Source organism: Levilactobacillus cerevisiae, assembly GCF_003946245.1.
Lineage (GTDB): Bacteria > Bacillota > Bacilli > Lactobacillales > Lactobacillaceae > Levilactobacillus > Levilactobacillus cerevisiae.
This window is the reverse complement of sequence record NZ_RHNN01000009.1, coordinates 1-115,343: the sequence shown is the minus strand read 5'-3', so window position 1 is coordinate 115,343 and position 115,343 is coordinate 1. Positions and strand designations below refer to the sequence as shown.

General features: G+C 49.2%; 94 protein-coding genes, 13 tRNA genes, 1 rRNA gene, 1 pseudogene and 1 riboswitch (1 of these 110 running past the window's edge). Of the genes and pseudogenes, 23 read left to right on the top strand and 86 right to left on the bottom strand.

The genetic code is table 11. From position 1 onward, the window contains the following. Positions 1 to 950: the 5' portion of a DNA translocase FtsK gene (locus EKM99_RS05960; RefSeq protein ID WP_125581847.1), read on the bottom strand. It extends 1,387 nt beyond the left edge of the window; the window shows 950 of its 2,337 coding nt (coding positions 1-950); the start codon lies at positions 948 to 950; the stop codon falls past the left edge of the window. 18 nt (positions 951 to 968) lie between these two features. Further along, positions 969 to 1,481 carry a tRNA (cytidine(34)-2'-O)-methyltransferase gene (locus EKM99_RS05955; protein WP_125581845.1) on the bottom strand — a complete coding sequence of 171 codons (513 nt, stop codon included), beginning with the start codon at positions 1,479 to 1,481 and terminating at the stop codon, positions 969 to 971. 384 nt (positions 1,482 to 1,865) lie between these two features. Between EKM99_RS05955 and EKM99_RS05950 the strand changes: the two genes are divergently transcribed. After that, a complete protein-coding gene (locus EKM99_RS05950; RefSeq protein ID WP_125581843.1) occupies positions 1,866 to 3,206 on the top strand; it encodes an LPXTG cell wall anchor domain-containing protein in 1,341 nt (446 codons plus the stop codon). 167 nt (positions 3,207 to 3,373) lie between these two features. Here EKM99_RS05950 and EKM99_RS05945 read toward each other — a convergent pair whose 3' ends face one another. The 4 genes from EKM99_RS05945 to EKM99_RS05930 all read right to left on the bottom strand — a co-directional run bounded on the left by EKM99_RS05945 (position 3,374) and on the right by EKM99_RS05930 (position 7,467). Then, positions 3,374 to 3,988 (bottom strand): DUF5776 domain-containing protein, encoded by a 615-nt coding sequence (locus EKM99_RS05945; RefSeq protein WP_125581841.1) that lies wholly within the window; start codon positions 3,986 to 3,988, stop codon positions 3,374 to 3,376. 66 nt (positions 3,989 to 4,054) lie between these two features. Continuing rightward, positions 4,055 to 5,014, bottom strand: a complete 960-nt coding sequence (locus EKM99_RS05940; RefSeq protein WP_125581839.1) for a hypothetical protein — start codon at positions 5,012 to 5,014, stop codon at positions 4,055 to 4,057. Between the two features lie 427 nt (positions 5,015 to 5,441). Then, positions 5,442 to 6,296, bottom strand: coding sequence for a methyltransferase domain-containing protein (locus tag EKM99_RS05935; protein ID WP_125581837.1), 855 nt, complete (start codon positions 6,294 to 6,296; stop codon positions 5,442 to 5,444). Beyond that, positions 6,283 to 7,467, bottom strand: coding sequence for an AI-2E family transporter (locus EKM99_RS05930; protein WP_125581835.1), 1,185 nt, complete (start codon positions 7,465 to 7,467; stop codon positions 6,283 to 6,285). Before EKM99_RS05930 ends, EKM99_RS05935 begins: the two co-directional genes overlap by 14 nt. A 481-nt stretch (positions 7,468 to 7,948) precedes the next feature. Between EKM99_RS05930 and EKM99_RS05925 the strand changes: the two genes are divergently transcribed. Then, the gene (locus EKM99_RS05925; protein WP_225419798.1) at positions 7,949 to 8,584 is read left to right on the top strand and encodes a copper homeostasis protein CutC; all 636 of its coding nucleotides are present in this window, start codon (positions 7,949 to 7,951) and stop codon (positions 8,582 to 8,584) included. A gap of 77 nt (positions 8,585 to 8,661) precedes the next feature. Here EKM99_RS05925 and EKM99_RS05920 read toward each other — a convergent pair whose 3' ends face one another. From EKM99_RS05920 to EKM99_RS05850, 16 genes and pseudogenes are all read right to left on the bottom strand, one after another. Beyond that, complete coding sequence (locus EKM99_RS05920; RefSeq protein ID WP_125581831.1) at positions 8,662 to 9,942, bottom strand: hypothetical protein; 1,281 nt, start codon at positions 9,940 to 9,942, stop codon at positions 8,662 to 8,664. A 389-nt stretch (positions 9,943 to 10,331) separates the two neighbouring features. Further along, positions 10,332 to 11,210, bottom strand: a complete 879-nt coding sequence (locus EKM99_RS05915; protein WP_125581829.1) for a hypothetical protein — start codon at positions 11,208 to 11,210, stop codon at positions 10,332 to 10,334. 53 nt (positions 11,211 to 11,263) lie between these two features. After that, positions 11,264 to 12,502, bottom strand: a complete 1,239-nt coding sequence (locus tag EKM99_RS05910; protein WP_125581827.1) for a hypothetical protein — start codon at positions 12,500 to 12,502, stop codon at positions 11,264 to 11,266. Positions 12,503 to 12,586: 84 nt separating this feature from the next. After that, positions 12,587 to 14,440 (bottom strand): hypothetical protein, encoded by a 1,854-nt coding sequence (locus EKM99_RS05905; protein WP_125581825.1) that lies wholly within the window; start codon positions 14,438 to 14,440, stop codon positions 12,587 to 12,589. Between the two features lie 86 nt (positions 14,441 to 14,526). Next, positions 14,527 to 15,240 (bottom strand): glycosyltransferase family 2 protein, encoded by a 714-nt coding sequence (locus EKM99_RS05900; RefSeq protein ID WP_225419799.1) that lies wholly within the window; start codon positions 15,238 to 15,240, stop codon positions 14,527 to 14,529. Positions 15,241 to 15,251: 11 nt separating this feature from the next. Beyond that, positions 15,252 to 16,898: a glycosyltransferase family protein gene (locus EKM99_RS05895; RefSeq protein ID WP_125581821.1), complete on the bottom strand. Its 1,647-nt coding sequence runs from the start codon at positions 16,896 to 16,898 to the stop codon at positions 15,252 to 15,254. Beyond that, positions 16,895 to 17,290: an HAD family hydrolase gene (locus EKM99_RS05890; RefSeq protein ID WP_125581819.1), complete on the bottom strand. Its 396-nt coding sequence runs from the start codon at positions 17,288 to 17,290 to the stop codon at positions 16,895 to 16,897. Before EKM99_RS05890 ends, EKM99_RS05895 begins: the two co-directional genes overlap by 4 nt. Before the next feature lie 19 nt (positions 17,291 to 17,309). Beyond that, the gene (locus tag EKM99_RS05885) at positions 17,310 to 18,842 is read right to left on the bottom strand and encodes a glycosyltransferase family 4 protein (RefSeq protein WP_125581817.1); all 1,533 of its coding nucleotides are present in this window, start codon (positions 18,840 to 18,842) and stop codon (positions 17,310 to 17,312) included. 12 nt (positions 18,843 to 18,854) lie between these two features. After that, a complete protein-coding gene (asp1, locus tag EKM99_RS05880; RefSeq protein WP_125581815.1) occupies positions 18,855 to 20,372 on the bottom strand; it encodes an accessory Sec system glycosyltransferase Asp1 in 1,518 nt (505 codons plus the stop codon). Between the two features lie 22 nt (positions 20,373 to 20,394). Continuing rightward, the gene (locus tag EKM99_RS05875; RefSeq protein WP_125581813.1) at positions 20,395 to 20,598 is read right to left on the bottom strand and encodes a hypothetical protein; all 204 of its coding nucleotides are present in this window, start codon (positions 20,596 to 20,598) and stop codon (positions 20,395 to 20,397) included. Between the two features lie 14 nt (positions 20,599 to 20,612). Continuing rightward, positions 20,613 to 22,253, bottom strand: a complete 1,641-nt coding sequence (locus tag EKM99_RS05870; RefSeq protein WP_125581811.1) for a glycosyl transferase family 1 — start codon at positions 22,251 to 22,253, stop codon at positions 20,613 to 20,615. Positions 22,254 to 22,866: 613 nt separating this feature from the next. Continuing rightward, entirely contained in the window at positions 22,867 to 28,179 is a 5,313-nt protein-coding gene (locus tag EKM99_RS05865; RefSeq protein WP_225419801.1) for a beta strand repeat-containing protein, read from the bottom strand. A 459-nt stretch (positions 28,180 to 28,638) separates the two neighbouring features. Next, positions 28,639 to 28,683, bottom strand: a pseudogene (locus EKM99_RS16145) (KxYKxGKxW signal peptide domain-containing protein); the annotation flags it as partial. A gap of 901 nt (positions 28,684 to 29,584) precedes the next feature. Beyond that, entirely contained in the window at positions 29,585 to 30,484 is a 900-nt protein-coding gene (locus EKM99_RS05860) for an RluA family pseudouridine synthase (protein ID WP_125581807.1), read from the bottom strand. After that, entirely contained in the window at positions 30,481 to 31,284 is an 804-nt protein-coding gene (locus tag EKM99_RS05855) for an NAD kinase (RefSeq protein WP_125581805.1), read from the bottom strand. The genes EKM99_RS05860 and EKM99_RS05855 overlap by 4 nt, the downstream gene beginning before the upstream one ends. Position 31,285: 1 nt before the next feature. Then, a complete protein-coding gene (locus tag EKM99_RS05850; RefSeq protein ID WP_125581803.1) occupies positions 31,286 to 31,942 on the bottom strand; it encodes a GTP pyrophosphokinase in 657 nt (218 codons plus the stop codon). A gap of 357 nt (positions 31,943 to 32,299) precedes the next feature. Here EKM99_RS05850 and EKM99_RS05845 point away from each other — a divergent pair, with 357 nt between their 5' ends. Together EKM99_RS05845 and EKM99_RS05840 are read left to right on the top strand one after the other, a co-directional pair. Beyond that, positions 32,300 to 32,950: a DsbA family protein gene (locus EKM99_RS05845; RefSeq protein WP_125581801.1), complete on the top strand. Its 651-nt coding sequence runs from the start codon at positions 32,300 to 32,302 to the stop codon at positions 32,948 to 32,950. A gap of 362 nt (positions 32,951 to 33,312) precedes the next feature. Then, positions 33,313 to 34,173, top strand: coding sequence for a DegV family protein (locus tag EKM99_RS05840; protein ID WP_125581799.1), 861 nt, complete (start codon positions 33,313 to 33,315; stop codon positions 34,171 to 34,173). Positions 34,174 to 34,546: 373 nt separating this feature from the next. Here EKM99_RS05840 and pepF read toward each other — a convergent pair whose 3' ends face one another. From pepF to EKM99_RS05810, 6 genes are all read right to left on the bottom strand, one after another. Continuing rightward, a complete protein-coding gene (gene pepF, locus EKM99_RS05835) occupies positions 34,547 to 36,364 on the bottom strand; it encodes an oligoendopeptidase F (RefSeq protein WP_164511534.1) in 1,818 nt (605 codons plus the stop codon). Positions 36,365 to 36,420: 56 nt separating this feature from the next. Beyond that, a complete protein-coding gene (locus tag EKM99_RS05830; RefSeq protein ID WP_125581795.1) occupies positions 36,421 to 37,515 on the bottom strand; it encodes a competence protein CoiA in 1,095 nt (364 codons plus the stop codon). Positions 37,516 to 37,661: 146 nt separating this feature from the next. Next, positions 37,662 to 38,309, bottom strand: a complete 648-nt coding sequence (gene trmB / locus EKM99_RS05825; RefSeq protein ID WP_125581793.1) for a tRNA (guanosine(46)-N7)-methyltransferase TrmB — start codon at positions 38,307 to 38,309, stop codon at positions 37,662 to 37,664. Positions 38,310 to 38,374: 65 nt separating this feature from the next. Next, positions 38,375 to 39,166, bottom strand: a complete 792-nt coding sequence (locus tag EKM99_RS05820; RefSeq protein ID WP_125581791.1) for a phosphotransferase family protein — start codon at positions 39,164 to 39,166, stop codon at positions 38,375 to 38,377. Positions 39,167 to 39,227: 61 nt separating this feature from the next. Continuing rightward, entirely contained in the window at positions 39,228 to 40,454 is a 1,227-nt protein-coding gene (locus EKM99_RS05815) for an ABC transporter permease (protein WP_125581789.1), read from the bottom strand. Next, positions 40,451 to 41,185 (bottom strand): ABC transporter ATP-binding protein, encoded by a 735-nt coding sequence (locus EKM99_RS05810; RefSeq protein WP_125581787.1) that lies wholly within the window; start codon positions 41,183 to 41,185, stop codon positions 40,451 to 40,453. Before EKM99_RS05810 ends, EKM99_RS05815 begins: the two co-directional genes overlap by 4 nt. Before the next feature lie 1,144 nt (positions 41,186 to 42,329). On the opposite strand from EKM99_RS05810, the gene EKM99_RS05805 reads away from it, so the two are divergent. From EKM99_RS05805 to EKM99_RS05795, 3 genes are all read left to right on the top strand, one after another. Then, a complete protein-coding gene (locus EKM99_RS05805) occupies positions 42,330 to 42,788 on the top strand; it encodes an HIT family protein (protein ID WP_191983301.1) in 459 nt (152 codons plus the stop codon). A 2-nt stretch (positions 42,789 to 42,790) separates the two neighbouring features. Beyond that, positions 42,791 to 43,111: a hypothetical protein gene (locus EKM99_RS05800; RefSeq protein ID WP_125581785.1), complete on the top strand. Its 321-nt coding sequence runs from the start codon at positions 42,791 to 42,793 to the stop codon at positions 43,109 to 43,111. Positions 43,112 to 43,223: 112 nt separating this feature from the next. Continuing rightward, positions 43,224 to 44,150: a peptidylprolyl isomerase PrsA gene (locus EKM99_RS05795; protein WP_125581783.1), complete on the top strand. Its 927-nt coding sequence runs from the start codon at positions 43,224 to 43,226 to the stop codon at positions 44,148 to 44,150. Positions 44,151 to 44,289: 139 nt separating this feature from the next. Here EKM99_RS05795 and EKM99_RS05790 read toward each other — a convergent pair whose 3' ends face one another. The 19 genes from EKM99_RS05790 to EKM99_RS05700 form a co-directional block, all read right to left on the bottom strand. Next, positions 44,290 to 45,267 (bottom strand): 3'-5' exoribonuclease YhaM family protein, encoded by a 978-nt coding sequence (locus EKM99_RS05790; protein WP_125581781.1) that lies wholly within the window; start codon positions 45,265 to 45,267, stop codon positions 44,290 to 44,292. An 11-nt stretch (positions 45,268 to 45,278) separates the two neighbouring features. Continuing rightward, positions 45,279 to 47,906 (bottom strand): ATP-binding protein, encoded by a 2,628-nt coding sequence (locus EKM99_RS05785; RefSeq protein ID WP_125581779.1) that lies wholly within the window; start codon positions 47,904 to 47,906, stop codon positions 45,279 to 45,281. Then, the gene (locus EKM99_RS05780; protein WP_125581777.1) at positions 47,896 to 49,110 is read right to left on the bottom strand and encodes a metallophosphoesterase family protein; all 1,215 of its coding nucleotides are present in this window, start codon (positions 49,108 to 49,110) and stop codon (positions 47,896 to 47,898) included. Before EKM99_RS05780 ends, EKM99_RS05785 begins: the two co-directional genes overlap by 11 nt. Before the next feature lie 112 nt (positions 49,111 to 49,222). Next, on the bottom strand, positions 49,223 to 49,567 hold the full coding sequence (locus EKM99_RS05775) for a YlbF family regulator (protein ID WP_125581775.1): 345 nt from the start codon (positions 49,565 to 49,567) through the stop codon (positions 49,223 to 49,225). A gap of 246 nt (positions 49,568 to 49,813) precedes the next feature. Next, positions 49,814 to 51,907: a PBP1A family penicillin-binding protein gene (locus EKM99_RS05770; RefSeq protein WP_125581773.1), complete on the bottom strand. Its 2,094-nt coding sequence runs from the start codon at positions 51,905 to 51,907 to the stop codon at positions 49,814 to 49,816. A 169-nt stretch (positions 51,908 to 52,076) separates the two neighbouring features. Further along, positions 52,077 to 52,544, bottom strand: coding sequence for an arginine repressor (locus EKM99_RS05765; protein ID WP_125581771.1), 468 nt, complete (start codon positions 52,542 to 52,544; stop codon positions 52,077 to 52,079). 248 nt (positions 52,545 to 52,792) lie between these two features. Next, positions 52,793 to 54,034 (bottom strand): phosphoribosylamine--glycine ligase, encoded by a 1,242-nt coding sequence (gene purD / locus EKM99_RS05760; protein ID WP_125581769.1) that lies wholly within the window; start codon positions 54,032 to 54,034, stop codon positions 52,793 to 52,795. A gap of 36 nt (positions 54,035 to 54,070) precedes the next feature. Then, positions 54,071 to 54,649: a phosphoribosylglycinamide formyltransferase gene (gene purN, locus EKM99_RS05755; protein WP_125581767.1), complete on the bottom strand. Its 579-nt coding sequence runs from the start codon at positions 54,647 to 54,649 to the stop codon at positions 54,071 to 54,073. Next, positions 54,642 to 55,667, bottom strand: coding sequence for a phosphoribosylformylglycinamidine cyclo-ligase (gene purM / locus EKM99_RS05750; protein WP_125581765.1), 1,026 nt, complete (start codon positions 55,665 to 55,667; stop codon positions 54,642 to 54,644). The genes purN and purM overlap by 8 nt, the downstream gene beginning before the upstream one ends. 12 nt (positions 55,668 to 55,679) lie before the next feature. After that, positions 55,680 to 57,116: an amidophosphoribosyltransferase gene (purF, locus tag EKM99_RS05745; RefSeq protein WP_125581763.1), complete on the bottom strand. Its 1,437-nt coding sequence runs from the start codon at positions 57,114 to 57,116 to the stop codon at positions 55,680 to 55,682. Beyond that, complete coding sequence (gene purL / locus EKM99_RS05740; protein ID WP_125581761.1) at positions 57,092 to 59,320, bottom strand: phosphoribosylformylglycinamidine synthase subunit PurL; 2,229 nt, start codon at positions 59,318 to 59,320, stop codon at positions 57,092 to 57,094. Before purL ends, purF begins: the two co-directional genes overlap by 25 nt. After that, positions 59,313 to 59,993, bottom strand: coding sequence for a phosphoribosylformylglycinamidine synthase subunit PurQ (purQ, locus tag EKM99_RS05735; RefSeq protein ID WP_125581759.1), 681 nt, complete (start codon positions 59,991 to 59,993; stop codon positions 59,313 to 59,315). Before purQ ends, purL begins: the two co-directional genes overlap by 8 nt. 3 nt (positions 59,994 to 59,996) lie before the next feature. Beyond that, positions 59,997 to 60,248, bottom strand: coding sequence for a phosphoribosylformylglycinamidine synthase subunit PurS (gene purS / locus EKM99_RS05730; protein WP_125581757.1), 252 nt, complete (start codon positions 60,246 to 60,248; stop codon positions 59,997 to 59,999). A gap of 1 nt (position 60,249) precedes the next feature. Then, positions 60,250 to 60,981, bottom strand: a complete 732-nt coding sequence (purC, locus tag EKM99_RS05725; RefSeq protein WP_125581755.1) for a phosphoribosylaminoimidazolesuccinocarboxamide synthase — start codon at positions 60,979 to 60,981, stop codon at positions 60,250 to 60,252. Between the two features lie 2 nt (positions 60,982 to 60,983). After that, positions 60,984 to 62,117, bottom strand: a complete 1,134-nt coding sequence (gene purK, locus EKM99_RS05720) for a 5-(carboxyamino)imidazole ribonucleotide synthase (RefSeq protein ID WP_125581753.1) — start codon at positions 62,115 to 62,117, stop codon at positions 60,984 to 60,986. Beyond that, positions 62,101 to 62,583: a 5-(carboxyamino)imidazole ribonucleotide mutase gene (gene purE, locus EKM99_RS05715; RefSeq protein WP_125581751.1), complete on the bottom strand. Its 483-nt coding sequence runs from the start codon at positions 62,581 to 62,583 to the stop codon at positions 62,101 to 62,103. The genes purK and purE overlap by 17 nt, the downstream gene beginning before the upstream one ends. A gap of 258 nt (positions 62,584 to 62,841) precedes the next feature. Continuing rightward, entirely contained in the window at positions 62,842 to 64,533 is a 1,692-nt protein-coding gene (gene argS / locus EKM99_RS05710; protein WP_125581749.1) for an arginine--tRNA ligase, read from the bottom strand. A 308-nt stretch (positions 64,534 to 64,841) separates the two neighbouring features. Next, positions 64,842 to 64,912 (bottom strand) — tRNA-Gly (locus EKM99_RS05705). A gap of 79 nt (positions 64,913 to 64,991) precedes the next feature. Then, positions 64,992 to 65,222, bottom strand: coding sequence for a DUF2187 domain-containing protein (locus tag EKM99_RS05700; protein WP_125581747.1), 231 nt, complete (start codon positions 65,220 to 65,222; stop codon positions 64,992 to 64,994). A gap of 361 nt (positions 65,223 to 65,583) precedes the next feature. On the opposite strand from EKM99_RS05700, the gene EKM99_RS05695 reads away from it, so the two are divergent. The 3 genes from EKM99_RS05695 to EKM99_RS05685 all read left to right on the top strand — a co-directional run bounded on the left by EKM99_RS05695 (position 65,584) and on the right by EKM99_RS05685 (position 67,993). Then, the gene (locus EKM99_RS05695) at positions 65,584 to 66,849 is read left to right on the top strand and encodes a peptidoglycan recognition protein family protein (protein ID WP_125581745.1); all 1,266 of its coding nucleotides are present in this window, start codon (positions 65,584 to 65,586) and stop codon (positions 66,847 to 66,849) included. A gap of 208 nt (positions 66,850 to 67,057) precedes the next feature. Beyond that, complete coding sequence (locus EKM99_RS05690) at positions 67,058 to 67,588, top strand: dihydrofolate reductase family protein (protein ID WP_125581743.1); 531 nt, start codon at positions 67,058 to 67,060, stop codon at positions 67,586 to 67,588. A gap of 63 nt (positions 67,589 to 67,651) precedes the next feature. Further along, positions 67,652 to 67,993, top strand: a complete 342-nt coding sequence (locus EKM99_RS05685; protein WP_125581741.1) for a YisL family protein — start codon at positions 67,652 to 67,654, stop codon at positions 67,991 to 67,993. Between the two features lie 80 nt (positions 67,994 to 68,073). Here EKM99_RS05685 and EKM99_RS05680 read toward each other — a convergent pair whose 3' ends face one another. From EKM99_RS05680 to EKM99_RS05665, 4 genes are all read right to left on the bottom strand, one after another. Beyond that, on the bottom strand, positions 68,074 to 68,784 hold the full coding sequence (locus EKM99_RS05680; protein ID WP_125581739.1) for an aspartate/glutamate racemase family protein: 711 nt from the start codon (positions 68,782 to 68,784) through the stop codon (positions 68,074 to 68,076). 5 nt (positions 68,785 to 68,789) lie between these two features. Then, positions 68,790 to 70,046 (bottom strand): carboxylate--amine ligase, encoded by a 1,257-nt coding sequence (locus EKM99_RS05675; protein WP_125581737.1) that lies wholly within the window; start codon positions 70,044 to 70,046, stop codon positions 68,790 to 68,792. 143 nt (positions 70,047 to 70,189) lie between these two features. Continuing rightward, positions 70,190 to 72,073 (bottom strand): asparagine synthase (glutamine-hydrolyzing), encoded by a 1,884-nt coding sequence (gene asnB / locus EKM99_RS05670; RefSeq protein WP_125581735.1) that lies wholly within the window; start codon positions 72,071 to 72,073, stop codon positions 70,190 to 70,192. Positions 72,074 to 72,208: 135 nt separating this feature from the next. Next, positions 72,209 to 72,907 (bottom strand): Crp/Fnr family transcriptional regulator, encoded by a 699-nt coding sequence (locus EKM99_RS05665; RefSeq protein WP_125581733.1) that lies wholly within the window; start codon positions 72,905 to 72,907, stop codon positions 72,209 to 72,211. A 633-nt stretch (positions 72,908 to 73,540) separates the two neighbouring features. Here EKM99_RS05665 and EKM99_RS05660 point away from each other — a divergent pair. After that, positions 73,541 to 74,950, top strand: coding sequence for a C69 family dipeptidase (locus tag EKM99_RS05660; RefSeq protein WP_125581731.1), 1,410 nt, complete (start codon positions 73,541 to 73,543; stop codon positions 74,948 to 74,950). Between the two features lie 68 nt (positions 74,951 to 75,018). Then, positions 75,019 to 75,255, top strand: coding sequence for a hypothetical protein (locus EKM99_RS05655; protein WP_125581729.1), 237 nt, complete (start codon positions 75,019 to 75,021; stop codon positions 75,253 to 75,255). 64 nt (positions 75,256 to 75,319) lie between these two features. On the opposite strand, the gene EKM99_RS05650 is transcribed toward EKM99_RS05655, so the two are convergent. Further along, positions 75,320 to 77,824, bottom strand: a complete 2,505-nt coding sequence (locus EKM99_RS05650; RefSeq protein WP_125581727.1) for an excinuclease ABC subunit UvrA — start codon at positions 77,822 to 77,824, stop codon at positions 75,320 to 75,322. A 152-nt stretch (positions 77,825 to 77,976) separates the two neighbouring features. Then, the gene (locus EKM99_RS05645; RefSeq protein ID WP_125581725.1) at positions 77,977 to 78,450 is read right to left on the bottom strand and encodes an arginine repressor; all 474 of its coding nucleotides are present in this window, start codon (positions 78,448 to 78,450) and stop codon (positions 77,977 to 77,979) included. A 277-nt stretch (positions 78,451 to 78,727) separates the two neighbouring features. Here EKM99_RS05645 and EKM99_RS05640 point away from each other — a divergent pair, with 277 nt between their 5' ends. After that, positions 78,728 to 79,444: a B3/B4 domain-containing protein gene (locus EKM99_RS05640; protein WP_225419797.1), complete on the top strand. Its 717-nt coding sequence runs from the start codon at positions 78,728 to 78,730 to the stop codon at positions 79,442 to 79,444. A gap of 129 nt (positions 79,445 to 79,573) precedes the next feature. Further along, complete coding sequence (arcD, locus tag EKM99_RS05635) at positions 79,574 to 81,034, top strand: arginine-ornithine antiporter (RefSeq protein ID WP_125581879.1); 1,461 nt, start codon at positions 79,574 to 79,576, stop codon at positions 81,032 to 81,034. A gap of 618 nt (positions 81,035 to 81,652) precedes the next feature. On the opposite strand, the gene EKM99_RS05630 is transcribed toward arcD (EKM99_RS05635), so the two are convergent. From EKM99_RS05630 to EKM99_RS05580, 11 genes are all read right to left on the bottom strand, one after another. Next, complete coding sequence (locus tag EKM99_RS05630) at positions 81,653 to 82,342, bottom strand: Crp/Fnr family transcriptional regulator (RefSeq protein ID WP_225419796.1); 690 nt, start codon at positions 82,340 to 82,342, stop codon at positions 81,653 to 81,655. A gap of 109 nt (positions 82,343 to 82,451) precedes the next feature. Further along, the gene (arcC, locus tag EKM99_RS05625; RefSeq protein WP_125581723.1) at positions 82,452 to 83,396 is read right to left on the bottom strand and encodes a carbamate kinase; all 945 of its coding nucleotides are present in this window, start codon (positions 83,394 to 83,396) and stop codon (positions 82,452 to 82,454) included. 24 nt (positions 83,397 to 83,420) lie between these two features. Next, positions 83,421 to 84,527, bottom strand: coding sequence for an aminotransferase (locus EKM99_RS05620; RefSeq protein WP_125581721.1), 1,107 nt, complete (start codon positions 84,525 to 84,527; stop codon positions 83,421 to 83,423). A gap of 12 nt (positions 84,528 to 84,539) precedes the next feature. Next, on the bottom strand, positions 84,540 to 85,952 hold the full coding sequence (arcD, locus tag EKM99_RS05615; protein WP_125581719.1) for an arginine-ornithine antiporter: 1,413 nt from the start codon (positions 85,950 to 85,952) through the stop codon (positions 84,540 to 84,542). A 74-nt stretch (positions 85,953 to 86,026) separates the two neighbouring features. Beyond that, a complete protein-coding gene (argF, locus tag EKM99_RS05610) occupies positions 86,027 to 87,058 on the bottom strand; it encodes an ornithine carbamoyltransferase (RefSeq protein ID WP_125581717.1) in 1,032 nt (343 codons plus the stop codon). Positions 87,059 to 87,097: 39 nt separating this feature from the next. After that, positions 87,098 to 88,333, bottom strand: a complete 1,236-nt coding sequence (arcA, locus tag EKM99_RS05605) for an arginine deiminase (protein ID WP_125581715.1) — start codon at positions 88,331 to 88,333, stop codon at positions 87,098 to 87,100. A 669-nt stretch (positions 88,334 to 89,002) separates the two neighbouring features. Next, positions 89,003 to 90,694 carry an arginine--tRNA ligase gene (gene argS / locus EKM99_RS05600; RefSeq protein ID WP_125581713.1) on the bottom strand — a complete coding sequence of 564 codons (1,692 nt, stop codon included), beginning with the start codon at positions 90,692 to 90,694 and terminating at the stop codon, positions 89,003 to 89,005. A 553-nt stretch (positions 90,695 to 91,247) separates the two neighbouring features. Continuing rightward, positions 91,248 to 91,331 (bottom strand) — tRNA-Leu (locus EKM99_RS05595). A 51-nt stretch (positions 91,332 to 91,382) separates the two neighbouring features. Beyond that, complete coding sequence (locus tag EKM99_RS05590) at positions 91,383 to 91,670, bottom strand: heavy metal-binding domain-containing protein (RefSeq protein WP_404819776.1); 288 nt, start codon at positions 91,668 to 91,670, stop codon at positions 91,383 to 91,385. A 19-nt stretch (positions 91,671 to 91,689) separates the two neighbouring features. Further along, the gene (locus tag EKM99_RS05585; RefSeq protein WP_225419795.1) at positions 91,690 to 92,193 is read right to left on the bottom strand and encodes a VanZ family protein; all 504 of its coding nucleotides are present in this window, start codon (positions 92,191 to 92,193) and stop codon (positions 91,690 to 91,692) included. A 280-nt stretch (positions 92,194 to 92,473) separates the two neighbouring features. Next, positions 92,474 to 94,843 (bottom strand): MucBP domain-containing protein, encoded by a 2,370-nt coding sequence (locus tag EKM99_RS05580; RefSeq protein ID WP_164511533.1) that lies wholly within the window; start codon positions 94,841 to 94,843, stop codon positions 92,474 to 92,476. A gap of 821 nt (positions 94,844 to 95,664) precedes the next feature. Between EKM99_RS05580 and EKM99_RS05575 the strand changes: the two genes are divergently transcribed. Then, entirely contained in the window at positions 95,665 to 96,144 is a 480-nt protein-coding gene (locus EKM99_RS05575) for a MarR family winged helix-turn-helix transcriptional regulator (protein ID WP_125581705.1), read from the top strand. A gap of 206 nt (positions 96,145 to 96,350) precedes the next feature. Here EKM99_RS05575 and EKM99_RS05570 read toward each other — a convergent pair whose 3' ends face one another. Together EKM99_RS05570 and EKM99_RS05565 are read right to left on the bottom strand one after the other, a co-directional pair. Beyond that, positions 96,351 to 97,031, bottom strand: coding sequence for a type II CAAX endopeptidase family protein (locus EKM99_RS05570; RefSeq protein ID WP_125581703.1), 681 nt, complete (start codon positions 97,029 to 97,031; stop codon positions 96,351 to 96,353). A gap of 427 nt (positions 97,032 to 97,458) precedes the next feature. Continuing rightward, a complete protein-coding gene (locus EKM99_RS05565; protein ID WP_125581701.1) occupies positions 97,459 to 97,665 on the bottom strand; it encodes a hypothetical protein in 207 nt (68 codons plus the stop codon). Positions 97,666 to 97,817: 152 nt separating this feature from the next. On the opposite strand from EKM99_RS05565, the gene EKM99_RS05560 reads away from it, so the two are divergent. From EKM99_RS05560 to pgmB, 3 genes are all read left to right on the top strand, one after another. Then, positions 97,818 to 98,777 (top strand): 2-hydroxyacid dehydrogenase family protein, encoded by a 960-nt coding sequence (locus EKM99_RS05560; RefSeq protein ID WP_125581699.1) that lies wholly within the window; start codon positions 97,818 to 97,820, stop codon positions 98,775 to 98,777. Between the two features lie 260 nt (positions 98,778 to 99,037). Beyond that, the gene (locus tag EKM99_RS05555) at positions 99,038 to 101,752 is read left to right on the top strand and encodes a glycoside hydrolase family 65 protein (RefSeq protein WP_125581697.1); all 2,715 of its coding nucleotides are present in this window, start codon (positions 99,038 to 99,040) and stop codon (positions 101,750 to 101,752) included. Positions 101,753 to 101,764: 12 nt separating this feature from the next. Further along, a complete protein-coding gene (pgmB, locus tag EKM99_RS05550; RefSeq protein WP_125581695.1) occupies positions 101,765 to 102,436 on the top strand; it encodes a beta-phosphoglucomutase in 672 nt (223 codons plus the stop codon). 407 nt (positions 102,437 to 102,843) lie between these two features. On the opposite strand, the gene EKM99_RS05545 is transcribed toward pgmB, so the two are convergent. Continuing rightward, positions 102,844 to 103,491 carry a deoxynucleoside kinase gene (locus tag EKM99_RS05545; protein WP_125581693.1) on the bottom strand — a complete coding sequence of 216 codons (648 nt, stop codon included), beginning with the start codon at positions 103,489 to 103,491 and terminating at the stop codon, positions 102,844 to 102,846. Between the two features lie 153 nt (positions 103,492 to 103,644). Here EKM99_RS05545 and EKM99_RS05540 point away from each other — a divergent pair, with 153 nt between their 5' ends. Beyond that, positions 103,645 to 104,415: a Cof-type HAD-IIB family hydrolase gene (locus tag EKM99_RS05540; RefSeq protein ID WP_125581691.1), complete on the top strand. Its 771-nt coding sequence runs from the start codon at positions 103,645 to 103,647 to the stop codon at positions 104,413 to 104,415. A 156-nt stretch (positions 104,416 to 104,571) separates the two neighbouring features. On the opposite strand, the gene EKM99_RS05535 is transcribed toward EKM99_RS05540, so the two are convergent. The 5 genes from EKM99_RS05535 to metK form a co-directional block, all read right to left on the bottom strand. Then, entirely contained in the window at positions 104,572 to 104,895 is a 324-nt protein-coding gene (locus EKM99_RS05535) for a DUF960 domain-containing protein (protein WP_125581689.1), read from the bottom strand. Between the two features lie 65 nt (positions 104,896 to 104,960). Further along, positions 104,961 to 106,442: an MDR family MFS transporter gene (locus tag EKM99_RS05530; RefSeq protein ID WP_125581687.1), complete on the bottom strand. Its 1,482-nt coding sequence runs from the start codon at positions 106,440 to 106,442 to the stop codon at positions 104,961 to 104,963. Positions 106,443 to 106,867: 425 nt separating this feature from the next. Next, entirely contained in the window at positions 106,868 to 107,167 is a 300-nt protein-coding gene (locus EKM99_RS05525) for a DUF2316 family protein (protein WP_125581685.1), read from the bottom strand. Beyond that, complete coding sequence (locus EKM99_RS05520) at positions 107,168 to 107,602, bottom strand: MarR family winged helix-turn-helix transcriptional regulator (RefSeq protein ID WP_125581683.1); 435 nt, start codon at positions 107,600 to 107,602, stop codon at positions 107,168 to 107,170. Between the two features lie 115 nt (positions 107,603 to 107,717). Further along, positions 107,718 to 108,905 (bottom strand): methionine adenosyltransferase, encoded by a 1,188-nt coding sequence (metK, locus tag EKM99_RS05515; RefSeq protein ID WP_125581681.1) that lies wholly within the window; start codon positions 108,903 to 108,905, stop codon positions 107,718 to 107,720. After that, positions 108,903 to 109,022: riboswitch (SMK box riboswitch) on the bottom strand. (Overlaps the previous gene by 3 nt.) A 142-nt stretch (positions 109,023 to 109,164) precedes the next feature. Between metK and EKM99_RS05510 the strand changes: the two genes are divergently transcribed. After that, the gene (locus tag EKM99_RS05510; RefSeq protein WP_225419794.1) at positions 109,165 to 109,860 is read left to right on the top strand and encodes a hypothetical protein; all 696 of its coding nucleotides are present in this window, start codon (positions 109,165 to 109,167) and stop codon (positions 109,858 to 109,860) included. 125 nt (positions 109,861 to 109,985) lie between these two features. Beyond that, positions 109,986 to 110,330 carry a hypothetical protein gene (locus EKM99_RS05505; RefSeq protein ID WP_125581677.1) on the top strand — a complete coding sequence of 115 codons (345 nt, stop codon included), beginning with the start codon at positions 109,986 to 109,988 and terminating at the stop codon, positions 110,328 to 110,330. A 125-nt stretch (positions 110,331 to 110,455) separates the two neighbouring features. Here the strand turns inward: EKM99_RS05505 and EKM99_RS05500 are convergent, their stop codons facing one another. Beyond that, a complete protein-coding gene (locus tag EKM99_RS05500; protein WP_225419793.1) occupies positions 110,456 to 111,055 on the bottom strand; it encodes a hypothetical protein in 600 nt (199 codons plus the stop codon). Positions 111,056 to 111,383: 328 nt separating this feature from the next. Between EKM99_RS05500 and EKM99_RS05495 the strand changes: the two genes are divergently transcribed. Next, positions 111,384 to 111,704: a heavy metal-binding domain-containing protein gene (locus tag EKM99_RS05495; RefSeq protein ID WP_125581675.1), complete on the top strand. Its 321-nt coding sequence runs from the start codon at positions 111,384 to 111,386 to the stop codon at positions 111,702 to 111,704. 390 nt (positions 111,705 to 112,094) lie between these two features. Next, entirely contained in the window at positions 112,095 to 112,667 is a 573-nt protein-coding gene (locus EKM99_RS05490; RefSeq protein WP_125581674.1) for a matrixin family metalloprotease, read from the top strand. A gap of 312 nt (positions 112,668 to 112,979) precedes the next feature. Here EKM99_RS05490 and EKM99_RS05485 read toward each other — a convergent pair whose 3' ends face one another. The 13 genes from EKM99_RS05485 to rrf all read right to left on the bottom strand — a co-directional run bounded on the left by EKM99_RS05485 (position 112,980) and on the right by rrf (position 115,247). Next, complete coding sequence (locus EKM99_RS05485; protein WP_164511532.1) at positions 112,980 to 113,912, bottom strand: C40 family peptidase; 933 nt, start codon at positions 113,910 to 113,912, stop codon at positions 112,980 to 112,982. 154 nt (positions 113,913 to 114,066) lie between these two features. Continuing rightward, positions 114,067 to 114,151 (bottom strand) — tRNA-Leu (locus tag EKM99_RS05480). A gap of 31 nt (positions 114,152 to 114,182) precedes the next feature. Continuing rightward, positions 114,183 to 114,253, bottom strand: a tRNA-Cys gene (locus EKM99_RS05475). Positions 114,254 to 114,313: 60 nt separating this feature from the next. After that, a tRNA-His gene (locus EKM99_RS05470) sits at positions 114,314 to 114,386 on the bottom strand. A gap of 14 nt (positions 114,387 to 114,400) precedes the next feature. Further along, positions 114,401 to 114,471 (bottom strand) — tRNA-Trp (locus EKM99_RS05465). Between the two features lie 7 nt (positions 114,472 to 114,478). After that, positions 114,479 to 114,561: transfer RNA gene (locus tag EKM99_RS05460), tRNA-Tyr, on the bottom strand. A 5-nt stretch (positions 114,562 to 114,566) separates the two neighbouring features. Next, positions 114,567 to 114,639: transfer RNA gene (locus tag EKM99_RS05455), tRNA-Phe, on the bottom strand. Positions 114,640 to 114,691: 52 nt separating this feature from the next. After that, a tRNA-Asp gene (locus EKM99_RS05450) sits at positions 114,692 to 114,765 on the bottom strand. A gap of 24 nt (positions 114,766 to 114,789) precedes the next feature. Beyond that, positions 114,790 to 114,862, bottom strand: a tRNA-Val gene (locus EKM99_RS05445). Between the two features lie 4 nt (positions 114,863 to 114,866). Next, positions 114,867 to 114,939 (bottom strand) — tRNA-Glu (locus EKM99_RS05440). Between the two features lie 12 nt (positions 114,940 to 114,951). After that, positions 114,952 to 115,042: transfer RNA gene (locus tag EKM99_RS05435), tRNA-Ser, on the bottom strand. Positions 115,043 to 115,051: 9 nt separating this feature from the next. Then, positions 115,052 to 115,124 (bottom strand) — tRNA-Asn (locus tag EKM99_RS05430). Positions 115,125 to 115,130: 6 nt separating this feature from the next. Then, positions 115,131 to 115,247: ribosomal RNA gene (gene rrf, locus EKM99_RS05425) — 5S ribosomal RNA — on the bottom strand. Between the last annotated feature and the right edge of the window lie 96 nt (positions 115,248 to 115,343).

The following is a 115,343-nucleotide window of genomic DNA, read 5'->3' as shown; positions in this document are numbered from 1 at the left end:
GGTGGCACCTGTTTCAGCAGATCTGCCGTGGGTAACTGGTAATTGGGATCGACCGGCGTACTGCTGGCCAAAGCGGCGGCTGTTGCGTCGGCCTCCTCATCACTCCCCGCGTCACTCTTGGGCGCTGCCTTGGAAGTTGCGTCAGCCGCCACAGTGATGTGGTAACTGGGTTCTTCTGGCGCAACGGGCACGGTCGGTTGTGGCTTAGGTTCTGGCAAGTCTTTCTTGTCCGGATCCCTGGGTGTCGTCACGGTCGGCTTCTTCTCAGCCCGCTTGGCCTGACGCTCCTTGGCCAATTCGCCCCCCTTTTTCAGGGCGGTGCCACTGGCTTGGAGGCCGGAATGTAAGGCCTCCCAGATGGTCTGGAACCAGTGCTCGATACTTGCCAGCGGAATCTGGAAGAAGACAATGACTCCCCCCAGCATAATTAGCCAGGCCGCTATCTGCGAGCCGACCAGGGCAATCAGCCAAGCAATCACACTCAACAACAGTGTACCCACCAGGCCACCACCCAGTTGCGACGTCAAGCCACCGCTGAAGAGATCTGCCAGCCCTGCATTCCAAATGACGGGGAGAAATTGACTGTGGATGTCGACCGCAATAAAGTGATTGGCGCTCATCCAGAGGAGCCAACCGCCATAAATCAGGCCACTACCGAGCCAGTAGTGCCGGGCAATGCTCGGCAGTCGGCCGGTGATGGTCAAGGTCACCCCCACCGCAGCGATGAGAATCAGCCCAAATTCATAGGTATCCCCCACAACTAGCCGAACAAGATCGGCCGTCAGGGTTCCCAATAGTCCCAGATTGAACAAGCCCAAGCCCGCTAAGGCAATCAGGACTAAACCAATCACGTTGGCCGTATAAGGAAATGGTTGTTTTTTTGTGGTCTTACGACGAGCCGGCTTACGCTTAGTGGTGCGGCGCCGGGTCGTTTTTCGTTTGGTAGCCAACCGACTGCCTCCTTTCGCTTACTTTAATTTATCGTGTGGGTAGGTGTGCACCCGTTCAAGGTTGGGAAATGCCTGTTGCCGCAGGACTTCGTAAATCACGATGGCCGCACTATTAGACAGGTTAAGGGCCCGAATGTGGGTGTCGTCTTGTGGAATCCGAATACATTTCTCAGCGTGCTTGCGCATGAAGGGTTCAGGCAGCCCCGTCGTTTCTTTCCCAAAGAGGAAATAGTGATCGTTCTCATTGACGCTGTAATCCGGTTCGGTATAGTCCTGATCAGCAAATTTGGATACCAAATACAGTTGGGTCGGATCTGGAATCGACGCCAGAAAGGCTGGTAGGTTCTCGTGGTACCGTACATCCACCTTGTCCCAGTAATCCAGGCCAGCCCGTTTTAAGTGGGCATCATCCACGGAAAATCCGAGGGGCTTGATCAGGTCTAAGACGGTGTCGGTCCCGGCACAGGTCCGGGCGATATTCCCCGTGTTGGCGGGAAAAAGGGGCTCAAATAACGCAATGTGATTGCTCATAAATTCTCTTCTCCGTTCTGTTATCAAACATTCGTTCTGTTCCATTATTATAGCCATTCCGGGGGGCCTTTGACAAGGGCTGGCGCGGCAAAATAATTGGGCCATCATCACGAACGCACCATGGTCGTTCCCCAATATTTTCGACTAATAATCAGTTTGCAGCAAACTCGTTTAGCAATATTTTCACCCTCAAAATGACTTATCCCAAAAGCAAGCCAGCTACCTCATTGATTCAGTCTGCACAAGAGTGAACATGGTAAACCGCGACAATACAAGGATTAGCCAATCGCTAGTCACTGAACAAACCAACTTGATAACTGGGAGCCCCCGCCTGAACGTGGTAGGTTGTGGGTGTAGTTAAGCTTTGCTAAGGAGGAATTATTTATGCGCAAAGAATCAAAAGTCGTGTTACTCGTTACCTCCAGCCTAGCAGCCATCTTCTTGTTTGAGTCCCCAATCAAGGCTCAGGCGAAAGTCGTTACCGCAACTGGAGTCGATGCACGTGACGCTAAAATTGTCTCGGACCCGGGTGGCAAGGTCATGAGTCACACCGTGGTACTGCCAAAGACTGGCGTTTACGATGTGAAATACAGTTGGGCCATCCCCAAAACTGAAAAGATGGTCTCCGGCGACACCATGGAATTCTACATTCCTAGTAACGTCAACGTCACCCGCACACGGTCGTTTAAGCTGATTGGAAATGACAACGTTGTCTTGGCGGGGATGACCACCGTGACCAAGGATAGTCACGTCGGCTACAGTACCTTCAACAGTTACTTTTCAAATCCGAAATACAGTCGGAAAGGCTTTATTACTTTTGAGGTCAACGGAGCCGGCAAAGAAGAAGTTACTACACCACCAGTTGTGGATCCCGGGCCTGGCAATGAAGGTCCAGGAATTGAAGGCCCAGGGACAGAGACACCAGGGATTGAAAATCCAGGGACTGAGAATCCTGGAACCGAAAACCCTGGGACTGAAAACCCTGGGACCGAAAACCCTGGGACCGAGAATCCTGGAACCGAAAACCCTGGGACCGAGAACCCTGGGACCGAGAATCCTGGGACTGAGAATCCTGGGACTGAGAATCCTGGGACTGAGAATCCCGGAACTGAGAATCCTGGGACCGAAACACCTGGGACTGAAAACCCCGGGACTGAGAAGCCCGGAACTGAAAATCCTGGAACAGAGAAGCCCGGAACAGAGAACCCTGGGACCGAAACACCAAGTACTGAGAAACCTGGTATTGAAAAACCAGGTACCCAACAACCTGGCATCGACTTCCCTGGCGATGGCTCTGGGACGACTGAAAAGCCAGGGACTGAATCCCCAGCTGTAACACCTCAAGAACCTGAACACCCTGGGACTTCCGTTTCCGGTGAAGACGTTTACAACCAATCATCTGAAAACAAGCCAAGTGTTGACCATCCTGCAACCACTACCAGCAATAATGGCGGCCAATCCGCTACCATTGCCCCAACTGGTGGTAGTCAATCTGGAACAAGCGGCACCAACGGGTCAACCGCTGGAACGCAAGCTGCTGGAACAACCTCAGCAAGTCAATCAGCGACGGCTAATCCAGTAGCCACCGGCTCAGCAGCAAACAAGCCGGGCACGCTGCCACAGACTAATGACCACCAGTCTAACGGTGTAGTTCTCGCTGGCACAGTCTTACTCCTGACCAGTTTACTTGGTGGATTTCTGGGTCTTCGCGACCGGAAACAGTAACCCCAATCACCCCTTTCACCAGTGACCGTTGCCGACGTTCCAACGTTCCTAACGATCACTAGCCTGTTCAAACAACTCTACGTGACAACAAACGACCTTGAGACTACTGTCCCAAGGTCGTTTTGTTTGGTACGTTATGGTTTAAGAACTGAAAATCACACATCGTATTACTGCTTAATACTCAATGTCTTATTCGCTGAAACGTATTCCCCGTTGCGCAATAGCAGGCGAGTCGTCAAATGGTACCGTACCAGCTTCTTTACTTTCAAGACCTGACCTTGCCGGTAACGGTGTCCGACCGTCTTCAAAGAAACTTGACGGTAACTCTTCACCCCATCGCGCAGAACCTTCACCCGTTTGGGATTGCTTTGGTAATAGGTTGCGGTGGTGAAAGCATCATTTGCCGTGATGTACCCGACTTTGCCAGCTGTCCGCCTATCGTGATTCACATCCACAACCTTGTACCGCAAGCGGCCCTGCTTGGAACGGGCATACCCCGTCACTACGAATTGGGGCCGGTTAGTCCGGGTGCGTTTAGCGTAATACAATTCTCGCGTTTGCTTGGAAAAATTGGGCGTACGGTACAATCCCAATTTCTTAATCGCGTAAATAGTTTCTTTCTGAACTGGCGCTTTCTCATCAGCCTTGTTTGCTGTTACATCAGGTGTCGAACTGGTACTAGACGAATCGGTCGTCGCCGCAGAGTTACCCGTGGATCCGGAGGCCGCCTTCGTATAGGTCACCGTTATGTCGGCAGTCTTCCCTGCGTAGTCAAAGTTCACGGGAACGGACGCCTGCGAAGCCGTGAAACCGGTGATAGTTGGCGAAGTTACCGTTGAACTGGGTTCCTAACCCGTTGCATTCTTGTACCCATATTTCACAGCGTCCGGTGCTGCGGTCGTGCCATCGGCGTACTGGTAATGGATTGTCGTGGTCTTAAGGTCGGCGTCCGTGATGTAGACCACCGTTTCGGTTTGGCTGTCGTCTGCGTTGAACGTTACGGACGACTTATCTGCTGTGTAACCGGTAAACGTTGGAATAAAGGCTTCATCGTTGACCACTTCACCTGGGTATCCAGTGATATCTTTCTTAGGTTCCGGAACCTGCGCACCATCCGCTCCCTCTAACTTATTTGGTAAGGTGCTACCATCCGAGGTCTTAAATAAGACCGTCATGTTGGCAGTCGACTTCTTCCACGGAACATTCACAGTACCCGTTTGTAGATCAAATTGCTCATCTAACAGCGACTCAAATTTTGGCTGATCTAAAGTATACGGCGACCGGTTCAAATCGAAATTACCCGTATCGGAAGCCTCCAGCAGATCTTTCCAATAGCCGTTAAAATTGTCTAATGCATTCAAATTTGCCGCACTTTGAGTATCCGTTAGTTCATGTTGCTTATAGATATAAGCTAAATCAGCTCTCGTCCAAATCCCATTATCTGTATCAGAAATCGTCCTGTAGTATGCAGGAATATCGTTTCCTAGACTCGTAGTATCGCTACTATTAGCCGTATAACTGGCTAGCACCTTTCGATTAGTCAAACTGTCTGAACTAACCTCAACCAAGGTAGTAATTGATGGTCCTGAAGTTGGTACTCTTAACGCACTCGTAGTCATCCCCTGAGCTGATATACCATAAGGCGGTAAGCCATTTGGATTATCCTCATCAAATGGGGTCACCTGAAAGCTAATCTCTTGGGTATCCGCCTGTGCCTGAACATAGTGAGGTGTTTGTTGCCCACTCACGCCAATTAGCCCTACCAATAAACCAACGCACCCCGCTATCAAATATCGCCGCCATTTCATTTTTTCACTCCCTCTAATTATCATAGTTTAAGAAACCGTTTTCATAATTAATTATAACCTATGTTTACACTTATTGCCCCACATTACCCTTAAAAATATTTGTTAGCACCACTTTTCAAAGATTTTTTGTGAGCATTCATACGCCCAATCACTACAGATATTCTGCAACACTCATCCTCTTACAATTAACATCTATGTACAAGATTAGTGTATACCATAATTCGGTGCCTTATACAGTGTAAACTTCCAAAGAGCACGAAAAAAAGCAGCTCCTCGGTGTGGGCACGGCGAGGGACTGCTTTAGTGAAGTGCTACTTGCCAGCCATCAACAGCAAAACTGATGGTGACTGCCAAACGATTTCTCATCGATTAATATAACACTGTCTTGTCAGGTTCACAAGCATTTTTAACTTTTTCTTTAAACGTTTTACTTCACGCCCTCAGCGGTTAACAGGGTCACGTCAACCGTGATTGCTGGGAACGGATTTGCCTTGACCTCTGCCAAGCGTGCTTCGTCTGCGCCCCAGTGCATCGGCGTCATTAACATCAGGTCGGCAAACAAGTCAGTCGGCACCGGTACCTGGTAGTGAATCCGCTCTGCGGTGGCGTTGGGATAGTGCTTTTGGAACAGTTCAAGCACGTTACTATTGTCGTAACTGGCGTGCGCACTCCCCGCGGGGAAAATGGCCTGGCGCAGTTCAATCAGGTAGTCCGGATTGGGAATCACCTTTAACAACTGACCACCGGGGGCCAAGACACGGTTGAACTCATTGTAAGCTGACGGTGAAAACAGGTCGAGAATCGCCGTGAATTGGTGATCAGCGAACGGCATTTGGGCCAGGTCAGCCACACAGAAGAAGGCATCGTTGTCGAGTTGCGTGGCTAAATTAATCCCGGGCTTCGATAAATCAAAGCCAACCGCCGCATCCTGGCCACGCCGGCCCTTCAGCACATCATCCAGCGGCGTTCCTTCCCCACAACCAACGTCCAAAATCGTTTGTGGTGTCGCCGGCAGTTTAGCGGCAAAGGCATCGGTAATCCCGGCAAATAAGCCGGCCTGCAACATCCGCCGCCGGGCCGCTAACATGGCGTTATCATACTCGCTAGCCACGGCGCGCTGCATAAAGTACAGCGTCCCCTTCTTGGACAAATCAACGTTATGACCGTTGGGACAAATCAGACTGTGACCTGCCACAGTGGCGTAGGGTTCGAGACACACCGGGCAACGGAATAGCTGGGTGTGCGCGGCCAAGAACGTTGCCGCTTGATCAATCTTCTTCATGAGCTTTCTCTCCTGTTTCTGCAATGATGGGCTGTGGGTCTTCATAGCCGCCAACAAAGTTCTGGTACCAACGGAAAATCTCGGTGGCAACGACCCGGATGACGGCGTACCCCGGAATCCCGAGGACCACGCCCAACACGCCAAAGGCCTTGCCGGCAATCAATAAAATAAAAATAATCGTTAACGGGTGAATTTTGAGTGAACTTCCCAACACGAGCGGTGAAATGATTCGTCCTTCTAACGTCTGTTCAATGACGAAGACGATCAACACCTTGACCAGCATCCACGGGGACACGAATGCGGCGACCACTACGGCGGGTATCATGGCTAAAAAGGAACCGAGGTACGGAACCAGATTGAGAACACCAGCCACGATGCCCAGCAGTAGCGCAAATTTCAACCCCACAATCAAGAAACCAACGTAGAACAACACGGCCACGATAAACGCGACGACCAGTTGGCCCCGAACGTAGTTACTGACTTGACGGTTCATTTCACGTAAGAGTTTCACGACGGATTCTCGCCGGCTAACCGGTAACAACCGGGATAAATAAGTGGGCAATTGATGGCCGTCCCGTAAGAGATAAAACAGAATGAACGGCGCGGTCACAATGGCCACCACGATGGACACGACCCGGCTGACGATGCCGCCAACGGAACTGACCGTATTCTTGGCCAGACTGGAGATGGCGGAGGATGAACTGGCCGACAGATGCTGGTTAAACTGGTCTAGCTGCTTGCGGATACCATCGAGTCGGTCGTCCTGGAGCCACTGCAGGCTGGTCTGCGTAATTTGGTGCCAGTAGTCCGGCCACTCGGTAATCAGGGCGGTCGTCTGCCGTTGAACCATGGGAATCAGGCTGATGACACCCCACGCCAACAGAAGGGCCACGACGATAAACAGGCCAACGATTGACCAACTACGCCGAACGCCCCGCTTCTCCAGCAGATCAACTACTGGATTCATCAGGTAATAGCCGACTCCGGCCAGGATAATGGGCAGTCCCAAGATCTGCCCCACCAAAATAAAGGGCGTTGCGAGCCATGGGACTTTACTTAAGACCAGTAAAATGAGTAAAATAAGGAGCGTGATTGTTAGAATGGAAACCAGCCGATTGTTAACGACCCAGTTCCAAAACCACGACCGGTGCTGTTTGAGTTCCGATTTCAAATGGGTCACTCCTTGAATTGATTTATGTAAGTGGATTTTGAGCTCTTGCTGATGGCCGTTACATTGCTGTGGTATCATTTGCAAGAATACTGTACTTCTTACCCGGCAAGTGATTCATCGCCATATCTAATGGCTGATCATCAGAACTCTAACATCATTGTGGCCACGCCGCGCTGGCCACCACAACGATAACCTCACCATTCGGGATACCACGTCAGCCGTTAGGGCGGCGAAAATAAGTTCAGCCGTGGGAATTCCCTTAGCGGCGACTTTGGCCGGTTAGGGAATTGGTGCTTTTGAGACACGACTTATGTGGCTCAAAACAAGCCCGAAGACCGCCTTTTGGCTTCGGGTGTCCGCCCACCGCGTTCCGACTTATTTTCGCCGCCCGGTAAGGCGCTGTCAACGACAATGTAACCCGGATGAGTGGATATATTGTACCATACTGTTAGCCGCTTTGCGTCAAGCAAGCGAAGAAAGGATGACGATTTTGCTCTTAGTTGAACCGTTACTAGAAAATTATACAGACCTCCCCGCCGCCATTCGTGCCGGGGCCAAGCACGTCGCTCTGGCCGATAACCTGGCCGTTGGCGGAACAACCGTCAGTAAAGGGGTCATGGCCGAGGCCGTGCGGTACGCCCATGAACACCAGGTGTCCTTGGACTTGATCATCGCCCCCCGCGGTGGCAACGCCCCCTACAACGGCGTGGAAATTAAAATGATGGAAGCCGACCTGTTGGAGGCCCAACAGCTGGGCGTTGACGGTGCCATTTTCGGCGCTCTCACCGACCAAAACCAGTTAGACGTCGAAGTTCTGAGCACGCTGATTGCGGCGGCTGGTGGGATGACGCTGACATTTGGCCAAGCCTTCGATCAAATCCGGCCCCAGGACCGCGGGACTGCGTTAGATTGGATAGCCAGTCAGGGCGTCGACCGCGTGTTAAGCGCTGGAACCGCTGCCAACGACCAGCTCGCAGACTGGACTGCCAGCAAGCGCTTGGCGGATGCGGATGGTGTCACACTAGTTCCCGCAACCGTTACGGCAGCAACGGCCCAACAAGTGGCAGACGACTTACACGTGAATTTGGTGTATGGGCAACACGTTTTAGACTTTTAAGAGTTGCACCTAAAAAGGACGGCACCGGTGGATTGGCCTTCACCGATACCGTCCTTTTACGCATCATCGTACAACGTTTAACCCTTCACCTTAAAATTTCCATGCTTATCAATACCATTTACTGCCATGGCCCGAACCAGCCTTGACTTAATAGTCTTATCCGCAGACTTATCTGCATAAGTGGCCAAGTACTGATAAAACTCTTTGAAAGTCGTTGCCCGGCTATTGACCATTACACCGTACATCAGCCCCTCGTTGATAAGTTCCTTATTGGCCAAACTATCATTTCCATGTACAAATAGCTGATAAACGTCGAATGGATCGTCCTCCAACGCGGCATATTTTCCATAATTAATGTCAAACAAGTCATTCAAGGCTCCCCAAACTGTATTATTTGTTGATTTTCCGTAAAGTGAAGCGTTTTTCTGAACCAACGTATCATAGGCAAAAGCTTTGGTCAGACCATACATATACCGGTATCGTTGAAAAATTGCCCAGCCCTCCTTATAGCTAACACCTGGATCAACGTTATAAGCCGAATGACTCCTGTAACTTCCCGCCGCTAGCTTATCGTTGACTCGCCACATGTTCCAATGAGCCCACTCATGACTGACCGCGGAATTCATGGTCATCTGAGTCTGATTGCTGGTATTGATACAAATGACTGGCCGGCGAATCACGCCTCCATCGTTATCACTCTTTCCACGACTGTGAAAAGAACTTTGACTATCAGTTAACGTGGGGTCATAAATCAGGTCAATCGGTTTTAACGTGGCCCTGCTCATATCAATGTATGACGATGCAGCTTTTATAGCAGCCGATTGATTCCGAAAAACATCCGCATAAGTTCTGTTCAACCTTGCAAGCTGATAATACATTTGAGAAGAAACCGCAGGCGTCTCGTAAACCGAGATCCGCTTGGAACTTAATATCCGATTCTTGGGAACTGTAAGTGTGTGGCTAACTTGATAACGAGCATCCTTTAAGGTAATTGCATAGCCACGTGCCTTTTCACCAAAAAAATAGGTTAGTTTAATCCGATCAAATTTTCTGGTTGCCTTTAACTTCAAATGCCTAATAACACCCGCTGCATTTGTCGTTGTTGAAGCAAGCGAAATCTGCTTGCCAGTCTTACTGTTAATGCCGTAAATTTTGACACTAGCATCTGCCAATGGAATCGCCGTGTCAAAAGCAGTCCCACTCTCCTTAAGTGAGAAGCTGTACGCCTTGATCGTCATCTCATTACTCGGTGTGACCTGTTTTGATGTTGAACGACTTAATGTTGCTTGAACGATGAAAAGTAAAAGAATTCCTAAAAAAATGCCGATGCCAATATAGATCTTCTTCGATCTCTTCATACTCACATCCTCCTAATGATTGTTTTCACGCCATCTGTTTCATGTACATTGAATCTTGAAGTTTCCGTGATATGACTTACGGTCATCCAAAATTCATTGTTTGTTCATTATAACCATCTACAAATATTATGCCTTGTCTTAGTTTGGGACTGACACTATCTGCTCCCAGAGTCAAGTTCACCTTCCAAACTAATCACACTTTTAAGAGCTAAAGCTAAAAGGACGGTACCAGTGGATTGGAGTTCACCGATACCGTCCTTCTTGTTTCACGAACGCCCTTCAATCACGAGTTGCCGCATGAATTGGCTCAACCAGGGAACCGCATTTCCTTGGGAGCTTATTCTTCGTGGTTGGTGCTCGACCCGATTCGTTCGCATTCCCAAATGACTCTACTTAAACGTTGAGGTGACCTTACCATCGTGATAGAGCACGTACGGCGTCTGATCCGTGTATACCCACTTTGCTAAGCGCTGAGGTTGTTTCCAGCTTAATCCAGCCAGTGCCAGGGCCGCACCATCCATGACGGTACTCTTGACGCCCAGTTTGTTCACGGCAGGTGCCGCATTACCAACGGACCAGTAGCCCATGACTTCTGAGCCGATCTTTCCCTCAGCAAAGGCGTTCGTGCCCAACGTCCCACCGGCTAAACTTGGAATACCCAAAGCATGACCAATTTCACGAATCAAAACAGCTTCTACCCAATCTTGCTTCTCCGCTGAGCTGAGTCCCTTAGATTTCCAGTTAGCTGGATGAAAGTTCATCCCCTGACGATCATAGGTCTGACCACCCAGCGACGTAGAATTAGAATCGCTCTTGCTATCATGAATGACTTCATCGCTCTGCTTGGCACTGTCAACCACACTAACGATTTGTTGTCCAGCCAGTGTGTTCCAGTAGGTCGCAGCGTCTTGTACCATCGACTTGGTCATCAACTTAGATTCCGTGTACAACTGCAAAGTCGTATCCGTTCCCATAAAGTTACTGATGTTGTTCTTGCCGACTCGGTAACGATAAGTCACTGAAGCCTGGTCCAGACTGGTATTGCCAGTGTAGGCGGTGCCGTGTGTCAGACTGGTTAACTGCTGCAGTTTCTTGCCGGACACCATCTTCTGGTTGATCAGTCCATCCTGCGTCGTGTAGGCCCGGGACCGCTGATAATAATGGTTATTGCCAAACATGGCCTGGTACATCTTAGTCATCCCCCACATAGCGGTGCCGACAACGGCTGCCAGGAGGACGAAGAAGACGAACCGCTTGAATACTTTCATCGGCTTACCATCTCTCTATCTATTTACTCATAAATAACCTGTGTTTCAGCAATTTAACCCTTAAGCATAAAGTTCCCATTTTCGTCAATGCCATTCACGGCCATCGCTTTTACTAGCTCAGCCTTCAGCACTTGATTATCTGTGCCACTTAAGTAATTCTGAATCAAGTACTGATAAAAGCCCTCAAATGTTGTTGCACGGCTATTAACCATCAGTGAATACATGAGTCCCTCACTCACCAAATTCTTTCGAGACAATGTGGCCTCATCTCCAACAAACAACTGATAGATATCAAATGAATCATTCTCAAGTTGCGCGTAATCATCATAATTGATGTCATAGATATCGTATAAAGCACCTTTAACTGTGAAATTTGTCGACGTGCCAAATAACCTAGCATCATTCTGAACCTGCGTATCATTTGTGAATTCGTTTGTTAGTCCACATGAATACCGGTGCCTCTGAAAAATCGCCCATCCTTCCTTGTAACTCACTTCAGGATTAGCATTATAAGTATAGTGAGAACTATACTCGCCACCAGGCATCCCTGTAGCACGATACATGTTCCAGTGTGCCCACTCATGCGTTACGGCATTCGTTAAATCCCAGTCAGTTATATTGTCCGTATTCACACAAATAACTGAACGAATAACGTCTCCTTTACCATTACGATTAAATGAGTTTCCGCTTTGATCAATGGTCGTATCATAAATCAAATCAATAGGTTTGAAGGAAATTTGGCTGGTATCAATATATGATGATGCCGCCTCAACTGCTTCAACTTGATTGCCATAAACATCATCGTATACACTATTCAGCATTGTCAAATAATAATAGAACGAAGGAGTTCCATTGTCACCACTGAATGACGAAGTCCAATTTCCATTGATAACCCGATTGTCCGGAATCGTTCGTGTATGATTCACATTATAATGATAATCAGTTTGCTTAATAACATATCCACGTTCATCATTACCAAAATAGTATTGAAAGCGAATCTGATCAAATTCTTCATCTGACTTCAACTTCAAATTAGAAATTTTACCAACGCTATCACTCACTACAGTCGTTAACAACGTTGTCTTTCCGGTCACAGTGCCAATTCCATATACATTCACCTTTGCATCACGAATAGGGACGGAAGTCGTATCTGCATCTGGTCGAACACTCAACCTGAAGCTTTGAACCTCAACTTCATTCTTGCTAACATCTGCGTGCACAGCTACCGGTACAAACCAAACCAGTAATGCAGCGACAGCTAATACAACTAAAAGCTCTCCATTTTTTCCCATCTCTTTTCACCTCAAGCGTTTTCAACTGAGTCCACCTTTTTTCACAAATATAAGACCTAAGCATGCTATTTTAGCTTGGAAGGATCAAATCAATTTCCAAGAAATACCATACTGGTATGCATACTCATACCCTTCATACCGTCCATTAAACCGCTTTTCAAGCATGTCCCAATACTTAGAGTCATGGGTGACCTCTAATGCCACTTCAATGGCACGCTGACAGGCTGCAGCCTTTTTAGTCTCTTGTCGTTCATCAATCGCTTTGTCAAAGAAAGGAATTAAAGCATTCGGTTCTTTCAACAAAGTTTTAAATGACTCAAATTCATCCGACAAATACCGTTTGAAAACGTAATTAGCCTGCTCATTAGCCATGGCAGGAATCTTTTGATTGTTTTCAACTAAATACATGTACCTAGCCATAATGTAACAAGCAGTCTCGGCATTCATTCGACCATGACGAACATGAAAGCTCCCAAAGAAATTATTAATTCTTAGGATTTCCGCCTTAGTATCATTATCTAACAGTCCCTTGCGAAGCAATCTTGTCATCGTCAAGATACTAAATCTATTGTCCGTTCTTGCTGTGCTCATAAGATATGCTGGTGTATCTTCCGGTTTGATTTCGTGATGTAACCAATAGCGATAAAGAACTTGATTGGCACTCGTACTTTCTTCACATTCTTGCCACAGATTTGCTCGCTCTTCATCACTAATTCCAGGTAATTCATATCTGAATGTTGATTTATACGGTGCCACCTGCTCGTCCAGTATTGGTCTCTTCACTCGCAACCAGTGATTAGGTGAAAAACTTTGGTTGTTGGTAAATTCCTTAAGTTCTTCCAGTTCCTCATTAGTTACTCGATCAAGCATCTCTGAAGATAAATTTTTCACATTTCTTAGAACTTGCTTAGTTGCTTCCTGTTCGACAACAACCTGAGGGGGAGTGATATCCGAAGCATTCTTCTGCCACCAATGCTTGGCTTTGGGCTTATCGTCCGCCTGGAATGGCTGTCCTAAAAATTTATCCAAGATTTCCTGTGAATTTAGGGTCACGCCCAAAGCATCGTGAAGTAAATGTTTCCCTTCACCCGAATGAAATAAAGCAGAAAATTCAATTGGCAAGGTAATCTCCCCAAGATTGGATTTTTCGCCAAGTGAGCCGATCCGAAAGTGAGTGACTAGAAGTCCAAAGTACGCTGCATATACGCGTTCAAAAAACTTTGGAAACATAATACCGCCATTTTCCGTATAATTATTCAAGTCCTTTAGTAAGGGGTAAAAATCAACGACCCGATAATAATCACGGATGATTGGGTAGTCCCGAATGAATGGGTAAATAAAGAACTGGATATTAGCAACAATGGGGCGAGTAAAAGTTAAATCTGCAATATCAAAATTAATGAGTTTACGAATGTCTGGGCTGTAACCCATGAAAGCAAAGTCTGTAAACTGTAGAATTCGTCCTGTCCGTGCCTTAAAAATAGCAATTTTATGCTTAAACACTCGAGGAATTTGCGTCAAATTTCTAGTCTGGGCTTCCTCAGCAACAAGTGGCAATGGATCAGGTTCATCTAGCATGGAAATCAACCGCTTTGTAGCAGGCAGGGCTCGATCCGTTCGGGTCTTTATCACAATCGCATCGGTCGGAATCAAATCTAAAGCCGCCTGCATCTGCTTAGCTTGCCGCCAATAGTTTACGGAATTAGCATGCATGTTTGCCACCATATCATCATTAGTCGGAGACATCACAACAGCCACATCATTTAGCGCTAGTTTAGCTTCTAAATCACCCAGTTGATCAAATTCATGTTCCCAGGTACTTACCACAATTCCTTGAATGATGCCCTTCTCTCGACACCGCATTAAATAGTCCATTATCAAACTAAAATCAACCTGATCACGAATTGTCCCACAGACCATTGCCCATACAGATCGCATACTCTTTCCTCCCCAATTAGCTCTCTTGTCTCAATCATTTCATTAATACCGGTTGAATAACAATTCACCAGCTACCAAAACTAGAGTCACTCCATTGCTGCTTCTTCCTTAAACACATCCAACTCTGCCGGCGTCCCCAACACGTGCACCACGTCAAACGGGATGTCCGTGTAGGTAATCTTAGCCTGTTGCTTCAATAAATAATGATACATCGGCGCCACGTAAACCTCACCGTACTCAGCCTTAATGGCATCCCCATAATGGTTGAAGATCTCTTTAAAATCGCCATACGTGTTGAAGTAATAGAAACCGATCGACGCATGACTCGAGACCCGTCGCTTCTCCACCACGTCGGTGACCTTACCCGCCTCGTCCAGTTGGACAAAGGACCAGTGGTCACCAGGAGCTGTGAACGTCGTCAGATTACCGTCGCAGTGCCGCAAGTCTTCTCGTAAAATGTAGCCCGGCAACACGTACGTATCAATGTTATACACAGCAACACTGTCTTTCGGATTCAAGACGGATTCCGCCGCCATCACCGTTGCTGCTTGACCGCTTGTCAGCTCTGAGATCGCCACAATCTGGTAGCGGTGAATACCCGCCTTACGAATCAGTTTCCGCAGATTGTCCGGTTGGTACTGACCCTCGCGCACGACGAAGACAAATTTTTCATTCACAAAATCCTTCAGGGACAGCATGGCCCACTCGAATAGGCTCTTGCCCCGCACTTCAATCTCATGCTTGGGGACGGTGTAGCCCACTTTACGAAAACGTGAGCCCTGCCCCGCCATTGTAATCACAACCTGCAAACCTATCCCTCCATAACTTTTGCCATGAACGGTGCGAACTTGGTAACGCCCACCGCCAACATAGCTTTTTGCCGTTCTGGCTTGTCCTTGTGCAACGGAATCATACTGAGGAACAGCAGCGATTCAATCAACTGAATCTGTTGGTAGGCCCGCTGATCACCCAGATGTTCCTGCAATTTCGTTTCAAATAAGTGACCGATTTCTTCTTCGTTGCCAGTAACATTGAGACCGTAGTCCAAGCGACCACTTTCATCAGCGTCCACCGTAAACATGTCGGAAATGATGCAGTCGTACTTGCCCGAGAAGCTGTGCATCAGCTTGGCGTAATCGTACTTGGCATCCCCGTAAATATCAAACTTACCGAATTTACCGCGGGGGTCAATCAACCGCATGACGTGCTTCGTGTTGTCATACAAAATGTTGGTCATGCAGAAGTCGCCGTGAATCACCGCAAACGTGTTCCCTTGGAGCACGCCACTCTGGGCCAAAACGTCTGGCAAAGCCGCGATGATGCCGTTGATACTCGGGTAATTCTGGCCATTAATCACTAGTGGTTTGTCCGCGATGGTCGCATAGAAATCGTCCTCATCAATCAACCGGTGGAGGCGGTTCACCGTCTTGTCCAGGTACATATCACTCACGGTGGCCTGGTACTCTTCCTGGTCAACCTGTACTTGATAATCATTCATTTCTGAACGCAGGAAGAAAAGTTCGTCAATAATTTCTCGCCAGAAGCCCAGTTCAAAATTACCATAGAGGAAGAGGTTGTGGAGGCTTTCGTAGGAGAAATATTCCATTTCCACGAACGGCGCATTGTAGTTCAGCGAGTAGTCAAAGATCCGTGGCGCAATGTACGACAGCCGCTTTGGCAGCTTCAGGTACCACTTGACTTCACCCAAGAACTTGTCCACGTCGGTACTTTCCTTGCGGATGATACCGCGTTTGAAGTCGATGTTGGTTTTGTTGAAGAACCGGGCTTCCACTTGCTTGGCCTCGGCATACTTATCGCTGTGCCCGAAGTCCAACCACTGGTCCGTGTCGGCAACCGTTAACGGGTGCTGTTCATCATAGATCCGCAAGTTTTCGTAGAAGGACTTTGCCCCCTGCCACGCTGTCACTAACTCTTGGCCGGCACTAAAGTTGAAGACCCCCACGGCTGCATCGAAATTAGCTTGGGCTTGTTCTGGCACGACCTTATCCGTGAAGACCACGTGTTGGTGCTGGTCGTAGGACACCGTGGTCCACCGACCGGCATCGCCGACTTCATGGGTGAAGATGGTGTCTGCGCGGGTTAAGTCCTGAGCTTTCACCACCGTGTCACCAAAGACAATGGTTAAGTCTGCAACTGTGGTTTCAGTCGCCAACGTTTGAAAGGCTTGCGCAACGGCTTCACTTAAGTTCAGCCCACTCGCCACTTTAATCGGCGTCACGGGTAAATGCTTCTGTGCCACATAATCCGCAACCGACTCATCGCTGGCACTCACGGCAACGTACATGTCGTAACCCAACGCCTGATACTGATCCACGGTCCGGTCAATAATTCGTTGCCCATCGGTGACCGGAATCATGGCCGGATAAATGGTCCCAAAGGTCGTCTGCATATCATCCGCAATCTTAGCCGCGGAGAGCATTAACAGTGTCTTAGTCAATGTACGTCACGCTCCTTTTCAACCAAATCCGCCAGCTCTTCAGGTGAATGCTGTAAGAGTTCGCTGGGTCGGAATGCCCGGTCATCAATGTAGTACCCACCACGGCCGGCCCAGGGCTTACCGAAGATAATTTCGTCATAGGGCACGTCATTTTTGGCGAGCCATTCCTGAGTCATGGGCGCCGTAAACTTGTTGATCTTGCCGAGGTTCCCTTCGTAGGTCCGCATTTGCCGCGACGTAAACAAGATGATATGGTAGCCCGCCTGTTGATACTCCCGCATTTTCTCAACCATGCTGACCTTGGGTGTGACGTCTAAATACGTTTGGTCCGGCGTCTTCAAGTCACACAGCGTCCCATCAATATCAACGACTAAACTAGTTGTTTTGTCCATCACAATCTCCCCCTAAAGTTTAAACGGTTACTTGTGCATCAATCTTCTCATCAAAGTAAGTTAACATGGCCTGCCACTGCTTGAACACAGCGTCTTCGGAATACCGTTTGGCATTTTCGTAGGAGGCTTCACTGTAGGCGGCCAATTCATCCTGGTGGCCTAGCAAATCAATCATGGCGTCCGCCAATTCCTGAACGTTGCCGTCGGTCGTTAAGCGGCCACTCACGTTGTTATCAATGATGTCGCTAGGACCATATTTCACGTCATTGGCGACCATTGGTAACCCGTGGGATTGTGCTTCCAGTAACATGAGTGAGAAACCTTCCGCCCGACTTGGCAGTAAGCCTAACTGAGCCCGATCGTACACGGCTGAGATGTCGTGCGTGTAGCCCTTGAAGGCCACCACATCCGTCAAGCCGAGGTCGGCGGCTTCTTGTCTGAATTGCTTGCCGATGTCCCCGTTGGCGTAGCCCCAGAGCTCTAAGCGGGCATCAGGGAACTGCTTGTGCACTTGCGCAAAGGCCCGGATGGAATGGTTTTGTTGCTTTTCGGGCGCTAACCGTGCCACGTGCACGACCAGATTCTTCTGACGTTTGCTAAAGTCTTGGTGTGCCTTGGCAATCTGTTCATCGGTCACAAACCCCACGGGAATCGTGAAGGCTGGAATATCCTTGCCAAACCGGTCCTCGATATCTTGAGATTGTTCCGGCGTGGAGGAAATCACGGCGTCCCACTTGTCCCAGTTCATCAACGCGTTTTGATAGTTGTTGTTCAGTTGGGAATGAATCATGTCGGTCGGATCGGCCACGTGGTCGTTGTGCAAATGCAGAACCCGGAAGGCCGACGTCTGCATGTTGAACAGTGCCCAGTCACATTCCACGGTCCGGTCACAGATATAAACATTCTGTTCGCCGTTAGCGTTCAACTCGTCGTAGAAGAAGCGGGTCAACGCGTTCATGCCGCTAAAGACCCAATCCTGGTCATGATAATTGAGAACGCGCCAGCTGAGATGCTCCTTACCTGCCCGGTTAAGCAGATGGCATTTTTCAATGTGGACTAAGCCGTCAGGACCAAAGTACTGTTCCTGCACAATCTTGCCGTCCCAATCGAAGAGCTGTTCGAGACACTTGAAGCCCCGGACATCCCACCAGGACATCTTAAGCGTCCGGCCGTTAACGTCAAAGTACTGGATGTTACTGATTTCATCAGAACCTTGCCGCAGATAAATAATCATTTGCATCTTCCCCTGCGCAAAGACTTGGATTTGATTGTCCTTCCGCGTTTGGGTGGTGTTGCTGGGTAGTGAAAATTCATTCAAAGAAAATCGGGTCGTGGGCACATCCGCGCTGCCACAGAAGTATTGGAAAAGATTCACAAATCCGGCCGGATCAATCCCCGCCTGATCGATAATCTTTGACAATTCCATTGAAAAGATTCGGGTCACAATCTTTGCGGGCACCCCGTTCTTTTCGAAAAGGTGGAGCCGGTTGATTTCAGCGTGTTCGATTCCTGATTTTGAATACTGCATGTTGTCATTTAAGAAATAATACATAGCGACTCCCTCCTACGCCTGTAACAAGCGCTGCCAACGGTTCCAAACTTTACGCTGCGTCCAGCTCTGGTGCGCCTCATCGTAGGCTGCCTGGCTGAGCGTCGCCAACTGGGCGTCATCCGTGAAGAGTTCCCGGATCTTGTCCGCCATTCCCAGTGAGTTCCCCCGGTCAATCAGGAAGCCGTTAACGCCATCTTTGATAAACGCGTTAGGCCCGTAATTGAACGGATAACTGATCACTGGAATTGCGTGGTCCATGGCTTCTTGCATGGCCATTGGCGCGCCATCGGCATAAGACATGTTGACCAGCAACTGGTAACGGTCGTAACGATCGGCCATTTGTGGGTCGTAGTCTTTAAACGTTACGCTATCGTTCAGGTTTAATTCCTTAACGACGGCGGCCATCTGTTCCATGAACTCTGGTGCGCCGTAGCCGTAGAGGTCGAAGGTGGCGTCGGTGATTTGGCTCTTGACCAACGCAAACATCCGGAGCAGTTGTTCAATTTGCTTGTCCGCTGAGATACGACCCACGTACAGTAAGCTGTGCGGTTGGCGTTGCATCTGTGCCATCTTCGCTTCACGTTCCTTGGTTAACGGCACCGTCGTCACGGCAGAAATTGACGTGAATTTAGCTTGTGAATACCGTTGACGAAGGTGTTCTGCTTGTTGTTCCGTTGGCGTGATGAACCCGTCAAAATGGTTAAAGTGTTCGAAGGCGGGTTCCAGGAAGCCGTCTAACTTGCCGTGAACTGGATCGTTAGGATCAACGGCGTGGTTAATGGGAATGTAGATGTACTTATGAGAGTTATCATTGAGCGCCAGTAAGGGGCGGACACCGGTCCCCGGCCGATCACTGATGAAGGTCGTGGTTTCAGGATCTTGCTTACTCAGTTCGGTCAGGAAGAAGGCAAATAAATCATCGACATTCTGGAAGAACAAGTCGCCGCGACCTTGATAGTCCATTAGGGTGATTCGGGAGGTCAGTGGGTTACCATTGGTATCCGGCACGAAGAATTGTTCGAGGACAATTTTGCCGGCTGGCGTGTAGTAACGTTGAAGAATCAATTTACCATTTTGCCCGAAGTACTGGGTGGCAGACTTGAAGCCGCGCCAGTCCCAGAGATTCGTTTCAATCACGTTGCCTTGGCCATCGAAAAATTCTTGGTAGAAGACGCGACCCACGGTTCCAGGGATGAAACCAACATTACTGGTTGGCGTATCGCCGTCAAACACTTGGCTAAAGTTGGCACCAACAATGACTTCGGATTCAAGTGGCAGGTGCAAATCGTCGGCATGTAAGACTTTTTCGTCGCTTAACCCATCGACTCCTTGGAAGAAGTCGAACATGTTAACGATTTCATTGTCAGCCACACCAAACTTCTTGATGGTCTGATGAATCAGCCGATCGTAAGTCTTCGTCACAATCTTGGCTGGCCGCTTATAGTGATTAAACAGTTTCACGCGGTTCATTGCGGTATGCTCCACGCTAGAATTCTTTTGTAGGATGTATTCATTAATAAAATAGAACATCGTTACACTCCAATCTATTGGGTTATTCTTCCCAAGGGTATTTGCCATCTTTGTTTTTCTTCGTTTCTCTCATCATCTTCTCGGTTCGATCATCCATGCGCTTACGGGTCTTCTTCTTGTTCCGCCACCGAAACACCAGCACGAGAATCCCCACCACTACGTAAATCAACATCCGAATTGTGAATTGGACCCGCTTATACGCAAAGATTGTGGTCAAAACTGCCATCGTGTCAGCTCCTCTCAGTAAGTGTAGTTGTAATAGTTAATAAGACCGGATAAGAAATGCTCACAGTCATCGATTCGGGTTCGGAAATGGTCATGGCGGGCAAAGAATCCGCCAACGAACTTCTGTGGTGCGTAGAAGTACATAGCTAGCTCTGGTTGGAAAGCACCCGTCATGAGTTCATGTTCTGCTCGAACTTGCCAAGCCCGTCGCAAGCGAATCAAATCGTAAGGCTCTAGCAAGTCTTCGTTCCCTGTGCGTTTGATGATGTCAGTCATTTTAACGGCAGCGTTGAGCAGCTCCAATAACGTTGGATAAGCCGTATCTCGGTCCTCGATGAACTGCAGGTGACTGTAGACGTTCTTTAGTCCTAACTGCATGTAGTCTCGATTGGCTGGCATGATTTGTAAGGCTTCATTCACAGCATAGGCAATCCAATGATCGTGGTACTTACCGTAGTCGTTAGTGACCATAAAATCTAAAGAGTCCTTCACAGCTGCGAGCACCTGATCATCGCCAATAAGTTCGTACAGTCTGGCCAAGGCAAATGTGATTTCACCTTCGTAATAAATGATACGAAAGGCATCTTTCACGGTTAAATCAGTATTCAACACGTGATTGAACCGACCTGAGTCTTGCCGGAAAGCAACTACGCCATTGAACGCCTGTTTTGCTTGGGGTAAGAAGGTCTCATCATGTGTCACCTCTTGATACTTACACAAAGCCAGAATCAACATTGCTTGCGCACCAAGTTTAATCTCTGGTGCACCCTTCTTAGGACGTTCAACCACAAACAACGCGTTTCCCTCAGTAATCGTTAATTCTTGCAATCCCCACTGTAGAGCATCCTTAACCTTGGCCAAATCATCTGTGTTATTGGTAAACGCGATAGCTTCCAGCAAGGCATAAATTGAGGAAAAATGCCGTACACTGTTGTAACTGCTTAAAATCCGTTGTAGTCCGGGATAATAGCCATAAATGAACTGACCATTCTCCTTAATTTGCCGAGCCAGAAATGCTTCTCCCTGATACAAGTAATCATGCAATTCTTGTCTTGGATTAACTAATTGACGAAGACCCTTTTCACCGGTCTCGGAATCATCTAATCGCCAGATTTGTTCGCCATTGCTGAAGATTCCAGATGTAGTGAAAACCCAAACCTGTTGCGCGCTAGCTAGGTCAAGGGGAACAGAACCATTTCGCCGTTTCAAATACTTGGTAATCTGATCATAATCAATCCAGCTTGCGGACTTATTCTTGCCAATCTTATGGTTCTCACCTGGCTTGAAAAACTCGTGTCCATTGATTTCCATCTCTAGTAAGGCTGTCTGGAACTTTTCATCGAAGCTAATGCCTCGGCGCCAGTAATTCATTCGGTCCATTTCATTTAGTTGTTCCTTAACAGTCGTAATCGACTGTCTTTGGATACTGTGGACCACTTCGAGTCTGACCCAAGCATCTTGCGGGGCACTTGCTAGCGCCTGTTCAATTTCGTTCCAAGCTTGATTAAAGCTGTTACCCCGGATAAACTGAACTTCAGCCCGTTTCTTTCGGTCAGACACAGAAACCGCTATGGTGACTTCATTAGTGGCAGAATCGCTTAAATTTCCTAAATTGACAACTGCCTCTTTGAATCTTTTGATTACAGCTTTTTTCATCGGTAGGTAAGCCCCCTTCTTCAACCGAAGTTTAATTAAATACGCGTCAACTAACTATGCCAACAACTATTACCTGCTAAGATAATTGCTGCAAGGTTACAGCTTGTTTGGTTCATTCTTTATACAAATTCATATTAACACAAATTCACCGTACGCACTATCCTTTTTGACGATTTTTCATTCAAATTACATTATCCTATCATTATTTATTAATCAAATGATAGGCAAGTGCTGAAAGCGCCAGCAATTCAGGCATTGCTTGAATATCCTATCCAAGATCCAGCCGATTGAATGCACACTTTACGAATAAACTGCTCCCATAAGTTTCATTATACTGCACTTTTCTATTCCCGATTTAATTTTTACTTAATTATCCACTTTTTTATAAGTGTGAGTATGAATCTAAACTTAATTTTCTTCGATTTTGTTGCCGCTTCTCCTCTCAATCTTTCCGCTTCTTCATTTTTTTAATTGCTCATCACTTAAAAAAATATCGATGACTCTACAGTTGTAGACATATCAAAAAGCACGCTGCCATTAGGCAACGTGCTTTTTGATTTTCATGCGGAATTATTCGTGAAAATTTTATGATTCAGAACTGTCTTCGTTCTGATTAATCATCGCCGTGTTTCCGACGCTTGCCACCGAAGTACCACCATGAACCACCGGTTACAGCAGCTACAGCCGCAACGATTGCGCCCCATAAGCTGGCATTGCTACCAGTTTGTGACTTGTCATTTGCAGTGGCAGAGTCGCCATTGTTGGCTGAATCTGCAGCAGCGTTATTACTCGTTGAACCAGACTTATCATTAGAAGTCTTGTCACTTGAGGACTTATCGCTACTACTGTTGCCGTTGTTCGTCGATGCGTCAGAAGCAGTTGCTGGTGAGCTAGCAGTCAAATCAACAGTTGGTGTTGATCCTGTTGTGCCTGTACCAGTGCCGTAATTCAGTGAAGTTGCGGCGACTGGTGTCGTGCCAGAACCGGTTGAAGCAGTTGCAGCAGATGAACCGCTACCGCCTGTTGAACCAGAGCCTGATCCTGATGAACCAGAACCTGAGCCACTGCCTGAACCAGAGCCAGAACCACTGCCTGAGCCGCTACCTGAGCCGCTACCGGATCCTGAACCGGAACCTGAGCCAGTATCACCACCGCTACCAGAGTTATTCCCATTGTCAGAATCTGAATCGCTATCAGAATCGGAATCTGAGTCGCTATTGGAATCTGAGTCAGAATTTCCTCCACCGTTTCCGGAGTTACTGTCGCTATCGGAATCACTGTCGCTATCTGAGTCACTGTCGGAGTCGGAGTCGCTGTCGCTATCGGAATCACTGTCGGAGTCGGAATCACTGTCGGAGTCGGAATCACTGTCGGAGTCGGAGTCGGAGTCGCTGTCGCTATCTGAGTCACTGTCGGAGTCGGAGTCGCTATCGGAATCAGAATCGCTGTCGGAGTCTGAATCACTGTCGGAGTCTGAGTCGCTGTCGCTATCTGAGTCGCTGTCGGAGTCAGAATCACTGTCGGAATCTGAGTCACTGTCGCTATCGGAATCGCTGTCGGAGTCTGAGTCACTGTCGGAGTCTGAGTCGCTGTCAGAATCGCTGTCGCTATCGGAATCACTGTCGGAATCGGAGTCTGAGTCGCTGTCAGAATCGCTATCGCTATCGGAATCGCTATCGGAATCACTGTCGGAATCGGAATCGCTGTCGCTGTCAGAATCACTGTCGGAGTCTGAGTCTGAATCACTGTCAGCATCCGAGTCACTTTCAGAGTCTGAATCGGAATCTGCTGCAATTGCCATATTGGCATATGATTGTGCATCAGATGCAGCACTTGAAGCATGATCTTTGGCAGTTTGAGCTGCAGCTGCAGCAGATGAAGCTTCTGCAGCGTAGCTTGAAGCTGCGGCATTATCACTAGCAGCTTCAGCAGATGATGCATTTGCATGAGCCGTAGAAGCTGCAGCTGCGGCAGATGACGCAGCTGTTGCAGCAGAAGTTGCGGTTGAGGCAGCGTCAGCAGCTTGATCAGCATAACTTGCTGCAGTCGAACCCTTCACCGCATAATCTGTAGATAAGTCAGCGTATGAGTTCGCTACACTTGCATATTGCCCAGCTTCATTAGCTGCATCAGCTGCTAAGCTTGCTGATGATGAAGCAGCATCAGTTTGAGTGGCATTAACAGTCAGGTAAGCTTGACCCAATGATACGGTCGTCTTGTTAGCAGTGACTTGCAATGTGTAGTAACCAGCTTTGTCGCTAGTCACATTATCCATATTCAGCGTGCTATCTGTTTGACCCGAAATTGCTTTTCCTAAACTTCCTGCAGTTGCGGAGTAATACCATTGATATGAATATGAAGTGCTTCCATCATCGGATCCAATACTATTTGTGGCAGGCGCCCATGTCAGAGAATCTCCAGTATTAACACTTTGGTCAGCAAGTCCATTACCAATGGTAATTTCCTTTGATGCCGAATAAGTTGTCTCATCCGCATTCGTAATTGTTGCTGTAACGGTTACCTTACCAGCAGATGACGTTGAAACCGGTGTAACCGTCCCATCATCCGAAATCGTGGCAATACTTGGATCACTAATTGACCAAGTAACGTTTCCAGTCGCATTTCCAGGATTTTTGACGGCTTGATAAGCACCAGTATTACTGGTAGTCGAATTGTTCAAGATGTAATCATCACCAGTAATGCTAATACCAGTAGCTGGAATATCAGTATCATACACATCTACTTGTGCTTGATTACTGTACCAATTAAATGGATTGGTTCCCAAGAAAGACGCAGCTGATTGGAAGGAAACTGAACCTGTGTAATCATCTGCGAAGGTTACCGTCAACGTGCTGGACGCCGTAGCTAATCCAGACAGAATATTAGTGTTACTCTTCGTTGTATAGGTCCCAATGGTCTTACCATTAGCATCTGCGATTGTACCACCACTAAGTGTTGTCCATTTACCATCAATTTGAACATACCAGCTTACAGAGTTCCCAACGTTGATTGCCCCTAAACCTGTCTTTGCCGTTGATGTCAGGGTTACCGTTGCACCTGATCTAACCGAGGTCAGCTCCGTTGGTTGTTGCGTATATCCACCAGAAATCACGATTCCAAGCAGGACCCAAGCATCACCCTTTGGTGACCCCTTACCTCCACTCAAATCGTTAGAAAACATAACCGCATAACTAGCAGCTTCTGTAGCGGCGCTCGCAGCAATTGTAGCTTCAGAAGCCAATGCAGCGGCGTTTGTAAGTTCCGTGTCAGCAGCAGTTGAATATTCGCTTGCCATCGCAAAGCTACCTGAAGCAACTGCAGATGACGCTAATGCCATATAACTGTTAGCATCATTCGTTGCTGCATCAGCAGTTGCTGCAGCATACTGCGCATCCTGTGCGTAACTGGCAGCAGCAGCAGTGTATGATCCACCTACAGTGGTGTTCGTTGCCATTTCATTTGCAATTGAATTTGCCACCGAGCTTGCTACTTTCGCTTCTGAGGCTGCAGCTGAATCAATCGCAGCTGTTGAGGCAGCCGTAACGCTCACCGCTGAAGATTGTCCATCAACAATTGTCTTCGTTGCTTCAGCAGCAGCAGCTGCACCGGAATTTGCATTGTCGGTCGTCCGCTTAAGGTATGTCTGAGCATTAGCTGCGGCAGCTGAAGCCAAGCCCAAGTTACCTTCAGCAGCGTATGAGGCTGCCTCATTTGCCTTAAATATAGCCATCGAGGCATTACTGGACGCATTCGTATTGGCAAGGATTGCAGCATCATTCGCTGCAGATGCAGCTGCTTGGTAGTCTGGTGCAGAAGCGAAAGCGTTTGCAGCATCAGCAGCATTGGAGTTCGCAATATTCGCCTGTTCAACAGCCTGGCTCGCCGCATCAGAAGCAGCAGCAGCATAACTTGAAGCCAAGTAGTTGGCAGCTCCTTCTTGACTTTGCGCAGCAGAATAAGTGTCTGCAACGTACTTAGTAGCGAGAGCCGCAGCTGAAGTAGTCAAAACACCATATGAGTCAGCGGCTGTCTGAGCCGAGATAGCATCAATGGCTGCAGAAGATGCAGCTGAGTAATTTTTTCCTGCTTCATATGAAGCAGCTAAACTACTGGCCGTACTAGCATCAGCGGCCGCTTGAACGGCTAATGTTGCATAACTAGCCGTATCTTTCGTGTAACCTGCCGCACTACCTGCAAGATCATTGATTGAAATATCGCTATCAATGTCAGTTGTACTTGCCAACAAATCATACGCGGCATTCGCTGAGCTAGCCATCGAGGAAGCTAGTGTCGCAGTATCATTCGCTGCTGCTGCCGCACTCGAAGCTTGGTCCGTATAGTTTCCGTTAGCATCTGAGACAACCACAGTGATGACGTTAGATGGTGTTGAGAAGCTAGATGTCTTGCTTTGTGTCAAGCTAGTAGCCTTTTTTGTGCCACTAACTAACAAATAATAGTAATACGTTCCAGCAGAAGTATACTCCGGCATAAATGTTTGTGACGTTGCTGTTGAGGAATTTGTAGAAGCAACCGTCCAATTTTTTCCATCTGTTGATTCATACCAAGTATACGTACCTGAATTAATCTTGTACTTCGAGGATCCAATAACAAGTGGAAAATCATACGTACCCAACGTCATAGTGTTAGTTAACGTCACTTTTTCGCCAACACTAACCGCCGTTGATGAAGTCGTCAATTGGTTTGTAGTGCCACCAGTTGCACTCGTATCTTCATCTGAAGCATCTGGTACACCCTGTGTATCGGTCTCATATGCCGCTGCAAGTGAAGCAGCACTAGAAGCTCCCTGCAAATTCACAGCAGCATCTGAAGCCGCTGAACTTGCAACTCGAGCCAGGGATGCAGCATCGGCAGCACTAGTTGCAATCGCTGCCGTCGAAGCAGCTGAGCTTGCCAAATTGGCTGAGGACGTTACCAAAGCAGCAAATGACGCAGCGTTTTCAGCATACTGGGCGGATTGATCACCCTTGTAGCCAGCAGCTTCAGTTGCCATTGAGTTAGCTGTACTTGCAGAACCAGCTGCTAAAGTAGCGCTGGAAGATGCTCGTATGGCAGAATCACCAACAGCTATTTCAGTGGCTGTCAAAGCAGCAGACTGTGCTGTCGAATTTGCATCACTAGCTTCTCCATAAGCAACGAGTGCCTGACTTGCAATATCATTCGCAGCGATGAACGCATCGCTAGCGCCCTCATAGTCACCACTAAGCGCAGCACTACTAGCAACGACATACTGAGCCTGTGCATCGCTAGCTAAACTCGTTGCAGTTGATGAAGCAATTGCGGCATCTGAAGCCGCACTACTAGCTGTTGCATAAGCAGCAACTGCGGCTGCATTACTTGTATCATATTGTGTCGCGTTATAAGCACTACTTGCGGCAGCTGAGGCTGAGGCTGCTGCCTCACTGGCTGCTGCAGCAGCTGAGAACGTTGGTTCATTAGCGCTGCTGACCATATCTTTCAGACCAATAGCTGCGGCTGATTTTGCAACTGCCGCCGTGCTAGATGCCAGATCAGCATACGAAGTCGCACCAATTGCTGCCGAACTTGCATTAGATAGGGCCGACGTGTATTTATCGAGTAAATCATCTGAATTTCCCATGCCATCAGCGATAGCTTGTTTGTAGCCTGAAGCTAAACTGCTGTAGTACTGGGTCAGATCTGAAGCTGTAGCTGTCTTGGCAGCGTAACTACTAGTTGACTTATAAGCATTCGTCACGTCATCCGTAGGTACTAAAGCTGCATAACTAGCTGCCGAAGCAGCGTTTTCTTTAGCAGCTGCGGCAGCACTTGCTGCAGCACTAGCATCTTGATCAGCGGAGGTGGCTACCTTCGTCGCATCTGATGCAGCCACGGTAGCGGCTGTACTCTCAGTTACTGGGGTCACCACAGCTTGTTTCGTGGTTGCCACCTTAGTAACCGTCTTCGTCACGTTAGCACTCAGCGTCACATCCGTGCTAACCTTTGCGGCTGCGCTGGATGCAATGCTGGCAGTGTCCGTGGTTGCGGCGCTCGTTGCTGTCGCAGTGGTACTGCTGGCGTTGCTTGCATTTGATGAACTTGAAGATGAAGCAGCTGAACTGGTCGCGCTAGAAACTGACGCTGATTCAGTTACCGCTTTAGTAGAAGAACTTGAAGCAGCACTGGAGCTACTAGCTGAGCTGGTCGCACTGCTTGAACTTGCAGCGCTACTGGCTGAAGAGCTAGCTGCTGAAGAAGATGATGAGCTAGCACTCGAACTACTACTTGAACTGGCTGAATTACTTGATGAACTTGCTGCTGATGAAGCGACCTCTGTACTACTGGTTGCGTCTGACGTAGTTGTGCTATCCGCACTTGCCGACAGAGTCCCAGCACCTAATAACGAAAAGGATGCCAATGCAGCAAAGACCCAGGTCTTCCCTACCTTGTACATCTTGTACCGTAATTTAGGGTCGCCGTTAAAAGCTTTATTCCGCATGAATTTCACTTTTAATCGTCCTCCTTAAATAGACTGTGAAAGTTGAGTGACAATCGCTACTCCCATTTGATTGAAGTTCGTAATCATTTGTGAGCTTGTTTTGAGTGGTATATACAAATTTGCCCTTTAAAGGGTCTCCCCTGTAAACCACTCCCCTAACAAATGCTATTTTAGCACAGATTTACTCTACGTACTGTTTTAAAAGTAAATTTATAGTCGATTTTTATTAGAATTTTGTAAATAACGACATTTAGTTAAAACTTTCACATGTTTTCTGACCCCATTTTTTGCCTGCTAATTTGCAAATTGCCGCGTTCGATAGTAAGTTAATACCTACTATCGTCAGTTTAAGAACGCTGATATATAGGCATTTCAGTTGAAGTCAAATGTCATGACTCATTTTCAACGCATTTAATTCAGGACTTATACCATTAACTATTACGTTTTCTTGAAAATATTCTTTTAAGTTTTTAAATTAAAGTTTGATGAAAATTTTGTCCACGGACCATAAAATGTGTAGGTTGCACTTGGCCATTTTTGACGCTTAAATGCAAGCAGTTAGTTTAGGAATTCTTAAGTATTCCGGGTAAATCGGTTCACCGTACACACACATTCCTAAATATGTAACATTAACTTACTTTCCGTTTTTAACTAATATCCAGTCTTGCTTATTAACCAATTTATACTTACTCCCCCGCCATCAGGCCTGAGGGATTCAGCTTTCAGAAACCGTTTTCATTTAAGTATCGTCAAAATAAACGTCTTATTTTGACGTATAAATCTGCTATAACGCGAAATCCAACCGAAAAAAACACGAATCACCCCAGTCGGTGATCCGTGCTCTCAGCTACGTTATTCAGTTTACAAGCTCATTAGTGATAACCGTTGCCATGTCTACCGGCAACGGTGCATAACAGGTGATCCACTCGCCTAAAAATGGCTGATAGAAGCGTAGACGCGCGCAGTGTAAGGCTTGGCGGTGAATCCAGGGGTTGGTTTGTTTGCCATACAACCAATCCCCCACCAGCGGATGGCCAATCGACTGACAATGGACCCGGATTTGGTGGGTTTTCCCCGTGTGGAGTTTGATGGCCAGCAAGGTCGCCGTCTTGGAGCGCGCCCGCACCCACAGTTCTGTCTGGGCTGGGCGGCCATCCGGTCTGACGGTTCTTTTGATGAAAGACCCCGCTGCTCGACCGATTGGCGCATCAATCAGCTGATGATCCGCCGCGATACAACCCGTTGCCAAGGCAATGTAGCGTTTATCCAGCTGGCTATCCTTTAACTGTTTGTCCAGAATCGAGTGGGCAAAGTGGTGTTTCGCAAATAACACTACTCCACTGGTCTCACGATCCAGCCGCGTCACGATATGGGTCACCGTGCTAGGGGCGTGAATCATCGTCAGGTGCCCTTTGACCCGATTAGCCAATGTATCATCAGGATACAAGTGTGAGGGCACAGAAGCCATTTTTGCCGGCTTGTTGACCACTAAGAAGTGAGGATCCTCATACAGAATGTCTAGCGGCTTAAATGAGGTCGACACGTGGTCGTTGGCTGGCTCTGGTGGCAGTTGCAGACCCACCGTTTGTCCCGGCTGAGCCATCGCAATCACCCGGACCTCACGCCCATCTAACGTAATCACGCCGCCGTGAAATTTTACCTGTTTCAAAAAGGTGCGGGTGACCCCATGGGCCATCAGCACCGTCCTTACGTGAACCGGACTCTCACCGGTCACTGTCCATTTAAAACTTATCATCCGTTCTCCCGTCCAATGAAGGAAGCCTCGACCCGTTGCCAGAAATGGGTATGCCGGTATTCGGCGAAGGAAATCCGTTGGCGCGCAATCCGGTAGGTAATCGCCTTGACTGGCCGGCCTTCAATACTCAGCTGATCACACATTAAGACGTTGTCCGTGGGGTCCGTCGGTTCGATGCGAATCCATTCGTCTGCCGGAATAATCAGGGGCGACCCTAACGTCCGGAAGACTAAATTGTTAATGGACGCAATCTCAGCCATTTGAATGGCATTGAACCGGGGATTAAGCACGGCGCCGCCCACAGACTTATTATAAGCCGTAGAACCCGTGGGTGTCGAGATACACAGGCCATCCCCCCAAAAACTTTCGAAGAGCTCGCCCTTAATGTACACGTCGGCCACCATGGTCCCAGAAACTTTTTTGATTGTCGATTCATTCAGTGCCAATGCCTGGTCCGGGTGCGTGCCATCCGCGTAGTCGACCTGAATCGACAGCAAGGGGTAACTGACACTCTGGCCGTTGTCCTCCGCCAGACTGTCGACCAACTCCTGAACCTCGAAGTCGCGCCAGTCGGTGTAGAAGCCCAAGTGCCCCGTATGGATCCCCACAAAGCGAATCTTGTCTAGCCGGTCATTGTAATGGTGAAAAGCCGACAGCAGGGTGCCATCGCCGCCAACCGTGACCACAATGTCTGGGTCCAAGCTATCGATGGGCACGCCCGCAGCTTCCAGGCCCTGATGCAGTGCGGTCGCCACCTTTTGTGATGACGGCCCGTTATTACTAAAAATGGAAACCTTCATACTAATCTTCCTTATTTTGGTGAGGCGTCCCATTCACATCGCTATCATGTTTCGGCGTGTATTGTTGTGCCTCTTGAATTTCTTCGCGAATCTCAGACATTTCCGTGTCTAATTTAAAGGCGGCTTCAGCGGCCCGCTGTAACCGATCGCTGAGTTCCTCAGGAAAGGCGCCTTGATATTTGTAATTTAATGAATGCTCGATGGTGGCCCAGAAGTTCATGGCCAGCGTCCGTACCTGAATCTCGGCCAGAATCTTCTTCTCGCCAGTCACCAGTTGAACCGGATACTCCACCACAATATGGTATGACCGATAACCACTCGGCTTCTCGTTGTGAATGTAGTCCCGTTCCTCCAGGATGGTCAGGTCCGTCCGGCGCCGCAACAGATCAACGACTTGGTAAATGTCTTCGACGAACTGGCACATGATCCGCAAGCCCGCAATATCTTGCATGTCCTGTTCCAGCCGTTCCTCGGTTACGTGGCGCCGTGACATCTTTTCCTTGATACTGGGTACCGGTTTGACCCGGCCCGTGACGAATTCGATTGGTGGCCGCTCGTTTTTATTTTCAAATTGCTTGCGGATACCGCGGAGCTTCACCTTCAGCTCACTCACGGCCTGTTGATAGGGCAATAAAAATTGATCCCAATTCGTTACCATAATGACTATCCCCCAACCTTAGTTCCACGTCCGTGCCGCCATCATTTCCAGCACAAAACATGACTCATCTTTCGATTTTACCATATTTTTCCCACAACTGAGAGTAATTACCTCATTAACTTGTTAAAAGATTCACGATTACCCCACTTGCGGCGAACAATCACTTTTACGAGGCGTTTAGCTTTACCTGCGTTAAAAAATGTTGCATGATTAGGTTGCGTTTTAAATGAGCGGTCTTCACTTCAAACAAACGTTTCAATTGCTATTTTTTGAAAATTTGGTAATGTAGTGGTATTGTTACTTTTTGATTGGTGATCCCACGACTGCCAATCAAGGACAGGTATAGGAGGAAGCAATGTGTTAGAAGTCTATTTGTTCGTCAACCCGCTTGGCGCGCGCTGCATGCGTTCCGAGCGCAACATTATGCGGTTGGCCGATCATCTCAATAGCAAGGTGTCGTTCCAATTTGTGCCGTTGCTTAACCAACAGATCATCGCGCAATCCCTCTCTCCCCGACCAACCCTCGCTGAGAGAAACGAGCGCTTCAACGTCACCTACGAAGCAATTTTGGCTTATAAGGCCGCCCTTTTTCAAGGTAAACGTAAGGGGCGGAAGTTCCTGCTCAACATGCAGGACGCCGTAGTCAGTCAGCAACAGAATTTTTCAGCAGACCTGACGTTAGAAATGGCCAAGAAGTGCCACCTGGACCTCGACATGTTCACGGAAGACTGTCAATCCGACCTGGCGAAACAAGCCTTCAAGACGGATCAAAAGTTAGCGGCCGAGATGAAGATTGAAGAATCCTCATCCGCTGTGATTTACAACTGCGACGTCTCCGACTGTGGGTTACTGTTGAACGACGTGACCTACGATGCCCTCTGCGACGTCTGCGAAAGTCAAGGCGTTGCCACGAAAGAAATGTTAATGGCTGAACCTAATTATCAAACTAATGAACGGGCGACTTCATTCATGTTGGCCAACAGTCAACCCAATCTTCACGTACTGTAGGTACTGATGAATCGTTTTACGTTAAGCGACTTAGCCCAAGGGCTAGGCCGCTTTTTTTGTGAGCGTGGGACAAACCGCAGCCTTTTGTCCTACTCCCAACAATATAGCTTCGAAGATACAATGCGAGTCTGGGGTTTTGTCCCAGACTTTTTGTGTGCCAACAGATAGTTGAACAACCGCCGCTGGTACAATTCCCCCGCAGCCCAACGCCCTCCTGTATTTCCCAATCACGTTAACTGGGGACACTACCGGAAGCAGCAATCGCCTGATAATTGTAAACTTTGCCACTACATTCACTACCGGATTCCAGGCCAATATGGTATGATTGACCCAACTATTTTGTTGAACTGAAGGGAAAATTTATGCGAACAGCTATCGTAACGGACACCGCCTCCTATCTCACCCCTGAACAGATCAAGCAATTTCACATCGTGGTCTTACCTATCACCGTGATTCTGGGCGACCAACAGTACGCTGAATCCAAGTTGAGCCTCAGGACATTTTACGACTACTTAAAGACCGACCAGGAACTGCCGACGACGGCACAGGTCTCTCTGGGCCAAATCGAGGAAGCCTACGACCGCCTCGCTGGCGAAGGCTACGACGAAATCATCTCGATTCACCTTTCCAGTGGGATTACCTCGTTCCTGAATAACTTGCGGATGTTTTGCAAAACGTACACCAAGGCTAAGATTTACCCGGTTGATTCCCTAGTTGCCAGTGCCGGCGAAGCAAACATGTGCTTGTTGGCGGGACAATTGATTGCAAATGGCAACGCCGCAACCGATATCGTTCCCCAGCTGGAAGACTTGCGCGACACAATGGGCGTTTACTTTGCCGTGGATAACTTGAGCCATTTGGCCCGAACTGGTCGCTTGAGTAACCGTTCGGCCATTATCGGCAACCTGCTAAACATCAAGCCGCTCCTGACGTTCAATGACGAGGGCAAAATCATCGCCATCGGTAAGGAGCGCACCATGAAGAAGGCGTTCCGCTTCATGACCGACAAGCTGCAAACTACGTTGACCCAGGTCGACTATCCCCTACTGGTCACGGTGATCAACGCCAACAACGCTGACTTAGCCGATGACTGGACGGCAGAACTGACCGATCAATTCCCAGAGGTCCGCGTGGTCCAGAGTCAATTAGGCCCCGCAATCAGCGTCCACACGGGTGAAAAAACAATGGGCCTGATCTGGCAACGTGATTGGCAATCTTACTAAAACTGAATTTTGTGCAAATGAAAAGACTGACCACTGCCTCGATTTGAGGTGGCGCGTCAGTCTTTTTTGGCTTAGTTTTACTGTTTGGTAGGTTTAGATGACGAGTCTGCGATTCGAGTGACCATCCAATCGCAAACCAGTTGAAAAGTTGCCGATTTTCACAGTGTGAGCCGAGAGGGCAACGAAAACATGCTCAGCCGTGGGATTTACGGCGTGTCAGCGACGTAAATGGCGTCTTTGAAACTCGCCCTCTGAGGTTCAAAGCGAGCTCAGAGACCGCCCTTCGGCTCTGGGCGTCCTGCCCACAGCGTTCCGACCCATTTTCACCGCCCGGTAAGGCGCAATTCACATCAATCTGTCCAGCAAAGCAAGGCTACTTCTTCAAATCGTGGGCGAGCTGGGTGAACTCAGCCAGGCGGTCGTCAAACGTCTTGAACGCCGTCTGCAAGTATTCCGGTTGCGTCATGTCCACGCCGGCCCTCTTCATCACGTTCAATGGCAAGTCAGAACTCCCAGACTTCAGATAGTTCAGATACGCCTCACGTTTAGCCGCATCCCCACTCAACACGCGTTGACTCAGCGTCGTCGCGGCCGCGAAACCAGTCGAATACTGGTAAACGTAGTAGTTGTAGTAGAAATGAGGAATCCGGGTCCACTCGTCTGAAATTTGTGGATCAGAGACCACGCCATCCCCGTAATAACGCCGGTTCAGGTCGCCATAGAATTTGCTCATGAAGTCAGCGGTCAGGGTTTCCCCGGCAGCGGCTTGACGGTGAATGTAATCTTCAAATTCAGCGAATTGCGTTTGCCGGTAGACGGTCCCCTTGAAGCCATCCAGGTAGTGATTCAACACGTACGCCCGGACTTTGGGATCCGTCTGCGTTTGTAACAGGTAATCGGTTAAGAGGTTTTCGTTGGTCGTCGACGCAATTTCTGCCACGAAGATCGAGTAGTCACCGTACAGGTAAGACTGATTCGTCCGGGTATAGTGACTGTGCATGCTGTGACCCATTTCGTGGACCAGCGTGAACAGGCTCTCCAGACTATTTTGCCAATTCAGTAAGATATACGGCTTGGTGTCGTACATCCCCCCTGAATAGGCACCAGTCCGCTTGCCTTCGTTTTCCACGACGTCAATGGCCCGGCTATCAAACATTTTCTGCACGTTAGCCACGTAATCGGGACCGAGCACGTTCAGCGCCTTCAGCGCCTCCTGTTGGGCCTCTTCGTAGGTGTAAGTCAGGCTAGGTTCACCGGTGATCGGCGTGTACAGGTCGTACATGTGCAATTCGGGCAATCCCAGAATTTCCTTCCGCAGGTTCACGTATTGGTGGAGTGAGCCGAGATGATCATTGACCGTGTGCACCAGCGTATCATAAACCACTGCTGGCACATTGTTGGCAGCCATCGCCGCTTCCCGAGCACTTCCATAATGACGGATCTGAGCGTTAAAATTATGCGTTTTAACCTCACTTGACAGTGTTGATGCAAAGGTATGACGGAATTGTTGATAAACGCTGTAGAGGGCTTTAAATGCCTGCTCACGGACGGCTGGGGTGGTTGACTCCAGCAACACGCCATACAGCCCTTCGGAGAGCCGAACGTCGTTGCCTTCCTCGTCTTGTACAACTGGGAACTTCAAGTCGGCATCACTCAGGACGCTGTATGTCTTGGAAGACGCTGAAAAAATGTCGCTTGCGCCAGCCAACAATTTTTCCTCCTGGGCGGACAAGGTGTGGGCCCGTTGCTTGCCCAGCACGTCAAAGTAGTGCTGGTAGTCGGCCAACTTGGGTTCAGCGTCGATTAATTTCTGTAGCGCAGCTGGCTCTAATGCTAAGACTTCTGGCTCGAACCAAGAAGTGGCAGCGCCCACTGTCGCCAGGAGGCTTTCAGCCTGCCCCATCAGTGCTTGTGCCGCGGCGTTACCCGTGTCCTGATCATTTTTCAGGGAGGCGTACACGTAGGCCCGTTCCAGTTGCCGTTGCAGGTCAAAGTTGGCCTGGGTAACCCGGTAAAGGTCGGCGCCGCTTTGGGCTAATTGGCCCTTTAACTTCGCCGCATCATCGGATTGGGTTTTAATGGCTTGCAGCGCCTCTTGGAAGGCCGCATCATCAGGATAAATGGTGGTCAGGTCCCAGGTCAAAGCCGTGGGTACCGCAGAACGCTTGGGAATTTGTTTCAAATTTCTCATCCTCCTTTAACATTGCATAGCAACATTTTACCACTTTAACCGGTAGGAATGGGAAATCAGCCCAAGATTTTCTCATCATTTTCTAACCACGCCGTATAATCGGCATCCCAATGGGGTTCTGATAGCACCCGCCATCCGGTAGGTATCTTTACCAAATACTGGTCGTGAATCAAGTCGGTTAATAACGTGTCAACGGCCTGTTGAAGGGCTGGCTGACCAGTGAACCGAACCGCCGCAATATGCCCGCCGACCAGACGAAAGGCTTCCTCAGCCAGGCCGTTGATGGTCTCCGGTAAGAGACTTGGCCGTTCAAACAACCAGGCCGCTACCATGACCCGCCATAACAGTAAGCCACGGCCAAAGATTGGGGCAGTCACGCCGGTGGTCACCAGCGTTTGGGGAAAACCGGCTAAATGGTGGCCCGTTAAATAAATGGCCGTCTGTAGGGGCCGTAACGTTAAGGATGAGCGCCGCAAGTCTCGGTCAAGTTCAAAGCGAAAACGCGCAATGTTAGGCTCTGACCACCAGAGTCGGCGTTGCGCCCCCGCACTTAGAGCAGCCACATCGCTCACCCACACCGTTTGGCACAGGTACTCACCGGTCACGGCCTGACAGATGTGATGGTCGATGCGCAATTCTTGCCGGGTCACATCCCAGAACAAGAGGCAAAGCCCCCATCCCCTGAGCCAGCTCGCAAACCGGTCGATCAACGACCACCCTAATTTTTGCCGCGCATAGCGACTCCCCAATAGCCAAAATGGATAAACGCCCAGCCGTTGATATCCTCGCGTACGTTCGGCCACTTCATCGCGATTGATGGGACTACACTGAAATTCCAGCGCTACCGGCCGCGGTTGATGGTCGATCCAACAGTCGGCACGCTGCGCAATGCTGGGCAGAACTTTTTCAAGCGTGACCGGTCCCCAAGCGGCAAAGAAAACTGACAACTGTCGTTTTCCCAAAACATGTTGGGCCGTTTCCCCCTCGCCTTGAAAGGTACAGGGGTTCTGCGGCGTGTGGGCGAAGTAGGGCTGTACCCGCGTCCCCCGGTGCAAAATCACCGCATGCTGACAGGCCGGGCAAACGTAAGCTACTCCCCGTTTGGCATTCTTCGCATCAACCAGCTGCTGCTCACGTGCTGCAATTAACATCTGACATCCCTCCTCACAGGTTAACTCCGTAAGAAAGTGCCAAATGTACGAAAATAAATAAAAAAATCCGCATCCCAAATTTCAGGATACGGATTCGTTCACATTTTGATTAAGCTTTCACTGTATCGATTAGCAATCAAGTCGACTTAGTCAGCGACCGGAAAATGCGCAATCACCTGGTAAATCGGACCCTTAGCGGAGAACTTCTGCTCGTACTCCGTCTGAATGTCTTCCACGTCATCGGTCGCGGCGTGCAGGTCAAGCCAGACGCCATCGAAGACCAAGCCGTAGTTGTTCAGGCTTCCCAGGGAGTATTCAAATAAGCCCCGGTTGTCGGTCTTGAACTGAATGGCCCCCTTGGGCTGCAGCACATCGGCATAGTGGGCCAAGAAAACGGGCGACGTCAGCCGGCGCTTCTCGTGGCGCGTCTTAGGCCAGGGATCAGAGAAGTTCAGGTAGAGCCCGGACACTTCACCCTTTGCAAAGAAGGTGTTGATTGCCTCACCATCCGTGTGGACCAATTGAATGTTGGTCAACTCGCTGGCAACGACCTTCTTCAATGCCGCCGCAATCACGGAAAATTGGATTTCAATCCCAATAAAGTTGCGGTCGGGATGCGCTTTGGCCATTTCTACGATAAATTGGCCCTTCCCCGTCCCAATTTCAACGTCCAACGGTTGTTCTGTGGGGAAGCGACTCTGCCAGTTGCCCATCAGGGGTTCTGGTTCTTCGACCATTCGTTCAGTATGTTCGGCCATGTAGTCCTTGGCCCACGGTTTATTACGCACACGCACTGTAAAATTCCTCCTTGTAAGCACAACGGCGGGCGCGAGGTTTGTCCCCGCTCCCGCCGACGTTATTAATCAGTCACTGACTCACGCGTCAGCTTTTCGAGTAAAATTAAATGTTGATTCATAATTTGAAAACGTTGCTGGTGAAAACTGTCCGCAATCACGCTTAAACAGTGAACCCGTGCATACCAGTTCACCCGTGCGGTCAAATCTGGTGTGGTGGTCTCACCATAGTCTTGTAACCAGCGTTGCCACTCTTCCAAGGGGACGTACTCACAGAGGAGTGCCCCGAGGTCGAAGGCAGGATCAGCGAACGTGGCGGCATCCCAGTCAACTAGGTATAACCGCTCACGGTCGGACAGGAGCCAATTCTTGTGGTTCAAATCACCATGACAAACTTCATAATGCGTCTTGGGCAGTTGCGGTTGCTCGTTTTGCAAGCTCGCAAAGGCTGATTGGATCAGCGGATGTTGGCGCAAGTCGTCAGCTAGGGCTGGCTGTAAGCGAGTTAACAACTGGGCGGGCGTGGTAAATCGTCCGCCGACTTTTAATAACATATCATGGAGCAAGTGGGAATGGTGGACCCGATGGATCAACCGCGCGACCCGTTGTTCCCGCATTTCACTGCGACGCAACGTGCGGCCGTTCAACCATTCCTGGGCCGTCATGACGTCGCCAGTTGCAAGCCGTTTGGTCCAGACTAGTCGCGGCGTGATGCCCTCCATGGAGAGTGCCGCTAGAAATGGTGACGCGTTTTGTTTTAAGAACACCTTTTGTGACGCCTTGGTTCCCATGTACGCCGTGCCCGTATTACCGCCCAGCGGATACAAACTCCAGCCGTCACTAATATCTAGTGCCATGCGTGCCACCCCTCCTCGATTTGTCAGCTATTATCAATTCTATGGGGAAATGACGCCGACGTCAAGCCTTATTTTTATCAGCACGCGCTAACCGTTGCGGCGTGTAGATTCTCGCCAGATACCAAACTTCCACGACCTCGACAATCAGCGTCAGGCCGGCCGTTTCCAGCTGGAAGTTGGCAATCACAACCACGATCCACAGAAGCAACGCTGCGACACTTAAGATCAGCGTGACCAATTTGACGAAACTCTTCAACCGGAACTCCGGCAAGACGGGATAGACGTGCGTGAAGACCACGTCATCGTATTGCTGGAAGAAAGGCAAGAGTTGAAAGCCAATCAGGTAAATGAACAGTGCAGCTAAGAAGACGGGCAACCATTGTCCGCGGACAAAATACAGGAGCAACATGCCAATCACCGTCAAGCGGACCACCAGGCCACTGAAATCAGTGCCACGTACCATTCCCCGACTAAACAGGTACAGGTACGTCTGGCTGTGTTTGGGCTTGATGCACGTGAACAACCAGTCCAAATAACGGCGGCGCTTGATGGTGCCAGAGACCATTGGGACTTCCGTAAACAGGTTAAAGAAGCGATAGATGCCCAGCATCCGGTTATCTTCAATCTTAATCTGCTCACGCCAACGGATTTGCTGCTTTTGCCAGTGTTGCTGCGTCCAGAGGGCCACGGCAGCGTCCACCACGACGGCCAGCACTAACGCCAGATAGGGTGTCAACCAGAGGCCACTTGCCAGAATCACGATGGCGAGGAGCCACTTGAAGCCCCATTGATTCATTCGGCGTTGCCCCGTCACCTGGTAGGCACTGGCGAGGTCTAAGCGCAGGAAACTATCCTTGAGCACAACTTGCGCCACGGCCAGAATCAGAATCTTTCCGACGGTCCAATGGAGCGCCACACTTAAGAACGGTGCCAAAATAAACAACGTGATGACCTGGGTACACTGCGCCAAGAATTGGCTGTAACGCCGGGCAGCGACGAAGTAAGCGTGCATCGCTCGTTCCTTCGGTAACAGGAAGACCCGGTCAGCGTCTTCAATCAGGGTCGCAAACCGACCAATTTGGGCCACGATGACCAACACAATCAAGGCCACGACCGGTGACCACCAGAGACCCGTTTTTAATGATTTTAAAATGTTAGAATAGCCCAGACCCAGGCCACCCAAGAAGAACAGCAGTGCGAAGACGAAGAAGTCATTGAATACCAACCGCAGATACTTGGCCATTTCCCGGAGATGGCGCTGCAGTCGGTCCTTAAATAGATCCGTCATGCGCGGTCGACCTTGGTCATTGAGAGGTAAATATCATTCAACGATTCCCCCGCTTCCGGAAGAGCGGCTTGCAATTCGCTGAGGGTGCCTTCAGTCTTGACCTGGCCATCATGCAGAAGCACGAAGCGGTCACAATACCGCTGAGCCGTGTCCAACACGTGGGTCGACATCAGGATGCTGGCCCCGGTCTTCTTGCGGGCTTCAATCAGATTTAAGAGGTCGTTAACCGCTAAGGGATCCAAGCCCAAGAATGGTTCATCAATGATATAGAGCTTGGCTTGGGTCATGAAGGCACACACAATCATGACCTTTTGCTTCATCCCCTTGGAAAAGTTGGCCGGGAACCAATCGAGTTTGTTCGCCAATCGAAATGTTTTTAACAACTCGTGAGCCGTTTCCCAAGCCTTGTCTGCGTCTAAATCGTAGGCCATGATGGTCATTTCCAAATGCTCCCGCAATGTGAGCTCCTGGTAGAGCACCGGTGTTTCTGGAATGTACGCAATCTGCTGTTTGTAAGCCTGACTATCCTGATCGATGGTCACGCCGTTAATACTAATTTTACCCTTGTGTGGGGTCAGTAACCCAATCACATGGTTAATCGTGGTCGATTTGCCGGCCCCGTTTAGCCCGATCAAGCCGACCAATTCACCGTCTTTAACGTCAAAACTAATGTCTTTTAAGACGGGAATTTGTGAGTATCCACCCACGACATGGCTGACTTCTAATGCCATTATGCATCCCTTCATTTCCTTTGAATTAACCGCCCTATTATACCATACGTGGCCTTTAGGTTGCTGGATGTTGTTGACTTGGGTGGTCTTTCCGAGTTCCTTAAGGTCAAGACCTAAAGAAAAGTTCACTTACAACCGGCCGCCTGCGGCTTCCAGGTACTTCGCCTGCTGTGGGGCCCGGTTCCAGCCTGAGAAACGGGCTTCCACCTCGCTTTGAAACCTCGCTTAGGAGCGCGAGTTTCCAAAGTCGGCCCAGGCTGTAGGCTGAGCAAAAACCTCAGCCAACACCCTCGACACAGCTGGCTACGTACCTGGCTTCCTCCGGCTCTTGATTGTAAGGTCAACTTTACTTGGCGTTGGTGCAGGGTCAAGGGCTAGACCACCCAAGTCAGCGACACTGGTGGCGGGGCTCGGCCACGGATGGTATCGCGGTATCTTTCTTTTGTGTCTAGTTGTTGCGCTGACGGAGACCACCGGCAGAGATTGTTGGTGATGCCAATTTAATTTACGGTAGCCATCTACACAGACCGTTGTGGCACTCTGGTCAAGACTCTGCGTTCACCCGACCAGTCGTGGGTATGAGTATCTGTGGGATTTTTCACGTGGGCTGTCTTGGAACACGGCACCATTAAAACACTAAAGGGAGGCGCCATGAATACTTTTGGACCTGGGCCGTCCCATCCGCCGCGCTCCAGTTCAAACGAAACGGCCAACAAGTCGGAAACTCTAGCCAGTGTTGCCAGCCAGTCACCGGGAGACCAACGGAGCCGGAGGCAGTCAGACCCGCCCCCCTGTGTCGGTGGTGTTGCCGAGGGGTTCGCTCGGCTTACAGCACGGGATGACTTTTAGGCCTCACGCCCTTTGTGAAGCCTAAAAGCAAGACTGAAGACCGCCCCCTCAGGCTTCAGTCGGTCCCCACAGGGGGGGCGGGTCTGAACTGCCGTAGGTGGAGTTGGCCTCTCGGTGACGGCTTGAAAGCAAGACTGAAGACCGCCTCTCAGGCTTCAGTCGGTCCCCATAGGGGGGCGGGTCTGAACTGCCGCAGGTGGAGTTGGTCTCCCGGTGACCGCGAACACTGGCTGAGTTGGTCTCCCGGTGGCGGTGGTGTATAATGAATGAAATCGAACTGAAAGAAGGAGTTTTCATGGATCAAATGACCCTAGAACCGCACTACGCTGACGACTGTGTCTTCTGCAAAATCTTAACTGGCGAAATCCCCAGCTACACGGTTTACGAAGATAACATCGTCAAGGCATTTCTGGATATCTCGCAAGGGACGCCCGGCCACACGTTGGTGATTCCGAAGACCCACGTTCAAGATATTTTTGCCTACGACGCCGACTTGGCCGCCGCAGTCTTTTCGCGGATTCCTAAGATTGCTCGGGCAGTTAAGGCTTCTGACCCGGCCATCACGGGGATGAACATTTTAAACAATAATGGGACTGTGGCTTACCAATCCGTTTTCCACTCCCACATCCACTTGGTGCCACGCTACACCGATCAGGATGATTTCAAAATGATTTTTAAAGATAATTCTGGAAATTACACGCCGGATGATTATGCCGCAATTCAGGCTAAAATCAAGGCACAACTGGAGGGTTAATCATGGGACTCGGTCGCTTTTTAACTGGTACCACCCTGGCTGTTGGCGTGGGGTTAGTCGCTTACCTCACCCTCACCAAGCAGGACCCCGTCACTTGGGGGAACCACGTGAAGCAACAAGCACGACACACCGCTACTCAGGTCGACAATGTGCGGCGGGCCAAAGATAATTTGACCCAGAGTTCGAATCGGTTGACGGCCGCTTTAACGGCAGCCCAACCCGTCTTGGACGATATCCAAACGGAGGTTGATAAGTTCGCTTTTAAAACGGCACCCCGCCTATCAGCCATCCAGGAAATCCTAGACCAGGAAAACGATGAATAATCTTGAACTTTTTGTAAAGCTTTGCCGACCTTTTTCGGTTTCGGATGATTTGTGTTATGATGTTTGAGTATGGTGCTTGCACCAATTTTGATGAATGGATGTGTTGAGGAATATGAAGAAATGGTTTATCGCCTTCGCTGGCCTGTTACTGACCGTAACGCTTGCCGGTTGTGGCAGCCAAACCGTTGCCACTACTAACGGTGGTAAGATTACCGAAAGTGCGTACTACAGCAGTTTAAAGGGTACCTCTTCTGGTAAGCAAGTCTTGCAACAAATGATTTTGAACAAGGTATTGGAAAAGCAATACGGTAGCAAGGTCAGCAAGTCTGCCGTTACCAAGCAATTCAACACCTACAAGACGCAATACGGTTCATCATTCAAGAGCGTTCTTTCCCAAAGTGGGATGACGGAATCCAGCTTAAAGACTGAAATTCGTTCGAACTTACTTTTGAAGGAAGCCGTTAAGGACAACGTCACAGTTACCGACGCGCAACTTAAGAAGCAATTCAAGAGTTACGAACCTAAGGTCACTGTTGCCCACATCTTAGTTTCCAAGAAGGCTACTGCCCAAACGATCATCAAGGACCTTAAGGGGACCAAGAAGAGCAACTTGAGCAGCGAATTCACGAAGTTAGCTAAGAAGTACTCCACTGATACTGCTACCAAGAACAAGGGTGGTAAGTTGAGTGCCTTCGATAGCACTGATACTTCTTTGGACTCAACCTTTAAGAAGGCTGCCTTCAAGCTGTCTACTGACGAATACACCGCAACGCCTGTTAAGACGCAATACGGTTACCACGTCATCTTGATGCTGAACAACCCTGGTAAGGGTACCATCAAGCAACACAAGGCTGAATTGACGAAGCAAATCATCGACAACGACATGAACGACAGTACTGTACTGCACAACGTGGTTGCCAAGGTCTTGAAGAAGGGTAACGTTTCTATCAAGGATTCTGACTTGAAGAACATCCTTTCCGACTACCTGTCAACGAGCTCAAGTTCTAGCTCAACGACTTCATCATCTTCATCCAAATAATTAAACGATAACGTTTGGGGCACTGACCTTCGGGTTGGTGCCCTTTTTCTGTGGGGCTGATTTCTTACGAAAAAAAGACCCACTCCAGATTCTGAAGTGAGTCAACGTAACGTTTTTAAAATTCGGACACCCTACCCGCTTACTCCGCGGTTGGTGGCTGAGGGGTGGTCGTTGATGGCCGGTAGAAGCGCCGGCCGTCCATAGCAAAGACCCGTTCCGAGAATTCACCCGGTTCCGTGTGTTCGACAACCGTGTCCAACATCATGATGGAGGCATCGAGTTCGTCCAATTGATGGAGCACATCCGCCTCTTTCAGAGCTGGCCGAACTGGCGAACCGTATTCCAACAAGCCGTGGTGACTCAAAATCATGTGCCGCAACAACAAGACGTCTTCGGCTTGCGGATCCAATTTCAACGTATCGCAGGCGCGCACCAATTCGCCATCAATCAGGACAATGTGCCCGACTAGATTGCCGGCCAACGTGTACACCGTCGACTTGGGTCCGGACAGTTCAATCGTCTTACCCAAATCGTGCAGGATAGCGCCGGCGAAGAGTAGTGGCGCGTCCAAATCGGGATATTGCTTCACCACTGAATGCGCTAATTTTAAAATGGAAATCGTGTGAAACGCTAATCCACCCTGAAAGGCGTGATGATTGCTCTTGGCCGCCGGGTACGTATAGAACTTGTCTGCGTACTCACTGATCAACTTGCGCACCAGCCGGTTCCAGGTTGGCTGGGTAATCTCAAAAATGGTCTGGGTGATGTATTCTTCCATCTCTGCGCGACTCATGGGCGCCTGTTCGATAAAGGCGTTGGGGTCGCTGAGCTCACCCGGATGCGTCAAGCGTAAATGGAGAATCTTGATCTGTGGATGCGTTTGATAGTTTTCGCGTTTGCCTTGTAAATGAACGACCTTACCAGCGACATAGTTTTCGATGTCATCCGGTGAGGCGTCCCAATATTTGCCCGAGATTTCTCCCGACTGATCTTCAAATACCAAGGCGATGTACTGCTTGCCATTCTTGGCCGTGCGCACGTCTGCCGCTTTCAGGAGGACGAAGAGGTCAACCGCCTCGTCGACTCCGTAGTCCATTAATTGTTTCGTTGCCGCCATGTGAGTCCCTCCTAGTCATTTAACCGAATTAAATTACCCGTTCTTAACTGTTCAACAGCGGTATCTGCCGTCAGGAAAATAATTTGCACGTGCTGGCTAATCTCTGCCAGTAACGCATAGGCCGCTTGCCGGCGCTGGGCATCAAAGTTCACGAAGCCGTCGTCAATCACCAAGGGCATGGCGACCTGTTGTTGCATCACCACGGCGAAGGCCAACTTGACGGCGAGGTCGAGTTGTTCCGCCGTTCCCCGTGACAATTGGCCAACCGTCCGCCACGCGCCATCCGCCCGTTTTACCCGGAGTGTATCCGCTGTCAACTCAATTTCAGTATACCGGTTTTCAGTTAATTTACCATAAAAATTGCTGGCTTGGGTGACAATTTGTGGCAAACGGTCGCCGGAAGCGGCAGCGAGGGTCGCCGCAATCCACTGACTGACGAGTCGCTGGACCAACCAGTCTTGGGTGGTCGCCACCATTTGCGTTTCCAAATTGGCCAGTCGTTGCCGCAACGTGGCCTGGGTGCCGCTCGCCGTTAAATGGGTGAGCTGCCCGGCTAGTGTAGCCAACTTGGCTGTCGTTAAATCCAGCGCCTGTTGCGTTTGAGCCTGCTGCGTTTGGGCAGCCTGGACCGCCTGTGTCAAGCTCGTCTGATCCGTCACCTGTTGGAGTGCCGTCAAGTTCTCGGCACCAATTTGTGTGGCTAATGCCGTGCGCTGTTCCGCTTGATTGTGGCGCTCCCGCTGTGCCTGGTAGTGGTCGTAAAACGCCGTCACACTGCGGAGATTCCGCGTGCTGAGGAAGGCGGCGAGTGCTTGCTGCGCCTGATCAGCCGTGATTTGGTCGGTCTTCAACCGTTCGGCAACGGTGGCCAGGTCGCCCGCTTGATTTTGAATGGCTTGCTTCAACGTCTGCAGTTCTGCCAGTTGGGGCGCGACCGTCTGGAAATTTTCACCGGCAAGGCTGGGTAATGCCGCTCCCACCGCGGTCAAGAAGTTGGCGACCTGTTGTTGTGCCTTCACCAGCTGTGCGTGAGTGGCCTCCATTTGATGGGATAGGCGTTCCCACTCGGTGATGGCGGCCTGCGCGGCGGACCACTGTTCGGTGGGCAAGTCGCCCAGGCCGTGCGCATCACCGATGACGTCTAACTGATTGTTCAAGTCATCTACCAAATGGCCGCCTTCACGTAATTGGGCCTGAACGTCCCGAATGTCCGCGGTCAATTCGTCGTGCTCCCGACTGGCAGGGGTGCTGCTGTCGACCAAAAAGACACCGTAGTACCCCACTGCGACCCCGAGTAAGGCACCAACTAGTTTGAACAAGGTTCCCGGAAGAAATAGCGAACCAATTAACACAATCAGCCCCACGGCCAACCAAATAATTTGTTTATCGGCTAGCGGATTGCGTTGCTGCTGCCGGACAGGCTGTTGTTGCTGGAAACGTTCGTTTAATTGATTCAGTTGTTGTTGGAGTCGACGGCGTTTCTGACTGGCCGTCGTCAACCGCTCCTGCAGTGCTGCCACCTGCTGTGTGGTCGTCAATGAAAACGGCCGCGGCATCTGGCCGTTGGTGGCGTACTGCGCTTCGATGGTACCGGCTCGCTCCTCAAGATCGTGTTGACTCGCGGCTAAACGTTGCCGATCACTGTCAGCGGTTCGTGTGGTGGTCAACGTCGCTAAAAGCGGATCCATCTGGGCTGCCACCGGCAGATAAGCTTGAAATAACGGCGGTAGTTGCGCGTCTTGTTGCAGCGTCTGTAACCGTTGTTGATCAGCGGCTAACGCTTGGTCAGCGGCCGTGGCCTGCCCGCGGAGTTGTTCGAGCTGAGTAGCGTCCGCGGCGGTAAATCCGCTTGGTACCGGCGCCTGGGCCAGTTGCCCAAGACGTTGCCACTCCGTAAACGCGGACCACCGGGCAGCCTGCTGCGTCAACTGATCCGTCACCTGCCGCTGGTGGCGGAGCGTTGCTTGCATCTGTGCTTGCTGTTGCCGGAAGTCTTGCTGCTCCTGCAGCAACTGCCAATAGGTATCATAAGCGGCGTCGGCCTTGGCCAATTTGGCCGTTAACTCCCGGTGTTCCTGTAGTTGCTGATTCAAAATGGGATTGCGACCCTGCGGTTTATACCGGCTATCAGCCTGGCGATCGAGCTGGTGCGCCTGCTGTAACCAAAAATCACTACCAACCGCACCGACGTGTCGTAACCGGTCAATCAATTCCTGCTTCGATGCCGCAAACACCTCGCCCAACCGCGGTTCGTTGATGGCGTAAACATTGGCGAAGAGCTGCGCGTCCACCGGTGCCAGCAGATTGGCTAACTGATTGGCGGGCAATTCGAGGTCGGTGGTTTCATTATGAAGCGTCACTTTCCCGCCACGGGGACCATCCATCCGGGTAACGATATAGGTCGCCGACCCCTGCGTGAACTGAATTTCGCCCCCAAATCGACTCCCATCTAGGGGCTCGTACCGGAGAACCGGATGTTTTTTTGTGGGAAAACCAAATAATATCGACGTGATAAATTGCGTCAGGGTTGATTTACCAGCCTCGTTGGGCCCCACCAGAAAGTTCAGGTCCGTTGAGAGATCAAAGGTGCGGTCGTGAAAGTGGCCAAAACCATAAATTGTTAAACGGTTAAGCTTCATCGTGGCCCTCCTTTCCCGTAAGCTCAGCTAGTAGGTGTTGCGCCTGGTCCGTCAGCTGACTACGCGTCGCCGGTTGCGCAAACCACGCGGCCAACGCGGGTTCCTGCGCTAATTTGCCAAATGTCGTCTGCAGGTTAGCCGGGGCAAAAATCGTTGCGGCCCCCTGCTCCCAATAGGCTGCGTCAATCTGGGGCGCAGTCAGATTAGCGGGTTGCGCGGCAATCACGACATTGATCAAATACCGCTGCGCCGCCTTCAACTGCCGGGCATGCGTCCGTTGATAGAGTGTGAGCCACTCACCACTGCGCACGCTGGCCAAATCAGTGCCGTCCAACGTAGCGCCGGCAATCGTGAGTTGCGTCAAGGTTGACTGGGCCGCCACGTGCTCGGTGAGCCAAGCGGTCAGTTCCGTCGTTAACTGGCGTAAATCAGTCGCAGCACTCCTCAGGGTCGCCGTGGCCCATAAAATTTCTGCGGTGGTGAAGAACTGCGGCACCAAGCGCCCGGACTCACTAGTCACTAGGTACGCGCCCTTCTCTCCGGTCTCGTTGATGGACCGTCCCTGCGTGTTACCCGCATATAAAATGGGCGGCTGCTCGGTCAATAGTTGATGATGATGGATGTGGCCCAACGCCCAATAGTCGTAGCGTTTGGTTAGCATATCGGCCACGTGAAACGGCGCGTAGTGGTCCGCGCTACCGGTGGCCACGGCCCCGTGCAGAACGCCAATATGCCAATCGGTAGCGGCATGAACGGGATAGTCCGCCAATTGATCCGTTGTGACCCAACGCTGGGGATAACTAAATCCGCTGATGGCCACGGCCTCCCCAGAATTAAGCGTCAAGGTATGCGTGCTCACGTTGGCGCCCAAGGTTGTCACGTTGGCGGGATAGGCCACCGTTTGATGTTGATCCGCCAAATAATCATGATTACCAAAGCTAATGATGACGGGGATGTGTGCGCTATTTAAGCGGTCGAATTGCTGGAATAAATAGGCCTGAGCCGCGACACTCTGCTCGGCGCGATCGAACAGGTCACCCGCCAAAATAACGAAGTCGACCTGCTCGGCAAGTGCCCGGTCAAAAACGCGGGTGGCGGCGGTAAACGTTGACTGCCGCACGGTCGTGAGTAGGCTGCTGGGCAGGCTGGTCAACCCTAAAAAGGGACTGTCGAGATGTAAATCTGCTGCGTGAATAAATTTCATGAGGGTCTCCCATTCTGAATTTTACTAATTGACTGAGGTGAACCGGAAACGAAAAAATCGTCGGCGCACCGACCTCCCAAAGCGAGTGGTTGCGCCGACGATTGACTGAAACTTAACCCTCGTAAATGTCTTGAATGGGTTGTGTAATCGTTTTGTTTAATTGGTTCAACATGGAGTTGACGCCGCGTTCTGCTTCCATCAAGTTCTTGATGGCGTCAATTTTGCCAACTTGGTCGGCAACTTCGCGGGCATGCTTCATTTCAGCATCCGTTAATTCTTGACCAGCCATTTGTTTCTGTTGCAGGTCTAATTGGATGTTTTGGAAATCTTTGAACAGCTTGTAGGTGTCGGCGTCCGCCTTCATCTCGTTGAATGCTGTTGCGAGTGCGTGATACTGTTCTGAATCTTTCAGAGCTTGGGTCACTTGTGCGCCCAGTTCTGTCATCTTGTCAGCCATTACGTTTCCTCCTCAGTGAGTCTGGGACGAACCCCTGACTCGTTTTGTATCTCCAAATCTATATTGCTGAAACGTGCGACAAAAGGCAGCTGACTCCGCTTAAAACTGATAGCCAAACAATCCAAACCCAGGATTATTCGGCTATCAGCCTTAATGCTCGCCAGCTAAGCGCCTTTTGTCCCACTCTCTTTTACAATACATGTTCCATTGTAACATGCTAGGCGCTTTCATCCCAGCCACATTTGGCTAATTGACCACGGAATTCCACCAGGATTTGACAGTGTTGGCGGCGTTGCTAAAGGACTTGCCCGCATTGTCGATGCCCTTTTGAACGGAATCCCAGACATCGCTACTACTGCTGGAAGACGTGCCGCTGCTCTCGGCCTTGGCAATGGTTGAGGCATCCTTGGTGTTAAAGGCCGTTCCCTTGGTGTTCGGCAAGATGCTCTGCATTTCTGCTTGGTAAAGCGGCCCTTCACCGGTACCACTAACATTTTCCAAATGGTGCTTGCTGCTGGTGTTGTCGAACCCTTCCCAGGTGGCAACGACCACGTCTGGTGTGTAGCCCACAATCCATTTGTCACGGGTGGCATCCGAATCGCCATCGGCTTCGGTACTCCCGGTCTTCCCGGCGATGGTGTACCCGTACGGCTTAGCGCTGACCCCAGTCCCGTAATTGAAGACGCCCATCATCATACTGGTCATCTGCTTGGCAGTCTTGCTGGACATCACCTTGGTCCGCTTAGCTTCGGTGTCGGAGTTGTCGACCACCACGTTACCGGAGGCATCAACGATCTTACGAATGTAATGGGCGGACGTCATGGTCCCGCTGTTGGCAAATGCCGTATAGGCCTGCGCCAACTGTTGCGGTGAAACCCCGGTCTTCAAGCCACCCAAGGCCAACGCCAGGTTCTTGTCGGACTTGGAAACGGGCAGGCCGAATTTCTTGACCGAATCGTAACCCTTGTCGACCCCAATCTTATTCAACAACCAGACTGCGGGTGCGTTCTTACTCTGCGCAAGCGCCTGGTACATCGGCACTTTACCGCTATACACATTGCCGTAGTTGCTAGGTGAATAATTGTTAGTCCCGTACGATTTCTTCTTATCGGTTAATTCAGAATCGTAGTAGTAGCCATTTTCCAGAGCTGGCGTGTAAACGGCCAACGGCTTAATCGTCGAACCCGGTTGCCGTTGCATTTGTGTCGCCCGGTTGTAACCCCGGAACACGTGCTTGCCCCGACCACCGACGACCGCTTCCACACCACCGGTATCCGGATTGATGGCGATGGAGGCCGCCTGAACTTTGGTCCCATCACTGGCATTGGCCGGGAAATAGCTCGAATTCTTAAATAGATTCTGCATCTGGGTCTGATTAGCCTGATCCAGCGTCGTGTAAATCTTGTAACCTTTATTCATGATTTCCGATTCGGTTAAGCCGTACTTGCTGACGGCTTCATTGATGACGGCATCGAAGAAATAAGGATACTTGTACGAGTTTTTATAACTGTAGTTATCGTTAGTCGTCAAGGCTGTGGCCTGGTACTGTTTGGCCTGCGAGCTTGAAATAGCACCCGTTTCCGCCATCAAGCCCAAGACCACGTTACGTCGTGAACGCGACGCTTGGGGATGGTCAACCGGGTTGTAGGCACTCGGCGACGTCAACATCCCCGCCAACACGGCGGACTCAGGTACCGTCAAAGCTGCGGCGGATTTGCCAAAGTAGCGTTCGGCAGCATCCTGGACACCCCAGACCCCGTTGCCGAAGTAGGCGTTGTTCAGGTACATGGACAGAATGTCCTTCTTGCTATAAACATTTTCGACTTCAATGGACAGGAAAAGTTCTTTGAATTTACGAGAAAATGTCTGTTCCTGCGTCAGGTAGGCATTCTTCACCAGTTGCTGGGTCAAGGTACTTCCCCCACCACTGATGTAACTTTGTCGTAAGATCTTATTTTTAGCGTATAGAAAAACGGCCCGGCCAATCCCCTTTACGGAGAAACCGTGTTCATGATAAAAATTCCGATCTTCAGTCGAAATCACCGCGCTTTGCACGTTAGGTGAAATCTTGGTTAAAGCAACGTAGGTCCCTTTCTGCGAATACAGGGTCCCCGCCTTCTTATTCTTGCGGTCATAAATTTGGGTTGGGTTTTCCAATGCGGCCTTCAAATCACCAACGTTGGCGGTCTTGGCCATAAAAGTCAGATACCCGCTGCCCACCAAGATGATGGTGAGCACAACAATGATGATCCAACGGGTAATTTGGAATCGCCGCCAGAAATGTTTGAAGTATGCTTTGAAGCCCGACCAAAAATTCTGATTAGGTTCTTGGTTATTCATAAAATAGCCTCTTCTTATCTCAATTGTAATACTCCTATTTTAGCATAAACCGCGCTACCAACCACGAATCCCTGGAATCTTTATCAACCTTTAAAATAGCTTAACCGAGTGACCATTCCATTGAAAAAGGCGTCACCCACTAGTCTCGCGGGTGACGCCTTTACGTTCGTTAATGAATAATTTCAGGATTCATCTCTCCAGCAATCTCATCATGGAGTTTTTCAGCAATTGTGGCGTTCGGACTGATAATAAAAATCGTATCATGCCCGGCCAAGGTACCGGCAATCTCCGGTAGATTCAGGTCGTCAAAGATGGCTGCTAAAAGGTTCCCGTTACTCGGCAGCGTTTTCAAAATATTGACAAATTCAACCCGTGTCAGGCCGGTGACCACTTCATTGATGGTCTCCCGTAGATGTTCTTCCTCACTACGATTCCCCGCCTTAAAAATCGTGTAACGCAGGTGGCCGTGGCCATCTTGGGCCTTTACAATTTGCATTTCCCGAATATCACGCGAGATGGTGGCCTGAGTCGCCTGAATACCAACCTCTTCCAGGTGTTCCATTAATTCTTCTTGGGTCCCAATGGGATACTGATTGATGAGTTGCTCGATGCGCGCTTGGCGAATACTTTTCTTCATGACGACGACCCTCCCGCATAAAATTGCATTAAGTATAACAAAGGATGCGGAATTTGGCCACATGTCTCTGCATATTTATAAAGTCAGTGTACCAAATATTCGTTTTTAACGCAATGAACCTTGCTTATTTCCCGCGGGAGTCAACGCCGAATTTATTTTCGTTTGTTAGATCAGTGGCAGAAAGAAAAATCGGATAGCTGCGGGACTATCCGAAACTTAACGCTTTACCCTGGTGACGTCAGGTCACTTCACACTGAACTGTCGTCGAGCCCTTTATCACCAATATCCGTCCGATAAATCAAATCACCTAAATCAAGTTTGGACAAACGGGCATAGACCCGTCGCTGGGCCTCTGCCAGACTTGGCGCATGGTCGGTCACCATCATTAAACGGCCACCATTTCCCAGCAGCTGTTCTATTGTGCCATTCACACTGGCATAGTCGGCCCCCTTCACCGTTGGCACGCTGATTCCAGTCGTTGGCTTGTCTGGATACCCGGGTGCTGCTAGTACCACCCCTAGGTAAGTGTCGGCGTGTTGCCACTGAAGATCGGGCGTTTTCCCTTGCAGCAACGTTAGTATCGCCTGATAAAAATCACTTTGCAATTGCGGCAATAGTATTTGTGCTTCTGGATCTCCTAACCGTAGATTGTATTCAACTACTTGGACCCCATTGGGCGTCATAATACCCCCGATATAAAGCACACCATTAAAAGACAAACCATCTTGTTGCAGCCCCCTGATAGTGGGACGAACAACCTTTTGCACAGTCTCCGCAATGATACTTGACGTCACCTGTGGCACCGGAGAATAGGCTCCCATTCCCCCAGTATTGGGACCAGCATCCTGATTTTTAAGACGTTTATGATCCTGTGCTGTTGGCAATAGACAATAGTGTTCTCCGCCAACCAAAACCATTTGGGAAAATTCAAAACCAGACAGAAACGTTTCGATGAGAACTGCATCCACCGTTTGGAAAGCAGTAGTTAAGGCCGCTCTGGCCACCGTATGCGTTGTGGCAACCGTCACGCCCTTCCCCGCTGCTAAGCCATCCACCTTAATGACCTGAGGTAACGGCGCCTGGTCACTATATTTGATAGCGGCCGACACGCCTGTAAACAGCTGATAATCGGCCGTTGGGATGTGATGGCGATGCATGAATTCCTTGGCAAAGACTTTAGAACTCTCTAGCTGTGCGGTCGCCTGGTTCGGACCGAATACCGGAAGGCCGGCCTCCTGAAAATAATCCACAATTCCGGCAGCTAACGGTACTTCTGGCCCCACGAATGTGAGGTCAACAGCCTGTTGGCGAACAAATGTCACTAATGCCGGGAAGTCTAACTCAGCAATATCAACTGTTTGGATTTCATCCAGCTGCATGCCGGGATTCCCTGGCGCGCAAAAAACAGTTGTCACTTGCGGACTTTTCAACATTGCCTTCGCCACTGCATGTTCTCGCCCACCGCCACCAACTACGAGTACTTTTGCCATTGGGGGTTCCTCCTCATTCTTCGTACCTAAGATTTGTTAGATTTGTTGTGTCGCAATCAATTCTGCCAAAACGTCTGGGTAAAACTGATGCTCGACCTGATGAATACGGGTCGCGAGACTCTCAAAGGAATCCTCAGCGTGGACCACAACTTTCCGTTGCCCAATAATTTGTCCCGTATCGATACCAGCATCGATGAAATGAACCGTCACACCCGTCTCTTTGACATGAGCTGCCAAGGCATCTGCAATGCCATGTCTTCCCGGGAAGCTCGGCAATAGCGCCGGATGTAAATTAATAATTCGGTGCGGATAGGCAACCAATAATGTCCTGCCGACAATCCGCATGTATCCCGCTAGAAAAATTGCGGCTACCCGCTGCTTCTGTAAAGCCGTTAGAATTACCTGCTCGGCCTCTGCCTTAGTCGGAAAACTGCGGTAATCGATTTGCAGCACTGGAATGTGCACGGCTTGTGCGCGTTGAATGACGGGAGCATTCCCTTGATCACAAACTAGCAGCACAATTTCAGCTGGTATCGGGCGTTGCGTGATGGCGTTTTGAAGCGCACTAAAGTTGGTGCCATTTCCTGAGGCAAACACGGCAATCCTTTTAACCATTGGTGGCCTCCTGAAAAACGACTGGTTTTGTACCAGCGGCAATTTGGCCGACACGATAAGCCTGCTGATTCTCTGCCTGCAGGACTTGCAATACTTGCGCTTCATGTTCTGGATGAACCACCAGTACCATCCCCAAACCTAAGTTAAAGGTTGCACGCAAATCTTCATCGGTTAGGTGACCCAATTGTGCTAACACGGTCATAATAGCTGGTACTGGCCAGCTACCCACGTTAAATTGTGCAGATAATTTTGGCGGTAAGGCGCGTGCCACGTTTTCAATCAGTCCGCCACCCGTAATGTGCGCCATGCTCGCAACCAGTTTTTGTTCCAACAGCGGCAGAACGCTGTTGACGTAAATCTTAGTAGGACGCAAAAGTTCCGCTTCAAGCGACTGGCCCACCTCAGGGAAGACTGTCTCTAACGCATATTGGTGCTGTTTAAATAAAATATCACGCACTAGACTGAACCCGTTGGCGTGCAGCCCATTGGCAGGGAGCCCAATCAAGACATCTCCTGATTGCACATTCTCGGGCGTTAGCAAGTCGTTTTGATTGGCAATACCAACTGAAAAACCTGCGAGATCATAATGACCGTGGGGATACATGTCTGGCATCTCAGCCGTCTCACCGCCGATTAAGGTGGTTCCAGCCTGCTGACAGCCAGTAACAACCCCGGCTAAAATATCCGCCACTTGACTCGGGTTCGTATGGCCCAATCCAAGGTAGTCAAGGAAAAATAGTGGTCGCGCCCCTTGTGCGAGCACGTCGTTCACACACATCGCCACTAGATCAATTCCAATGGTTTCATGTCGTTGTGCTTCAATGGCCACCAACAACTTTGTTCCCACGCCATCGGTTCCTGCGACCAAAACCGGTTGGTCGCCTGTTCTCACCGAAGATAAGGGAAAGGCGCCACCAAAAGCGCCCAGTTGACGATTACCACTTAAAGCTTTGACCGTCTCCAATACTTCATAACCCGCATTAATATCGACGCCAGCACGCTTATACGCATCGCTCACCCTAATTCCCCCCTATTCGTTGTGTTTAACCTGAATTTCATTGTCATATTCAGTCTGATAATCATAAAGTGGCGTCGGATAATCCCCATTGAAATAGGCCATACATAGCCCACCATAAGCGGCATCCGTCTTTAACCCGACCGCAGAAATAACACCTTGTTCGCTAAGAAAGCCCAGTGAATCAGCGCCAAACGACGCACACATCTCAGGCAAAGTCTTTTGTGCCGCAATTAATTCCTTGGTCGTTTGAATATCAATACCATAGAAACAAGGATATCGTAATGGCGGAGACGCAATCCTTAAATGGACAGACAAGGCACCGGCGTCTTTCAACAGTTTCACAATTCGCCGACAAGTTGTTCCGCGCACAATGGAATCATCAATCAACACGACGCGTTTGCCAGCAACCACCCCGCGTACAGCGGATAACTTCATGCGCACCCCTTGTTCCCGGAGTGCTTGGGTCGGCTGAATAAAGGTTCGCGACGAATATTGATTTTTGATTAATCCCATCTCATATGGCAGGCCACTGGCTTCCGCGTATCCCGTAGCTGCTGATAGGGAAGAGTTCGGTACGCCCACCACAATATCCGCGGCAACTGGCTGTTCCTTGGCAAGCTGAGCGCCCATTCGTTTGCGGGCTGAATGAACATTCACACCATAAATATCGGAATCTGGCCGGGCAAAATAAATAAATTCCATTGCACAAATTGCTAATGCATCGGCCGGCTGGTAATTGGTAATGCTTAATCCACGATCATCAATCATTAGTAGCTCGCCGGGATGAACGTCTCGTACGAATTCGGCCCCAACGGCGTCCAACGCGCAAGTTTCACTACAAACCACGTAGCCACCCGTTGGCAACTTACCAACAACTAACGGTCGCAGCCCATTCGGATCTAGGGCTGCAAATAACCGACCATTGGTGAGTAATAGATACGCAAACCCGCCATGAACTTGTCGTAAAGCATCCTTTACCTGCTCCACTAACGTACTTGCTGAGCTGCGTCGAACCAAGTGCATCAGGATTTCACTATCCGAACTCGCATGAAAAATCGCGCCGTCAGCTTCTAGCTCGTGCCGTAGAGTTTGCGCATTGGTCAGGTTCCCGTTATGAGCTAGGGCAAACTGCGAATCACTAAAGTTAAATTCTAGCGGTTGAATGTTTTCAATACCGTGATTACCAGCCGTCGCATAGCGTACGTGGCCCACCGCGGCCGTTCCCACCAGTCGTGCCAATCGTTGTGGTTCTCTGAAGACATCGGCCAGTAAGCCCAAACCTCGTTCAGATTGTAATAAGCCTTGGTTGTTTACCGTAATTCCAGCACCCTCTTGGCCCCGGTGTTGTAACGCGTGCAGGCCAAAATAGGTTAGTTGGGCAGCATCGGTCGAGCCCCAGATACCAAACACACCACATTCTTCATTTAAGCCCTTTGCTTCAATAGGCACGGTAACGCTCCTTCCCACAATTCTTTAGCTTCACTGACGGGGACATCAAAGAACTGGTCGGCTGTCTGAACCCAGATTTGATCAGTAGCCGTCGTCATCCCCAAATACGTTCCCTGATTCTTGATCAAGGCCTCAAAGGCGTCCTTGTTTGCCATTGAAACGGACACCACAAAGCGTGACTGCGTCTCAGCAAAGAACTGGACGGCCGGCAACTGACTGGTCAAGTTCACCCCAATTCCTCGACCGAAGCACGATTCGGCAATGGTTGTAATCAAGCCCCCTTCAGATACATCATGGGCACTTGCGACTAGCCCAGCTTGAATGGCTTGCAAGAGTATTCGTTGGTTTTCAGCCTCAGCTGTCAAATCAAAGTCAAATAGCTCACCGCTGACTTGACCCGTCAACATCTTTTGCAACTCGCTACCGTTAAAATCTGCCGCCGTCGTTCCCAACACATAAACGGCATCACTAGCTTGCTTGAAATCTTGTGTCGTCACATCACGTAAATGCTTGATTAATCCCACCATACCAATCATTGGTGTTGGGTAAATGGCCTCCCCATTTGACTCATTATTTAACGAGACATTTCCAGAGATAACCGGCGTGTTTAGCCGTTGACAAGCGCGGCTAATTCCTTGCGCGGCCTCATCCAAATCATAAAATTGTTCTGGCTTCTCTGGATTGCCAAAGTTCAAACAATCCGTGATTCCCAGTGGTTGACCACCTGATGCCACAATATTTCGCGCAGCTTCGGCGACAGCCATTTCGCCCCCCATGCGTGGGTTCAAATAGAGATATCGCCCATTAACGTCGGTTGTCATGGCTAAGGCCTTATCTGTTTGGCGAATGCGAATAACACCTGCGTCTGATCCCGGTTGTACGACCGTATTTGTCTGTACTTGAGAATCGTACGTCTCAAATAAGGACCGCTTGGAAGCGATTGTTGGCTGTTGTAGCAACTGTTTAAGAGTGGCGGACACATTTGCCAGTTCTGGCTCAAATTGCGTCTGTACCTGTTCATCCAAGCGTTGTGGTCGGCGCGCTTCTCGTTGGTAGACGGGCGCTTGAGTCGCCAATGCATCCACCGGCACGTCAGCCTCTAAGACACCGTGATGAAAGAGCTGGTATTGATGTCCTGGTGTGACTTCACCAATGACCACCGAGTCTAAACCATACTTCTTGAAAACTGCGTGAACTTCCTTCTCCGCGCCGTCTTTGACGCACAGTAACATCCGTTCTTGAGATTCAGACAGCATGAGTTCGAAGGCAGTCATTTCTTTTTCACGCTGGGGTACTAAATCCAGATTGAGCTTCATGCCGCTACCAGCCTTGGACGCCATTTCTGCTGACGAAGACACCAAGCCGGCTGCTCCCATGTCTTGAATACCAACTAGAATATCACGGTGATCATGAATCACTTCTAAACAAGCGTCCATGAGTAATTTTTCCATAAAGGGATCGCCAACCTGGACAGCGGACCGCTGGGTTGCCTTGGCGTCATTAAATTCTGCAGAAGCAAATGATGCCCCGTTAATGCCATCACGGCCCGTCTTTGCGCCGACGTAAATAATCGCATTCCCCACACCCGTGGCCTGACCTTTTTGCATATCCTGGTGTTCGAGCAACCCTACACACATCGCATTTACCAATGGATTCTTTTGGTAGCAAGCATCAAAAGCCATGTCGCCACCGATTGTCGGGATACCAATACAATTCCCGTACCCACCAATTCCGGCGACCACTTGCGAGATTAAATAGGTCGTTTGGGTATCTTGTGGTTCTCCAAAACGCAAACTATCCAGTAAGGCAACCGGCTTAGCCCCCATCGAAAAGATATCCCGGATAATGCCACCCACGCCAGTTGCGGCACCTTCATATGGTTCGACGGCTGAGGGATGATTATGGCTTTCCGCCTTAAAGACCACGGCCTGACCATCACCGATATCAATGATTCCAGCGCCTTCTCCAGGGCCCGCAAGAACCTGCTCACCCTCAGTCCAGAACTTTTTTAAAACGGGTTTTGAATTTTTGTACGAGCAGTGTTCACTCCACATCCCCGAAAACAGACCAATTTCTGTGTAATTTGGCAGTCGTTTTAAGACCTGATCCGTAATTAAGTGATATTCATCAGCGGATAAACCGAGCTCTCGATAAGCTTGAGTGTCCCGCAAAGCCTCTGGCGTTAACTGTGTATTCTTAAGCATGGACATCCTCCCGCTGATTATTGGCTAGCAATGATGTAAAGACGCCTAATCCATCCGTCCCCCCTAAGAGGACTTCGACCGCACGCTCGGGATGGGGCATCATACCCAAAACATTTCCCCGTCGATTCACAATACCAGCAATATTTCCCACGCTGCCATTGGGGTTATCCACGTACTCAAAAACAATTTGCTTTTGAGCACGTAACTCTGCCAGTGTTGTCAGATCGCAGTAGTAATTCCCCTCACCATGCGCGATGGGTAACTTGATGTGCTCCTGTGGCTGATAAGCCGTCGAAAAAATCGTTTGATTATTGGTCACCTGCAACTCGCTATTCTGGCAGATAAACCGAGAAGATTGATTGGCTCGCAGAGCACCTGGCAACAAGCCCGCTTCGGTTAAAATTTGAAAGCCATTACAGATGCCAACGACTGGCTTACCGGTACTGGCGAAGTCTTTGACTGCCGCCATAATTGGCGTAAACCGTGCGATTGCCCCACTCCGCAAGTAATCACCATATGAGAAACCACCGGGTAAGATAACTGCATCATATTGAGATAAATTAGTCACTGTAACGGGCAATAAATCAGCCGTGATTTGCAGAATGTCCCATAGTGCATGGTACAAGTCCTCATCACAATTCGAACCTGGAAAAACGGGAATCGCAACCTTCATGCTTTAGTCCTCCAACTCAGTAATTTCGTAACGGTATGATTCCATATTGACGTTGGCTAACAAGCGGTCACACATTTCATCGACTTGATCTGCAATGGGTTGTTGACCTGCCTTTACTTTAAGCTCAAAGTACTTTCCTAAAGTAACAGATTCCACATTCTGATAAGCCAATCGATGCAGAGCGTCGTTGATTGCTTCGCCCTTGGGATCCAGGATTGAATTTTTATACGTCACATATACTTTTGCTAAATACACGCTAACGGCCTCCTTCAACCACACTTAAGCGGTTCAAAACTTCTTGGTAAACGGTGGTTAAATCGCCTAGGTTCTTCCGGAAAACATCTTTATCCAAGGATTCATGAGTTGTGTCATCGACTAGTCGGCAACTATCAGGAGAAATCTCATCAGCCAGCAGAACTTTGCCGGCGGCCGTCAGCCCAAATTCAACCTTAAAGTCTACCAACTGGATTTTCATTTCGGCAAAAATCATCTGTAAGCGATCATTAATCAGCTGCGCTTGCCGCCGCATTTCAGCCAGCATTGTGGGTGTCGCCAGTTTGAGAGCCACGATTTGAGAATCATTGATGAACGGATCATCCAGTCGATCACTCTTGTAAAAGAATTCCATGACTGGCTGCGTAAAAGGCATCAAATGATCTGCATCGAATTTTCGTTCAAAGCTTCCCGACGCCGCGTTACGAACCACCGTTTCCAATGGAATCATGTTGACGCGTCGTACCAACTGTACGTGGTCTGAAAGTTGCTTGATGAAGTGATTTTCAATGCCGTGATTGGCTAAATCCCGAAAGATCAGACTCGCAATTTGATTATTTAGCAGTCCTTTTTCAGCAATCGCTACCTTCCGTTTGCCATTTAAAGCAGTTGCCTGGTCTAAGTATTCTACCCAAAGAATTTGTGGGTCATTTGTCGCGTACATGGCCTTGGCTTTCCCCGTAAAAAGTAAAGTCCCTCTTTGAACCTCTGTCATGGTCAGTGTTCTCCCTTCAATGCTGTCAAAGTGGCCAAAGCAGCCGCCTGATTGTCGTTCAAAACGGTAATGTGGCCCATTTTTCGTTGGTCTTTAATTTGTGCCTTGCCATAATCGTGAAAGTGCCATTCGGAATGCGTTACCAGCGCTTCTCTAGCCTGGATCAGATCTGCTCCCAATAGGTTACGCATGACTGCTGGGCTATGCTGAATAATGGCCGGTATCGGCAAGCCACAAATGCTTCGGATGTGCGCCTCAAATTGCGAGACATTGCAGGCTTCAATCGTATAATGGCCCGAATTGTGTGGCCGTGGTGCCAACTCGTTCACAATCAGCTGGTCATCTGGCAAGACAAAGAACTCAATCCCTAACACACCGCGCAAGCCCAAACCAGTCGCAATCTTTTCCGCAATTTCTTTGGCCGCGCGATGGACGGCGTCACTGACCTGCGCGGGTGCCAAGGTCGTGTGTAAAATATGCCGGTGATGACGATTTTCAACTAGCGGGAAGGTCACGACCTCACCATCTGCACTCCGGGTCACCATCATGGAAGCCTCTAGTTTAAACGCTTGACGGGTCTCTAAAATACACGATTGCGCGCTCAAAGCTCTGGCCGCCGGTGAAACCGCCTCTGCTGAATCAAAGTCCGCCTGCCCATGGCCATCGTAGCCGCCAACCACCGTCTTCAAGATTGCTGGCGTACCTAGCTTATGGGCGGCTGCCAACAACGTCTGTTCATCGTTGACCGCTGCAAAGGGTGTCACTGGAATTCCGTGTTGCACTAGAAATTGCTTTTCAGCTAACCGATTACCCGTCACCCGTAACAATTCCGTGCCCTGGGGCAACTGGGTGTATGCTTCAACGGCCTTCAGTGCGGCCTCATCAACATTTTCAAACTCGTATGTCAGCACGGCGCTTCTTCGCGCCAGTTGGGTCAATGCCTCGCGGTCCTGATAGTCCGCCACGATTTGAAAATCGGCCACTTGCCCCGCCGGTGAATTTGGTGTCGGGTCCAAGATTCCTACCTGATACCCCATAGACATCGCGCTTACCGCTAACATGCGTCCTAGCTGGCCACCACCAACAATCCCAATCACTGCCGGGGGCAAGATTGGTTGCTCAAAATTGTTGCTCACTCTGCTCCGCCTCCAGTCGCTGCTGTTGCCGAAATGCCACCACCCGTTGCTGAACTTGGGAATCTTGAAGACCGATAATTTGGGCGGCCATCAGGGCTGAATTCTTGGCCCCTGCCGCCCCAATCGCCATGGTTGCCACAGGAACACCACTGGGCATTTGAACGATGGATAAGAGCGAATCTAGGCCGTTCAGAGCATGCGATTGCATGGGCACACCAATTACCGGGAGAATCGTATTAGCGGCGACCATGCCCGGCAAATGGGCAGCCCCACCAGCTCCAGCAATAATGACCTGAAGCCCCCGCTCCTGAGCCTGTTGCCCGTAAGACTGTAAGGTATCCGGCATGCGGTGCGCGGAAATAATTCGGCGTTCATAAGCGATGCCTAACGCTGCCAGCTGCTTTGCCGCCAGTTCCATCGTTGACCAATCCGAAATCGATCCCATAACTAAACCAACCTTTGTCATCCCAATCCCCCTGTATTTTTATTTGTTTGCTAAGTTTAGCAATCGCATCTAAAACTGTCAACTGAAATGCTAACTATATTCTGGTATAATTATTTTAATATTCGCATTTATAGGATAATTAAGTATTTTGCACTTATTAAAATCTGAATACAAACTAATAATCGAACTATCAATACGAACCACGAACGTAGTTGGCCCTTATAATTTTCCCGAAAAAAAAAGACCGCCAACTCGGCAGTCTTCTCGTTCATTTCATCATTACATTTCGTCTGGTGCTTTGACCCCTAACAGACGTAAGCTTTCCTTCAAGACAGTTGAAACCGCCTTAACCAAAGCTAAACGTGCTGGTAACTCAGCATCTTCCGTCAGGATCTTGGAGTGGGCATAGTACTTGTTAAACGTCTTGGCCAAGCGGATGGCATACTTCGCGATGACGGATGGTTCCAGTTCATCACACGCCATCTTAACCATTGCTGGGAAGTCCGCTAACGTCTTGATTGTGTCCCAAGCCTCTGGATCAGCAACTTGGTTACCGTCGGCCTTAACTGTCACATTGCCAGCCTTCCGCAAAATACTTTCGGCACGGGCATGCGAGTATTGGATGTAAGGACCCGTTTCGCCTTCAAACTTCAGTTGGTCAGCTAACACGAAGTCAATACTGTTGGTCCGTTCATTCTTCAGGTCACCAAAGATGATGGCACCGACCCCAACTTGTTTGGCAACTTCTTCTTTGTTTGCCAAATCAGGGTTCTTTTCATCAATTTCTTCGCCGGCTAATTTCACAGATTCGTCCAGAACTTTGGCCAACAAGATGATCCGTCCAGAACGGGTAGACAGCTTCTTACCGTCAACGGTGATCAGCCCAAATGGCACGTGTTGGACGTCGTCAGCGGATGGCACACCCATTTCTTGTAGGACAGCCTTCAATTGCTTGAAGTAGTAAGTCTGTTCTGACCCCACCACGTACAAGTTCTTGGCTGGTTGGTAAGTCCGGTCACGGTAAAGTGCCGTTGCGATGTCCCGCGTGATGTAAAGCGACGCACCGTCACTCTTCAAGATCAAGGCTGGGTTCAAATCATATTTGCTCAAATCAACGACTTGGGCACCCTGTGATTCAACCAGCAAATGCTTGTCCTTCAAGATTTGGACAACTTCTTCCAGCTTATCGTTGTAGAAGGCTTCCCCGTTGAACGTGTCAAACGTCACGCCCAACTTTTCATAAACATCGTTGAATTCTTGCAGAGAGGCTTCCCGGAACCATTTCCAAAGACGTTGTGCTTCTGGATCGCCGTCTTCCAGCTTCTTGAACCACCCACGCGCCTCATCATCCAGTTCAGGCTTGTCCACGTCTTCTTTATGGAAACGCACGTAGTATTCAACCAGCTTGTTGATGGGATCCTTCTTGACATCGTCTTCGTTCCCCCACAGCTTGTAGGCCGTGATGAGCTTCCCGAATTGTGTTCCCCAGTCACCCAAGTGATTGTCCTTGATTGGCTTGTAACCGTTCTTCGTCAAAATTTCAGCGATGGAGTTACCAATCACCGTTGAACGCAAGTGACCCATAGACATTGGCTTAGCGATGTTAGGTGAAGACATGTCAATCGGCACGTTGCCGCCATTGCCATCCTCATTCTTACCGTAGTCAGCACCGGCTGATAAAACGGTATCCAGAGTGGCTTCACTGTACGTTCCCTTATCAAAGAAGAAGTTCAAGTAAGGTCCTACGACTTCAACTTTTTCAAACCCCGTGGTGTCTAACTTTTCTGCCAAGTCTTTGGCAATTTGTTGTGGCGCCTGGTGTAACAACTTAGCCAAAGTAAAGGTTGGGAAAGCCATGTCCCCTTTATCTGACGTCTTAGGGCGTTCAATCTTAGCCATAATTTCATCAGCTGATAATTGACCATCTAAAGCTGTTGCTACGGCATTAGTCACTGTTTGTTTGTAATCCATATGCGTTTCCTCCTAATTATTCGGTTATCATCGGTCAAGTCACATCAGGTGATTCTGGGAATAAAAAAACGCCCCTTACAAAATTACTTGTAAGAGACGAGATGACCCGCGGTACCACTCTGATTGACTTTAAAGTCCACTTTAAGATTCAATTTAATTGACGCCAATTGCTCCGTTCCGTCCAAGTTCCTTATCCGGCTCACAACATCCCGGACTCGCTGCTAAGGTTTCTCTGACGTACTAATTCAATGACGGTAAAAGCCTTCGAATAATAAGAAAGACGACCAGTTGGCCGCCCGACATTCGAAAGCGGGTGACGGGAATCGGACCCGCGACGCAAGCTTGGGAAGCTTGAATTTTACCACTAAACTACACCCGCACAACACAAATGAGTATAGCATACCATTTGTGAGTTGTCATTATTTTTTTGCAAATAAATTCAAGAAAGTACTGAAAAATTAGTTTTCGTCAGTACTACTTCCGGTAACCTTCGCAGCAGACTTTCGCACAACAGCGCGGTTATTCATGTCTCCTACAGCAGTTTTGTCGGCGGGATCATACTCCCGAATCTCAACCAAAACTGAATTATCATACACTTTGGTAACTTCCCCAGTGAAGTCATGCTCCAAGGGACCAAATTTTTTCGCCGCAACGTAATCGCCAATCTTAATCTCAGTAGTCTCAGCCATTGTTCGTCGCTCCTTTCGTATGCAAAGTAATATTATAGCTAAATTTTCAGATTGAAGCAAGTAAAGTCCTTTCCTAATCTGCTTTCAAGTCAGATCGAACCGTTTGCAATCGAATTGTAAGGCGATTGAAATAAAATGGGAAAGCCGAACTTTATTGCTGAATTTTCTTTATTTTCAGTCAAAATGCAAACAAGGATGATGAATCTTACCGGAATATTAAAAGACATCACTAAATTACCGAACAAGGAGATATTCCGTTGAATTCTTAAACAATACTCAAACATCGTCAAATAAGTTATAATCTAGTCGTTGTGATAGATCGTTTTTTAATTAATGAATTTCATTAGGAGGAGAAGACATTATGAAGAAATGGCAACGTTGGGCGGTTCGGGGAATCGCTCTTACGGCGGGCTGTATCGGCCTCTTCTGGTCATCAACCACGGCCAGCGCTAATTCAATTAATACCTATATTGCTAATCAGCAATACGCCACACCGAAAATCACCAGCAGTATCTGGTCAGGATTTCCACAGAATCCTTACCGGAATGGGAAGCCAGAGGGGGTCGTGGTTCATGAAACGGCCAACCCCAACTCGACCATCTACGGTGAAATTTCCTATATGGAGAAGAACTATAAAAATGCCTTCGTGCACACTTTCGTTGACGCGAGCAGCATCATCAACGTTGCCAACACGAACTACTTGTGTTGGGGCGCCGGTCCTATTGCCAACGCCCGTTACGTCCAATTCGAACAGGTTGAGGTTCACTCTAAGGCGGCCTTCGCCTCTGAATTGAATAACGCCGCCTATTACACGGCTTACATCCTTAACCAGTACGGGTTGACACCAAAACGCAACGTCACGGTTCTGTCTCACCACGACGTTTCCACCAATCTTGGTGGTACCAACCATACCGATCCAGATGGTTACTGGAAGGCAAACGCTAGCTCTTACTTTGGCACGACGTACACCATGACTGACTTCATGAGTCTGGTCAACACCCAATTTGCTAAGGTAAGCGGCACCACGCCGAATACGGATACCACGACTGATTCCAACAGCAATTCGGATTCATCCACGAATCACACGACCACAACGCCCAAGAAGACCGTGACGTACAATCACGGTGGGAATAACGAAACGGCCACGTTAGCTAGCAACTACACCAAGTGGAGCGTTTACAACCACATCAAAGGAACGAGTGGTGCCTACAAGATTGGGTGGAGTCGTTTAAGTTCTGATTACCGTGGCGCCAAGGTTTACGTTGACTCCCGTGGCGTGAAAAAAGGCGGTTGGAGTGGTACCTGGTACCGGATTCGCTTTAGTAAGAATGCCACGACCAAGTATTGGGTCTACAGCAAGACACTGACCTTCCCTAAGGTGACGTTCAGTGATGCTAGCGGTTCTTACACCCTGAACACCACCAAGAACTACAAGATGTACAACCACGTTTTAAATTCAAAATACCTGTCCAAGACCACCGCGCACACGCAGGACTTCCCTGCTGGCACCAAAGTCACCGTCAATAAAGCTGGTAACAAGGGCAGTGATGGTTCGACCTGGTACCGCGTCACCTTGAACAACCAAGCTTACTGGATTCAGGCTGCTGGCTTGAACGGCAAGGCTTAATTTAACTGATTATGGGAGTCTGGGACAAAACCCAGACTCTTTTTGGTTCTCCAACTCCCTATTGCTGAAACGTGCGACAAAAGTCAGCTGGCTCCGCTTAAAACTGATAGCCAAACAATCCAAGCCCGGGATTATTCGGCTATCAGCCTTAATGCTCACCAGCTAACCGCCTTTTTTCCCACTCTCTTTTTTGAAAGGAATGCGACTTATGGGTAAAGTTATTTTCTACGGTGCAACCTCGCTAGATGGCTATTTAGCCACCCCTGACGACAATATCGATTGGTTGACCCAACTCTCTGGCATCCCCGCTGACGCCGGCACAGCCGTGCTCTCACGGATGACTAGCGCCATCATGGGGCGAACCACCTACGACTACGTGACTCAGATGGCCCCTGGTGCGCCCTTTAACCCGGCTAACCCACAGATGCACAGCTACATTTTCACGCACCAACAAGGGGAAAATTTGCCACTGACGACCTTCACGCAGGACGACCCGCTGACAGTAGTCAAGCAACTCCGGCAACAATCCGGCAACGTCTGGATTGTCGGTGGCCAACAGATTCTCACGCCACTGCTTGCCGCCGACTGCGTGGATGAACTCTACCTCCAATTAGCCCCAACCATCTTGGGTAACGGCAAACGGCTCTTCGGGGAACTAACGGCGCCTCACCAGTTCACCCTAGTGGATGGCCACACCCTAGGTCCCTTGGCCGAATTGGTCTATCGCCGCAGAAATTAGTAACACTCGCCTAACCGAATATGTTAGGCTGTAAGTTAATATGGACGTGAAGGAGCGGTTGGTATGTGGTTAGGCCTACATTTTTGGACCTGGATAGTTTTAACATTTTTGGTGATTGGTGGTCTAACCCGTCACTCTGAAAAGCGGGCAACCCAATTTTTAATTCTAGCCCGGATTGCCTACTTGGTCATGATTATTAGCGGCGTGGTTCTTAGTATTCGGACGTTTGGTCACGCTCCCCTATTGATCAGCCTCAAGTTTCTGCTGGGAATCGGCACCATTGCGCTAATTGAAATCAGTTTCGGTCGAAAGATGGAACGCGACACGCCGCACCTGATTTACTGGATTTTGGGGATTGTGGCGTTGATTACCGTTGGCTTAGGGTTAACGTTGGCATTTCATTAACTTATCAGATAACTCAGAAAGGCATCACCGTGCGCCACCAATAATGGTGGCGCACGGTGATGCCTTTTATTTACACAACTCTATTCTTCACGCAGCTTCAAAGCCATTTCTAACGTGCGGTCCACCAAAACAGACTGCCCATCAACGATTGGAATATCCATTTCTGGTTCGCGTTCCTGGGCCAATGACAGCTCGGTGCAACCCAGAATGACCAAATCAGCGTGCTGTTCATCGACCATTTGGCGCAGAATCCGGTGATAAAGCGCCGCGTCCACTTCATTGTTTTCCTTGATGTGGTCGTAGATCAGTGTCATCGTTTCCGCTTCAATCTCGTCAGTTGGTAGCACCGGCGTTAACCCAGCCGCTTCAACCTCATTTTCATAGACCTTATCGGTGATGGTTCCCTGAGTACCGGTAATGCCAATGCGCTTAGCGTTCGGGAATTTTTGTCGAATTTCCTTAACGGTTTCGCGGGGCATATGCAGCAAAGGCACGTCGGTTGCGGCCTGTAAGTCATCATAAAAGTAATGTGCCGTGTTACATGGCAACGTGAAAAATGCTGGATCCAGTTGACTCTGCTGACGAATATCATCGAGCAGGCTAGGCAACGGATTGGGTTGACTGTGGTCTAAAATATAAGCCGTCCGATCCGGTACCGTCGCGTGGTTAACCAAAATATAATTCAAGTAATCCTGGTCGGCATGTGCAGGCGTCCGCAAGTTCAATTGATGCACGTAACTTTCGGTTGCCATAGTGCCCATACCACCAATGATCGTAAAGAATTTTTTCATGGTAGTTACCCCTTATTTTCTGCGAAATACTTCTTGAAATTGACCGTGTAATTGTGCTGCATCCACTGAATCAGCGCCCAACGTTTCAAGTTCATGTCTTGATCATAACGGTAGGTGGTCCCGTACTTGCCCGCAGCAATCAGCTTCAGCGCCCGTTCCTTATCGGCATTTTCACGGGTGTACTGCTTGAAGACTTTCACGGGTACCCCTAACCAGAGAGCGTGTTGGCTCTCATCCTTATTACCGTAGACGGTTGGTGCATCTGCCAAGCTGTCCTTCACGTAGTCCTTGACCACCCAATCGGCTAAGTTGTAGCCGTTCAGTGTGACGAAGAAACTACTCCGCCCTTGACGCAAGTTAATTTCAAACAGCTTAAAGGACTGATCCCGAACGTCATATTTCATATCGAAATTGGCATAGCCGGTAAAGTCGATGGCTTCGAGGAATTTTTGAATGTTTTGGTAAATGGTTTCGTTATATTCCGGAATGATGGCCACGTAATTACCAATCGCGGACGGTGCCGGATCTTCTAACAACGGATGACCTAAGCACATCATTTTCACGTGATGGTTGCGGTCCACGTAGGCGTTTAGCACCCGCATGTTACTGTCATCCCCCGGCACAAAGTCCTGGAGAATCAAGTCAGAGGTATAGCCATTGGCGTACGCCTTCTGCACAATTTCACGGAACTCGGCCTCGGATTGAATCCGGAACGCCTTTTTCCGGCCCTCAAAGTGGACGTCTAACCATTCCACACTGTTGGCAGGCTTCAGGGCAACCGGGTAATCGAAGGGCTGTTCCACGGGTTCAGCCGCCGTCGCTTCCGCCTTGGTGATGATTCGTGTCGCCGGATATGGCAGCCCATACTGGTCACAAACCTTGTAGAAGTTTTCCTTGTTGTTCAAGTGCCGCAACTGATCGTAGTCAATGTACGGGCAGATGAAAACGTCTTCCAACTCCGCCTTGTGCTTACTGATCAATTCGGCATAGCCATCCCCACAACCAATCAGGATCACGGGTTCTGGATGATCGGCATACCGGGCCTTCAGCTTGCGCATGGTTTCAATCCAAACAGGATCTTCATCGAACCCCGGAATCAGTTCCAGATTGACCACTTTGGTGTAACGGGTCGGTGCCAACTGAATGCTGGCAAAGGCCTGGACGGGTTGGTGGTACAGCTGATAAAATGACCGCGCCATCCCGTAGACGTTAAAGTCGCTCCCTAATAAAACGGGTGTGAATTTTACTTCATTGGTTTCCATAACAAATTAAAGCCCCTTCACAACGTTCTTAATTTCTCTTCGTTTCAACTAATTCTAAGTAAACACAATCAAGGTTGTTAGCGGACGAGTCCAATAGCAACCTTGATCGTTATCGGCCAGCCAAAAAGGCGCGCCGTATGCAATTAAATTTGCGTGCGATGAACTAGATCGACCGTCTTAGCCGTCGTATCTTCTGGGAAGTAAACTTCGTACCACAAGATAAACGTGTAGATGGTGAAGATCTTTTGCATGCTGGATTTCCCGTTGATGTGTTCATGTAAGATTTCCATCAAGGCATCCGTGTTAAAGAATTTGTTGGCCACGTCGGAGTTAAACGCTTCGATGATCCGTGACTTGTAAGGTTCCGTCTTGATCCAAGTGGCGATTGGGGATGGGAAGCCCATCTTTTCCTTCTTGGCAACCCGTTCTGGCAATTCTGCTTCCGCAGCGGTCCGCAGAGAAACCTTGGTTTCATCCGTGTGAATCCGCGTCTTAACCGGCATCGTTGCGGCAAACTTGGCCACTTCTTTATCAACCAATGGCGTCCGCACTTCGAGTGAATTAGCCATGCTCATCCGGTCAGCCTTATGCAAAATGTCGTAAGGTAACCAGGTGTTAATATCAAAGTACTGCATCTGGGTCATTTCGTCCAAGCCCTTGACGTCATCGAAGAAGTGCTTGGTGTAAGCACCAGCATCTTGATTCAGGCTAGGATTCTTCAAAATCTTGTTCCGATCATGGTAATCGAACACGTAGTTGACCCGGTAGTAGCGTTCACTCAGCGGCTGGGCACCACGAACCAAGAAACGGCGACCGTGGAACCGTGGGAACTTTTCAGCGATGCCGCCCAGCATCTTTCGAATACCTTGAGGCACCCATTTCTGATAACGTTCGAACGGAATAGCTTCCAAGTAAGTGTTGTAACCACCGAAGAACTCATCGGCCCCTTCACCGGACAGCGCGACCTTAACGGATTCACGCGTCCCCTTGGACAGGTAGTACAACTGCATCGCAGATGGGTTAGACAACGGTTCGTCCATGTAGTACATGATGGTTGGTAAAATGTCAAAGTAATCGTCACCCGTCATGTACAGTGGCGTGTTCTTTTGCTTGATTTCCTTGGCAAATTCCGTTGACCAGCTCAACTCACTGTACTTAGAATTCTTGAACCCTAAGGAGAAGGACTGAATTGGCTTTAATTTTGACGCTTCGTTCAAGACGTAGGAAGAGTCAATCCCACTGGACAGGAAACTTCCGACTTCAACGTCAGCGATCATATGCGTCTTCACGGATTCATCGACGATTCCCCGAATCTTCTTGGCATCCTCTTCAACCGTTTGACTGTTGTCAATGTGGTCATAATTAAATTTGTAGTAACGATGGGTTTCCGTCTCGCCGTTGGCATGGTGAATGAAGTATTGACCAGGCAACACTTTGTAGACGTTCTTGAACATCGTTTCCCGTGATGGGATGAATTCAAAACTCAGATGGATTGGCAACAAGGCTTCGTTGAATTCCTTCTTGAAATTCGGGTGTTCCAGGAACGCCTTGATTTCAGAAGCCCACAAGAAGGTCTCGCCATCATCGTAGTAGTACATTGGCTTGATACCAAAGTGGTCCCGGGCACCAAAGACTTCGTTCTTCATCTTGTCGTAAATGGCGAAGGCGTACATGCCGCGGAGCCGGTCCAATAATTTAGGACCCCAAGCATCGTACCCGTGAATCAAGACTTCTGAGTCCACGTCCGTTTGGAATTCATAGCCCATCTTTTGCAGGTCAGCCCGAATTTCTTGATAGTTATAAATTTCACCATTAAAGGTCAGAACCTTGGTTTGATCCCGGTTATACATGGGTTGCTTACCATGGGCTAAGTCAATGATTGACAGCCGGCGGAACCCCATCACGGCTTGTTCGTCGTGGAAGTAGGCCTCGTCATCTGGCCCCCGGTGCTTAATCCGATCTGCCATACTGTTGATGGTATTAGTCGGAACATCTTTTTGATTCACATAGCCAACGAATCCACACATGTGCGTATCCCCTTTTTCTGTTTTTTCTTAAGCCTAATTAAAAATTTAAATGAAACACAACACCCATTATTTTAGCAAATTTAATTGGGGAATACCATAATATTAAGGATTCTTAATGGATAGCTAACGCAAAACTCAGACGGGAGCCACCGCCGCTAGCGATGACGCGTCTAAAACCTTGATTTGACGGCGCCCAATTGTTTCAACAATACCATCCTTTACCAGCTGCCGTAGCTTCCTGCTGAGGGATTCTGGTGTCATTCCCAAATAGGCGGCCAAGTCTTGCTTACTCATCGGTAAATCGATTGTACCAGCACGATGCCCACTCACCTCTTGTAAGTAGCCCGCTAGCCGGGGCAGTGCATCCGGGATCGCCAGTAACGTTGCCTGCCGCTCCGCCGTCTTTAAGCGATCGGCCAGCGCACCCAGCAGCGCCATCGACAACGGTGGCATTTCTTTAATCAGAGCCGTTAAGGCCGCCCGCGAAATGGTACAGAGCTCACTATCCTTCGTCGCCTCAGCGTAGGACGTGTGAATTTCATCAGTGAACAGCGCAATCTCACCAATAAAGTCCCCCGGATTCAGCACCCGCAAGACTTGTTCCCGACCATCTTCAGTCAAATGGTACAGGCGAACTTGGCCGACGTTGACGATGTACAGCGTCTGGGAAACTTCGCCCGTGCTGAAGACAGCGCCACCCTTTTTCGCCAGCACGGGTCGGGTGACTTGGGCCACCGACGTCAGTTGATCCGCGGCCAACCGCTGGAAGATTGGTACTTGTGAGACACATTCCAGTTCCTGCTCGATTGATTCATGCTGATGCGTGTGTGCCATTTCGGCATCTCCTTTTATTTTCTGTTTCAGTGCTGTCAAATAGTAATGTCTTGATGCTAAGATAGTTGAAACCCGCCACCTGCGGCTGCCAAAGATTCCAGCTGCTATGGGGACCGCCTGCGGCCTGAGGGACGGTCCTCCGGCTCGGTTTGAAGCCTGACAAAATTCATCAGTCTCCAAACACGTCCCACGCTGTAAGCTGGTTCCCAGCTAACACCGTTGTCACAGCTGCCTCCATCTCTGTCCTCCTCCGGTTAAGACTGGGTCTTACCAGTCATGCCGGCAGAATTCACTGTTGTGCTGGCTTTTAATGACTAGTCGCTGACCCACTCAATGTAGATATGAGTGAGTTAGAGTTAGCCTCGGCCGTGGAATCTTCCAAATGTTGCCGCTACTATTATCCCTATCAATGTTCAAGCCAAGCATACATCCCTATTCTATCAAATTGTACCTGCTTACCGGTAAATGACGCTCAGGAACCAGCTGTATTCTCAACGAATGCCACCCTTAAAAACCGCTCTCCACTCCGCAAATTTGCCAATGAAATGAAAGCGATATCAATCCGGTTTATCCCGTCCCTCACGTGTGCTATAGTGATTGTAGGAACGGATATCTTTGAAGGAGGAGTTTTCTATGAACCGTCATACACATCAAGCCTGCACCTCATTTTTAGCTGGTAAATCGGCCATGATCGATGGCAGCACCCTCATCGCCCGGAATGAAGACAACTTTGTCGCCATCTGGCCGAAACACGCCATCGTGCATCCCGCCAACGAGGACCGCGACTTAGCCTTTGTTTCCAAGGGAAATCAGTTTGCCACCACGCTTCCAGAGAAAGCATACCACTACACAGCGGTGCCCGACACTGACCCTAGCGAAGGCTACTTTGAAGAAAGTGGTATCAACGAAAAGAACGTGGCCATGAGTGCCACTGAAAGCGCCTATACCAATAGCCGGGTGCTGGGAATCGATCCGCTGGTTGACGATGGGATTGCTGAAGACGCCATGCTTACGGTGGTCTTGCCTTACATCGACTCAGCTCAAGCCGGTATTCAACGACTGGGCCAACTGGTCACCACAAACGGTGCAGCCGAAAGCAACGGCGTGTTGTTCAGTGACGCCGATGAGGTCTGGTACATGGAAATCGTCAGTGGCCATCACTGGGTTGCCCAACGCATCCCCGATGATGCGTACGCTGTGGTTGCCAACCAACTGGCCATTGAAGACATCGATTTCGATGATAGCAACAATTATCTGGCCTCCGCAGGTATCCGTCAGTTCGTTCAAGAAAATCGCCTGAATCCGGACGGCAATCGGTTTAACTCACGCCACATCTTTGGCACGAAAACGATTGATGACGCCCATTACAACACACCCCGGGTCTGGTACGGTCATAAATTATTCACACCAAGTGCCTTTGAAGATCCGACCAGTCAAGAACTACCCTTCATTCAGCACGCCGAACAAAAAATCAGTGTGGCGGCCGTCGAAGAATTTCTGGGATCCCATTATCAGGAAACGCCTTACGATCCGCTCGGTACCGGTACCGAGACTGAAAAGCATCAGTTCAGAGCGGTCGGCCTCTCACGGACTCAGAATTCGCACATTCTCCAAATCCGCCGCAACGTTGCCCCTGCTCTGGCTGGCGTCGTTTGGCAATGCCTGGGCAACCCGGCATTCAGTCCTTACCTGCCATTCTACGCACAGGGCGACCAAGTTGGCGACCCGTACAGCGCCGCCAATCAAACCTATGACGGGCAAAACCCTTACTGGGCAAACAAGTTACTCAACGTCTTAAGTGAGGCCCACTACCATCAGAATCGTAAACTATTAGCTGCTTTTCAAACGCAAATGCAAGCGGCCGGCTACCAACGCCTACAACTTGGCGACCAACAAACAGCCACAACCGCCATCGACTTAGGGACCTTCAATGCCGAAACAGCTGCCGAACTGGCTCAAGCCATCCAGGTACAAACCGGTAAGCTGGTTCAAGCCAATGCGGATCTGTCAGAACTGACTTTTGCCATGGATGCCGGGTTGTAAATTGGTATCGTTTTCAAGACGAATGCGCTATAATGAAAGTAGCAGCTAGCCTCGAAAGGAATGATTAGATGGATGAAGTAGTCCTTTTCAACCCAGGAGATTCAATTGGTAATTTTCATGATTATCACGAAGCCGTGCAAACGGCCCAGATTTACCAAGAACGGCATGATGAGTCCGGTCATGTCTTGGTCGTCAAGAGCGAACACGGGGAGCCATCGTTCGATATCTTTTTGGCAGAACAACAGCTCACTGACAAGTCGGAACCTTCGACGACCGAGCGCTACACCGTTTCTAAGAAAATTTAAGTGAAAAATAAAACGCACCGCCTAATTTTATGGGCGATGCGTTTTTTGTGTTGATCTGACATGTTTAATTGGCAAAGAGGGTTAATTCATCGTGTAAGTAACGGCCCGTCACGCTCGCTGGGTTCTCGCTCACAGCCTGAGGTGTACCAGTTGCTACCAAGTGACCGCCGTCGATCCCGCCACCGGGACCCATGTCAATCACGTAATCCGCGTTGGCAATCAGGTCCAGATCATGCTCAATCGCAATCACGGTTGCCCCCTGCTGCAACAATTGATCGAAGACCTTCACTAGCTGCTGGATGTCCAAGGGATGCAGGCCAACTGTCGGTTCGTCAAAGATAAACAGCGTGCCGCTCTGCCGTTTCCCAATCCGGGAGACCAGCTTCAAGCGTTGCGCCTCCCCACCGGACAGGGCCGGCGTACTCTCGCCTAACAGTAAGTAGCCCAATCCCATATCGTGGAGCGTCTGCAACGTCTGTTCAATCCCACTTTCGTCCGCAAACACTGGTAACGCCTCGTCGACGGACAAAGCCAAAATGTCAGCGATGCTGTAATCGTGCCAGGTGACCGCTAACGTTTCCTGATTGTACCGCTGCCCGTGACACTGCGGGCAAAGCTCCGTGATATCGGGAAGGTACTGAACATCCAGTGAAATCTGACCAGTACCGCCACACGTTGGGCAGGCACCGGTCTTGACGTTATAGGAAAAACGACTATTGGTATAGCCCCGCTCTTTGGCTGCATCTGTCGCGGCAAAGAGCTTCCGCAACCGATCCAAAATGTCCGTGTAAGTGGCAACCGTCGAGCGCACATTTTTGCCCACGGGAACGGAATCCACCTTGACTATGTGGCGAATACCGGACCGGTCTAATTTGGTGACGTGTTTGGGTAGTGTCCGGTGCTCAACCTCGGCTTCAATGGCTGGAATCAGACTATCCAAAACCAACGTGGTCTTGCCAGCACCACTCATCCCCGTCACCGTCGTCAAGCGGTTCTTCGGGAATTTAACCGCGACATCTTCAATGTTGAAGCGGTGCTGAACCTCGATGGCCACCTGCCCCTTCTGCCAAAGGTCGTGGTCGTCCAGTTGTGGTCGTTCCCTGAGCTGGGCGGTCCCGTTCAGAAATGGTGCGATGAGTGAGTGCTGACTGTGAGCCACTTGGTCCACGGTCCCCTGATCCACCACGGTGCCACCATTCTTGCCGGCCCCCGGACCAATCTCAATCACGTAATCGGCCGCGCCAATAATCCGGGTGTCATGATCCACCACCACGACCGAATTGCCTTGAGTTACTAACTCCCGAAAGGCCTTGATCAGTCCGGTAACGTTCGCCGGATGCAGCCCAACTGACGGCTCATCCAGGACGTAAAGGACCCCGGTAGTTGCACTCCGTAAGGTCCGTCCCAGCTGGATTCGCTGGAGTTCCCCGGTAGACAAGGTCGCCCCCGGTCGGCTCAACGTTAGGTAATCTAATCCCAGATCCACCATTGGTTGTAGGCTCAACAACAGCTCATCGACCAGATTTTGCCCCAGTTGGTGCATCTTCGCGGGAAGACTCGCCACGATGGTTCCCGCAAACGTCCGCAACTCATTCACGGGTAAATCACACACTTCGGCAATGTTTTTGCCATTTAATAATTGCTTCAACAGCGCTGGATTCAACCGGGTGCCGTGACAGGTGGGACACGTATCGAAGGTGTAAAATTTATTCAATTTTGTAATCGTCCGCTCGTTTTTCGAGGTGGCCATGCTATCCTCAACAGCCGCAAACGCACTCTCGTACACCGCCTTGTCCATGTGGAAAATTTTTCCTTTACTGCTAGGAATATCAATCGCAACGTACTGCTTTTTCCCGTGGAGCACGCGCTGCTTATCAGCGTCGCTCAGGTCCTTGTACGGCACATCAATTGGGATGCCAATCGCATTCGCCACGGTCGGCATGAAGTTACGGCCAGGTAAGTGCCAAGAGGCAACCGCCCCTTCAGCCAGTGTCTGATCCTCATTGCCGATGATGAGTGAGGCGTCCAGTTGCCGAACTTCCCCAAGGCCGCCACAGGTTGCGCAGGCCCCGTTTGAGTTAAACGCGAAATCCTCGGCACCGGGCGCCCGGAACATCACGCCACAAGTTGGGCAGGTCACATAGCCATCATTTTCGGCCACATCTAAGGTTGGTGGAACCTGATGACCATTGGGACAGACCGGCGCACCTAACCGGGAAAAGACCAGTCGTAAAATGTTGAGGCTCTCCGACATCGTGCCCACAGTTGAGCGAACCCCGGGTACCTGTGGCCGTTGGCGTAGTGCCAAAGCGGAAGGCAGGTACGCAACGGAGTCCACCGCCGCCTTCCCCATTTGGTTGATCCGTCGGCGGGTAAAGGTCGACAGCGCATTCAAATAACGCCGCGCCCCCTCAGCGTAGAGCACGCCCATCGCTAACGATGACTTACCCGACCCACTCCGGCCAGTGATGGCAACGAATTGGTTTAAAGGAATATCGACATCCAAATCCTTTAAGTTGTTGACCTTAGCCCCGCGAACTTGGATTTTAGTTGGTAAATTACTTGGCATTGGAAACTCCTCTCCAAAAACATTTTGTACCTTTACTATACCATTTTCCGCTGTAATCATGGTTTTTGAACCCCTTGGGCTCCTGAAATACTGCCGCAAAAAAAAGGCCCGAGCATTGTCTCCGAGCCTGACCGTTTATTTATGATGCCTGTTTACAAATCATGGAGAATATCCGGATTCACATCTTTGGCAATCCGAGCGTACAGGCTCTTCGCCACCGCTTCCGTTGGACTGATTATGAAAATTGTATCGTGACCAGCCAGTGTCCCCGTAATTTCCGGCAAGTTCAAATCGTCAAAAATAGCGGCCAGGAGGTTCCCGTTGCTGGGCTGCGTCTTCAGCACGTTGATAAACTCCACGCGAGTCAACCCAATCACCACTTCGCTGATTGTTTCTCGTAAATGTTCCTCTTCAGTCCGATTGCCCGCTTTAAAAATCGTGTAGCGCAAATGGCCGTGACCGTCTTGGGCTTTGACAATCTGCATTTCCCGAATATCCCGCGAAATGGTCGTCTGGGTCGCTTGAATCCCGACGGCTTCCAGATGGGTCATCAACTCTTCTTGCGTGCCGATTGGATACTGATTAATGAGCCGTTCAATGTGTGCCTGCCGCATACTCTTTTTCAATGTAACCGCCCCCACTGTATAAACAGAGATATAATTTGCATAATATTGTATGAATTTCCGATTTAATTGCATAATGAACAGTCATATTGTAGCAAAAAAAGGGGACAAACGCAAAATAATCTGCGGGCGCAAGCCACGTTTTATTTATTAACATTTTTTTGGAAATATAGTAGTAGAAAAATAAAGATAATTTTTCCTAAAATGCCAAAAATCGCTGGCACATCAGGGTAAAAACGGTATACTTAGAGTTGTAGTTTATTCATACAAGGAGGCATTAATGATGTCGCAAAAATTCATTGTGGACGAGTCGTTTTGGGAAATTTTTCCGGACGTGAAAATTGCATTTTTAACCGCTCATGACGTCAAAAATCAAGATAATGGTCAAGTTCCCGCGGACCTTTTAACCACGGCTAACCAAGTAGCGGCCACGCGTTGGGTTCCCAACGATCCTATCAGTAAGAATACGGTCATCCAAGACTGGCGCGAAGCCTTTCAACAATTTAAGACAAAGAAAGGTGCCCGCTGTGCCGTCGAAAACCTGCTCAAGCGCGCGAAGAATGGCAAGGGCGTTGGTAACATTAACCCCGTCGTGGACATTTACAATTCCGTCTCCCTCGAATGGGCCTTCCCGGTCGCTGCCGAGGACATGGATCAGGTCGAAGGCGATATTCATTTAACCGTCGCTCAGGGCGGCGAACCCTTCCGGCCAATTGGCGAGGATGAGGTCGAAGAAGCCCTCCCCGGTGAGGTCATTTATCAGGACGCCCACGATGTCGTTTCCCGTTGCTGGGCTTGGCGTGATAGCTCGCGGGTGGAAGCCACTGAAGAGACGAAAAATCTGCTATTTTACATGGAAAACGTTAATCCAGAGCGGCAGGCTGATCACTTGGCAGCAACCCAAGCGCTCCAACAACGGCTAAAGGACTACCTGGGTCTGGAAACGACCTACACCTTAGTCACCAAGGACCATCCTGTCGTCACGTTTAAAAACTAGTGTCATTCACAGCTGTGCGGCCAAACGCCGGTCGTCTGCTGATATCCCTTTTTGAAACCGCTTCATATTCCCCCACAAGCGCTTGGCCCTAATTTCCGCCAAGCCGAAAGGATCGTTATTCTCATGAAAATGTTAACGCCATCAGACCCAGAGCCCCCCGCTAGGCCGACACAAGGGCTTAGCCTCGTCGCCTTAATCTCAACCGTAATTACCTCTTCGATTGGCGGTGGCATTTTTGCTTTAACCTCTGACCTAGCCATTGCCGCCTCTCCCGGCGCAGCGTTGGTCGCCTGGGGGATTGTTGGCTTGGGGACGCTGATGCTGGCGCTCTCCCTCAACAATCTCGTCACCAAGCGGCCGGACCTTGAAGGGATCTTCTCCTACGCCGAGGAGGGTTTTGGCAAATACACCGGCTTTGTCAGTGGCTGGGGCTACTGGATTTCTGCATGGATGGGTAACGTTGCTTTCGCGACAGTCATGATGAACGCCGTGGGTTATTTTATTCCCCTGTTCAACGGGACCAATAAGATTCCCTCCGTCATCGTCACCAGTATTATCCTCTGGCTGCTCACCCTACTGGTTAACCACGGTATCGAGAGCGCTGCCATCATCAACTCCATGATTACCATCTGCAAATTAATTCCCCTCTTCGTCTTCATTGTGATTGCCATTATTTTATTTAAGGGCCAAGTATTTACCGCTGATTTCTGGGGCAACGTTCAGTCAAATCTTCAGGGCTCCCTGGCCCCCACCACGGTCGCTTCCCAAATCAAACGGTGTTTTATCATTATGATGTGGGTCTTTGTCGGAATTGAAGGGGCCACCATGCTCTCTTCTCGGGCACAGAAAAAGTCCGACGCCGGCAAGGCCACGTTGATTGGTCTCTGTGGCTTACTAATCATTTACGTGCTCGCGTCCGTTCTCCCATACGGCTACCTCGACCGGCAAACGCTGGCGACCATGAAGCAACCGGCCATGGTTTACATTTTTAGGGAGATGGTTGGCTCATGGGGTGGCGCGCTGATTAGCATTGGCCTGATCATTTCCACCTTGGGTTCCTGGTTATCTTGGACCATGCTCCCGGCAGAAACGATTCGGCTCATGTCCAAGCAGGAACTCCTACCAAAAATATTTAGTCGGAAAAATAAAAATGGGACCGCCACCATCTCATTGGTGACTAGTAGTGCCCTGATTCAATTTTTCCTCTTCACCTTAATCTTTACGGATCGGGCCTATCAGATTGCCTATTCCATGTGTACCGCGGCCATCACCATTTGTTACATCTTGGTTGCCGCCTACCAGATGAAATATTCCTGGCACCACTTGCAGGAAAAAGGTAATCACCTCCAGCTTTGGATTGGCGCCGGCGCCCTCCTCTTTGAAACGGTTGCCATTTATTTCTCCGGCATTCAATATTTGATTTTCTGTTCAATCGCCTACATCCCCGGTAGCGTTCTCTATCTGATGGCGTGCAGACAACGGACGGAAGGCAAAAATTTGTCCTACAAGGAATGGACGGGGATGGCCATCATCCTCGGCTGTGCCGTGCTCGCCCTGATTGGTCTCTTCACCGGCAAGCTCAGCATTTAACTTGTCAGCTGAAACGGCAACGAAAAAGAGTCGGTGATAACACCATCTGTGCTTATGCCACAGGTGATCGTTATCGCCGACCCTTTTAATTTTGGTTAAAAAACGTCTAGAAGGCCCAGCTAAAACAGATTTACACCACAAAGTCAGTTAAAAATTGCCACCTGCGGCTGCCAGAGATTCCGGCTGCTATGGGGACCGCCTGCGGACTGAGGTGCGGTCCTCCGGCTCGGTTTGAAGCCTGTCCAAAACCGACAGTCTCCAAACGCGTCCCACGCTGTAAGCTGGTTCCCAGCTAACAGCGTTGTCACAGCTACCTGCATCTCTGGCCTCCTACGGTTACGATTAGTTTTATACCACCACGTTGATGCGACCATCGTTGGACTGTCAGATCTTATCCGCAATAATTGCTCACCATCCATGTAGGCGCGAGTGAACCAAATTTAGGCTCAGCCGTGGGATTTTCCACGTGGTCTCCATGGAAAATGGCGACTTTGAAACGCGGGTTGGCGGTTCAAAGCGAGCTTAAAGACCGCTTCTCAGGCTTTCAGCGTCCTGCCCACAGCGTTCCAGCCTAAATTTGTCGAACGGTAAGCCGGAAACATTACCACTATTTCGCAACTAGATTTGTTGATCCAGCAAAGTGAAATACTTGCGCTCGTACTTAATCTGATGACTGGCTACCAGCTTCTGAACCACTTGGCTCGCTGTCTCCCGGGTGGTTCCGGAAAGCTGCGACAGCTCAATTAGCGTAATCGGGTACGGAATTAAGCGTGTGCCGTCATCCCCTGGCTTGCCCAGAGTTTGGCCCAGAATCTTCAAGCCATTTTGCACGCGACTACTGGCACTGGAATTTACCATCAGTTGGAGCTGGTTCTCGTTTTCATTAATAATCTGACCCATCTCAAGAATCACGTTACGCATCATCTTTTTGTTCTGTAGCAAGAGATTCTCAAAATCAGCCATCGGCAACGAAATCACCTCAATCGCCGTCATGCCCGTAACTGAGTAGGAATATTCCCGGTCGTGGAACATCCCCCGATACGGAAAGGCTTTCATCTCACTGATAAATTCATAAAAAAATTCATTGCCTGACTCGTCGGTTCGTTCAGTCTTTAACAATCCCTTGGCCAAAAAATAGAAGTGCGACCGCAGATCAGCCTGATCAAACAGCAACTGCCCCTTGGGATAGCTACGAACCTGCATCTTATCTTGAATAATTTTGAATTCAGCATCCGTAAAATCTTTAAACTCAGGATTCATTTTCAACAACCGTAAGTAGCGCGGATATTCATTCTTTCGTATGATCAAAATAATCCTCCCAAACTCGTTATGACTTATTTCATCATAACCTAATTTGAGAGGATTATCAGCAGGTTTCTTGAAAAAAGTTACCCGCGCAATCTTTGGCGTGCTCTAACTACTTGGAAATGATGGTTCCTTGGCCATTTTCGAGAAATTCGCCAATATTTTCCAAAGAAGTGACCACGGCTTGTCCATGACTACTGTTCTTAACGAAATCAACTGCCGCTTGGACCTTAGGTAACATGCTTCCTTTGGCAAATTGGTTGTCTTTTTCGTAGTCTTCCAATTCCTTGATGCTGACGTGCTCCAACTTCTTTTGGTCTGGCTTGTTGAAGTTCACGTAAATGTTGTCAACCGCCGTCAAAATGATCAGCAGGTCAGCGTGAACCAGTTCAGCCAACTTTTCAGAAGCGAAGTCCTTGTCGATTACGGCTTCCCGGCCAACTAGCCGGTTGCCTTCACGGACAACGGGAACGCCACCGCCACCAACGGAGATTGGAATCACGCCGGCACCAACTAAGGTGTCAACCACGCGGTATTCATTTACGCCAATTGGCTTTGGTGATGGCACAACGCGCCGGTAACCACGGCCAGCATCCTCAACGTAAGTGTATTCTGGATGGTCGCTCTGGAGCTTTTCGGCTTCAGCTTGGTTGTAGAAAGGTCCGATTGGCTTGGTTGGTGAGGTGAAGGCGCCATCAGCTGGGTCAACTTCGACCTGGGTAACCACCGTGGCAACATCCTTGGCAATACCGGCTGCGGCCAGTTCCTCATCCAAGGCGTTTTGCATCCAGTAACCGATGCTTCCTTGGGTCATGGCAACGGCTGTATCCAGTGGCATGGCTGGGTTCTTTTCAGTACTCCCAGCAGCCTGTTGTAGTAACAGGTTCCCCACTTGCGGACCATTTCCGTGGGAGATGATCAAGTCGTCACCCTGTTCAACAAATTTCACCAGGTGCTTGGCAGTGGTTCTGAGCGCTGCTTGTTGGGCTTCGGATGAAGCATCCTTTGATAAGATGGCGTTTCCGCCAAGGGCAACAACGATTTTACGTTTCGTCATAATATTCTCTCCTCATTCTATGCTTTAGTCTTTGTTCAGATAGTCCGCTAAAATTGCGAGACCCTTTTTCAACGTTTCAGTTGGTGCACAGTAACCTAACCGCGCATGACCAGGCACATCAAACGCTTCGCCGGGAACCAGCAGAACGCCCGTATCCCGTAGCAAGTTTTGACAGAATTCCAGACTCGACGTCTTGGTTTCCATCTTGATGAAGGACGTCGACACGCCATTCGGGAAGACACAGCTGACGTTAGGGGTTTTAGCAACCCAATCCTTGAAAATCTGCAGGTTATCCAGCACAATTTTCCGATTGCGTTTCAAAACTTTATCCCGGTTTTCCAGGACCAAGCAGGCTGCCTGATCACTGAAAACGCCAGCACAAATCATGGTGTAATCCCGATACTTGCGGAACGTCTCCGCCAATTCGGCATTGGTGGCCGTCCAGCCGACCCGAATGCCGGGCATGGAGTAGGTCTTGGACAATGAATTGGTGGAGATGCCCTTTTCGTACAGGTCCACGATTGGTGCAAAGTCAACGCTGTCGTCGAATGGCAGGTAAACCTCGTCGACCAGGACGTAGGCGCCAACCTCACGGGCAACCGCCACAACCTGTTCCATAAAGGAACGGTCCAGAATCGTCCCGGTTGGATTGTTGGCGTTGTTGATACAAATCATCTTCGTATCAGGCCGAATCAACCGTTTCAACTCTTCAATGTCTGGATACCAGTTTTCGCTTTCCTGCAGTTTCCAGAAGCTGACGTCGGCCCCTAAGGAACGGGGAATATCGTACAGCTGTTGGTAACTCGGGTAAACACTGATGACGTGGTCGCCCGGTTTAATCAGTGCGTACAAGGCTAACAGATTGGCGCCGGTAGCCCCGTTTGTTTGCAAAACGTTGTCCGGATCAACATGGTCGTACAGTCGACTAACACCCTGTTTAAAGGTTGGTGAGCCTTCAATCCAACCGTAATTCATTTTCTGTTGGTCCAACGTGTCGTACGTGTCTGACTGGGTCAGCTTAACCAGCTCATTCATTGAAAATGACGTGATTGTGCTCTGCGCCAAATCATACTTGGCTTCGCGCTCGTGAACGTTCAGCCACTCTTCAACACCGAATCCATCAATATCCATTGTCGCTGCCTCCTAGATCGTAATTAATCCCATCCCCACCAGAACAATGCCTGCGATTGCCAAGATGACAATCAACGTGGAGTAAATAATTTCTGACTTGGTCAAACGACCATCGTCAATGCCGTAGTCCTTCTTGGCCCGGTAGTAGAAGTAGATACCAGGTAAGTAACCGATACAGCAGAGTAAGAGGTAATGCAGACCGGCCAAAGTAATGGCAATGACTTGGAAAGCTAAGGCAAAGATCCCGATCCAAAGTTGCTTGGTGTCCTTGTTCTTAGCAGAGAATTTAACTTGGTACATCCCAACGAAAATGTAGCAAACAACAATAGCTGCGGTACAGAGTGATAAGGCGAAGTTATAAGCTTCTTGTGAGAATAAGAGAACTAACAGGAAGACTTGAATCAATGAAGCGGTCAGAATCAATGAGAAGGTTGGTGCACCATTCTTGTTTTTCTTCCCAAAGTAAGCTGGCAGCAATTTTTCTTCGGCCATCAGCATGGTCGTGTCGGCAGGCAACATCGTCCAGGATAACCATGATCCTAAGATGGCAATAATCAGGCCAACACTGATGAAGGCCCCACCCCAAGTCCCAACCATGTCTTGGAAAATGTAGAGCATGGCAGGTTGGTTAATTTTAGCCAATTCATTTTGCGTTAAGTAACCGTATGGTAAGACGGAAGCTAAGACGTAGATAACCAGTAAGGAAACAATCCCGATAATGGTTGCCCGGCCGGCATCGTTTTTACTCTTGGCCCGTGAGGAAAGCATACTTGCCCCTTCAACCCCAACGAAGACCCACATCATGATCATTAAGCAAGACTTGAATTGCGTCCCCAGACCAGTCCCACCGGCAACACCGGAAGCGACGTTGGTCCAGAAGTGAGCGGTAAACATCCCACCCTTGAAGACGAAGATAGCAACGATAATAAAAGCAAATAACGGAATCAACTTGCAAATCGTGATGATGGTGTTCATGGCAGCCGCAGATTCAACCCCGCGGTTAACGATGAAGGTCAGCGTCCAGGAAACAACACTGGCAAGAATTACGGAAGGCACGTTTTGCCCACCCTCAAACAGTGGGAAGAAGTACCCGAGGGAACTCATTAAAACGGTAGCAAAGGCCACGTTCCCCAGCCAAGCACTCAGCCAGTATCCCCAGCCACTCACGAACCCGGCGAAGTTACCAAAGCCAGCTTGCGCATAGGCATGGATCCCTTCGGCTTCTGGATTCTTCAGTAACAAGTTATTTAATGACAGCGCTAGCATTAAAATCCCAAAACCAACCACTAGCCAGGCTAGCAGTACGGGACCAGGTGCAGCCCCGCCGGCCAGAGAACTGGTTAAGGTGAAGACCCCGGAACCAATCGAACTCGTGACAACGGCGGCAGTTAAGGCGCCTAATGATAAACCTTTTTTCTCATCCATATTTTCACTCTTTTCGTTAAGTTTGCAATAAAAAACGGACTAATCGCTCTGATTAGCCCGTCTTTAGTCACTCGTTAAGCTTTAGGAATAAACAAGTTACCTAAAGTTGCGGCCATCATCGCTTTGATGGAGTGCATCCGGTTTTCAGCTTCTTCAAATTGACGCCCATACTTACTCGTGAAGACTTCTTCAGTAACTTCCATTTCAGTAATGCCGTACTTCTTCTCAACATCTTGGCCATATTGCGTGTCCGTGTTGTGGAATGCAGGTAGGCAGTGCAGGAAGATGAGTTGGTCATCTGGGGTGCCAGTCTTCTTCAAAGCAGCCATGTTAACTTGGTATGGCTTCAGTAAGTTAACGCGTTCTTCCCAGTTGCTTTCGCCCATGGAAACCCAAACGTCGGTGTAAACCACGTTAGAACCAGCTAAACCTTCGTCTAAGTCATCGGTAACCAACAGCTTGGCACCAGACTTCTTGGCAAACCCTTGTGCTAAGTCTTGAGTTTCCTTGGTTGGGAACAATTCCTTAGGTGCGACGATGTGAATGTTGACACCTAAGATTGCACCAGTAACCAGCAGAGAGTTGGCAACGTTGTTCCGGCCATCACCCATGAAGGTTAAGGTCAAGCCCTTTAAGGTACCAAAGTTTTCCTTAACGGTCATGAAGTCAGCCAACATTTGGGTTGGGTGCCATTCGTCAGTTAAACCGTTCCAAACTGGTACACCTGAGTCGCGGGCTAAGATTTCAGCATCCGTTTGCTTGAAGCCACGGAATTCGATCCCATCGAACATGCCACCTAAAACCTTGGCAGTGTCAGAAGTGGATTCCTTCTTGCCTAATTGAATGTCGTTTTGGCCAAGGTATTCTGGGTGAGCACCTAAGTCAATGGCAGCGGTCGTGAAGGCTGACCGAGTCCGAGTTGAGGACTTTTCAAAGAGTAAAGCAATGTTCTTGCCTTCAAGGTAGTGGTGAGGAACGCCGGCCTTTTTCAAAGCCTTCAAATGTAAACCGAAGTCGATCAAGTATTCCAGTTCAGCAGCCGTAAAGTCTTTTTCGGCTAAGACACTGCGACCCTGAAAAACGTTTTGCTTAAAATCTTTTTCCATAATTAGTCGTTCTCCTTTAAATTTAAACTAAAGCTTGTTTTATAAGTCTTCTCGAACTAATGGCATACTCATGCAACGAGGACCGCCACGGCCACGGGATAATTCACTTGAAAGGATGTCGATAACCTTCAAGCCATGCTTCCGCAGTAATTCGTTTGAGACGTAGTTCCGGTTGTAAGTGACAACCACACCTGGTGCGATAGCTAACGTGTTAGAGCCATCGTTCCATTGTTCACGACCAGCAATGATTGGATCGCCGTTACCAGTTGGAATCAAGTCAAGGTCGTCCAAACCTAAGTTGTCCTTCAAGACTTGCTTCAAATCAGTGCGGTGTTCAAGGTGTAAGTCTTCGGTCCCTTTACCTGGCGTAATCGTCCAAGTATCGATATGACCGCCTTCACCTAAGATACCTGGGTGAACCGTGAATTGATCCGTGTTGATCATCGTGAAGACCGTGTCCAAATGCATCATGGCATGGTTATGTGGAATCTTGATAGCAATGACAGTATCGAAATTGCTGTCTTTGAATAAGTTACGCGCAATATCTTCGATTGCATTTGCAGAAGTCCGTTGTGAAACTCCGATGGCCATCACGTGGTCGGACAGAACCAATTCGTCCCCACCTTCAATGCGGGTGTCATGGTTCCGGTCACGCCAAACGTTCAACCCCTTGTTAGCAAACCGGTGATGATACTTGATGATGGTTTCCATAAAGAGTGATTCGCGTTGACGAGCAGCAAATGTCATGTGGTTAATACTTAAACCATCCCCCATGGAAGCTGCTGGGTCGCGAGTGAAGTACAGGTTAGGCATTGGATCCATGAAGAATGGGTAATCTTCATCTTCAGCGGCACTAACTAAATCGTTAGGGACAAAGTCCAATTCGTTCTTGCGAACCCCACCCATGATCTTGTTGACCATGTCTTGGGTGCTAAGAGAAAGTAAGTATTCCTTCAAAGCATCGTGGATTGTGCCGGCCATGTAGCCGCTTTCAGTTAACATCTGTTGTAAGAAGTTCAATTTAACTTCTTCGCCACCGTCGTCTAAAGCTTCAGCGGATAAGGTTTCTAAGTAAAGCACCTCAGTGCCGTTTTGACGAAGTACATCGGCAAAGTTGTCATGTTCCTTTTGAGCAATTGGTAAGTAAGGAATATCATCGAACAGTAAGCGGGACATCATATCTGGTGTGAAGTTTTCTACTTCTACATCTGGACGTTTCAGCATTACCGTTTTCAGTTTACCGATTTCAGACATTACGTGGATTGGTTTAGTCATCATTGTTTCCTCCCATCACTTAAGTACATGACTGAGTATAGGCGAGAATTGAAAACGCTAACATTAAGCAATTGGCATTCAAAATGAGAAGGATTTCACATTTTAAGAGTGGAATGTATATTTGGCAACAAATATACATTATTTATACACTTATTCGCATAATAGTTACTAAAAATAGATTTTTTTACATAAAATTAATTTTCGATTTTCTTTCACACTTTTACAGGCTCTTTTTCTGAAAATGATTTCTGCTATGGTTCTCAGTTGTCGAAAAACCCAATATGGCGCATGTAATCAGCGGCATTTAACGCTTTCGCGGCGGATCTCATTCGTACCCGTTAGTAAGTTTAGGCTCGTAAATCCCCATTTTTATAAAATCAACATCCAATTACTGACTAATCACGTTAATCAATGACGAGTAAACACTTCATGCATAAATGATGATTCATTCATTGGAAAGAACCTGTGCACATTGGTTATATCTGGTTAATGGCTTACCCGAATACTCCTGAATAGGTTAGCCTAATCTGCTTACACGGGATTAGGCCTAACTAGATTTATTTTCACAGCCTCCTTTTTCAATCAAAAAAGGAGGCTGTGACCAACGTCACAACCTCCAATGATTATTCTATTCATATTGCAGCGCTACCAAACGCGCCTTAGACAAGGCTACATTTCATCCGGTGCCTTCACACCCAATAACCGTAAACTTTCCTTGACCACGATTGAGACCGACTTAACCAAGGCTAACCTTGCTGGTAACCCGGCATCGTCCGTCAAAATCTTGGAGTGCGCGTAATACTTGTTGAACGTCTTCGAGAGCCGAATGGCATACTTGGCAATGACTGAAGGCTCTAGCTCATCACAAGCCATCTTAACCATTGCTGGGAAGTCGGCCAACGTCTTGATGGTATCCCAGGCTTCTGGATCCGTCACCTGATTGTTCGCTGGCGTCACAGCCGTTGCACCGGCCTTACGTAAGATACTCTCGGCACGGGCATGGACGTATTGCACGTAGGGACCGGTTTCGCCTTCAAACTTCAACTGATCAGCTAAGACGAAGTCGATGTTGTTGGTCCGTTCGTTCTTCAGGTCACCAAAGATGATGGCCCCAACCCCAACTTGTTTGGCAACGTCGTTCTTGTTGGCCAAATCAGGGTTCTTCTCATTAATTTCCTTCTCAGCCAGGGTGACGGATTCTTCCAGCACTTTGGCTAAGAGGATGATCCTGCCTGAACGGGTCGACAGCTTCTTACCATCAACCGTAATCAACCCAAATGGCACGTGTTGAACGTTAGGCGCGGACTTCAAGCCCATTTCTAACAGAACGGCTTTCAACTGTTGGAAATAGTACGTCTGTTCCGACCCAACCACGTATAAATTCTTTGCTGGTGCGTATTCACGGTCACGGTACAACGCCGTCGCAATGTCTCGCGTGATGTACAGGGATGCCCCATCACTCTTCAAAATGAGGGCTGGGTTCAAATTGTACTTACTGAGGTCAACAACCTGGGCCCCTTGTGATTCAACGAGCAGGTGCTTGTCCTTTAAGATTTGGACAACTTCGTCCAATTTATCATTGTAGAAGGCTTCTCCGTTAAAGGTATCAAACGTCACGCCTAATTTTTCGTAAACGTCATTGAACTCTTCCAAGGAAGCTTCGCGGAACCATTTCCAGAGACGGTGGGCTTCAGGGTCACCATTTTCAAGCTTCCGGAACCATTCACGGGCTTCGTCGTCTAATTCTGGCTTGTCCACGTCCTCTTTATGGAAACGAACATAGTATTCCACCAATTTGTTAATGGGATCAGCCTTAACGTCGGCTTCGTTCCCCCACAGCTTGTAAGCCGTGATTAATTTCCCAAACTGGGTGCCCCAGTCGCCTAAGTGATTGTCCTTGATTGGCGCGTAGCCGTTCTTAGTCAAAATTTCAGCGATAGAATTCCCAATCACCGTTGACCGCAAGTGCCCCATGGACATTGGCTTGGCAATGTTAGGTGATGACATATCAATTGGCACCTTACCGCCGTTGCCATCGTCATTCTGGCCGTAAGAGGCCCCTGCATTCAGGACGGTGGCCAGCGTTGCTTCGCTGTATTTTCCTTTATCAAAGAAGAAGTTCACGTACGGACCGGCAACGACGACCCGTTCAAAATCACTTGTATCAATCTTTTCAGCCAAATTCTGTGCAATCTGTTGGGGTGCTTGATGCAAAACTTTAGCCAAAGCAAACGTTGGAAACGCCATGTCACCAAGATCAGACGTCTTGGGTGTCTCCAACTTCAGAGCAATTTCCTCTGCTGACAATTGTCCATCTAAAGCCGTCGTCAAAGCCGCAACCACCTGTTGTTTATAGTCCATACGAAATTTCCTCCCTGTAGTTCAAGTATGATTATGCTGATTAGTCTCAGTGTACACTATTTCCTCAGGGCGTCAAAGGTGTGCCCCTTTATTTTTTATGGTTAAAGCTTAAACGTTGAAAGATCAGCTAGCAGAAATTCGATCCATAAATTAGCCGGAAATTGCCACCTGCGGCTGCCAGAGATTCCGGCTGCTATGGGATAGCCTGGGGCCTCCTCCGGTTAGGATTATTTTTCACCATGACATTGCTATGATTGTCGCTGGCCTGGCAACATTTGCTCGTAACCATTGGTCATAGTCTATGTAGGCTTACTTAGCCGTAGTATTTAGCCTTCCAATTTTACATTGCCAAGACGGGTGTCAGGTGTTTTTTTGAAAAAAATGCGACGTTGCGTTAGGAGCGGGCACGTTCATTTCAGTACATACACCAAAAAGCCACGTTTCCATCATGGATACGTGGCTCCCAGCAACGACGTTTGAATTTTGGACAAACAAAAAACGCCTATTTCTAGACGTTTGAAGCGGTTATGCACCGCTACCGATGTGTTAGTTATGCCCCGAGCAGGATTCGAACCTGTACTTGATCACTCAAACAGCGACCTGAACGCTGCGCGTCTGCCAGTTCCGCCATCGGGGCAACTCAACAACAAATAATATATTACACTAAACTTGAATAAAAGGGAAGCCTTTATTCAGTTTTTTTTGAACTTGGGAATTTTACGGCTGTTCCGTAGGCGTGCACAACCAAAAATTTCGGTGCCACATTCATTCGCACAACCTCGGTATTAAAGCGAACTTCAATCAGGCCATCGGCTTTCGCCTCTTGTGCTTGCTTCATTAAATTTTGTTTTGCCTCATCGAATAATTTATCAAATAATGAAAATTCATCCGGTTTTTCCGACCGTAACATGGTACTCGTCGTGGTCGTTAAAATTCCCTGAATGGCGTGAGCCCGATTAAGCCCACCAGTTGTCATAAACAATTTTGTTTCCCCCTCATATTTTTGCTTGGTCCCGGCGCTGAATCCACGACATCAGAAAGGCACCTATGAAGACACCCAAGCCATTTGTGATGACGTCATTGATATCGACCCACCGACCAAGGCTGACCAGCCAATTTCCCAGTGCCTGACCCGCTTCTAACGTCAGCCCGGTGGCGACCCCTGCTAGGAGCCACTGGGGCCAGCGTAACCGCGGCCAATTCATTTTCAATAGAATTCTTTGGGGCACCGTCATCACGATGTTCAGCCAAAAGGACGTGTCCATGCTGGCCCGTTCAAACGGTCGGAGCACCCAAATACCCCCGGCAATCCAATGTGTCATCACTTGGCCGACACTGGAACTGCCAAATGAGAAGGCAATGGGCGTCCAGGTCAATGTCGCCAAGGCCCAACACCCTAACCACCAGAACAGTCGCCGGTAGCGCTGATGCCGAAACGCTTGCACAGTCATGCCTGCCCAAACGCAGCTCACAATGATGTATGGTAACCAGCGAATCACGGTCATGCCCCCTCAATGTTTCCAGTATACCGGGTCACTTCCGCAAGAACAATGGTTATCCCCGTTTTCTCCCTATTTTTGCGTAAACAAAACCACTAGCGGTCAATCCTGCCGCTAGTGGCCTTATATTACCGTCCCCATCAGGATTAGGAACAACTGTAAGATAACACAGTTAATTGTCGGTGGCTGTTATCAGGATTATTTAGCGACCGTTCAACCGCTCATCTTACTTACCCAATGGCTAATTTATTTACGCCTCTTCGTATCCCCCACGACATTTCTATTCATGCTTCCGTAACTTTAATCCAGCCAAGCCCAGCGCACCGATCAGTGTGGCAAGGCCCGCCAAGACATAGTTACCAGTCCGAACTTCGCTAGTCTGTGGTAAGGTCGTCGTTTGCGCTTGTTGCTGAGCACGGGTATTGGTATTCTCGGCAACCGTTGCCGCTTGGCCACTCGCCTTTAAGTTGGTTACAGCACTAGGCGTTTGGCTGGCGACCTGCTGTTTCTTACCCGTGAGCGTATCGGCCGCGCCCCCGGTAGTCGTCTTCCCAGCTACCTTATCGGCGGGCGAGGTCTCATCAATCGTTGCACCATCCCCGCCAGTTGTCACTTGACTGTCTTTCGTGTAGGTAAACGTAATCGTCTGACCGGCCGCCGTGTAGGTTCCAGTGGCGTTGGTCTTGCCCGTTACCTGGTAGCCCGTTACCTCAGGCGCGTCAATGTTGAAGGCATCGCCAACGTTACCGGTGACGACCTTGGTGCTGATAGCATTCCCCTTTTCATCGACGCTAACAACCGTCACGGTCCCCGTAGTTGCATCTGGATCCGGCGTCTCTGGTGTGACTGGCGTTACTGTCTTCATCTTATTTATCACGGAGAAGTTCACCCAGCCACTGTAATCGCTGGTCGTACCATCGCTCGTGACCACTTTAATGACGTAATCGCCATCCTTGGCTGCCATATTGGCTACCAGCAGGAATCCGTCAGCGTTATTCGGATCCGCGGTCACCGTGAACCAACTGGACGCATCCGTTTGGTTCAGCGCCCACTGGTTGTGATTGACCACGTTGTCCGTAGAAACGATGGCGTAGACGACCAAGGCACCATTGCTAAATTTCCCCGGCACCATCTTAATCGAGTCAACCGTCTGACCGGTTGTAAAGTCCATGAAGTTGGTAAATGTGCCATCGGTTGGATCAAAGCTGTGCGCTGCATTCGTTAAGACGTGATGCGTGTTGTTCAGCGTCTGCCCGTAACCAACCATGAAGGTCCCCGGCGTATAAGATCCGGGAACAATTCCCGTGCTAATTTGATTCGTGGCATATTCCAAACTCGTTAACGTTGCCGTGTTTGGTAACGTCCCGGTAAACTTGTTATTTGAAATCCGTAAGCTCTGTACCGACCAATTCGAAATATCTGGCAACTGGCCACTTAATTGGTTGCTGTTGACGTTGAGTTCCCAAATATTTTTCAAGTAGGAAATGTCAGGTAAGTTCCCGGTCATTTGGTTATCACTGAAGCTCACCATGTACAATTCAGGGTACGCCGTCAGGTCTGGAAAGCCACCAGTCAAATTAATATTATTCAAATCCAGGTACTGAAGTTGCGAGTTGCTGGCAAAGTAGGCTTTTAGGACGTCATCCGCCGTTGTCTGCCAATCAGTAGTCACGTCATCTACGTTGAAGATGCTAAACTCCCGTAAGTTAGGAGCAAATGAGAAATCAATCATGCCATCCTTAGGTAATTCGGCATTGGATAAGTGGATGGACCGCAGATTGGTGAAGTATTGCAGGCCTTCTAGATTCTTAATCGGTGCAAGGTTAAAGTATTGTTCGAAGGTATTCACGCCATACTTCATCCAGTCATCATCAAAGCCGGCATATTGGTACAGGTCTGCTGAGGTCACTGTACCGTTTGCGTTGTAGTATTGCTTGTCGATTGAGCCGATGAGTAACGCTCTTAGACTGGCATCTGGCATCCACTCAGTAGCATCTTTACCGTTGATTTTATAATAATCTGGCGCATAGGTGACAGGCACTGCCGTTAAATCCTTTGGCCCTTGCGAAACCTTAGCCACCGCCGCCCGCATCATCATGTGTCTGTTTGGCGTAACCGTCACTGGTTTAACTGGATCAGTGGGTGGCGTCAGGTTATTGACTTGTTTGTCCGTTGTGGTGTCTTTCACTTCAGCTGGCTTCGTAACGGGCTGATCTACCCCTGACGTCGACGTGTCTGGATTCTCAGCGGCTGGTGGTGTCACTGTTGTTGGATCTTGCACGTCTGCCTTTTCAGTTGCGGGTTCCCCTGTATTGTCTTTAGGCTCATTTACGACCGGACCATCATTTTTGGAACCGCTTTTATTTACGACGTTATCATTCGTGTCTGGTTGCGCTACTTTGGAGTCAACTACTTGTTTCTCAGGCGTAACTGCCGGCACTGTCTCCTTCGTAACTGCTGGCGCTTGAACAACCTGACTGACTGGCGCTACATCACCCGCTGGGTCCGTTGCCGCCTGCGCTGTCCCTTCGCTTGCGCCTACCAAACCCAGTCCAACAGCGATCACCGTGATACAAGTATAAATCCAACGTTTCCCTGCCTTATAGGATTTATAATGTTCTTTGGTTTCTCCGGTCACTGTGCGTTTCATGATCCACGACCTCCTCGGTTCCTCTGTCCCTTGACAGATGTCCTTCCCTAGTAAGCACATATAATAAACTATTATTTTCAGACGTGCCCACAATCTTATCCGGTTATCTGCTCCACTTGATTTTTATTTACAGTTACAGAGTTTCCTCACAAATCGGCTAAAGTGGATAAATAACTCTACACCCACATTGTAACCCATCCTGTGTAAATATCAAGGTGAATTGTACCCCCGAAGAACCAGTTCGACCGTGTTTCATTTCCGCCATAAACTAGCAGTTATATTCAATTAAACTATCATCTGATAACCATTTTACATTGTGATTATTCAATTCTTCAGAAGTCCCCGCCGTCCGCGCTTAAACTGGTTAATTTCACTAATTTTACTTTTATTTTACAAAAATTCTGCTATACTTAGCGATAGATAGTTCACCGGCTAAGGTATTTGCTTTTCATTTAGAAAACGTGTCACTTTTTTCAATTCGTTACCATGACGACTGAACATCTACTGACGTAAAGATTCTGTCTCTCAGGTACTTAGCATACCTGATCAGCGACCATCTTAGGTCTCGCATACCCACAACAATATTATAATTTTCAACCATTTGCTTATAGTAAAAACTTATTTCATCAATAATCGTTGAACTTAGCTGTCGATATGCTATATAATTATTTTGATGTTACGCTATCGCCACCTTGAGGTAGCTCACCGAACAAACGTCGACCAAGTTCCGTGTTTTTTGACCGATGAGAGCTTTTTTACTTGCAAGTGGCAATTTAATTGTATACAATACTCTGGAAAGTAATTGAAAGGAGGCCTGTGCCATGTCAAAAGTTAATCCCATCCTATTGGATGAACAACTCTGTTTCTCCATCTACTCTGCCAGCAAGAAGTTTAACCATTTTTACCAAAGCGCGTTGGCACCCTTTGGTCTAACTTATCCCCAATACATTGCCATGTTGGTCTTGTGGGAAGATGCACCGCTTACTGTTCACCAATTAGGTGACCGCCTAGAATTAGATAGCGGGACGTTGACGCCCCTCCTCAAGCGACTGGAGAAGCAAGGCTGGGTCGAACGGGTTCGTAGTCGAACTGATGAACGCCAAGTCTTGATTCACCTGACCGAAATGGCCGAGGAAAAACGCGATGAGGTTTACTCACGCATTGGTCAGTGCCAAACACTGCTAGACATGTCAGACGATGAGATCGACGACATGATGGGTGAATTAGTCACCGTTAAGAGTCAACTTGATACGGTCAGTCAGGAACGTAAGATTGCCCGAGAGGTCGATAAGCAGGTTTAAGGATATCCGATCAGTTCCGCCCATTGGCGACTGACCGGATTTTTTTGTCTTCAACCCAAGCGATTCTGACTCATTCGTCATTAGATAGTGAAACCCTCACAGAAAAAGCCGTCTCCACCAACGCCAGTCGCAGCGTCTTGGTGGAAACGGCTTGATTCTATTTTTATAGAAAAAGTTTGTTCGTCGGTTCTCTTATTCTGGCCAGGTTAGTGCAGCGTCCACAGCATGGCGCCCACCGCAATCAGGTTATTGAACCCGTGAAGAATAATGGTGCTCTGCAACTTCCCCGTTCGCTTGTACACGTAGGCAAACGTGCCCCCCATGACCGCGTAAATCAACCAGCTGATTGGATTGCTGCTCATGTGGACGATGGAAAATGCCACCCCACTGACAATGATCGGAATCCAAAACATTTTAGCCGGAAAACAACCATCGACCAAGAGCCCTCTAAACGTGACTTCTTCAATAATCGGACTGGCAAAAACAGCGGTCAAACTCAGCAGCACCAACGTCAGCGTTCCCTGCCCCATAAAGGAAGCGATGGCCTGGTTGTTAGCCGTACTGGTTTGATGATAAATGAGGTTATTCAACACGCCCAGCACCATCTCAACCACAATCACAAAGACGTAGCCCCGGATCATCAACCACCAGTCTTTCCCGGATAGGCGTTGCCACTTCACGGGATGGACGCGGTGGTAGACCCAGAGTCCTAAAATGATTGTCGCAATGAAGCCTGCGAGGTACACCACCGACCACAGAATTCGGACACCTAACGCACCGTTACCTAAAAACAGCAGCGGCACTTGTACGATATTTAAAATAATGACTAGTAGGATTACCCACAGCCACACCATGAAACTTCCTACTTTTAGCGTTTTTTCCGCCATAAAAATCATCCTCTCACTTTTGTTGATTCGCCTAACTAACCCGTTAACCGTTGGCAGGCGACCACAACCTGTTTGTTGCCCTTCAACGGCTTAACCAGTTTAGCGAAATATTTATATTTTAATGGCAATTTCTAAAGGAATGAGGTACTATAAAGTTGCGGGTAGGTTTGGATTGACCAGACCTGCGCGTGAGGCTTCTGTCCTCATTCAACAGACAGATTTCATTTTACTCCCCCAAAGTAGATGAAATTTTTTACAGCATAATCCCCCAATTATGTTGTAACCTTACTCTTTGGCCATTGCGACTTATCGTAATGGTCTTTTTTTGTGTGACGAACTATTTTGTTCCACGTTTCAGCAATGCGGTTTTGAAGATGCAACGCGAGTCTGGCCTTTGGTCCCACTCTCATCCCCACTCACCACCAGCTTAATCGTCTTCCTCATCACTGGGTTCAGGACGTGGCCAAAGGAACCAATAGAGGACTAAATTGACGACCGTAGCCAGAACAAATCCCACAACACCAATCATAACTTCTAACCACGCCGCCACGGTGAGGCTCACCATCAACCAAACGGTACCGCCAATCAATCCGGCGGTCAATAGGATGATCAGTAGTGCTGTCAAAACTTTCACGGTTGTCACCCTCCTTGCTGTCCAGTTTGTCCTTCACAGCTTACCACGTTTAGCGGACTTTTTCGAAAGAATTTTCATGAACGGATGCTTTCTTCAATGAAAACGATTACAATGGACTTGTGAAATGAAATTTTACTGAAGGAGTGACACTCATGACCAGTGTTTTAGTAACTGCACCAATTCCCCAGTCAGCCTTGGACATCCTAAACGATGCCGGGCTTGACGTTGAAAGCTATTCAGGCAGTGGATTAATCACCAAGGACGAGTTGTTAAAGCGGATTGTCGGTAAGGACTACTTGATCACGCCCCTTTCTACACAAGTGGACAAGGACGTTATCGATGCCGATCCTCAGTTGAAGATTATTGCCAACTACGGTGCTGGGTTTAACAACATTGACGCAGCATACGCTCGTTCCAAGAATATCCCCGTCACCAACACCCCCAAGGTTTCAACGGTATCCACCGCTGAAGTCACGACCGGTTTAATCATTACCCTGGCTCACCGGATGGTTGAAGGTGACAAATTAATGCGGACCAAAGGCTTTGACGGCTGGTCCCCACTCTTCTTCCTGGGCCACGAACTGGCTGGCAAGACCTTAGGGATCGTTGGAATGGGTCAAATTGGCCAAGCCGTTGCTAAGCGGATGGCCGCATTTGACATGAAGATCGTCTACACGCAACGTCACCCACTCGACGCTGCCACTGAGGAAAGTCTCAACGCGACCTACGCCACCTTGGATGAGGTTCTCGATAAGAGTGATGTCTTAACCTTACATTGCCCACTGAATGATCACACCCACCATATGATTGGTGCTGCACAATTTAAGCAAATGAAGAACTCGGCATACCTGATCAACGCCGCGCGGGGACCCGTTATTGACGAGGCCGCCTTACTCGAAGCCTTACAGACTGGCGAGCTTGCTGGGGCTGCTTTGGACGTTTATGAAGCGGAACCTAACGTTGATGACGGCTTCAAGGCCTTAGACAACGTTATCCTGACGCCACATGTTGGGAACGCCACGGTTGAAGCACGGGACGCCATGGCAGCTATCGTGGCCAAGAATGCGGTTCGTGTTGACAAAGGTCAAGATCCACTGTACATCGTCAATTAATCTGATAATCAGTTATTTCTTGAATGGTTCTCTACAAACTCTGTGGAGAACCATTTTTATGTTGTTCTGTGTGAAAGCACGCTCAGCAACCCAACTCAAGCCAACACACTGCAATCGGTTGCAATTGCGCTATTTCGGCGTTCATAACAATAATTATTTTTACCGCTTTCGACGGAAATAATTGCTTATTGCCTGGCGTTAGCCTAAGATTAATGGTGAAGAATACGCTATCATTTAGCAGAAAGGATGACGATCTCGCTTTGAAAATTATTACATTACACGTTCTAGATGATTCTTTGGAAGTCAGTTACCAACCGACAGATGGCTCCGGCGACCGGCAATTCATTATCGCTTACAACTCCGAGCAACCAATCGGAGACAATCTCGAGAATCTCCGTTTGAAATTAGCCGGCCTCGATGTGGATGCCGCCATTGTCGATAACGCTTTAAGCTATCCCTTTTCCGATACCGTTGTGGGCATTAACCATCAGCGCATTGATATTGGCTTGGCCATTACCAATATGTTAAACATCCCCGTTGTCAGCAAACAGGCCATTGCAGCCCACGGTTTAGCCGCTGCGCTCCAGGCCAAACGAACCTACCTCAGTTGGCACCTAGACTATTACGGGCAGTATCAAGGAAAACGCAATTACGGGCAGGAAGCCATGCTCACAGTGGGCAACGGTTTCTTCGGCCTACGGGGCGCTTATACGGAGGCCCACGCGGATGCGGACAATTATCCTGGCATGTACACGGCTGGCCTCTACGACCAGCTCACGACCAATCTAAACGGCCGGGAAGTCACCAATGAAGACCTGGTGAACCTCCCGAACGCGCAAGCCCTCTCCTTTGGAGTTGACCATCAGAATCCGTTTCAAATTAAGGCGGCCGACATTCAGGACATTTACCGGAGCCTGGACCTTCACACGGGGGCATTGACCACCACCATGCTGGTCCAACTCTCTACGGGTCACAGTCTGGAAATTAAGACGACCAAGCTGGCTAATTTCAAGGATTGGCACCGGCTGGCTATTCGCTACAGCATTACCCCCATCAACTTTGCGGGCAGTCTGCAGGTCTATTCGGCCATTGACGGCAGCGTTGTGAACGGCAACGTCACCCGGTATAATGCCTTTGACCAGCACCACCTGCGCATCACCGGCACTAGTCAGCAACCTGACAGTATCTTCCTCGAAGCCAAAACGCGAGCCTCTGACGTCGGCTTGGCCATCGGCTCCCATCTTACCGGTCCGGGTAAAGGCATGACCGCGCCAACTGACGGCCGGCCCCACGCCGAGCAACAGGTCCGGCAGATGCGCTCAGTTGACGTGCAACCGCACCAGACTTATACCTTTGAAAAGAATGTGGTCCTCTTCACCAGCCGTGAAACTGATGGCAATCTGTTACAAGCGGCCATAACCGACCTGGCTGCCGCCTCATTCAGCGACACCCTCAGCAGTAGTACCACTTACTGGCAACGTCGCTGGGCAGACGCCGATATTCAGATCAAAGGCGACATCACCTCGCAGAAATTAACCCGAGTGAACCTGTATCACTTGTTCTCGGCCGTGCAATCAATTCGTTCTGGCAAAATCGACGCCTCGATCAATGCCCGTGGCCTGGACGGTGAAGCTTACCGGGGACACGTTTTCTGGGACGAGATGTTCGACCTCCCCGTCTTTGCGCTTCATGATCCGCAACTGACCCGCCAACTGTTACTATACCGGTACCGCCGACTCCCTGCGGCCAAGAAAAATGCCCAGGCAGCTGGTTACGCTGGTGCCATGTTTCCTTGGCAGTCTGGCGCCGTTGGGGACGAGCAATCGCAAATCACCCATTTGAATCCCCTCACGAATACCTGGGATCCCGACTACTCCTCACTCCAGCGCCACGTGTCCTTAGCTATCGCCTACAACGTGATTCTGTACGATCGGATTTCAGGTGACACCGAGTTCATGGCCACCTACGGGTTGGAACTGTTACAAGAAATTGCCCAATTCTGGCTCAGCAAAACTAAATTAGACCAGAGTGAGCACCGTTACACCATCGATCAAGTCATGGGGCCCGATGAGTTTCACGAAAATTATCCCAACGCCGAATCGACTGGACTAGCTAACAACGCTTACACCAACCTCATGGTCACCTGGTTGTTTAACCAACTGGTCCAGATTCGCCAAGGCTTGAAGTCAGCGACCTTGCACACCGTTGATGCCAAGACGGGCGTCACCGATGAAACACTGACACAATTTAATGACGTCAGTCATCACCTCAAATTAGATATCAACGCCGACAACATCATCGGCCAATTTGAAGGTTACTTCAAGCTCCCGCGGCTCGACTTTACCAAGTATCGGGCAAAGTACGGGGACATTTCCCGGATGGATCGGATCTTGAAAGCCGAAGGGAAAACACCAGACGCGTATCAAGTTGCGAAACAGGCCGATGCATTAATGATTTTCTACAACTTGGACGCGCCACAAGTGATGGGACTGCTCAAGCAATTAGGCTACCCACTACCATCACAGGCGTTGGCGAAGAACCTGCAATTTTACTTAGACCGTACGACGCACGGCTCTACGCTCTCGCGGATCGTCTACGCGGCGTTGACCGCCATGGCGGGTAACATGGATCAGTCTTGGCAGCTCTTCTCCCAAGCCCTCTTCTCGGATTACTACGATATCCAAGGGGGCACAACAGCCGAAGGCATTCACCTCGGCGTCATGGGGGCCGTCACGTTGATGTCCACCCGCTTCTATGCCGGAGTTGATGCCTTGGCACCACAGCTGACGGTCAATCCCCACTTACCAGCGGCCTGGCAAGCCGTTAAGTTCCACCAACTATTGCGTGGCACTCGCTACACCTTTGACATCGATCACCACCACGTCACGGTCAGCGCGGACCACGCCGCCACCCTACAAATTGGGCAACAATCTGTTTCACTAAAACCTAACGTTTCACAAACCATAACCTATTAAGGAGTGTTTTACATGACTAAATTTGCTGATATTAAAGGATTTGTTTTCGACCTCGATGGTGTCATTACCGATACCTCCATCTTACATGGAACTGCTTGGCACCAATTGGCCGACTCTCTGGGCGTCGCTTGGAGTGAAGAACTGGGCAACGGCTTAAAAGGTATCAGCCGGATGGACTCCTTGGAAATGATTCTCAAAGCTGGCAACAAGGAAAACGACTACACCGAAGCAGAAAAGGAAAAATTAGCCGCGCAAAAGAATACCAACTACGTCGCCGAAGTTGACAAGATGACGCCGGCCAACATTTTACCCGGGATGAAAGCCTTCCTCGACGATCTCCGTGCCAAGGGTTACCAACTCTCCTTGGCTTCAGCTTCCAAGAACGCTCCCCGGGTCTTAGGCAAGCTGGAACTCGCTGACTACTTCCCTAAGATTGTCGACCCTGCCAGCTTAACGCACGGCAAGCCAGACCCAGAAATCTACACCAAGGGTGCTGAATTGCTCAACCTGCCAGCCAACCAATGTATTGGGGTGGAAGACGCCGCTGCTGGTGTGGCTGCCATCAACGCTGCCGGTGAAGTTTCACTGGGAATTGGGGATGCAACTGAATTGGGTGCGGCTGACATGGTCTTCGCCGACACCGCCGCAGTCACCCTCGCCAACATCGCCAAGAAGTTGGACTAAACCCGTGCCTCCAGGATGGTGAAAATGGAACTGGGTTGCTGTGGGCGGCCGTCTGAAGCCCAAGAACGGTATTCGAACTTACTTTGAGCCTCCCAGGACGAGCCTCAAAGATACCACTCATCTAAGCGGCAAAAACTGCCACTAAGATAAGTCCCACGGCTTAGCCCATTTTCACCATCCTTCCGGCTACCATTGGTTCAGCTCAATGGTTCTGGTCGTTTATCCTTATAGAAAAATTTTAAACACAATCATAACTGAAATAACCCAGCAGTTTCCTGATCATTTAGGAAATTGCTGGGTTTTCTGCTGGATCGATTTATCTTGTATACTATGGCTTTAGCCAATAGAAAAAGGAACCGCAATAATCTCACGGTTCCCTCTCATTTTACGCTATTACTTTCTTTGGCTTAAGCTGTGGCGTCGCTCCGAATTCCCTTGAGCGCATCGTCGATTTGACCCAGAACGAGTTCCGTGTTGCCGGGAACGTCCAAGTCATACTTTTGTAAGTCAATCTTGATCTTAGGACTCACGTCGTAGTCGGCAAACCAACCTTGGTAGGCCGTCCACATCTTCTTGTAGTAGGATTCCAACTCTGGGTTGTCATCGAATTGTTCGTAGTCCCGACCACGCTTCTTGATACGGTGTAAGATCGTATCGAAATCAGCGTCGGCGTAGACCAACAAATCTGGGGCCTTCTTTGGCAGTTCGCTCAATTCATTCATCATGTTGTCGAGCAAGTTTAAGTACACTTCCAACTCGGTATCCGTGATGTTTCCTTCAGCGTTATTTTCCCGGGTAAACAGGGCATCTTCATAGATGGAACGGTCTAGGACGTTATTATCGTCGGCTAGAGCTCGCTTGATCATGCTGAAGCGCTTGTTTAAGAAGTAAATTTGCAATAAGAATCCGTATTGTTTTGGATCCCGGTAGTAAAGTGGTAAAACCGGGTTATCACCAACCGGTTCAAAAAATGCTTGTGTTTCCAAGTGCGACGCAATCTTTCCAGTAAGGGTCGTTTTACCGACACCGATCATTCCAGCTGTAATTATCACCATGATAGCCCCTCTTTAATTAAAAATACAAGATATAGTGTAACACAAAAATGGTGGCTACTACATTTGCCAGGCAAAAAAATTTTCCTCATTTCGCTAACTTTGGCTCTTGCAGTATAATGAACCCGTAGAGAATCAGCACTTAGGAGGCTAACTATGTATCATGCAATCGTCTTTTTTGATTTAGATAGCACGTTGTTTGACGATCACAAGAACGTTTTGCCGGCAAGCATCGCGGCCATTCATGAAATGCAACAACATCATATTTTACCAGTTATTGCGACAGGAAGAAACATTTTTGAAATTCAATATGTGCTCGACGCAACTGGCATCAATTCTGTCGTGGGTGCCAACGGTAGTTACGTCCAGTTTGAGGGTCAACGCTTAATGGCTGCCGTCATTGATCAGGCGACCCTTGCCAGCATCACGGCCTTCGCCAAGGACCAGGGAGATCCGCTGGCCTACTACAACAACGCTGGGTTCCGTCTCAGCAAAGCCAACGCAGACACCACTGAAAATTTCCAATTACTTCGCTTAAATCCGGTGGTCGATGCCCAATGGTATCAGCAAGAGGACATCAATTTTATCAACGTGTTTAACCGGGACAAGGACCACGCCTACCAAACGCAATTCGCCGGCCAACTCGACCTCGTTCGCAACAACCCCCGTTGCTTGGATACCATGGTCCACGGCGTCAGCAAGCAATCCGGCATTCAACACTTAATCACCAAAGCCGGTTTGCAAGGGGTTAAAACCTATGCATTTGGTGACGGGTATAATGACCTGCAAATGTTTGACGAAGTTGACATCCCCATTGCCATGGGTAACGGCGTGCCGGAAGCTAAGGCCAAGGCCGCTTACGTCACCACAACCAATACCACGGATGGCATTGTCCACGGCTTACGCCACTTTGGGTTGATTGAATAACTGTCATCATGATTGTGGGTTGCGTTCTGCTTGCCGCAATTTTGGACGACAAAAAAGAGTCTGGGCAACTCCCAGACTCTTTTAGTGTCTCCACAAGCCTAAATTGTTGAAACGTGTGCCAGCAGGCAGCTAACCGCCTTCTGTCGCACTCTCATCCTAATGCTCATTCGTTTCAGATGGTAATAAAATAATCTGGCTGTCACCGTCATCGTACGCTAAGACGGTCTCTGGCAACTCTGGCGTATAGCCAAACTCGGTATCAAACCCAGCGCGCAACGTCAAGTCGTCATCATCCGTTTGAACGTACTCAAAGGTTGTGTTGCCCTGATTATTGTGGAGCTTAAACGTTAGCAGGTTATCTAATGGAAAGAGGCCCTGGAGGTCGTGATCAATAATCTGCCAGACAGCATCAATCATATCACCTGGCAAAGCCGCAACCGTGCCATAGCTGGCATACCGCGCATGATTAGTTTCAAACATCTTATCGCCTCCACTTTTGGTCGTTTAGCATCATTATAGCCTATCTTAACTTAAAACGGGACTAATTACCCCTGGTGACCAGTGACTTGTTCCGTGTCTTTCCGGTCAAAAAAGTTGACTAGGAAGGAGACGACAATCAGTAACGCGGCCGCGATGAAGATCACGTGTAACCCTTGGTACAAGATGCCGTGAAGGGTCGGTAACAGGTGGGCCGGTAATTCTTTAGCTGTCTGCGGGTTAATTAATTTATTCATCATCGCCATGGTCGTTCCGGGATGATTGGCAACGCCGCGAGCCATTTCCATATTCATGATAATTCCGAAGATTGACACCATAATGGTCTGCCCTAGCGTCCGGGACAACGTGTTAAATGACGTGGCAACCCCCACTTCGTCAACGGCAACCTTACTCTGCACTGTGACGGTCGTGGTGGTAATGGTAATCCCAAACCCAGTACCACAAATAGCCGCGATGACGAAGAAGCACCAGAACGGCGTGCTAGCTGGCAGGACTGCCATCGTGACGGCACCAATCAGGACCAGCGCCAAGGCAATGTTTACGATGCTGTACGGCGAACGGTTCAGCAACAATTTACCAGCGATGAAGGAGCCCACAATCCACATCAGCGAGCTTGGCGTGATGGCGAACCCAGCTTGAGACGCCAGTAAGCCTAGCAACCCCTGTGTCCAGGTAGGCAGATAGACCTCAAAGCCCATGATGAATCCGCTCAAGAGCGCCGCAATTAAATTTTGAATTACGAACGTGCGATTGGCAAACAGGGACATCGGAATTAGGGGATCCTGCGTCCGCTGTTCTTGGCGAATGAATAGCCAGAAAGCGAGGATGGCCACGACGAAGCCAGTGACGACCCATAACACGTTGATTTCGCCCTCGCCCAGCAATTGGAACGTGAGCATCATGGCTAGTAGACCCACCGACAGCCAGAGACAGCCAAACCAGTCCATGGAAAACGCCTTGCGCTCGGTTGATTCATTTAAGAAAAACCAGATTAGCGCCATGGTAATGATGCCAATCGGAATGTTAATAAAGAAGATCCAGTGCCAGCTTAATTGGTCAACGATGAAGCCACCCAGTAAGGGCGCAACCACGGCCGCTATTCCCCACGCTGAGCCATTTAAGCCCATGACGCGGGCCCGTTGCTCGACTGGATAAATATCAGCTAAGATCGTGAATGAGACGGGCATAATCGCTCCGGCCCCAATTCCTTGAAGCGCTCGCCAGGCAATCAACGTTTCCATACTGTGGGACATCCCCGACAGCATGGACCCCAGGACAAAGACGAACAGGCCGACCAGGAAGACCAATTTTCGGCCAACTGTATCTGCTAGTTTGCCGTAGATGGGGGTTGCCAGCGCGCTGGTTAGCAAGAAGATGGAGAAGACCCAGTTCATCAGGGCCACTCCGTGTAAATCACCGACAATGGTGGGCATGGCCGTCGAGACGATGGTCCCTTCAATCGCGGACATGAAGGTCGCGACAAAGACGGCACCGGTGACGACGCCAACGTTAGTTTGTTTCTTATTCATAATTTCCTCCTAACGTCGGCCCCACCACCAACGGAATTACGTAGCCAATTGCTGCTACTGCCCAATTTCTGATTTTCAGTAATAGTCCCATTATCGCGGCTTGGCACTGAAAATACAAGAGGTTGGCCTCATTTATTTAATCTACTAAAGATCGAAAATCCAAAAGAAGTTAAAGACGGCCGAGCTAACCGGGATTCAGTCCACAAAGTCAGTGGTTAATGACCACCTGTGGCTGCCAGAGATCCCGGCTGCTATGGGGGCTGAGGGGCGGTCCTCCGGCTCGGTTTGAAGCCTGTCCAAGACCGACAATCTCCAAGCACGTCCCACGCTGTAAGCTGGCAGGCATAGACAATGTTGCCAATAGCCAGCGTTATAGCCCTACTACATAGTGGGTCACGCCGCCAATTTACCTTTCCATCCCTTATTTAATCTAACCGCCCTCGCTGGATTCGCTGGGCATCCAGAAACCAGTACCCGGCCGGATCACCGGTTAATTTACTGTAGGCTACCGGCGCCTGCCCTGCTTGCTGGAGCTGGTCGTTGAGGTAATTACGCAAAATCCAAGGATCTTCAATGTGCCGAACGTTTAACTTGAGCGCTGCCTGGACCCGTTGCGGCGTGGTGGCTAAATCTTGGGCCACTTGCTCAAATGACAGACCGCTTAACGTAAAATTCGCTTGCAGTTCTTGCCGCGTTGCCACCTGTTCTGCTGGTGTTAATGACATCTAGTCGCCCTCCTCTGACTGTAACCTTTCTGCTATGCTGGTTAAGTGTGCCTGTAATGCCCGTTGCTGGTCGATTGGTACAGATTCCTTAACGACGTCGTCCAGGTGCTGAAAGGCCGCTTGAATGGCCGCCACAGTCGCTTCACCAGCTATGGTTACCTGCAAAACTTTCTCCCGCTTGCTGACCGGTGACGGCCGCCGTTCAATCAATCCCCGTTCCGTGAGGTTTCGTAAGAGATTCGAGGTACTGGCCGCCTGTCGTTGTAAACGTTGGGCCACCTGCCGCTGATTGCTATTAGGGTGTTGGGCAATAGCATCCAACGCCCGCGCCTGATCGTTATTTAAGCCTAGTTGCCGCAATTGTTGACTCAGCCAGTGATTTTCCAGTTGGGCCACTTGGTAAAGCTGACTCGCCAATGAGTCTCCTCGTTGCATTCGCTCATCCCCTTTCAGGACATCTATCAGATTAGCACAAATAGTTTTAATGACAACTATTTAACATCAAAAAAATTCGGCGACCAAGACGCAATCACCGAATTGAAAATAATTTTTATTTAACGGCTGCTTTCAAAGCTTCAACCTTGTCTAAATGTTCCCAAGGCAAGTCGATGTCCGTCCGGCCAAAGTGACCGTACGCTGCCGTTTGCTTGTAGATTGGCCGCTTCAAATCCAACATCTGAATGATGCCGGCGGGCCGCAAGTCAAACAAATCACGCACAGCGGCGTTCAGTTTACTCTCATCCACGGTCCCGGTGCCAAACGTATTGATGTAAACGGAAACGGGTTCCGCCACCCCAATGGCGTAGGCAATCTGGACTTCACACTTCGTTGCCAACTCTGCAGCGACAATGTTCTTAGCGATGTACCGGGCTGCGTAACTAGCAGAACGGTCCACCTTGGTGGCATCCTTCCCAGAGAAGGCCCCACCACCATGATGAGCGGCCCCACCATAGGTATCGACGATAATCTTCCGTCCAGTCAGACCGGCATCCCCTTGGGGACCACCGATGACAAAACGGCCGGTTGGGTTGATGAAGTACTTCGTCTTGTCATCCAATAAAGCATCTGGAATGACTGGCTTAATAACTTGTTCAATCACGTCTTGCCGGATTTGATCCAAGGTAACGTCTGGATCATGCTGGGTACTCAGCACAACGGTATCAACCCGCAATGGCTTTTCGTTGTCATCGTATTCAACGGTGACTTCAGCCTTGGCGTCTGGCCGCAGGTAATCAATGACGTCAGTCTTACGCAGTTTGGCAATTTGTCGCATCAACGCATGACTCAACTCAATTGGTAAGGGCATTAACTCAGGCGTCTCGTTGACGGCATAGCCGAACATTAACCCCTGATCACCGGCACCAATCTTATCCAATGGATCTTCGTCACCCTCACGCGTTTCCAAAGAGTCATCCACTCCTTGGGCAATGTCAGGTGATTGTTCATCGATAGCCACGAGCACAGCACAGTTGTCGCCGTCGAACCCGTATTGACCATCCGTGTAACCAATTTCCTTGATCGTTTGCCGCACCACTTTTTGAATGTCGACGTAAGCCTTGGTTGAAATTTCACCAAAGACTAGGACCAAGCCAGTTGTGACTGACGTTTCACAGGCAACCCGAGAATCTGGATCTTGTTCCAGCATCGCATCTAAGATGGCGTCACTGATTTGATCAGCGATTTTGTCGGGATGGCCTTCAGAAACGGACTCTGAAGTAAATAAATGTCTTTCTTGCAATGGATATTCCCCCTAGATATAGTTGACGGCGAGTTGACCGATAATCTCTGCGCCATTCGGTTACAAGGCAGCTTCACAAACCACGTGAATCCTATCGGGAATTGACTCATAACTCAAGAATTTTAACACAAAACCGGCCGACTTAACAAGGAAGCCACCAAATTTTCCCAAAGAAATCGTTGACCCGGGCCCTATTTATCACTAAGATAAAAGGCAACACTATAACCAGTCGAAACGGAGCGATTCCATGACCACTCTCATGGCCTTCTTTAAAAACCGAACAGTACAACAGCTGTTCATCTTTACACTTTGTCAAAATATTCTTTGGTGGCTAGCAGGATCCACGGCCAGTACTGGGACGCCCCTCGGGACGGATGTTAAAATTTATCTTCTTATCTATGGACTCTTACTTGCCGCAGGAATTTTCTTACTATTAAAACGGCACTTTCAATCACACATCGGCCCGATTCTGGTGGTCGCGGCAGCCACCATGGGCATCCTTGCAGCTCCCAGCGACCACTTAGTCCAGGCATTCGCGTTGTTGCTATGTGTCTTCCTCGTGCTCGCGTGCATTCCCCAATTGGGCCTACAATCCATCTATGGGTTGATTGTCTTCAGCGTTTTAGCCGGCTACGGTGTCCCCGTGCTGCTCTTCTTCTTAAGAAACCATTACCTAGCTGTCCAATTTTTGACCCCGTTGGTCCCGCTCATGGCCAGTTACTTGACCTTCTTTGAACCCTACTATTTAACCAGCGAGCGCGATTGGCGCTGGACCTTAGTCACGCCGATTATTTTTTGTCTATCCCTCTTCACATTGGGCCTTTTCTGGCAAATGCTTTTAATCATCGCTGTCGTCGTGGCCCACTGGTGGCTACAACCGCGGCTGAGCAGCCGGTACCGGTTAGTCTTTTCCGGTCTCTGTCAGTTACTAGTCGGTATTCTTATTTTGCGATAATTAGTCGCCTACTTGATGGTTAAGCCCCAGAGTTTTAAAGTTTCGCTAAACCCAAGGGAACTCACTACCGTTTCGCAATTAAACCATGCTAGAATGAGGCATCATCTAGTAATGGAGGAACCAAAATGACGGAAATTAAAGTGATTGGTGACATCCTGAGTGGTAAATTTCAACCCACCCTCACCGGTAATCGGATTGTGGATGCAGCCTTGATTGATCACTTTTGTCGTAATCTAGCGGTAGCCTTGGGATTACCACTATCGACGGTCCACGCGGAACACAATTGGAATCTCACGACGGATTCAGCACAGATTTACCTGATTGACGATCAAATTTTGGCGGTGACTGACCACTTGCGCGGAAACGGCAACGTGATTGCGGTAGCCCACAAAGACTTGCTTCGGGGTCAAGTTGGCGTGACCCAACAAGAACTAGCCAGCCGCTTGTCACTACATTCGACAGCTAACTGAGATGTCCGACCACAATTGGTTGGGCATTTTTTGTTTTCATAATGAAAAAACAGACAATTGGCAGATGCCGCCTACTGCGCTGCACCAGCCAATCGCCCGCTCACAATCACTTGTCCAAAATTAACTTAAGTAAAATCACGAATTTTGAACAGTGACCCTCGGAACCACACCGTATGCTCCTCAAGCTCGCGCTGGAGCATCATTAGACCATCCGTCAGTTCAATCTGCTTGCCATTGACAAAAAGCTGTTCTTTGGTCCGAAAGAGATGATGGTGTTGAATGTCAAACACCCGCCGCAAACGGTAGTTTAACCGCCCGTAGTTGATGGTTTCGACGGCACTGCCCGTTTCAATTCCACAACTATCGGCCTGTGCCAATTCGTCATGAGTGAAACTGTACTTGCTATGTGACTTGCGGTCCCACAGCTCCAATTGATACGTGGCATTTAGTGACGATTGTAAAAAGTGGCCGACCTGATCGAAGAAGTTCAGCCGAAAATGCGTCAAGTCACTCGTATCCAGGTAAAAATGTCGTTGCTGTTGGTAATGATCAAGGGGCTCGCTCAGCTCCGTTTCAATCCGGTGCGTAATCACTTTGTACGCCTGTCTGAGTTCCAAAAATTTTTCGATTAATTCCCGTTCATGACCCGTTAACTGTCGATCTAATCCCAGAACGCCCTTTTCAGGGAGCTTTCCGTTGAATCTCTCCTCACCGTTCAAGACCATTGTTGTCTCCTCTTGTTAGCCATTCGTAGTTGCCGAACTTTGCTACACGGATACTGTACCACGCTTCCCATAAAATTAACACCGTCGATGATTAATAAGCAATGATTGCTTCGTATTTTGACATTCTGAGTTGCTTATTTGAATCACCAGTCAGTGGACAAAACCACTACGCGGTTAACTTTCGCACGCATTAAACACATTTGTCGGCCAATTAATTCCTAGCCTTTCCGACAGATCTGACCTTCAGGATTCCCGGTCCATTCACTGTTTCCCTTGCCTTTTGGCCAACTACCCGGTATATTGAAACTAACCACGAGGAGGAAATAACATGGCAGATATACTCGTTTCAACTACTGAAAAGATTCCCGGTCAAGAATATCAGGTCATCGGTGAGGTCTTCGGACTGACCACACAATCAAAAAACGTGATTCGGAACATTGGGGCATCCCTGAAGAACGTCGTTGGTGGTGAAATCAAGGATTACACCAAGATGCTGGATGAGGCCCGCAACGTCGCTGTTGATCGCCTGAAACAAAATGCCGCTAACATGGGGGCAGACGCCGTCGTGATGATGCGCTTTGATTCCGGTTCGATTGGCACCGACATGCAATCAGTCGCCGCCTACGGAACAGCCGTGAAATATCAGTAAATTCTGACCAGTACAACGGTTATCTTGTACGCAATGTTCGTGACACTTTAATATTTTTGTTGGGAATTCGTCAAAAGCCCGGCAGAGCAGTCGTTTAACACGGCCGCTCTGCCGGGCTCTTTTTTTTGCATTCATTTAGTTAGATTACCGACCAAATTGCCACTTCCCGTGTAGCCACAAAGCCTATTGTGTAACCATTTATCCCCACACATCGGGCTTAATGGGATAAGGCCTAGCCACTTTGACAATATTGTCCCCTGGAAACTGTCCACCCTACCAGAAGTGTCCGTCCAACTCTTTTTACACACGCTTTATACTAACCATAGTCAATAAGATAGCGAGCAATTGAAAAGTAAAACATTCGGATTTAAAAGAAAGTAGGTATTCAAAATGTTCAAGAAAATCGTGAAATGGACCGTCTTAATGGTTGCCACCTTAGTCGTCACCTTAGCGACTTGTAACGCAACCATCTTAGCCGCAGCTACCAGCACACCAACCCCTTCTTGGGGCAGTTGGGATCAGACAACCATTACATACACCACCGACACTTCTTCTTCCTATTACAAGAGCGTTTGGAAAAACGCCGTTAGTCGCTGGAACAAGGTTGGCGTTGTTCAGTTAAAAGCTGCTAAGAGCGGCGAAAAGGCTGACATCACGTTGACCTCTTCCGAATCACTCAGCACCAAGAGCGGTAAACTTGCAGGCTACACCAACTACTCTTACTTAAACAAGGGTAGCGACAACAACGAAATCGTTGCTGCTAAGTCAACGTTAAACCGGAGCCTCTTAACGAAGTACGGTTACACCAAGACCCAGCGCACGAACGTCGCCACTCACGAAATTGGCCATGCACTTGGCTTAAGCCACTCTGCTAGCAAGGACAGCGTGATGTACGCATCCGATCGTTACGCTTCCATCGACCACCAAGACAAGGTCGGTTTACAGGACGCTTACAACAACTAAACGTCTATCTAACATTGACGAATACCTACAAACCTCTAGCCGCCGGTCCAGCTAGGGGTTTTCTTATGCGCTAAATACCAGTGATTGGCGGCCTCATTTGAAACAGCCATTATTGGTTGACCTCAGGATTGCTACTTTGCTTGCCACCTAAGGTCACCAACTATCATCACAGGTAAATACCCAAAAAGAACACTCAAACGTCTGTAACCACAGATTTGAGTGTTCTTTTTTATCGATAAACTAGGAATCAACCAACAATCATTTAGCCACCTACCTATGTCGGCAGTAATACAACCCGAAAAACGGCAAATTCTACTGCATATGAATCGCAAACTGCGGATGGCGACTGGCAATCCGAGAAACGTGGACGGACTTGCCAGCTTCTTCAATCAATTTACCATGACCGATTGCCAGCGCCACGTGGTAAGTATAGCGTTGGCCGGCAACTTGCCAGAATAACAGATTGCCCTTCCTGGCCTGACTGACAGGGACATGCTTCCCTAGCTTCTGCTGCACGCCCGTCATCCCGCCAATATCACGATGCTCGACATCCAGGTACACCTGGTCGACGAATGAGGCACAATCTAAGCCACCAAAAGCATCACGCCCCGCATACCGGTAAGGTACCCCGAGATAACGCTTAGCATCGGCAACTAGCCGACTAGTTCGACTCCCCTTGGTTGGTGCGGCCCGTTTAAATGTCCGATTAGTGTTAGCCATCGTCGGCTTGCCGTTCAGATTGACCTGCCCCGCCTCCAAATGAACCGTCAACACTTGCTTCTGATACTTAACGAGCAGATTTCCCTGCTTAGAGAAGTGTAGCTTAATCGGCTGTTTACCAGCATAGACTGTCGTGCCTTGACCCCGACCAAATGGGTGATAGCTTACCAGGTAATGACCATACACCGTTTGATCGTTATACGCATAGAGCTTACCGCTACGCAGCGTCCGGACGTTGACCCAATGACTTGCATAGTGGTTAAAACGCTTCCCCTGTGGTTTGGTATAACACATCAAGCTCACATTACGAATCTGCCCTTTAGCCGTTTGCGTGATATATACGGACTTATAACGGCTAATTCGACGGTCATACGACTTAGCAGCATCTAACCGCTCATGCGTTGAGAAATACCCTTCCCGGGCAAACATTGTCTGATAGCTTGCCTGAGCACTGATCTGCGCCACTTGCCAACCAACGACACATCCTACAAGAATAAAGGCCACTTGCCACCATCTTTTTTTCAAGCCTAACATCCCCAACCTCTAAATTTTTACTTCTGATTTAAGCGTAGTCCCAATCCAGAACCGACACAACCGATGACTACCTTCTAAACCACCTTAAAAACTGCACAAAAAAAGCCACCGCCGATTGCGATGACTACCGAGCTGAATCTTCTGATACCGGAGGTGGGGTTCGAACCCACACGACCTCAACGGTCACTGGATTTTGAGTCCAGCGCGTCTGCCAGTTCCGCCACTCCGGCAAAAAAATACTGATTGGATACACCCAGTCAAAGGTGGTAATCGGATTCGAACCGACGATGAAGGTTTTGCAGACCTCTGCCTTACCACTTGGCTATACCACCATAATCGCCTATCCAATCTGACTGGACCAGCTGAATAAATCCAAGATGCCCCAATCTAAGGGCGGTATGTGGGAATCGAACCCACGCGTGCCGGAACCACAATCCGGTGTGTTAACCACTTCACCAATACCGCCATCACATTACAAACAGGGATAGTAGGAGTTGAACCCACATCGACGGTTTTGGAGACCGTTGTTCTACCATTGAACTATATCCCTATAATGATGGTGGGGAGTGGATTCGAACCACCGAACCCGAAGGAGCGGATTTACAGTCCGCCGCGTTTAGCCAGACTTCGCTACCCCACCATAAATGGCGCGGGACGGAATCGAACCGCCGACACATGGAGCTTCAATCCATTGCTCTACCGACTGAGCTACCGAGCCATACCATCATGTAATATGTTTGTTGTGTATTAAATTATTAATAACATAACAACGGTCTGTACGAGACTCGAACTCGTGATCTCCTCCGTGACAGGGAGGCGTCCTAACCAACTGGACCAACAGACCATAATTAAAGTGTTACGTTACCTATGGAGGATACAGGGCTCGAACCTGTGACCCTCTGCTTGTAAGGCAGACGCTCTCCCAACTGAGCTAATCCTCCAAAATGACCCGTACGGGATTCGAACCCATGTTACCGCCGTGAAAGGGCGGTGTCTTAAACCACTTGACCAACGGGTCATACTATTTAAACGGAGAGTGAGGGATTCGAACCCTCGAAACAGGTTAGTACCCGTTTACAGCATTTCCAATGCTGCTCCTTCAGCCACTCGGACAACTCTCCATTATAAAGCTCCGGCAGGCGGGCTCGAACCGTCGACAACCTGATTAACAGTCAGGTGCTCTACCAACTGAGCTATGCCGGAATAATCGCGTAGCAACGTCCTATCCTCGCAGGGGGCGATCCCCCAACTACTATCGGCGTGCTGAAGCTTAACTTCCGTGTTCGGCATGGGAACGGGTGTATCCTTCAGGCTATCGCCACTACACTATGAAAGAACTTCTTCTCTCAAAACTAGATATCATCAAATTATTTTCTAGAGAACACCACGTTTTTACAACTTGGTTAAGTCCTCGACCGATTA

Coding starts and splice junctions, on each gene's coding strand:
- EKM99_RS05955 (WP_125581845.1), bottom strand. CDS start 1,481: ATGAGCAATCACATTGCGTTATTTGAGCCCCTTTTTCCCGCCAACACG.
- EKM99_RS05950 (WP_125581843.1), top strand. CDS start 1,866: ATGCGCAAAGAATCAAAAGTCGTGTTACTCGTTACCTCCAGCCTAGCA.
- EKM99_RS05940 (WP_125581839.1), bottom strand. CDS start 5,014: ATGAAATGGCGGCGATATTTGATAGCGGGGTGCGTTGGTTTATTGGTA.
- EKM99_RS05935 (WP_125581837.1), bottom strand. CDS start 6,296: ATGAAGAAGATTGATCAAGCGGCAACGTTCTTGGCCGCGCACACCCAG.
- EKM99_RS05925 (WP_225419798.1), top strand. CDS start 7,949: ATGACGATTTTGCTCTTAGTTGAACCGTTACTAGAAAATTATACAGAC.
- EKM99_RS05920 (WP_125581831.1), bottom strand. CDS start 9,942: ATGAAGAGATCGAAGAAGATCTATATTGGCATCGGCATTTTTTTAGGA.
- EKM99_RS05915 (WP_125581829.1), bottom strand. CDS start 11,210: ATGAAAGTATTCAAGCGGTTCGTCTTCTTCGTCCTCCTGGCAGCCGTT.
- EKM99_RS05910 (WP_125581827.1), bottom strand. CDS start 12,502: ATGGGAAAAAATGGAGAGCTTTTAGTTGTATTAGCTGTCGCTGCATTA.
- EKM99_RS05905 (WP_125581825.1), bottom strand. CDS start 14,440: ATGCGATCTGTATGGGCAATGGTCTGTGGGACAATTCGTGATCAGGTT.
- EKM99_RS05890 (WP_125581819.1), bottom strand. CDS start 17,290: ATGGACAAAACAACTAGTTTAGTCGTTGATATTGATGGGACGCTGTGT.
- EKM99_RS05885 (WP_125581817.1), bottom strand. CDS start 18,842: ATGTATTATTTCTTAAATGACAACATGCAGTATTCAAAATCAGGAATC.
- asp1 (WP_125581815.1), bottom strand. CDS start 20,372: ATGTTCTATTTTATTAATGAATACATCCTACAAAAGAATTCTAGCGTG.
- EKM99_RS05875 (WP_125581813.1), bottom strand. CDS start 20,598: ATGGCAGTTTTGACCACAATCTTTGCGTATAAGCGGGTCCAATTCACA.
- EKM99_RS05870 (WP_125581811.1), bottom strand. CDS start 22,253: ATGAAAAAAGCTGTAATCAAAAGATTCAAAGAGGCAGTTGTCAATTTA.
- EKM99_RS05860 (WP_125581807.1), bottom strand. CDS start 30,484: ATGATAAGTTTTAAATGGACAGTGACCGGTGAGAGTCCGGTTCACGTA.
- EKM99_RS05855 (WP_125581805.1), bottom strand. CDS start 31,284: ATGAAGGTTTCCATTTTTAGTAATAACGGGCCGTCATCACAAAAGGTG.
- EKM99_RS05850 (WP_125581803.1), bottom strand. CDS start 31,942: ATGGTAACGAATTGGGATCAATTTTTATTGCCCTATCAACAGGCCGTG.
- EKM99_RS05840 (WP_125581799.1), top strand. CDS start 33,313: ATGCGAACAGCTATCGTAACGGACACCGCCTCCTATCTCACCCCTGAA.
- pepF (WP_164511534.1), bottom strand. CDS start 36,364: ATGAGAAATTTGAAACAAATTCCCAAGCGTTCTGCGGTACCCACGGCT.
- EKM99_RS05830 (WP_125581795.1), bottom strand. CDS start 37,515: ATGTTAATTGCAGCACGTGAGCAGCAGCTGGTTGATGCGAAGAATGCC.
- EKM99_RS05820 (WP_125581791.1), bottom strand. CDS start 39,166: ATGGCACTAGATATTAGTGACGGCTGGAGTTTGTATCCGCTGGGCGGT.
- EKM99_RS05815 (WP_125581789.1), bottom strand. CDS start 40,454: ATGACGGATCTATTTAAGGACCGACTGCAGCGCCATCTCCGGGAAATG.
- EKM99_RS05810 (WP_125581787.1), bottom strand. CDS start 41,185: ATGGCATTAGAAGTCAGCCATGTCGTGGGTGGATACTCACAAATTCCC.
- EKM99_RS05805 (WP_191983301.1), top strand. CDS start 42,330: ATGGATCAAATGACCCTAGAACCGCACTACGCTGACGACTGTGTCTTC.
- EKM99_RS05800 (WP_125581785.1), top strand. CDS start 42,791: ATGGGACTCGGTCGCTTTTTAACTGGTACCACCCTGGCTGTTGGCGTG.
- EKM99_RS05795 (WP_125581783.1), top strand. CDS start 43,224: ATGAAGAAATGGTTTATCGCCTTCGCTGGCCTGTTACTGACCGTAACG.
- EKM99_RS05790 (WP_125581781.1), bottom strand. CDS start 45,267: ATGGCGGCAACGAAACAATTAATGGACTACGGAGTCGACGAGGCGGTT.
- EKM99_RS05785 (WP_125581779.1), bottom strand. CDS start 47,906: ATGAAGCTTAACCGTTTAACAATTTATGGTTTTGGCCACTTTCACGAC.
- EKM99_RS05780 (WP_125581777.1), bottom strand. CDS start 49,110: ATGAAATTTATTCACGCAGCAGATTTACATCTCGACAGTCCCTTTTTA.
- EKM99_RS05775 (WP_125581775.1), bottom strand. CDS start 49,567: ATGGCTGACAAGATGACAGAACTGGGCGCACAAGTGACCCAAGCTCTG.
- EKM99_RS05770 (WP_125581773.1), bottom strand. CDS start 51,907: ATGAATAACCAAGAACCTAATCAGAATTTTTGGTCGGGCTTCAAAGCA.
- EKM99_RS05765 (WP_125581771.1), bottom strand. CDS start 52,544: ATGAAGAAAAGTATTCGCCAAGCGCGCATCGAGCAACTCATCAATCAG.
- purD (WP_125581769.1), bottom strand. CDS start 54,034: ATGGCAAAAGTACTCGTAGTTGGTGGCGGTGGGCGAGAACATGCAGTG.
- purN (WP_125581767.1), bottom strand. CDS start 54,649: ATGGTTAAAAGGATTGCCGTGTTTGCCTCAGGAAATGGCACCAACTTT.
- purL (WP_125581761.1), bottom strand. CDS start 59,320: ATGCTTAAGAATACACAGTTAACGCCAGAGGCTTTGCGGGACACTCAA.
- purQ (WP_125581759.1), bottom strand. CDS start 59,993: ATGAAGGTTGCGATTCCCGTTTTTCCAGGTTCGAATTGTGATGAGGAC.
- purC (WP_125581755.1), bottom strand. CDS start 60,981: ATGACAGAGGTTCAAAGAGGGACTTTACTTTTTACGGGGAAAGCCAAG.
- purE (WP_125581751.1), bottom strand. CDS start 62,583: ATGACAAAGGTTGGTTTAGTTATGGGATCGATTTCGGATTGGTCAACG.
- argS (WP_125581749.1), bottom strand. CDS start 64,533: ATGGATTACAAACAAACAGTGACTAATGCCGTAGCAACAGCTTTAGAT.
- EKM99_RS05700 (WP_125581747.1), bottom strand. CDS start 65,222: ATGGCTGAGACTACTGAGATTAAGATTGGCGATTACGTTGCGGCGAAA.
- EKM99_RS05695 (WP_125581745.1), top strand. CDS start 65,584: ATGAAGAAATGGCAACGTTGGGCGGTTCGGGGAATCGCTCTTACGGCG.
- EKM99_RS05690 (WP_125581743.1), top strand. CDS start 67,058: ATGGGTAAAGTTATTTTCTACGGTGCAACCTCGCTAGATGGCTATTTA.
- EKM99_RS05685 (WP_125581741.1), top strand. CDS start 67,652: ATGTGGTTAGGCCTACATTTTTGGACCTGGATAGTTTTAACATTTTTG.
- EKM99_RS05680 (WP_125581739.1), bottom strand. CDS start 68,784: ATGAAAAAATTCTTTACGATCATTGGTGGTATGGGCACTATGGCAACC.
- EKM99_RS05675 (WP_125581737.1), bottom strand. CDS start 70,046: ATGGAAACCAATGAAGTAAAATTCACACCCGTTTTATTAGGGAGCGAC.
- asnB (WP_125581735.1), bottom strand. CDS start 72,073: ATGTGTGGATTCGTTGGCTATGTGAATCAAAAAGATGTTCCGACTAAT.
- EKM99_RS05665 (WP_125581733.1), bottom strand. CDS start 72,907: ATGGCACACACGCATCAGCATGAATCAATCGAGCAGGAACTGGAATGT.
- EKM99_RS05660 (WP_125581731.1), top strand. CDS start 73,541: ATGAACCGTCATACACATCAAGCCTGCACCTCATTTTTAGCTGGTAAA.
- EKM99_RS05655 (WP_125581729.1), top strand. CDS start 75,019: ATGGATGAAGTAGTCCTTTTCAACCCAGGAGATTCAATTGGTAATTTT.
- EKM99_RS05650 (WP_125581727.1), bottom strand. CDS start 77,824: ATGCCAAGTAATTTACCAACTAAAATCCAAGTTCGCGGGGCTAAGGTC.
- EKM99_RS05640 (WP_225419797.1), top strand. CDS start 78,728: ATGATGTCGCAAAAATTCATTGTGGACGAGTCGTTTTGGGAAATTTTT.
- arcD (WP_125581879.1), top strand. CDS start 79,574: ATGTTAACGCCATCAGACCCAGAGCCCCCCGCTAGGCCGACACAAGGG.
- arcC (WP_125581723.1), bottom strand. CDS start 83,396: ATGACGAAACGTAAAATCGTTGTTGCCCTTGGCGGAAACGCCATCTTA.
- EKM99_RS05620 (WP_125581721.1), bottom strand. CDS start 84,527: ATGGATATTGATGGATTCGGTGTTGAAGAGTGGCTGAACGTTCACGAG.
- arcD (WP_125581719.1), bottom strand. CDS start 85,952: ATGGATGAGAAAAAAGGTTTATCATTAGGCGCCTTAACTGCCGCCGTT.
- argF (WP_125581717.1), bottom strand. CDS start 87,058: ATGGAAAAAGATTTTAAGCAAAACGTTTTTCAGGGTCGCAGTGTCTTA.
- arcA (WP_125581715.1), bottom strand. CDS start 88,333: ATGACTAAACCAATCCACGTAATGTCTGAAATCGGTAAACTGAAAACG.
- argS (WP_125581713.1), bottom strand. CDS start 90,694: ATGGACTATAAACAACAGGTGGTTGCGGCTTTGACGACGGCTTTAGAT.
- EKM99_RS05590 (WP_404819776.1), bottom strand. CDS start 91,670: ATGACAACTGGTGGGCTTAATCGGGCTCACGCCATTCAGGGAATTTTA.
- EKM99_RS05580 (WP_164511533.1), bottom strand. CDS start 94,843: ATGAAACGCACAGTGACCGGAGAAACCAAAGAACATTATAAATCCTAT.
- EKM99_RS05575 (WP_125581705.1), top strand. CDS start 95,665: ATGTCAAAAGTTAATCCCATCCTATTGGATGAACAACTCTGTTTCTCC.
- EKM99_RS05570 (WP_125581703.1), bottom strand. CDS start 97,031: ATGGCGGAAAAAACGCTAAAAGTAGGAAGTTTCATGGTGTGGCTGTGG.
- EKM99_RS05560 (WP_125581699.1), top strand. CDS start 97,818: ATGACCAGTGTTTTAGTAACTGCACCAATTCCCCAGTCAGCCTTGGAC.
- pgmB (WP_125581695.1), top strand. CDS start 101,765: ATGACTAAATTTGCTGATATTAAAGGATTTGTTTTCGACCTCGATGGT.
- EKM99_RS05545 (WP_125581693.1), bottom strand. CDS start 103,491: ATGGTGATAATTACAGCTGGAATGATCGGTGTCGGTAAAACGACCCTT.
- EKM99_RS05540 (WP_125581691.1), top strand. CDS start 103,645: ATGTATCATGCAATCGTCTTTTTTGATTTAGATAGCACGTTGTTTGAC.
- EKM99_RS05535 (WP_125581689.1), bottom strand. CDS start 104,895: ATGTTTGAAACTAATCATGCGCGGTATGCCAGCTATGGCACGGTTGCG.
- EKM99_RS05530 (WP_125581687.1), bottom strand. CDS start 106,442: ATGAATAAGAAACAAACTAACGTTGGCGTCGTCACCGGTGCCGTCTTT.
- EKM99_RS05525 (WP_125581685.1), bottom strand. CDS start 107,167: ATGTCATTAACACCAGCAGAACAGGTGGCAACGCGGCAAGAACTGCAA.
- EKM99_RS05520 (WP_125581683.1), bottom strand. CDS start 107,602: ATGCAACGAGGAGACTCATTGGCGAGTCAGCTTTACCAAGTGGCCCAA.
- EKM99_RS05510 (WP_225419794.1), top strand. CDS start 109,165: ATGGCCTTCTTTAAAAACCGAACAGTACAACAGCTGTTCATCTTTACA.
- EKM99_RS05505 (WP_125581677.1), top strand. CDS start 109,986: ATGACGGAAATTAAAGTGATTGGTGACATCCTGAGTGGTAAATTTCAA.
- EKM99_RS05500 (WP_225419793.1), bottom strand. CDS start 111,055: ATGGTCTTGAACGGTGAGGAGAGATTCAACGGAAAGCTCCCTGAAAAG.
- EKM99_RS05495 (WP_125581675.1), top strand. CDS start 111,384: ATGGCAGATATACTCGTTTCAACTACTGAAAAGATTCCCGGTCAAGAA.
- EKM99_RS05490 (WP_125581674.1), top strand. CDS start 112,095: ATGTTCAAGAAAATCGTGAAATGGACCGTCTTAATGGTTGCCACCTTA.